Here is a 115343-nt window from a genome sequence, read left to right as displayed (position 1 = left end):
CATACACCTGGTCATTGTCGTCGGCGGTCATCTGTGCGTCCGCCTGTTTAACCTTGACGAGGTCACTCATCAGGACCAGGGTCTTGTATCCCTTGTCGTGGTAATCATTTAACAGGTAATGAGTCAGGCTATCTTTTTCTTGCGGTCCCGCAGCCTTGATCTGCGCTTTCATCTCGTTGAATGCCTGGACGAAATCTTGCCAGCTCTTGTCGAGGTCCGAAAAAATCGCCTTGCCTTTTTCGCTGTACACAAGCGGTTCAGCCTGCGTCAGGTGCTCGCGTGCTGAGGCTAGGCCTTTCTCGGCCTTTTCGATTTCGGCATTCCGTGCCTCGGCCGTTGACGCCAGGATTGCGTTACGCAAATACGTGCCGACTCTGAGCACGTCACCGTTCGCCTGCTGGATCTGGTTAAGCCCGATGAGGTCCTGTCTGTAGGTCCTGTCTGCGTTTTCACTTATCAGCGCCATATTGCGCACGCCCATCCCACTCACGATGGCGCTGATTATGGAAATAAGCACGAAGGCGCCGATAAGTTTGACGCCGAGTTTCATGTTGCTGAAATTCATAGCTCGCTTTGTCGGATGTTAAAAACCAGGAAAGAACGGGTCAGCGATAGCAATACGAAGGTGCCGGCGGATGGCCGATGGGTTGGTACATGACGCATGCTCCGCAACCTCGCGGTCAGTAAGCACGATGTTGTTCCGCCCACCGTGCGGGCATTGCATTCGAATTTATGGCTCTCGCCAAAAGCTCAAGCAAGGTGACTGCAGCGATACTTAGGAAGAAAATTGCCTGTCGCCGTCGCAGCAAGCGACTGCATGTCCGGTCAACTCAAAGCGTGAGCGATTGGACAATGCGGCTGACAGGTTTCCGTCGTATAAGCTCGACCGTCTTGTCGCCGCAGGCGTCTTCTCCGGGCGCCACATTTGCAGTCCGTCAGTCGGTGTGGCGACGACATGGGACTTCACCTTGCGCGTATTGCCGGCAATTGCGACGGTAAATTGCGAGTGACTCGAAGAGTCATCCATGAGCTCGCTAGCGCGCGGCCGTCGATTTCTTGACGCTCGATAATGCGGTCTGCCGCGCCGCCGGTCGGAGTCAGCGCTTACTGCGGTAAGTTGTTCGAAAGTATTCATTTCTGTTCCCGCATATTTTTTGTTCTCTTTTCGGCCGTGGCCCCACGGCGAGTCGCATCTGGTCGATTGAGCGACAGCTCGATACCCGTGTTACACCCCCGGGGCATCTGGAATAAATATACTCTTTTTGTGTGACGAAATGTTGCTGTGCAAAAATCCGATAGATCATGCAGGGCGCATGAGTGACAAGTCGGGTGGAGTCACTGGGCATCACGCACGATCCTCGATGACTTTGCGGCTGCTTTCGATCTCGATGGCCCTTTGCCGGGATTGCAGGTCACGCAAAAATTGGTCGATAGCACCAACAGTCAAGTGTCCAGTTTTGAGAAGTGTAGTGATTGCTTCGAGCCCGCGGCTGGTGACTCTCAATGGGCGCGCAGCGTAGGCGATCGATGCTCGGTGCATGGGGCAGCGGTCGGCCACGACCAGACATTCATCAACCTTTGCCGGATGCCAATGCCAAACGACCTTGAGCACATCGAACCGGATGGAAATTACCAGCAAGCGATTGCGACGTTTAGGTCTTCGGTCCCTTCCACATCGTCGTGCCGGCTTGTGCACTACGCGGGCGTCGACAAGCCGAACGCCAAGGACGTTGACGCCAGAGAGGTTGAGGCCGAGATTGCCGCCTGCGCCGCCGAAGGCTTCTACGTCGACTGCTTGTGTGAAGGCGGTCGACTGTTCATCTTGGCACAAGAGCCCGGCTGCCCGATTCCCTCTTGGGAACAGATCAAGGCTGAAGATGCCATCGTGGACGTTGACGCGCTTCTGGAGGCGGCCCGCCAGCGGGGCGAGCTTTGACCCAGTTCGGCCGAGGCCGTGTGAAAACGCGCTGCTGACGAAGCCTTCTCAAAAGTCGACCCTTCAGATCGACGCGTATCGGCTTGGTAGCGACTCGGGAAGGGCAAAGCGACACCCGAAAACCGAGTGCTTTTGCGTTTTCACACGGCCTTATATGGACACCGTCCGGTTTGCCAGCTTGATCTTCATGTGATGTTCAAACGAGGTATCGGCTGCGGTCTTATATCCGGCCTGTAGTGCAAGCCGAAGCCCGCGGGCCCTGATGGAATTCGCCGGGAACATCCTCATCTCGGCCACGCACTTTTAAGCGCAAGGCTGTGTTCAGGTTTATGTTCCTGCGGTCCGACCTGTTTCGCCATCACATGTTGATCAACCTCAGCAACCTACCGGTACTCCAGTTCGTCTTTCGTTGCTCATCTGCAAAGCAGGTCTCACGCTGACGTGATTCTTCTCGTACGTGCTGCCGTGGGCCAAGATAGCCCATGCGGTTCGTGCCATCTTGTTGGCGAGGGCCACGGCCGCGACATTCGCCGGTCGTCGCTCCTGGATCGCCTTCTGCCATGGAGTTGGCACCTTCGCGTGGCACATCGCCGAGCGCGCGCCATGGATCAACAGCGTGCGCAGATACGGATCACCTCGGCGGGAGATCGATCCCAACCGGATCTTGCCGCCGGTGCCGTTTTGCCGGGGTACCAGCCCGAGGAACGAGGCAAACTCGCGGCCAGACCTGAACGTTTTTGCATCCCCAATCGTAGCGACCAACGCCGTCGCGGTAAGCCTGCCGATGCCTGGTACTGCCGCGATTGCCCGGCATGCAGCTTCCTGCTTGTGCCAGCCACTTATCTGCTTCTCAAGCTGGTCGATATCCTGCTCGATCCCGTCGATGCGTCTCAACTGGTCGTGCAGACTACTGAACATTGTCGCCGGCAGTGCATCCTCGAGCTCTGCCATGCGGTCCCGCATCTCAGCAAGACCGGCAGCGCGTCCTGCCCGGAATGACACACCGAACTCGTAGAGGAGACCTCGTAACTGGTTCACCTGCATGGTGCGAAACTTGATCAGCAACGAGCGCATCCGGTGAAGAGCGAGTATCGCCTGCTGATCTTCTGTCTTTGCCGCTACGGTTCGCATCCCCGGCTGCTGTACCGCCGTCCAGATTGCCCGCGCATCCGCTGCGTCGGTCTTGTTCGTCTGGACAAACGGCCGGATGAACTTTGCATGTAATAGCACCACCTCGTGGCCGAGTGCCTTGATCTTGCGAGCCCACCAGTGCGCGCTGCCGCATGCTTCAAGGGCCACCCGGCCCGCAGGCCGCTGCGCAAGAAACGCGATCAGTTCGTCGCGTCGGAAGCGTCGATTGGCTATCTCGCCCGTTTGCGCGTCGACCCAGTACATCTGGAAAATCTGCTTTGCAACATCCAGTCCGTATGTCGTAGCATTCATTTGGGCCCTCCGTTCCTCAAGTGGACGTGTCGAAACTCCACTCTGGCACATTGATGCCGTTCGGTTCTGGAGGGCCTCCGCGTTCCTGCTGGACCCTGCGTCCCCGAAGGGAGGACGGTGTCCATTCCATCTCGGCCAGGAGCGGCCACTCGACGTGGGCCTCTGAACCGTTGACAATCCCTATCATTGACATTTACGACAGGCACACCTGGAAGAGCACTATCGAGGGTTCCCGGTTTGTCGAGCGCCATAAAAAGGACCAAAATTGAGGCTGCGGACCCTATTTGTCACAACGGTATCGATCGCTTGCTCCGGATGCCTGCATTCACCACCGAGCTATCCGGGCGCAGGTGGCAAGAACATCGAACCTGCGTCATACGCATCAAGTTTATGTCCAGATCTCAGCGGAAAATATGAGGGACGTGGGTTGCTGGTGGACGGCGATCCTGTTGCCAGGCAGGCGCAGCAGAGCTTGCGTATCGACTATGCCTTTCCTTCCAGGGATGCCCTTGAGGCTGGTGAACTCCAGGCAGCGGAAACGGGAAGATACCCTCAGTCCGGAGCAATCACCTGGAACGACCGGAGGGCGACTGTGACGCTTGCCTTTGCTATCGGACAGTCTGTCGAGTACATCTCTTCGATGGAGGACAAAAATCGATTCGTGTGCACGGGTCCAAACGGAAAGATTGTATGGGGTGGCGCCAGTGGAACGGGTCGCTCGGAGTTCGGCCCGAACAGTACAGACTCATCGGCTGCGCTTTACCTCGACGAGCAGGGCGATCTGATGGTTGAGGACCACATGCAAGTTCACATGAATATGCTGTTTGGTGCAATCCCGACGGGAACGGCAAAGCATTACTCGATCTATAGATTTAAACGCATATCGAAATGACCGGCGCAATTTGCGGCTACTACTCCAGCTGATTGTCAGATGGAAACGTCGAGAATTTGTTGTGTTCGTTTGTCTCGTGAAATGTCTGCTTTGGAGCTGATCGAAAGTCCGCTCCGCGTCGGGTCCGGAGGGTCGGGCCGAGGGCGCCGGGGATGCGCGGCACTCGAAGGCGATCTTCGGCAACCGGCCAACGCCGGTCGCTCGACATGGGTGTCTGAATCGCCGAAAATCTGAGAAATTGCGCAAACAGGGTCGGCCCAACCTTAACCAATCATCACGACATGCCCTCAGTCTCGTTCACGGTTCGAGTATCTTCCGGAATCGGCTGACACGACGACCTAACTCTTCGCACACGACATGGAGTGGAGCGCTAGCGCTACAACGCTGACAGCCACGACATCGACGAATAATAAGACACTGAAAACCATGAACTCCGAAATCATCTTCACCCAAGACTACAGCTACAGCGTAACGGCAACTCACGCGACACTTGGGCAATTGGGAGATGGTCGGCTTACTTTCGGACCGGGCAAAGGCACAACCCTGCAATTCAGACTGAGCACCCTCAAGCTCAGCGAACACCAAACACTTGATGAGGTTCATGCAGTCACCGAGGACGGTCAGCACTTCACCCTCTTTGACTGCCAGTTTGAACAGCTATTTCTCTCGTGCCAATACATCGTTAGCACGGAGACAATCGATGCTTTCGTTCTGGCAGAAGTCAAGGTTCTTGACATATCCCCCTGGTTTTTTGAATACCAGCGCATGCAGGGCAAGCCAGGAGAAAAAATCGAATGGGTAAATACACCTCACGATATAAGTGCGAGTCTGACGCTTGATGACAAGAACCTAACAGTCAAAGCTTACCCGCACACCAGCATCGACCAGACAGACGACGGTCATTTAATCAAGGATTCGGTCCTCTTCAGCATTGAGAGCACCACCGCCTTGAGCATAAGTAATGTGCGTCGATACACGACCGACTTGCTGGCTTTGCTGAGCATCCTTTTGGGCACGCCTGCATCAATTTCGAGCGTTGGAGTAAAGTCTGATAACGGCAGTTCAGGCTACGTCTTCTTTCCGTATTATGAGCCTGAAGCGGACACTGGCACACGCAAGAAGGAGAGCCATGACTACTTCCTCAAAAAGCCCATCATTGAAGCCAACTGGCAGACGATAGTCCAGAACTTCTTTCCCTCAGAGTTGCGCGATCCGCTTTGGTTGCGACTATCTGGGATGAAGCGATACAACGACTTCTGGGAATACAAGGTCCTGGGCTATGTCACCCTCTGGGAAGCTTACGTCTCGTCTCAAACACAAAGCCTTGGCAAGAAAACCATCGCGATACCCACGAAGGCAGTCAAGCGCTTTCACGAAAAGCTAGACAAGAACAAACTTACCCTGACCAACGAGCAGGTTCAGGGGGTGAAAGATTTAGCCGACTCAGTGTTCCAGACTCGTGAATACACTCTTCAGGAAAAAACTGAGATTGTCATCTCTCAGACCGACCTCGACATAGTCAAAATCATCAATCTGTCTTCAGATGCCTTTGTAAGACTGAGGAAAATTCGCGATGAGATAGCGCACGGCGACATCATCACCATACCGCCTGATGAGCATCCTCTCCTATCCACCCGCATTGAGAAGTTAACGCTGCTGCTCACTTACTTCGCGTTTATCGAGTTTGGCCTGAAAAAGGACGACTTTCTTGCCTGTCTGCGCTCGACACGGAACAGAATGGTCAGAGGCGCCAACCTCAACGAAGCGCACTTGGATAAGGTAATGGGGACTGCGGAGTTCATCACTCTGACAAGCGAAAACCTTCTTGCGCTAAAGCCAGTAGCGACCGGTCGAGCGTTTTGCTGTTTCTACCGGAACGACCAAGGGGAGGTCTCGTATTCGCTAGACGATACGAAGACTTACTTCGCCAAGCTTCAGTCCAACGCCTTGGGCAACAACCCGGATTACAACGAGGTATTCAACAACCAAGAGAAGAAGATCCGATACGTCCCCAACCTCTACTTTGAGGATGGTCAGCACAACCTTCATTTCACCGCTGTCATTCTTTTTGAGTAATGCGATGCTAGTGCGAGCGTCCGCGTTAGAGAAAAACGACCGTCCCTTGCGGGTCCGACCGTGGACCGACAGGCAATTGATGAGCGTGGGCTATGGCCTAGGATGTCGCGCAAGGGCCTATCTGACCCGGAAGACCGTCCGTACTGCGTTTTTCGTTGATTATCGTCAACCAAGGAGCTCGGGCGGCGCGTTGACGCAACTCCTTATATGCGATAACTGCCATTCGGGGCTCTTCCTATTTCCAAAGTTTCTTAAGCAAAATTCCGTGTGCCGCCGATAGTTTTTGGGTAGCCGAGCGGTCACAGCTGAATCCAACCCCTAGAATGGCACGCTATCGGTCGCAAGGCGTGTTATACATGATCTGTCACACGTCGACTGAGCACACTGCCACCGGCGTTAGGGCCGCCTCTTCCGACTGAAGAGCTTCGGTGGTGACCGCTAGCGCGGACGGGTTTGGACCGGTGGCGCGCTGGGGAAATCCGTACCACGGGGATGGGTCCTGAGATAACGGACGCGCTGGCGAAGCTAGAGGCGCGGGACCTGAAAATAGTCTGGCGGAAATCGATTCGGCATGGATCGGTGGAAGGCACCTTGACACTAGTTGTCCGGGGCCTTCGGCTATGCCTTTGATATCCTCGATCGAGGATATCTACGCTATACCCTAAGGAAGCATATGTTCGCGAAAGCATATGCTCAATCTTGGCAGCGATCTTCCTGCGGGCGTTACATTCGTTGCTGACCAGGAGAGGAGTTGTGCAGGCGATCTCTCTCGATACGGTGTGGAAGCCGGGTGCGTGCCGGCACTGGCAAGCGGTTTTGCAGCACTGGGCATCGACTGCTTCTGTTCGGGCCGCGGCACTTGTCTGCTATGCGTCGGAGCCTCGTTCAATACTGCGGATCGCGTTTTTCCTGTCCGCCTTGCGCGTTAGAAAAGTATCGTGGGATGTCGTCTGGTTTGCGGCAACATGCTAGTCGCGAGGTACGGACAACGGTTCCCGTCGCCCCCATTGATGGAAGCACAAGCCGTCGTTGCCCTCGTTGCTGTCATCTCCTTTGCGGCGAGCGGCATTTTTTGCGGTTAGGCTTCTCAATCATTCGGATTATCGATCAATCGCTGCGGTGTGCTGCCCACGCCGATGAATCAGAGTTAGCGCGCTTGCGTTTCTGACCCTGAGACGTTCTCGTCGTGACATAGTTGAAACCCGGCGTCCGATTTCGTGGTGGGTCTACTGCGATCGTCGTATTCGACCTGGTCAGCGGTTTCATGCAGATGCAGGCAACCACGATAGCCGGGGCATCCGCCCGGAGCATGCTTTCGCTGCCGGGCGCCAGCGGCTCTTGCTCTGCTACTCCCTCAAATCGCTTCGTAAAGGCGAAAAAGGCGTTGATCGTGAAGACGACCAACGGTGGGCGTTTCCCCATCCGATAGGGCACGGGCTGGCTAAGGCAATAAGCCGGTGGAAACTGTACAAGGTCGCTGAGTATGCAGTCGAAGAGGCGCTGAGGGCCGCCCGACTCGAAGACGCAGCGCTGCCGCCGGTCTAATCACGCTTTGCTCATGCTGATCTCCCGTGCCGGATCTTAAGAGCCAGAGTGTCGAGAACGGCCTGTACCACCTGTCTTGAAATTGCGGTCGTGCCCTGATCCGGAACACTGCGTTCGCGAATCTGCCGGTCTGGATGAATCAGGTTGCGTGATTCACGCAACGCATGCGCGTATCGTCCGAGACTTTCATCGATGTGTCCGAGTTCAACAGCAGCACTGATGAGGGCTGCCGGTGACCAGTCTTCGAGAGGGCGCACCTGATTTTTGCGGTCCCGTGGCGCTGCGTGTACCAGCATGGCGCGCTCCATATCGTGAGCAAGCCAGCTTGGCAGTACAACTTCCAGGATTGAACCATATAATGCCGTGGCCGCTAGCCATGCACGTGCGCCTGTGCATCGTTCGGCTTCTTCCCAGCGATATCGCAGATTGTCGGCGAGTACCGTGTCCAGGCCGAGCTCGTCAAACGGCAACTGTTCCGACTGCGTCGGCGCGAGAATGGTCGCCGGAGGCTGAAGGCCGAGTTGTGGCACAACGCCGTGAGCGTACCGGCGTTGTCCATCTGCCGTCAGCACAAGACGGAAGGGCCAACCAAAAATGTCTTCGTCGTCACGCCGAACAAGGCCGCGAGCTATCAGCGAGTCCAGAGTCGTCTTGCAAACATCTTCACCAAGCTTGGCCAGGTATACGCTCAATGCCTCAGCATCCAGCCCGGCTGTCATTTCGGTGTCGTCCTGGTTGCCACCACTTGCAATCAGGGCGATGACCAGTTCCTCTGCAGGGGCCATTTGCGCAGAAAGGGCGGCATGACGCTTTCCCTGTTGCTGCCAGCGCATTTCGCGGACGATTTTCCCGGCCTTTGTAGCCTCCCAGTATTCGCGGATATCCCCGCCGAACCCCGGCCGTCGAACTACCAGTCGATCCGTTTCCATTTGATCAAGCTCTTCCGCTATGTCGGCAGGTGCAAAGGCCCAAGTCGCCTCTACGTAGCGAATCGCTTCGAGCATGTACCCGGACTTAATGTTTCCCGCGTCGAACATTTCATGTTCGAATATTGCGTCGCGGATATCTGAAGAACGGCTCAGTTCGGTCATCAATCATCTTGCTGTCGGCTACCGGCCTTGTCGGGCCGTGCAGAGTGCCGCACGGTAGCGAAATTTTGCCATACTCCGATCTGCTGAGCCGCTGGGAGCTGCGTGCGGCGGATGCTGCCGATGAGACCGACGAGGACTTTTGAAAAAGGGCACCTGTCTTCATACCCAATTCTTGGATAATGGTACTTTCTCAGGCGAAGACTTTTGCGCTAGCTCCGATGTTGTTCGCAGCTCGACGATGCACGTGACGCCAGCCGTGTAACAGCAATTAGCAGGCTTTGGCGCGCGAATGTGTACCTGGCGCGCGACCATTCCTTGGGGCGGCCGATTGGGATGTTTCGCAGCGTGCAGATTATTTGAGATAGGGATAGGGATGGCGACACCCGCAGAAGCGGCGACGAGCGTAAATTGGGTCACGGTAGTTGCATCGAGTGCTCTTGTCAGCGCCATCGTGAATGTCGGATGGAATGCTTTATCGAAGGCAATGGACCGCAGACGGGAGAATGTTAAGGAAAGGCAGCGCGTCGAGCACGTCAAGCTGGAGATTGTTCATCAGCTTGAAGCGTTCGTGAGGCGCTGCCGGAACCACAGCAACGACATCCATGACGGGCTCAATGACTATTACCACCACCATGACGACGCGTTCCAACGGGTAGGCACGATTGCATTTGTGTTTGACCCAGCGCCAAAGTGGGAAGAGCTTCCTGTGTCTTTCGTCGCGCCAATAAAAGTCATGCCCAATCAATTTGCAGACTGCGACATGTGGATTCGCGGAATGGCGGAATACTCTGGTATAGACGATGCCTACCAATTCGAGTTGGAGCGCGTGGCGGTCTACGGCCTTAAGGCATTGCGAACGGCTACCGCGATCAAACGGGAGATCAATGCAACTTACGATGGCGGAGCCGAGCTGGAAATGGCCGAACGAGCTTTCATGGAGCTCATAGAGAAGCGTGGGCAAAGCTTTGCAAACGTAGGCGGCTCGATGACGCTGATACCGGAGTTGGAAGCGATGTTTAAAGCTGAAATCCTCGACATGAATGCATAGAATCGTTTGAACGTGGCACCGGCCGCCCTTTGACACGGCACACCAGAGCAATCTGGTGAACCGGCGATGGACTTGTCAATGCCGATTGCCAATCTGGGTCGTATCCGCCTCGATCTCGCGAGTTTCGTATGACGTGGCCGGGGGGCATGGCGACCACAGCTACACGCTATTTGCCATAGAGGGCATACAGGAACGCAGAAGCGAAGGCCAATAGCGTGACGAAGAGAAGTATTGAAAGGTATGTATGAACACCCGTGTTGCGTCTGAAGTAGCGGAGCGTGACCGGCGATATCTTGCTGCCCTTGTAGAAATGCTTGAACCGATCCTTGACATAGTCGTCTGCAGCTTGTCGAATAGCCAAGTTCGCTTGGAGCAGCGCGCCTATCACAAGCGCCGCACAGGCCGGATACATTACTAAGGTAACGATCCAGAGGATGACATTTGCCCCCGGTGGCAGGAAGACCGATATTGACGGCGGCAACATCTCAAGGCTTCCGCTTACCATGAAATTGAGCCCTTTTCCTACGGTGGCGACTGCGGCAATGGGGACAGCGGCGTTCTTTAGAAAATCAAACGTTGCTTTGTGAAGACCTTGACTTCTACGCATGAGGCGCCAGAACGCACGAAAGGAAGATCTGTCTCGAGTCCATGTGCCGATGACATAAAGGAAGAAGGTCAAAACGACAATAGACGGAGCCGATTCCAGCCCCGCCAATGAAGAAGGCACGTTTGTTGGCGCATGACTGCCGAACCAGCCGAAGAGGCATAGGGTCCCGACCAGCCAAATTACGCAAAAAGCAACGGTGACAGTTCGACGCCTGACCTGCGCTTCCACAGTGGCATCTTGAGTCGCGTTTCGATCTAGTCTGGTGATGGGTGCTTGCATGTGTTAAATGAAGATATACCTGTGCCGCGCTGATCATTCACGCCGTACCTTCTCGCGTGCTGTTAACGGCAGTTGTTCCTCTTTCCTGGTGCCCGGCCGCAAGCGTGGCACCAGCCCAGCAATTACTTGACCGGACGGGTATGCGACATCGATCGCTCGCAGGCAGTGGTGAGGTCGGACTTTACGAACGCCGGTGCATACCACACACACCTACGACCCCGAGTCTTGAACGCGTCCATTTACGCCCGATGACATCACGAGCAAGCGGCGCTTCCGTTCGGCTAGGGGAGGGTGCGTATCGAAGACGCTGACCGCCGTTCCAGGGTCAGTGAGCAAGTTCAGGGCGGACATCATCGCCTCGGGCGATGTCATTTCGGCTCCGCCTGCGTCAGCGGCGAATTCCCGCTCTCGGCTATAGCTGCAGAAAACCCGATGCAGAACGTAATCAAGTGCGATAAAGAACAGGATGCACAGACCGGCCTTCAAGACGATAGGCGCGATACCTCGCGCGAGCGACCATAGGAAGCTGAAAGCCGATGTCGATCCATTTAGCAAAGCGATGGCGATGAAACCGGCAAGCACGAGGAGCCCGATAGGAATTGATGCCTGTTGGACTCCGCGCCGCGACAGCTCGGAAAGTAGCCAAGGATATACCTTTAACGCGTGATTGAACGCGAGGATATGTGCCTTGTTCCTTGTGTCTCCGTGCCTGAGATGCGTGACCTCGTGTGCTGCGATGGCGAGCAGCTCTTCTCGCGATGCCGTCTCTACCAGCTGTGAGGAAAAGCCAATCAGGGCCTTGTTCCCGAATACGGATGAAATCGCAAATGCGTTGAGGTCCCGAGAGGGATATTGGCCAATCCTGACCTCGTAGTTGATATCGATTAGCAGCGGCGCGACCAGTTCACGCAGATCATCGTCGTCCTGAAGCGAATGATTGCCTGCCTCCGCATCGTTGATGTTTAAAATGTACTGCATCGTTGACAACAGTGGAAGCGCCAAAAAAGCGAACGTGACAGCTGCAGAGGACGTCGCGGCGCTGCGAGGAATTGAAAACTTCTGCTGCAGTATCAGAAAAGCCGTGGACGCCGCAAACATAATAAACAGAAGCACCAGCATGCTTCGGGCGAGTTTTGGATAGATGTTTATGCGTTTCATTTTGCTTTTTTATGACTTGTCTAATGGTTAACGGCACCCATAATAAAAACTTCATGCAGGAGCGTATGATCTGGGGACGTTCGTCGCACAGTCGAACGTTGAAGATGATACGGCGCGGAAGATTGATGCCTCGCGGCGAAAACGCCCCGTTGGTATGACCTCGGGTCTCTTCTGTTCTTGTCCCCGACAACAGGGACAACACGATCCGATAGCCCAGGGTACTTTTTATGGTTTTTGGCCGCGGCCTTGTGGTTCGTTGGCTGGACAGCGCACAAGGGTTCACTGGATAAACGGGTTATCGGAGACAACGATGAACTACGGATTGAAAGATAAGGTCGTAGCGGTGACAGGCGGCGCATCTGGAATCGGAAGGGCCGCATGTGAATTGCTTGCCGGCGAAGGAGCGATTGTCGCGGTCATCGACCGGGATCCTGTCCGAAACGCCGAAACGGTGGCACGACTTCGTCAGCAAGGCGCGGTCGCGTCTGGCTATCACGTAGACGTCAGTCAAGAGACTGACGTCTCAGGGTGCGTCACCTCCATCGAGCAAGAATTCGGCCCTGTGTATGGACTGATCGTGGCCGCAGGAATTTCTGTTGCGGCGCTCGCGGAGGACCTCAAGACGGACGACTGGGAGCGCGTCTTTAAGGTGAATGCGCTAGGCGCCTTCCTTTGTTGCAGAGCCTTCGGCGCTGCAATGCTGAGTAGGCGAGCTGGAGCAATAGTAGTTATCGGCTCGATTGACGGGATAGGCGCGCAGCCCGGACGGACAGCATATGCATCGTCCAAGTTCGCTGTTCACGGCCTAGTTAAGAGTCTCGCAGCAGAGTGGGCGAATCGTGGTGTACGTGTTAACTGTGTTGCCCCGGGACTAGTGGATACACCACTGCTCAGAACCGGCATGCCAGCCCGGTTCGTGGACGCAGTTGTTGATCGAACTCCGATGGGTCGAATCGCTCGCCCGGAGGATATTGCTTCAGTCGCGGCGATGTTGCTTTCGAGCGCAACCAACTTCGTGAATGGGGTTATCATTCCCGTCGACGGTGGGTTGCTTGCCAGCCCATTCACGCGAAAAAACGGGGCGGACCTCTCTTCGAATCGTTTACTTGAGGCAGGTATCTACACCGAAGACTAGGGCAATGATGTTCACGTCCCTCTCGAGGGCACCCATTTGAGAACACTTGTTGACCAACGGCAGCACTATAGCTGCATAGTCTTCGTGTTTCTAAAACGCGGGCAACCGGCGTGAGTTTCGTGGCAGTCGTGGCAGGTGTCGCACAACGCTCTAGGGCCAACCTGCCAAGGGCTGCAATGGTTGCCGGGGCATACCCTTCGCCCCGGGCGCAACTGCAATGGGTCGACCGACCGTTAGCTAATTCAGGCGTTCACGACATTGGAAGGCATCGAGTGCAGGTCCAGGCGTCGTCCAGCTTTGAGAATTTGGCTCGGCACGTCGTGGCCGATTAGACCTGGAAGCATGGCGGAGGCCGAGAGCAGCGCGGTCAAGTCCAAGTTTGTGTCGTATCCCTCGAGTTCTAGCATATGGGCGAGGTCTTCGGTACAGATGTTACCCGAGGCCCCCGGTGCGTACGGGCAACCACCAAGCCCACCCAGCGATGCATCGAAGCGATCGATACCCGCAGCCAGCGCAGAAAGCGTATTGGCCAACGCCATACCTCGGGTGTTATGAAAATGTAGTGTGATCTCGAGTTCTGCGAAGCGGCGAAGTGCCGCTTTGCATAGGGTGCCGACCTGCGTGGGGTAAGCCATACCGGTGGTGTCGCAGAGGGTCACGCCGTCTACCCCGAGATCGGCGAACCGCTGCACCCAACCGAGGACTTCGTCTTGTCTGATGTCACCCTCCATGGGACACCCCATAGCTGTAGACAAAGATACGTTGATGGTCACGTCCGTACTCTTTACCACGCGGATTATGTCGCTTAACTGCGCGAACGATTGTTCGCGAGTCATTTTCAAATTCGAGCGGTTGTGGCTCTCGCTGACCGACATGACAAGATTCACTTCGTCAACGCTGCAGGACAGTGCGCGTTCAGCGCCTCTCACGTTAGGTACGAGCACCGTGTACACGACTTCAGGGTCACGCTTGATCCGATGCATGACAGCTTCGGCGTCACGTAATGCGGGGATGGCTTTTGGAGACGTAAATGAAGTCGCCTCAATCTTTGCGAACCCGCACCAGCTAAGGTGGTCGATCAGCGCAACCTTTGCGTCCGTGTCAATGAAATTCGCTTCGTTCTGGAATCCGTCGCGCGGCGCGACTTCATGTATGTAAATACGCTTTCCGCTCATTAGAGTTTCCTTGCTGGCCAGCTACATAATTGAAAATGCTGCAAGATCCAAAGTAAAAATATCTGTAGCAGTCAATCTCGGCGACGCTGTTGTCAGTGAGTCCGCGTACGTCGGATGCGAGCGCGAAAGATTTTCGATGAGTGAAGATGCTTGTTTAAGCGACGGGTCGCAATCCTCTTACGCTGGCGGGCGTCCGAGCGAAGGATCAATAGGGGCGGAGCTACGCGGATAGAGCAATGTGACGTCGCGCTGTGCTAACGCCGACTTGCCGTCAATGTTTCGACGGCCAGCGAGTGCGTCCGCCATGGTCGCATCGATTCGCGCAGTTCGCCACGCGTCGTCACGGATCTTTGAGTTCGGCCATGCAAGAAACAGCGCAACCGCGGGTAGTGTTGATCCCGTGAGTACGTCGAAAACGCCGAGCGTTGAGGCACCTGCCTTATGGAAAAACGGAAGCCAGACGTTTGAGAAGAACTCGTTGACTGTCGATCTCGATCCAACCCAGACTCGTTGGACGACGATCTCGTGGGGGCCGGAAGGAACCGGCGGATGTGACGACGGCCAGATCGGGCTGGGCTTGAGGAACGTCAGGTCGAAGCTCTCGACCAATTCCGAGCCCGCGTTGGTCTCTGCACGAACATGCCACCATTCCTCGTCGCTATAGAACCCGCTCCAACTTGACTCCCGGTGTGCAAAATCCTCGAACGCCATCAGATAAACGAATGATGGCCCGCAGACACCGGATGGTGCGATCCAGCTCCCTACGCTCTTGATACGATGGCGGTTGAACAGGCGAGGCAGCAGTTCGTCGAAGCGCCGAAACTGATCGGCCATCCTTCCCGGCGAAATGTGATAGGAGCGAAGTTCGTAGATCATCTGGAGCACGCGTGTTGGGGTGGCGGATCAGAGTCGATACAAGGCCGTACGTCGAAAACTTAGCCGCCGCGGCTGCAGTGCGCGTCCGGTAATCGAATGTCAAGGCGGAAATTGATTCCGAGCAGGACTTGTCCTGAGGAGACGAGTTGGGTTCCGGCCGGACAATCCTGCTGCTTGACGAACCGGCCGGCCGATTACCGTTGTGTGTAGGCTAGGCTTTTGTCACCCTCAAAGGCAACGAATCCATCGTGCGTAAGGTGTTGACCAATCGATACTTCGCTTCGCCTGCCAGCTCCAGCTTGCTTGCCATGCGAATCAACGGGGCGAGAATGCACTCGGCCTCCAGCCTGGCAATCATCTGCGCAATGCATGTGTGGGCCCCATGACCAAAGGTCACGTGCACGCCTAGGGTTTTGCGACCGATGTCATAGACGTTCGGATCGGTCCACTTGCGAGGATCTCGGTTGGCCGCGCCCGGGTAGTAGGCAATCTTTGTATCACCTTTCAGCTGATAGCCGCTGAACACCATATCGGCCGTCGTGCCGCGAAAAATTACCTGTGCTGGCGATTCGAAACGAAGGGCCTCCTCGTAAGCGCCCTTAAACTTGGACGGGTCCTGGCGGATCATTTCGTATTGTTCTGGATGCCTTGCCAGTTGATTCAATGTGAATTCGATGCTAGCGATCGTCGTATCCACGCCGGCTCTAAAAAAAGAGCGGACGTGCAAGGCGGCGGTACCCTTTGCCAGTTCGCCCGCATCTTCGGCCTGGTAGATCTTTTCTCCGAAGCCGCCTGGGAGCATGTTTTCGCGCTCCAATGCCTTTGAATACCACTCCAGATACGGAGCGGCTCTGCTTGTAGCTGCAGCGAGCCTCTCATTCCGGGGACCCTGCTGGTTAAAATTCAGCTCGCCAGTGATGATGAGATTTTCTTTTGGAACATCGATACCAACCAACCGCGGAACCACAGATAGTACAAACGCTTCAGCGAGATCGTGAACGCCGTCAAATTCTCCCCGTTCAACGAGCTGAGCCGCCAACGCTTCGCCTTCCTTTTCTAGTTCAGCCCGCCACTGGCGAAGCACGACAGGCGACATGATGCGCTGCAAGACGGCTCGTACACCCGTATGTTCTGGTGGGTCGACTTCCGTAATTGGGCTGCGTGCTCGCCACGTGTCCGGTTTTCTGGGATCAGGTAGACCGATGCCTGCGGTGGAAGTGAAACGCTTATAGTCAGACGCAACGGCTACGACCTCGTCGTAACGGCCAACGGCGTAGTAATTGTGGGCCTTGATGTATACGACCGGCGCCGTCTCCCTCAACAACTCGAAGAACGGATACGGATTATTCAAGACTTCATCAGAAAATGGATCAATATCCAGAACTGGGACTTCACGGATCTCTTCTGCAAGGGAGTTGCTCATGACCATGCCTTTGCTGATGCGAAAATTGTCGATTTCTTCCGAACAGTTTGCGCTCGTTGTCAGAATATAGGTGTCCCCCGCCGGGGGACGAGCACCGTGTCGTGCGTTGTAGCGTGAGGACCTTTCCTTGGGAACATATATCCCGTCGTCTGGCAGACTTACTGCATTCGGAGGCCGCCGTTTACATCAAGCGTTGACCCTGTGACGAATGCTGCCTCGATGGACGCGAGGTAGGCTGCGGCCGCGGCGACCTCCTCGGGCGTGCCGATTCGACCGAGTGGGAGCAGGTCGAGCGCGTTGTAGTTTGTGTCGGGGGGAGGCGCCGGACCCCGGGACGCGCGTAGCATCGGTGTGTCGATGGGTCCGGGCGCTATGGCATTGACCGTGATCCCCCACGACGCGAGTTCTCTCGCCGCTGCCTTTGTGAGGCTCAATACCGCACCCTTTGATGCAGCATAAGCCGATTTCGACTGATAGCCGCCCAATTGGGCGCCGCTCGACGATACGGTGATGATCCGTCCGTGCTCAACGGGTTTCGCTTTCCGGTGGGCTGCATATTCCCGGATGCAGAAAAAGGTGCCACGAGCATTGATCGCGAATATCTTGTCCCAAAGATCCGCGGTGGTTTCAGTCAACGTCGTTTGACGTCCATCCGGACCGTTACCAACGGTACCCGCGAATGCCCCTAGGACGTGAATTGGACCAAGCCGGGTTTCAACCGCTTCGAAGCCGGCGACGACCGCGTTTTCGTCCGTCACGTCCATCGCGATGCCCATGTGTCCATGACCTGGTAGGCCATCTGCGGCATGCTGTGCAGCCGTAAGATCCAGATCGGCTATCGCGACTACGAGCCCGTCCTGCGCAAAGCGTCTCGCCGTGGCAAGACCGATACCGCCGGTTCCCCCGGTGATAAGCGCTACTCTCATTGCCTCAACTCCTCGACGTTTCGTCTGCTTTAAACCTGGACGACCGGCGTATCGGACATCGACGTGCGGGTGATCGACATATCGATGAAATTGTGCTCATCCGGAATCACGAGATTCTGGAAATCCGGCTCCGCGAACATGGCTTGTCGGTCTTCCATCGACTCAAACCAGACTTCCGAGAAGCCATCGAATTCCAGTTCTTGTACGCCCGGCACACTTGCGTTCGGTTGCAAATGGTGTTGGACGTAGCGTTTGATGTGTCGCGCGATTTTCGGGTTCTTTGCAATCAACGGGCCGTGAATCTCGCGCCAGTGGCGGGAGAATTCTTCATGCGAGGTACCGGGCTTGCGCTTGTAGAAACTTACAGAGACCCACATTTTTGTGCTCCAGACTTGGTTGATGTTTATCTTGATCGAGATCGCCCGGCACCTCCGGGCGGCGATGGATGCTATTAGTTTTCGACTGCGCCGTCGCCGACGAGAAATCCATCGAATGCTTTTTGAAAAACGAGAGGATTCATGTATTCGCGCAGACCAGCAATTCTCCCGTTGGCCAGGGTGAAAACCATCACATACTGTTGATCGTAAAGTCGCCCTGTTTCGGGGACCGTGCTGACACCGCGTGCCTCCACGATGACGATCGAGCCGCCGTTGCACTCGTGAATCCCGTCTATCGTAAAGACATGATCAATTCGATTGCTCAGGACCGTGCGGTAGTGGAACACGATCCGGTCTCGTCCTTTAAATTGTGCCTCGAGACCGGGCAAAGCCGGCATGAACACGTTTTCCTGTACTGCGTCCTCCGCGAACAGGCTGCCCCACTCGTCGAACTGCTTTTTCATCAAAAGCGTGTAAAACCTCAATACACAAGCTTCGGCGGGAGTTCGAGCGATAACAACGTCAGCGCGCGGCATGGCTTATCCTTCTTCACAAATCCGGCGAGCTTTTGCAGCCAGCCTGGTTTGAACGGGTGACTTGAGCGACGACCCGTGCCATGTTTTTAATGCGTCTCGTAGCGCTTGCGCACATCTTTGCAGAGTTGAACCAGAGCCTGGTTCACGTCCCTCCCTTCCTGCGCTGCCTTCTTCTTGCAATCGACCCATAGCTTAAGATCACGATAGCCACTTTCAGTGTGCTGGTTCCACTCTGAATCGAGCGGCGTGGTGATCTCAAGCCGGACGCCAGCCGGGTCGCGGAAGTAAATGCTGAGAATGATGCCTTTATGATCCGTAGGCCCGATAACGTCGACATCGTTCGCTTTCAACCATTCATACCATCGCAACACCTCCTCACGACTGGCGGCCTGCAGCGCAATGTGATTGAAGATATCGTACGCTGGGTGGGTCGGAGCGGCGGGCCGCGGGATACCTGGCGCTTCGAAAAATGCGAGTGTCGAACCGTCTTGCATCCGAAAGAAAATATGAAAGTACGGGATGGGATCACCGGTCGACGGAATGGAATCGTCCATTACCGTGCTGGCCACCTCCATACCCATGATACGAGTGTAGAAATCGGCTGTCGCCGCGACATCGTGCGTCACCCACGCTGCATGGTTAAGCATGACGGGGGTTAACCCTGGATTCCCCTCGCTGCCGGCGACGAGCGGAGATGTGGGTCGTTCTGCGAGATCAATGGCTTTCATGCTTTTCGTCCTGAATGTTGGATGGGGCGTTGCAAACATCGCCGGACCATCGAAGGCGTGTTTTAAGCACCTGGTGCTTCCTGCACGAACCTCAACTTTCTACAGATCCGTCAAGGGAGTCAGTCCCCTCGGCAGGGGACGGGACCGTGCGCGTCAGCCGATATACCAGACCTCCCGCAGAGGTTGGTGTTATTTCACTAGCGAGCACTGTTTTGACATGGGCCGAAAAGCCTCATCGCCGGGGATCTTTCGAAGGATCTTGTAAACGTCCCACGGACCTTTTGATTCTGATGGCGCTTTTACCTGTAACAGATACAAGTCATGTACCATCCGTCCGTCTGGTCTCACCTTGCCGTCTTCCATCGCTGTGTCTGATACCGGCAACTCTTTCATCTTCGACACCACATTCGGTGCATTCGTCGAGCGCGCCGCTAACACGGCCTTCAGATAGTGATATGTCGCCGAGTAAGCACCAGCTTGCACGTCAGAAGGCATACCGCCACCAGCGGCCTTTGCGAAACGTTGGCTGAAGCTCCGGGTTCGATCGTCGGCATTCCAGTAAAAGGCCTCCGTCGTCACCAGACCTTGCGCCAAGGGTAGGCCTATCGCTTTGATATCCTGGACCGAGGACGAAAGGATAGTGATCTTCTGCTGCGGCTGTATAGCATACTCATTCGACTGTTTGATCGCGTTGACCAGGTCCGTTCCGCCAAGCACAAGGCTCACTACCTCAGCACGAGAGCTTTGGGCCTGAAGCAGGGCACTGGAATAGTCTGCCGAGCCTGACGGCATGCTTACCGAGCCTAATACCTGACCTCCGGTGGCATCGAGCTGTGTGCGAACGATTGCCTCCTGAACCTTTGCTCCCAACGCATCCTGGCGAATGATGAACCACCGCTTACCACCGCCTTTTACAACTGCCGTTGTGGTAGATCGAGTGATAGCGCTGCTGTCATAAGTCCATTGAACGCTATTCGGCGAGCATTCCTTTGTTGTGAGGTCGTCGTGTCTCGGACCTGAAAGAAGGCCAACAACTGATGTTCCTCGTATGGCGCTATTAACCGCTAGGGCTGCTGCCGATAAGGGCACGTCGACAATCGCAGTCACGCCATCATCGATCCACTTCTTGGTAATAGCGACTGCGAGATCGGGTTGAAGTTGGAAGTCGGCAGATACTACGCTGATGTCCAGGTTGCTGCGAGGGTTGGCGGACTTGAAGTCGTCCACGGCAAGCTGCGTTGCCACCACCGAACCCTTACCGGACCACGCGGCGAAGATCGAGGTCATGTCGGTCAACACTCCGATCTTTACCTTCAACGGCGCGGTTTGAGCAGCAGCTTTGATCGGAACGAGAAGAGTCGCGCTTATCAGGCCGGACATCAAGAACGCGGCAGAAACAACGCGAATACCAGTCTTTCGGCAATTATTCATCATCACCGGAACTCTTCAAAGCCGCCGCCAAAGGCGCGCATAAAGGCGAGCGGATTGGTGTACTCCTTCAAGCTGACCAGCTTGCCGTCACTCGCGGTAAAGATGCACACGTACTGATTTTCATACACACGTTTTGTTTCACCAACGAGGCTGTTGGCGTGTGCTTCGACAATGACAATATCCTTATTTTCTGTTCGATGGATGTGGTCTATCCAGAACACGTGATCGCTTCGGTTTTTAAATGCGATTCGATAATGTTCCATTATCTGATCGCGTCCAACGAAAGCGTCCGTGACGAACTTTCCAAAACCTTCCGGGCGGAAGGGGATGTGGTTGATCGCATCCTCATGCCAGAGCTGGGCAAATCCATCCAGGTCTCGTTTCATCAGCAGGGTGAAGTATCCGAGGGCAAGCTCTTCGGGCACGTCACGCGGTTGTATCTCGTCGGCTCGTTTCATGGTTTTCTTTACGTTGAGAAGGTTGGAGGAAGGGAAGAAGTGCTCCGTCTAAGACGCACTGGCATCTATAGATCGGCGCGCCTCAACAGGTTGCTTTCAGGAATGCCCGCTTCCAGTTTTGAGATGAAATCCTCGGGATCGATTGGTAAGCCGATGGGGTTACGTGCGAAATGCTCGCTGCGCATGAAGGCCGATGCAGCCTCAGCGTTGGGAAATGCGTCAACTTGCATTTCAACATCGTTCCGGTCCGGATCGCGATAGTAAAGCGATACCGTCGGCCCATGATTTACACAACGATAAGGCAATACGTCCAGCGCCTTGAGTCTTCGATAGTTCTTAAGTAAGTCAGACAACGTGTCGAAGGCGAAGGCTGCATGATAGAAGCCAACCTGCACCCAGCTTGGTTTTTCCGCATACGTCTCGGTCGCTACGAACGCCACCCGGTGGTGCTCATCGTCGTAGGTGATGAAGCAGATGACGTCGTTTCGAAAGTTGATCCGTGCGTCGAGCAGGATGCAGTACCACGTCACCATCTTCGTTAGCTGGTTGGTTCTGAGAACATAGTGAGCAAGACGGGATGGGGATGCCATAAAGGCTCCTGTTCAGCGACGGGACGCAATAAGCCTGAAGGAATTGCAAATGCTGCTTGTGGGCGATTCGGTACTGACATGTATCGCAGAGAACAATGTAGCGAGAGTAGGCAGGCCGACGTGCAACGTCTGTCCCCGTCGCGCGGGACATCGTTTTTCCTGGTGTGCGCTGTCCCCCTGTAGTGGGGCCGACAGGGTTTCCGGCCCACGCTAAGCTCAGATACGACCTCGAGCGGTCGGCACCGCCAGCAGGCCGTAGAGCGGCTCAACGCGATAGGGAAACGCCGGCTATAGCGTCTCGGGCACGAGCCACAGACACGTCTAGGGAAAGGATCACATGACGAATATCGCAGTTATCTACTACAGCAGCACTGGGTACACATATCAGGTTGCGAAGGCGATCGAGGAAGGTGCGCGTTCAGAAGGCGCGGAAGTACGCGTGCGTAAGGTTTGTGAACTCGCACCGGCGGAAGCGATTGCCGCGAAGCCCGCGTGGCAGGCACATGTAACGGAAACTGCGGACGTGCCGGAAGCCACGCTAGACGATCTGGAGTGGGCCGATGGGTTCCTCCTCGGAACTCCGACGCGCTTCGGGTTGCCGGCCGCGCAACTTAAGCAGTTTATCGACACGACGGGCCCTCTGTGGGCGCAGGGCAAGCTTCAGGATAAGGCAGCTGCGGTCTTCGGCGGTGCGGGCAACATTCATGGCGGTCAGGAATCTACTCTGCTTGCACTGCAAAACATCTTTTACCATTGGGGCTCGATCATCGTTCCGATCGGCTATACGGACAAGTTGCTCTACGCAGCGGGTGGCAACCCATATGGTGTGAGTTTCAGCGATGGAAAAGGCAACCCTTTACCCAGTGAGAAGCTGGTCGCAGCCAGGATTCAGGGGCAGCGCGTCGCTCGCGTGGCTGGCCTGCTCAGGTCGAACCGTTGACAAGCACTGGGCTATTTTTAACCACCAAATCGCTGGGACTTGGAATGGACACGTCGCAAACGCCTAAGCGGCGTTACGTACTCGGCTACCACACGTTTGCAGACCTCGAGCCGCCCGAATTCGTGAGCCTTGCCGCGGAGGCCGGTTATGACGGGGTGACACTTCGGCTCTGGCCTGCATACAAGCCGCCGCTTGAATATCCTTTTCCGTTGTTGGAGCCTCAAAGTCCAATGCGGAACGAGGTGAAACGAAGGCTGAGAGACACTGGCATGTCGGTGTTGGACATTGAGGTTCTTCGTGTTGATGCACAGCTTGATGTGAGTAGCATGCGTCCTCTACTGGAAGCGAGTGCGGATCTGGGCGGCGCATATCTGACTGTGCTCGGGAATGACGAGGATCAAAGCCGCCTCGACGATAACTTGGCGGCTCTCGCGGAACTGTCAGCTGAGTATGGGATGCCAATCTCTCTCGAATTCCACGCACTCAACAGCATCAATAGCATTCACGCGGCAAACGCGGCGCTTGATCGGCTCGGGCGCGAGGACGCATTGCTAACAGTCGATACTTTACATTTGTTCCGATCCGGCGGTTGTGCTGCTGACATAGCTAGAACGGATCCGAAGCGTCTCATATCGATACAACTTTGCGACGGACCGAGGAAAGGGCCGGAGACCGTCGAGGCATTTCGGGCAGAGTCCAGAGACCGGCAGCACCCTTCGTTGGGCGAGTTGCCCCTCGAAGAGTACGTGCGGGCGGCGCCACGCGATAGCGCAATCATCGTTGAAGCGCCGATGATCGGGCTGCGTCAGCGGCTTGGGCTCGAACCCGTCGTAATTGCGCAAGACGCACTGCGCCTGACTACCCAACTGGTGTCTCGCGCGGATAAAGCGACGGACGATCGCGGTAGAACGCGCTTCACGGCACAGGGTTAGCGGGGCGCACCGTCAGCCGACATAGTCGCGCGATACACGCAGGTGGTCAAATCGACCCGTCGAGCATTTGTCAGGTGGCACACAAGAGTTCGACGGTCGGTCCTGGTACTCCTGAGGTTGAATACGAAGCTAAAATCACGTTTGGAGACAGCATGAGAAAGATACTTGGGGTAATCAGCGTCGGTCTGCTGATCCCCGCGGCAGCCATAGCTCAGATCGCGAACAATACCGTAAGGATCGGTGTATTGACCGATATGTCATCCAGCTATGCGCCTTGGACGGGACGAGGCTCGGTGATAGCAACTGAGATGGCTGTCGAGGACTTTAAGCAAGGTCGCTCCGTTCCTTTCAAGATTGAGGTTCGGTCCGCCGACTTCCAACTCAAACCCGACCTCGCAGTATCGCTTTCCAAGAAGTGGCTTGATGACGGGGTCAACGCTATTGTTGATGTGCCCCAGGGCTCCGCAGCGTTGGCCGTCAACTCGCTGCTCAAGGGCTCAAACGCAGCCGCGCTGCTAAGTGGCACCGCGCACGATGACCTCACGACCAAAGAATGTTCTCCCAATACCGCGCAATGGACGTACGACCTGACTTCATTGAACCGGGCCACAATTGGTCAAATGGTAAAGACAGGATCGAAAACATGGTTCTTTATCACTGTAGATTACACTAGCGGAAAGAAATCGGAGGAAGTTTCTCGCGATATTGTCTCGCGTTCCGGTGGAAAGACGGTCGGCTCCGTAAAAGAACCGATCGGGACAACTGACTTCTCGAGCTTCCTGTTACAGGCTCAGTCTTCTGGTGCCGATGCCATAGCGTTTATAACCGGCGGAGCCGATATCATTGCGGCGTTAAAGCAAGCCCAAGAATTCGGAATGGCAAGCTCCAAGCAGAAGCTTGTACTAACTTTTCCGATGCTGCAAGACATCAAAGCGATTGGACTGGATATTGCGCAGAGGCTAACGTTTACAGAAGCCTTTTATTGGGACGCCGATGAAGGAAAGCGTGATTTCGCGAAACGATTCGCCGCTAGAAACGGTGGAAATTATCCTTCGTCCGCTCAAGCGGGGGCGTACTCCACAGTGCTACATTACCTGAAGGCGGTCGAAGCCACGCGGTCGAGCGATGGAAAGACCGTGATCTCCAAGATGAAGCAACTGCCAGTCAATGACCCACTATTCGGCCCGGGCATACTTCGCGAGGATGGCCGTATGGTGCACGATATGTACTTTGTGGAAGTGAAGAAACCTGCTGAGTCCAAGTCGACGTGGGATCTGTACAAGGTAATCAGCAAAATACCGGGAGACATTGCATTTCGCCCGCCTTCGAAAGAATGTAATCTGGTTAAATAGAGTCTTCCCGGCCCCGCCTTCTGGTACGAGATCTTTGTCCGCCGGAGGGCTCGCCGAGCCGCCGGCTTTTTTACACTGCCTGATCATCGCTCGCTACCTTTCGACGACCGGTACGAGGAGCGATTGACCCTCGGAGATGTGGAGTACGACCGTCAAGTCCCGCCGGTCAGCGGCTTTTACGGTCGCCGTTAAAGCGAGCGCTATCCCAAAAGGCTCACGCCTCGGTATTTGAACTTCCACCCTGAGGCAGTCTTGACGTACTTGTCTTCAAAATTCCCTACGACCACGATCGAGGGCTGGCCATTTTCGACGCGAATGATCAAAATGGACACGCTGCCTTCGGCGGTCGTCCCGTCTCCGGTAACGATCGCATTCGCCGAAAAATACTGCGAATTCCCTTGCTCGGCGTAATTCTCGTTTGCGAATTTCTTAAGTGCGTCCGTACCTTGCACGCGTACTTTCTCGTTATATTTGGTGCCCTTCGCGGGCTCCTTCCGCTCCCACACCGCGTCGTCGGTGAATAAGGTGCTCCAACGAACCGCGTCTTTCTGCGAGGTGTATTGCGCGTACTGGGAGTGCAATCTCAAGATTTCGAGTTCGTCCTGACTGGAAAGGCTCATCTCAACTCCTTTTTAGGTGACAGCCCTCCGCCATTCGACGGCAGACGCTGTCTGTCGAGCATAACGCGCTCCGTGTCCGCCAGCAGTCCCCGCGTCGGGGGGCAGGATCGGCGCACCTCGGACGGCAGGCGGTACAACTGAAGCCTTACGGGCCTCTTTCTATATCTATTGTTGCGTTGAATGCAATAGCACTTGATGTAACTCGCGCACAATCGATGTCCGGCATTCAGGTATCTTTCTGCTGTCAGATACCGACCCGGGTAAACCATGTCCTTGCTTCGGAAATTCACCATTTTGTTTGGCGCTTGCATAGTTTGCACCTCAACAACATCGGCAGTGGCCGATTCCGCAACGGGGAGGTCGAGAGCACAGGTTGTTGCCGAGCTGCGCCGTCTTGAGGCGGCGGGATACAACCCCAACGCTAACGAAGAGTATCCAGGAAACTTGCAGACGGCCGAGCACCGCGCAGCCGAACTGGATCCCAGCAACTCGGAACAAGCTGGAGCGTCTGCGAAGGCCTTAAAGGCCGGCGGTGCGACGCCGTGAGGACGCCACATACAGGTCTCCTTTCGGCATAGATATCAGCCCCTTACCGCCGCCCGGCGATTCGTGGAACTCGAGTTCACGAAGAATCAGGCAGCGTTCTCACGGACCTTTGCGGTGAGAATGAAGTCTTGTAGCGGGCTCGGTGTTATCAACTGCTTGGTCGCTTGAGTCTCGATCTGAAGTGGTTGGACTTGGTTTTGCGACGCTAGAAATCGCCGTCCGATGTAGCTCTTGCCCAGCAGTGATATGACCGGGTCGCTCAAGGCCTGGTCCTTCTCATAGGCTTGAAGAGAGGCGCGATCGGCGAGTCAGATTCTGACTTCGTATTCCGGTCAGCCGCGTGTGTGTCCATCCAAAAAAATTACAGCTCGGAAAATTTCCTCTCGATGTCGTTGATCGGTATGCCTTAATGCACGCCCTACGGCTATAGGGGAAAGGCGGTAACACGGTCAGGGGACAGACGCAAATCCGATTCGATAAATATCATTAGCAAAACGAATCGAATAAGTAATGTCTTATCAGAGGTTTTCTAGGGCGTTTCATTAGAAAACCCGCTTCATCTCCGCTCCACGATTCAACCTTCACCAGGTGCCAGCTATCGTCAGTCAAGATGGCTAAATGGTGTCATGGTTCACGGCTTTCGACGTACAACGACCGCCATCGAGTGGCAACCAAGAGGAGACACATGAGAGCTATCCTGAAAGCAACGACGCTTGCTGGTCTGAGCGCTATTCCCTGCCTGTCCATGGCGCAATCCAGTGTCACGCTATATGGTCTCATTGACGCTGGCGTCGTGTATGTCAGTAATCTCAATGGCCACTCGCAGTGGAAGATGCAAAGCGGCACCGTTGCGTCGAGCCGGTGGGGAATGCGAGGGGTTGAGGACCTGGGAGGCGGATACGCTGCAATCTTTCAGCTGGAGAATGGGTTCAACGTAATGAATGGCGTGACGGGTAACGCGGGCCGGGAATTTGGGCGATACGCATATGTCGGTTTGCGCAGCGACAAGCTCGGATTGGTCACCATCGGCCGCAATATCGACAACATACAAGACTTCGTCGGGGGGATGACGGCCGAAGTGCAATGGTCCGGGGTGAGTGCAGTCCATTTCGGCGATGCGGATCAATTGGACACGTCATTTCGAATAAACAACGCGATCAAGTACACAAGTCCCATAATCGGTGGCTTCAAATTCGGTGGCATGTTCGGCCTCAGTAATCAAGCAGCAGGCAGCGGTGGTGGTTTTGGAAATAACAAAATGTTCAGTCTGGGTGCGGGCTACGCATTCGGTCCGGTGACGCTCGGAGTCGCTTACGCGGCCTATAACCGTCCAGGCAGTGCGACCAACCCAAACGGGGCTGTAACCGGGGAGTATGTGCAACCTCTCTACGTCAGTCCTGCTGGCACGGGAGCTGGTGTGGAGAAACAACAGGTGGTGACAGGCGGAGGTAGCTACGTATTTGGCTCAGCCACCGCGGCGGTCATCTACAGCAACGTCAAACTGCATTATCTCGATGGAACATCGTTGAATCAGGATAACGTCGAGGTGAACGGCAAGTATCAGTTCACGCCTTCGTTTTTCGCTGGTCTGGCGTACGTATATTCCGGTTACAGGTACGCTGGCTTGAACAATGTCGTTCAGCACCCGCTATATCACCAGGTCGCGGTTGGGACTTGGTACCTCCTGTCTAAGACAACCGACGTTTCGCTTGTAGTAGTCGGCCAGAAGGCTGCCGGTGATGCAAAGGTTGCGGCTCTGACTAACGTTGGAGCGTCGTCGAGCGATCACCAAATGGTGGTCGTCGCCTCGATGCGCAAGCGGTTTTGAAGATCGCGGACATCTTTCCCAAGTGTTCTATTTTTCCTTTATGTGCGGGATATTGCTCAATGATTAGGATCTGTGGCTCCATCGCGGCAGTGGTTATACTGGCGACGCTGTTTGGGACGACCGCATATGCGACAACAATTCCATCGACGCACAATGTGCACAGGGCCGGCTACACTTCATCGGATAAAGCTGCGGATAAGCAGTTGAGGAAGACGGTCCGTCGCGCGTTGTCGAAAGGCCTCGGCCCTGACGCCGAGAACATCATCGTAGTCGCGAGAGGAGGCGCAATCACACTAAGCGGATCAACACCAGATCCTGGCATCGCCAAGCGCGCCGAGGACTTGGCGCGTGGAGTATCCGGTGTCTCTTCGGTGAGCAACAGGATTACGATTCGCTCTGCGCCATAAGATCTAACCGGAAATCGGAAGAGCCGCAACGACCTCGCGTGCGGCTCTCGTTACTTAACGGATCCCTCGCACTGATGCGAGGGCATCGGGCTCGCCGCGCGGTGCGCGCCAGCACTGGACACTCAAATGCGCTATCTAACGGTTTCCAGGATCGAAACGTAGTTGGCGACGCCAGCTCCCCCCATGTTGAACACGCCACCGATTTTCGGATTGGCGAGCTGTACTCCTGGCGCGGCTCCCGTCAGCTGCATCGCGCTCGTAACGTGCATGGAGACGCCAGTGGCACCGATTGGATGTCCTTTTGCTTTAAGACCGCCCGAAAGGTTAACGGGAAGGTATCCGTTAGCCTCCGTGAGACCTTCTTCAATCGCCGTGTAACCTTTCCCCACGGGGGTAATTCCCATCGCTTCATATTCCATCAGTTCCGCAATAGTGAAGCAGTCGTGAGTTTCTACGAAAGATAGGTCACCGAGATTGAGTTTTGCACTGGAGAGCGCGCGTTTCCACGCCTCTTCGCAGCCCGCGAGGCGGGTCATATCGCGGCGTCCCGTCGGGAGAAAGTCGTTGACCTGAACTGCTGAACGGAAACTCACCGCCTTCTTGGCATTCCGCGCAATATCTTTGCTGGCCAGGACAATCGCAGCCGCTCCGTCAGACACCATCGAGCAATCGGTTCTGCGTAGCGGACCCGCGACCAGGGGATTCCGGTCAGAGATGGTTGAACAAAAGGTGTACCCGAGGTCCTTTTGCATGTGAGCCAACGGGTTGACACTGCCGTTTCTGTGGTTCTTCGCCGCGATACGGGCCAGAGCCGCTGATTGATCGCCGTATCGCTCGAAATAATCGGTGGCGATCTTACCGAAGAGCCCGGCGAAGGAACCGGCTTGAGCTTCTTCACGGACAAAGCTCGCGCTGACCAGCCCCGTGTTGATTACCTCAGGTGTTGCAGCGGTCATTTTTTCAACGCCGACGACCAGAACGATTTCTGCTTTGTCTGCGCGGATACTGTTTAGACCTTGATGAATCGCTGCGCTCCCGCTGGCGCACGCATTCTCGACCCGGGTCGAAGGCTTGAACCGTAATGCGTCATCCGCCTCGAAGACGAGAGAAGAAGGGAAGCCCTGAGGGTCCATGCCGGCGTTGAAATTGCTGACGTAGATCTCGTCGACGTCAGCAAAGGAGATGCCGGCATCCGCTATAGCGTCTCGTGCTGCCCGAACGATGAGCGTCTCCATCGTCTCGTTCTCAAGCTTTCCGAACTTCGTATGTGACCATCCGATCATTGCCGCAGACATTGACTCATCTCCCATAGATCAAGTTTGTGGGATTGCGAAACATGTTTCTGATATGACTTTATGCGGAAGCGGTTGGCTCTTTCGTGAGCCGTTCTCTCAATTCTCGCTTGACGATTTTCCCGGATCCGTTTTTCGGGAGCGATTCGACAAAGATGTATTCTTTCGGTCGCTTAAAGCGTGCAATCCGTTCGAGGCAATGCGCGTCGAGGTCTGCTGCCGATATCGAAGCATGGTCCTTCGAAACGACGAATGCGACGACCACTTCGCCCCATTCTTCATCTTTTCGACCGAGAACGCAGCACTCCAGCACGTTTGGATTCGTTAAAAGGACCTCTTCGACTTCGCGTGGATAGATGTTTGTGCCGCCGCTGATAACGACATCCTTGGACCGATCAAGAAGCGTGAGGAAGCCGCGGGCATCTAGACGTCCCATGTCGCCGGTATGCAACCATCCGTCCCGTAGAGTGTCTGCGGTCGCACCAGGGTTCTTCCAGTAGCCTGACATCACGACATCCCCTCTGCAGATGATCTCGCCGAGTTCCCCAACGCCTGCGTCTTGACCGTCCGGTCCGATTACGCGCACGTCGACGCCAGATCGTGGCGTGCCAACCGAGCCTAAGGTGTTTGTGTCGGTAGTGCAGTGGTCGGATCGTCGCATACCGGTAATCGTCATTGGAGCTTCTCCCTGACCGTAGATCTGGGAGAAGATTGGACCAAACCAGTCGATTGCCTTTTGCAATTCGGCGACGTACATAGGACCCCCTCCATAAATGATGTTGCGGAGGTTTCGGGGTCTTCGATTGCTACGCTCAGCCTCGGTCCGCAGTCGCTGTACCATGGTGGGCGCGAGAAAGGCGCCACATCGTGGATGTAAATCAGTCAGGTCCAGAAACTCGTTCACGTCATATGCCGATGACGCTGGCACAACGTGTCGCGCCCCGCGTGCAATATAGGGCAGAATGTATAGACCGGAACCGTGCGACATAGGCGCGGCGTGAATGATGCTGCTATTTTCGTCGACGTCGTCAATATCAGCGAGGTGTGCGATCGACATGGAGATAAGGTTGTGATGGGTCAACATCGCGCCTTTGGGTCGACCAGTGGTGCCGCTGGTGTAGAACAGCCATGCCAAGCTGCTAACTGATGCTTCGACCGGTGAACCTGGCTGAGTGCCGGCTAGTGAGGTGTAGAGGTTGCCTCCGATAGCAATTGGTGACGAGAGCACCGATGTGTGGTTGCTTACGGCGGACGCGACAGCTTCGGCCAACTTCGAAGAGACAAAGATGATTGATGCATCCGCGTTTTCGATTATGTGCGCGATCTCAAGTGGATGCAATTTCGCGTTGACCGGTACAACGACCATACCCGCGGCCCATATAGCGAAGTAGATCTCAATCAATTCGGGACGGTTCTCGCTTGCGACAACGACCCGACTACCGACGTTCGCGTAGGAGAGAAGGCCGGCGGCAAGCGAGAGGGATCGTTGATATAGCTCGTTATAAGTTGCGTATAGCTGATCGCCATCGTAGATGGCCGGGCTGTTGGGGAAACGTCTTGCGGCTTGTTCTAGCAGAGTAAAACTGTTCATTCGATACTCCATCTATGTCTGAACGGCTCGGTCGGATCGGTGATGGTGACGTGTCGCTATCGAAGAGCACTATTGTCCCAAAAGATTTCGCTCGTCTAGCCAACCCCGAATCAAACTGGTCGCTGTTTTAAGAAGCTCGGGTTGACCAGCGTAGTAGTGCGTGGCTCCTTGAATCACGTGCATGGTTTTATCTTTTGTCGTTGCCGCGTCAAAAAGCATTGAAGTATGGGGTTGGGGGACAGCGTCGTCCGCATCGTTTTCGATGACGAGAAGCGGTGCTGCGATCTGCCGGGCACACGCTAGGCCATCACTACGAGAGTCGTCGATTGACCATTGAGAGAGCCATGACCGCAAGGTCGAAAAGCGCGCGAGACCAACCGGACCAGTGTTCACGGTTTCGGGGTTTCCCATGTAACACCAGCGCGGCTTGCGCGCGTTCGGATCGAGAGACGGATCGAGAAATCGTGGGTCGGCCAAAGTCCTGTGCGTTACGAAGCAGCGCTCCATCTCGAGGGTTCCTCGACTTTTTAGCTCTTCGAGGGTTTCTTTGACCCACCCAGTAATTCGCCTTACGCGTGCTAGCTGTGCAGCCCTGTACTCTTCGATGAACTGGCGGGAATAGGGTGGTTGGTTCGTATTCGTAGGGTGGTAAATGTCGAGGTGTTTGTCGCGGTTGTCTGGATTGAGTTCATCCATGACCGACGGATCAATAACGTCGAGAAGTAGCTGAGCACGGGAAAGGTGAGCCGCTTGAAAAATCAGGGCATCAGCTGGGATAAGCCCGGCTCCGGCAATGTTCACGGGATCCCCGGCGGGGGTGTGTGTGATCGTCGGATTTTCGGCCTGTGATTGATAAAACAGGCCCAGTGAACCACCACCACTCCAGCCGACTATGACGACCTTCTCATATCCCCATACTTCTCTCGCGTGTCGCACGTACGCGCCCAAATCGAGGAGAACCTTCTCCATGATTAATGCGGTATCGTTTTTAGCGTAGCGACTTGCGGCACATAGCACATGCGCTCCAGATCGTACGGCTTCGCGGGGGACCGGCAGAAGTTGAAGCGTGGACGTCGGATGCATAAACAGCAGCAACGTCGACGAATCGCGTCCTTTGGGGCGCATCCAGATTCCCTCCAGGTTGACCGCGCCCTGATTTCCAGCAAATCCATACGTTTCGGTGAAAGCCGCGTTTTCGTCGTATTGCAGGTGAACCCATTGGGTTTCGACTTCGAAGCTCGCGTTGTTCGACATGATTTCCTAGATGTTTGTTGAGTGTTGGCTCGCCAGGCGTGGGTGGTTAGACTCTCGCGTCGTTGGGATGCGACATTCGCAGGTCTGCCGTGAGATCGAACACGTAGGTGCGTTCTCGTCGGGGCGCTGCGGAACACCACTCAAGCCTGGTCCGAGGGCAACGGAGCCCCCGGACGCAAGCTGTCCCCACGGTGGCTTATCGCTGCAACGCGGTAAGCAGGTTTCGAGCGGAATAGGCAATAGAATCAGGCAATCTGCTTTAGCTTGCTCCGTGCACAAGACGACTCGGGGAACGAACCCTACTTACCCCGATTGACGCACTACCTGCAGTCACTATAATTTGGGGGGATACTTTCCTCTGTCCCCCGTGTGGGGACGGCAGCCGGCGGAGCCCGGTATTGAGAAAAGGTGGAGACATGCAAATAGGCGCCGTTCCCACAGGGTCGCCAGCGCGCTGCTTGCCAGACGCGAACATACTTGCCGTCATCGATGCGATTGGCGGAGATTCTTTCGGTCCAAAGCTCTTGTCTTACCTGCATGAAGTATGCGGAGCGGACCACTGCGCGGTGTTTGAGCTCGGCGGTGACAGCCTTCTCGAACTCGACTCCGCGAGCCTGGATGGAACGCAAACGGCCCATCAACAGGCGTCACTCTATACGGCACAGCAATACTGGCGGCGCGACCCCACAATCGTTGAGGCGAAGCGTCGACTTGGGCAGCCCACCCCAGCCATATTGCGCGTCGATATCAACTCACTGACGGACACCGTATTCAGGGACGCGATCTACCCGAAGATCAGTCAACGGGTCATGATTTGCAGTCAGAGTTCGAAGGGGGCTTTCGGCCTAAGTATTCTCCGTTCGTCGGGACATGGTACGTTCTCGGACTCGGAAGTAGATCACCTTTCTAGCGTCTCGGAGTTGCTGTTTACGGTTTTGTCGAAGCATGCAGATGTCGTAGCGACACGCGGAGCCTTGACGCGAGCCCTCACTTCATTGGACGACATAGAAACCTGTCTCCTTGGCGCCACGGAGTTGTCCAAGCGGGAAGCGGAAGTCTGCGCTCGAATTCTGTACGGTCTGTCGTCGATCGGGATCGCATTGGATCTGGGCATAGGCGAGGAAAGCGTCAAGACCTATAGAAAGCGTGCCTATCAACGGCTTTCCATCGGTAGTCCCCGTGAACTGCTGATGTGGTATTTGGGTCTTTGGGGTAAGGCGGTTGCCCAAGGGGCCGTGCAGCGTGTCCCAATTCTCCCCCGTTAGTTCCCCCTTTGAAGCCGGATCAATCTCCGGCGTCATTTAGCCAGACGATTGGTTGGTTGACCGTGTCCACCCGGTAGACTGCTGGCCGAAGGCCACGCGTCTGTTAATCCTGAATGCCTTTCGCTGCGTCCCCAGTAAGGGGACAGACATTATTTGCTGCGCTCTTAAAAATTGATGCCCATGTACCTAATGGAATCAAATGATGGCGCAACTTCCTGGAACGATGAAAGCCGGCGTGGCAACACCCGATGGCCTTGAGGTCCGATCAGTTCCCACTCCCAGCCCGGGCCCGACTCAAGTCCTCGTGCGAGTACGCGCCGCAGGCATGAATCGCGCGGATCTCAATGCAGCGAAGGGCGCGGGCGTCGCGACGGCGGACGCCTTTGGAAAGCCGATCGGGATGGAATGGGCCGGAGACGTCGTGCAAACTGGCAAAGACGTCCACACGTTTCAGATTGGCGATTCGGTAATGTGTTCCGGCGCCGGCGGCTATGCCGAATTTGCAGTCGCAGAGGCGCGCCGCACAATCCGGCTCGCAGATGGGGCTCCCACATTCGAAGAGGCCGCGGCGCTTCCGCTTGCACTTTTAACTGCGCACGATGCTGTGGTAACGCATGGCCAGGTGGCGACTGGAGATGCAGTGCTGATCCAGGGAGGCAGTTCCGCAGTCGGGCTGATGGCATCGCAGATCGCGAAGTATTTCGGCGCTGGCCTCGTTATTGGCACGTCCAGTCACGCCATTCGGCGCGCCAAACTGAAGGATTTCGGCACCGACAGGGTCGTCGACTGCAACGACGAACACTGGATCCAGCAGGTCATGGACGCAACCGACGGTAAGGGCGTCAATGTGATAGTCGATATGGTGTCGGGAAAGACAGTTTCCGGCAGCATGCGTGCTGCGGCCGTGCGCGCGCGTATGGTCAATGTCGGCCGGCTCGGGGGCACCGTAGGCGAATTCGATTTCGATTTGCACGCCGCCAAGCGCATTGATTATCGCGGCGTCACCTTTCGAACGCGTACCCCAGATGAGGTCTTTGAAATCGTTAAGCGGGCAACCGACGATCTCCTGCCTGCCGTGTATAGCAGAAAGATATCTTTGCCGATCGCGAAAATCTTCGATCTAAGCGATGCAAAGGAGGCGCACGAATACATGCGTACCAATCTCCACTTCGGGAAGATCGTCCTGATTCCGTAGCCTTGCTGGTGTTCGATGCGTTACAGCGGTCCGCCGACTGTGGCGGATCTTTTCGACGCGGCTGAAAAGACGCGGTCAGAGGCAAGGTCGAATTTATTCCCTACTCCGATGAATTCGAGCGCGCCGAATGGTTCTCGCCACGCGCTTCCGTCGACCGTCTAGATCACCCCGCACTGCAGTTTCCGGCGTTCGTCGCGCTACGAACAGAGCTGTGGCTGCCCTAAAGGATGAAGCAGGAAATGGCTAAAGCAGAAAAATCCTTGCCGCTCGCCGGCGTTCGGGTTCTTGAACTCGGTTCATTGATTGCAGGTCCATATGCTAGTGCTCTACTCGCACAGTTTGGCGCAGAGGTCGTAAAGATTGAGCCGCCAAAAGACGGTGATCCTCTCAGAAAGTGGCGAAAGTTGCATGACGGGACATCTCTGTGGTGGTACACGCAGAGTCGAAATAAGAAGTCTGTTACCGTTGACCTGAAGTGCGAAGAGGGACAAGACATCGTTCGTAGACTCGCGTCCCAGGCGGATATCGTTATCGAGAACTTCAAACCCGGGACTCTTGAGAAGTGGGGCATAGGGTGGGACGAACTGTCTGCTTTAAATCCGAAGCTCGTCATGGTCCGCATATCCGGCTATGGGCAAGACGGACCGTATCGAGAAAGGCCAGGCTTTGCCGCGATTGCCGAATGTATGGGGGGGCTGCGGCACGTAACGGGGTTTCCTGATCGGCCACCCGTTAGGGTAGGTGTTAGCCTCGGTGATACGTTGGCATCGCTTTACGGGACCATCGGTGCGCTTGTGGCCATGCATCATCTCAAGAACGGCGATGGAACGGGCCAATATATCGACGTTGCGCTTTATGAGGCCGTTTACGCTGTTATGGAGAGCCTTGTTCCCGAGTATGGCGAATTCGGGCATGTACGTGAACGGTCCGGCTCCAGCTTGCCGGGTATTTCGCCGTCGAATACATATCTTTGCGGTGACGGTCAGTACGTTGTTATCGCGGGAAATGGCGACGGAATTTTCAAACGGCTGATGGTTGCCATCGGACGCGACGACCTGGCGAGCGATCCGGAACTTGCGCGGAACGATGGTCGGGTTAAGCACAACGACATAATCGACACGGCAATTTCGAACTGGGTGAGCACCCGAAAACTGTCGGATGTCTTGCCGATTCTGGAAGCTGCAAGCGTACCTTGCGGACGGGTGTACACGGTCGCGGACATAGCAGAAGATCCGCATTACCGAGCAAGGGGCATGATCCAACGTCACGAACTACCCGATGGTGCACCGATTGATCTGCCGGGTATCGTACCTAAGCTCAGCGCAACTCCTGGTCAGACCAGGTGGGTCGGACCGCAGTTGGGAGAGCACACGAACGAGGTGCTGGCTGAGATAGGAATCGATGAAAATGCCCGAGCCGCGTTGCGTTCAAGAGGCGTGATTTGAGACTCAAGGCCATACCGAAGCAATGAAACATCGTGTGGAGGTTCTGTGAGCGGAACGACCTTATTCGAGAAGATCTGGGCGAGTCACGTTGTCAGCGAGGCCGACGACGGTACCGCACTTTTATACGTTGATCGCCATCTAGTGTATGAGGTAACCAGCCCTCAGGCTTTCGAAGGATTATGTATCTCTGGACGCAAGCCATGGCGAAGTTCGACAGTGCTTGCAACGGCTGACCACAACGTTCCGACGACGGGGAGAGCACATGGAATCGCTGATCCCCTGTCGCGAATGCAAGTTGAGCAGCTCGACAAGAACTGTGCACAGTTCAACGTGGTGCAGTTTGGTCTGCGTGACCGCCGTCAAGGAATCATTCATGTTGTCGGACCGGAGCAAGGCGCAACGCTTCCGGGGATGACGATCGTGGCGGGGGATTCGCATACTAGTACGCACGGTGCATTCGCGGCGCTAGCTTTCGGGGTGGGGACTTCCGAAGTCGAGCACGTCCTCGCTACTCAATGCTTGTCCATGAAGCGAATGAGGCCGATGCTCGTACGCGTTGACGGCAATCTACCACGTGGGGTTACAGCAAAAGATCTGGCGTTGCGAATTATCGGAACGCTAGGAACGGCAGGTGGTACCGGCTACGCAATCGAATTTGCGGGCACGACCATCGATGCCATGTCAATGGAAGGGCGGATGACGCTTTGCAACCTTGCCATCGAGGCAGGCGCACGTGTCGGCATCATCGCCGTCGATGAGACCACCATCAACTACGTCAAAGGGCGCCCGTATGCACCCACCGGCGACCAGTGGGAAAAAGCGGTCGACTATTGGCGTACATTACACAGCGATAAGGATGCGCATTTTGAACGCATTGTAAGCATCGACGCGTCATCGGTTAGGCCCATGGTCACATGGGGGACATCTCCAGAAATGGTCGTATCTATTGACGATTCAGTTCCCGATCCGGCTCTCGAATCGAACGATGTCAAGCGCCAGGGAATGACACGAGCATTGGAATATATGGCCGTAAGTGCTGGTACCGAAATCTCATCGATCGCATTAGACAAGGTTTTCATTGGTTCTTGTACCAACGCGCGGATCGAAGATTTGCGCGCTGCAGCCGCGATCGTTCGAGGACGTCGAGTTTCTTCAAGCATCAAGCAGGCCCTGGTGGTGCCGGGGTCCGGTCTGGTCAAAGCACAAGCGGAAGCAGAGGGTCTCGACAAGATTTTTGTGGAAGCGGGTTTTGAATGGAGAGAGCCCGGTTGCTCGATGTGCCTCGGGATGAACGATGATCGGCTTGGCCCTGGCGAACGTTGCGCGTCGACATCGAATCGGAACTTCGAGGGGCGTCAGGGTGCAGGCGGGCGGACGCATCTGGTCAGTCCCGTCATGGCAGCGGCAGCGGCCGTCGCAGGCCATTTTGTCGATGTTTCTCAGGAGCTGCAATAATGGAAGCTTTCAATGTATTGACCGGTCTTGTTGTGCCTATCGACCGATCCAATGTCGATACCGATGCGATAATTCCGAAGCAGTTCATGAAGTCGATTGCCAGGACAGGATTCGGTGCGAATCTTTTCGACGAGTGGCGCTACCTGGATCGTGGAGAGCCGGGGCAAAACTGCGATGTGCGTCCTAAGAACCTTGAGTTTTCACTGAATGACAGTCGCTACGACGGCGCGCAGATCATGCTGACGCGTGACAACTTTGGATGTGGGTCTAGCCGTGAGCATGCTGCGTGGGCACTTCATGACTTTGGTATTAGAGCGCTCATAGCGCCAAGTTTCGCCGATATTTTCTATGGAAATTGCCTGAAGAACGGAATGCTCCCTGTCGTACTGCCGAAGGAAGCGGTGGACTATCTGTTTCACGCGGTGTACGCAACCAGTGGTTTTCGTTTGCGAATCGACTTGCGCAGTCAATCTGTCGCAACCGATAGCGGATTCGAAGTGAAGTTTGAGATCGAACCCTTCAAGAAGAAATGTCTTCTCGGCGGGCTAGACGACATTGGGCTGACACTTCAACGAATGCAGGAAATCCGTGATTATGAATCGCGACGGCGTGCGAGCGAGCCATGGCTGTTTTCAGATCTGTTGACCGAGTGAGTGGCGGCATTACCTACGAAGTTCGGTTCAGCAGCGGTCGTGCGTTTGCGCAACGACGTTAGAATCTGACCGGTGGCCCTCGCGGCAGCCCACTTCGAGTTCATTGGAAGTGGGGCCGCGTGTCGGATCAGGCGATCGTTGCGTGCCAGGCGCGCAATTCGAAATTCGGACCTAGAGCTTCCTCTAGAGAGGGAAACTTCGAGCCGATAACCTTGCGAGCAATCATGTGATCTGCGGGACGATTCACAGATTCAACGGAAATCAGATCGTTTTGCTTGTAACAAAGCACTGAGAATTGGCGGCTCGTTAAGTCGCCGCAGACCACTTCGGTATCGTGTCCAGCGTTGAGTCCAACTATCTGGAGCTTCAGATCTCGCTGATCGCTCCAGAACCACGGGATTTGCCGGTATGGGTTTGGCTTGCCACAGAGTCTGTTCGCCACACATCGCGCGTGGTCAACCGCGTTTTGGACGGATTCGAGACGCAGCAGACCAGTGGCGCTCTGATTGGGGAATGCAGCCACATCACCGATTGCCGATATCGCCGGGTCGGACGTCACCAGAAATTCATCCACTTTAATCCCGCCATCTATTTCCAATCCGGCGTCCGCAGCCAAGGTAACGTTGGGCTGTACCCCGATACCGAAGACTACCAAGTCGGTCTCCAGTCGCTTGCCAGTGGTCGTAGCAACGGCGGTCACCCGTCCATCCTCACCTTCGATGCTCGCTAGACCGGTCTGAAAGTGAAACTCTGTCCCCCAAGCCTCATGCGCAGAGCGAAAAAACCGTGACGTAGTCGGCGATGTAGCACGGGCCATGGGTCGGTCGGCAAGCTCAAGCACTTCAACGGAGGCGCCGAGCGTGCTTGCGACAGCAGCGAACTCCAATCCAATAAAGCCCGCACCGACGACGATCGCTTTCCTGACACTGGCTAGCCTAGGAATAATCAAGTCGGCGTCTTCACGAGATCGAAGGCCGAAGACACCATTTAGTTTTGAGCCGGGCACCGTGAGGGGGCGATTACGAGCTCCCATGGCTAGCACCAAATGATCGTAATTGAATATCTCACCGGATCGGGTGTGAACAAGTCGCTCAGTCCTGTCAATTTTAACTACCTCCGCACAGACGAGGCGGATCCGGTTTTCGTCGAAAAAGCGCTCGGGACGGAAGTGCAAGGCCTCCCGGTTAATTTTTCCCGTGACATAGGCCTTCGAAAGAGGAGGGCGTTGATAAGGTAGCCCGGGTTCATCACTGATAAGGGTGATTACGCCTTTATAGCCCGACTGCCTCAGCGAGGCTGCGGTCTGAAAACCACCGTGACCACCGCCCACAACCACTACAGAATGTTCCGCCACTGTTTGCTCCACTGCCAGTTTGACTGCTCTGGAATCGCGCCTTGATCTTGCGCTGCTTCCCGCCCACATTAACTGAGCGTACTGAATATCGATGCCCCGTCGTGCTGGTTCAGGTAAACCCTGGTCTCACTGATGGACGGGTGTTTTGTCGGTCCCCGGCAAGGGGACAGACAAGGTTCGTCGCAAGTCGGAGAATCGACCCGACCATGCAGGGACTTGCTGTTTCGTAGGGCGTGGATGTTGTGGTTAGTGAACGATTTGTAGGGAGATACTCATATGACTTCTGAGACTGAGGTGATGGTTAAAGCAACGTACATTTCTCCCGACGGGACATCGACGGAAATCGATGTCCCCCTCGGGACCACCCTCATGCAGGCTGCAACCGCGAATTGCATTGAGGGCATCATTGGCGACTGTGGAGGAAACGTCAGTTGCGCGACTTGTCACGTGCTCGTTTCTTCCGAATTTGTTGATAGACTGCCGCCGATGTCAGACGCCGAAAATCAGATGCTTGACTATACGGTCGCGCCCCGGCAACCGAACAGCCGGCTAAGCTGTCAGGTCCTCGTGACTGAGGAACTTGACGGTATCGTCGTCGAGATTGCGGATCCGCAGACCTAAGACGGCGTATCTGCCTGCTCCTGGCGGCCACCAAGTGGGCTTGGCTTTGCCTATGGGCACAGGGGGTCGCCCCGTCCACCGGCGTGGGTGGCCGCACGCACATTCTGCGTTCTAAAGGGTGTGAGTGCACGTGCATCACGCCGCATGCGACCGTGCCATGAAGCGGTTGTCTCTGCTACGGCGGCCCCAAGAAGCGCGGTGCTGCTGTCAGAGAACGTGATGGGTTCAACGGCGATCATGCTTCGGACTCACTTGCGCAGGAGAAAACGACCACACCATTTAGCGCCGCATGTTAAACAGACTTTTCTCTGTGTCACTATGGCGGTGCAACTCGTTAAGGTAAGTTATGGACATGTTGCGAGCCATGAAGACGTTCGTGCATGTCGCACGATCCGGACACTTTGGCACGGCAGCGCGTCAGCTAAACTGCACGGCGTCACAGGTATCAAGGGCAATAGCAGACCTAGAGGCACACCTGGCGACGAGGCTTTTACACCGCACGACACGGAAAACTACACTTACAGCCGCAGGACATCGATATCTGGCGCGCTGTGTGCAAATTTTCGATGCGCTTGAGGAGGCGGAGGAAGAGGCGTCGGAAGCGTTGACCAACCCCCGTGGCACTCTGCGGGTACATGCCTTGCCGCATCTCGGCCAATATTACATTGTTGACCTCGCTACCGAGTATCAGCGGTTGCATCAGCACGTACAGGTCGATCTGACGTTTTCCTCCATCCAGCTTGATCCGGTCAGTAACGGTTACGACGTGTCGATCGTCGTCGCAGAACGGCTTCCGGACTCGACCCACATCGCCAAACGCCTGGGAACGAGTTTCAGCGTACTCTGTGCGTCCAAGGAATATGTGAAATCCTACGGGACGCCGTTGAACGTTGATGACCTGTCGTCGCACAGGATTGTCCAGCTCAACACATCGCTCTTCTTGCGCGGAAACTGGGTGCTGGATGGCCCGGATGGGCCGCAGGAGGTCGACATTTTTTCGACGCCAATATCCGTAAATATGGGCGAAGGTGTCAACGGTGCAGTACTCGCTGGGGCGGGTATTGGTTTGCTACCGATGGCGACCGCGATCCGCGGCCTTAAATCAGGACGTCTCGTACGCGTCATGCCCCAGTATGTGTCCTATCGAGCCGACGTGTTCGCACTGTATCCGTCGAGAAAGTATCTCGACGCGAAAACGGCGACCTGGATGAAGTTCGTCGAAACGGAACTCCCGCCGATACTTGCGTCCGAAGCTGACTATCTGAGATTTGACTATCACGAAGGGCTCGAGAGGTCTGCTTGACGCCGATGCAAAAAGACTTTTGGATCCTCCGACACCGACCGACTTAAGAAAAAACCGGCACTTTGCCAGATGGTGGTGCGCGCGGATAGTGGGCACCCATTGTTGCATTCTCCGGGCCATATCCAAGTCGTGCTATGCACCCTGATGTGGTGAGGCTCGTCTCCGGTCAGGATGACCATACTCGATTTTCCGTACCTTCGACAGGGGACTTACGCGGTCGCGCAACGCAGGCATAGTCCTCTCAGAAAACATATTCAGTGAAACGAGTGATGGTGCGGATCGCCAGCAGTCTTGGCTAGTTATCGCAGCGGCGCGGTCAGACATATGTCTGCAGTTGACGCGCCGAATCGATACTAGATGTGTCGGTCCGCTTAGCTTCGGCTCTGATTTAAAGCCCGAGCACCGTCCATACCCAATCACGCCACGGAGACAGCAACATGGCGGAATACGTAATCCAGACGATGGGACTTGGGAAGGAGTTCCGCGGATTCAAGGCAGTTTCCGATCTAGATCTGAAAGTACGAAAGGGGTCTATCCATGCTCTCATTGGGCCCAATGGAGCGGGAAAGAGCACGGTCTTCAACCTGATCACGAAATTTCTCCAACCGAGCAAGGGGCAGATTCTATATAAGGGCGAGGACATCACTCAAGCAAGGCCCGAGGAAGTTGCCTTGAAAGGGCTCGTGCGATCGTTTCAGATATCGGCTGTGTTCCCGCATTTGACGGTGCGTGACAACGTTTGCATTGCATTGCAACAGTCGATGCGAAATTGGTTTCATTTTTGGCGTTCTGAAAGAGTGCTTGATTCCCTGAATGAAAGAGCTATGGAACTCGTTCATGCAGTCGGTCTGGAAGAATACGAGGATATCCCTGCGGTGCAGTTACCGTACGGCCGAAAGAGAGCCCTTGAATTAGCGACAACGTTAGCTGTTGAACCGGAAGTTTTACTGCTCGACGAGCCGTTGGCCGGTATGGGACACGAGGACATCGACCGGACGGCCGAGCTTATCCGACGTGTCGCGAAGCATCGGACAATTTTGATGGTCGAGCATAACCTCTCTGTCGTAGCAAGTCTGTGCGACACCATTACTGTCTTGACGCGCGGGCGTACGCTCGCCGAGGGAACGTACTACGAAGTTTCGCGTAACCCCGAAGTACGAGCCGCCTACATGGGAACCGCAAATGAGTGACGCCGCTGTGCTAGATGGGTGGCAAGCGCCGCCAACTAACGACTCATGTCTACTTTGCATCGATGGGCTCAACGCATTTTACGGCGAGAGCCACGTGTTGCACGGCGTTTCGCTCGAAGTGCGTCGTGGTGAAGTCGTAACTCTCCTTGGACGCAATGGCGCAGGAAAGACCACGACGCTCCGTTCTATCATGGGACTTGTCAAGCGCCACGGATCCGTCCGGGTCGCAGGCGACGAAACCGTGCGGCTATCGCCGGAGAAGATTGCTCGGCTGGGGGTGGGCTATGTGCCAGAAGAGCGGGGCATCTTCTCAAGTCTGAACGTCGAGGAGAATCTGCTGCTTCCACCCGTCGTCAAGCCGGGTGGCATGTCCGTCGACGAAATCTATGCGTTGTTTCCAAACCTGTTCGAGCGGCGCGCCAGTCAGGGTACGAAGCTGTCTGGCGGCGAGCAGCAAATGCTCGCGATAGGCCGAATCTTGCGTACCGGTGCCGATTTGATCTTGCTTGATGAGCCGACTGAGGGCCTTGCGCCTGTAATCATCGAGCAGATCGGGAGGGCTTTGCACATCTTGAAGAAAAAGGGGCTCACGATCCTGCTGGTCGAGCAAAATTTCGCTTTTGCTCGCACTGTGGCAGATCGGTACTACATCTTTGAGGAAGGACATGTTGTCGATTCAATGACGAGAGACGAGCTGGATGATCCTTTCAACAAAGAGAAGCTTAACTCTCGCCTCGGCGTTTGATGGAGCACTGTTATGTTCGAACACTTCGGCGTATTACTGCAGGCTTTGTCTGGCCAAATTCTCGTTGGCATGATCAATGGCTCTTTCTATGCCATGTTGAGCCTGGGTTTGGCGATTATCTTCGGCCTCTTGAACATCGTGAACTTCGCCCACGGTGCGATGTACATGATGGGGTCATTTGTTGCATGGTATCTACTGAACGTTTTTGGCGTTGGCTACTGGTATGCACTCATTTTGGCGCCGATCACCGTCGGTGCAGTGGGTATCGTAATCGAGCGTCTGATGATTCGACGCGTGTATAGGTTGGATCATATTTATGGCTTGCTGTTGACGCTCGGGCTGTCCCTCATTATCGAAGGGCTGTTCCGGCAAGAATATGGCAATGCCGGACAACCTTACTCGATCCCTCCTGCGCTGCTTGGGGCAAAGAAGCTCGGATTCATGGTCCTACCGTACTATCGCGTCTGGGTCATTGTTGCATCACTTGCGCTATGTCTTTCGACCTGGTTCGTTATCGAAAAAACACGACTTGGTGCGTACTTGCGTGCGGCCACGGAGAACCCCATGCTGGTTCGCGCCTTTGGAATCAACGTACCGCGTCTGATCATGCTGACTTACGGGTTCGGCGTAGCGCTCGCCGCTCTCGGTGGGGTTATGGCCGCGCCGGTGTATCAAGTCAGCCCGCTAATGGGATCAAACATTGTTATCGTTGTTTTCGCAGTCGTCGTGATCGGCGGAATGGGGTCGATTATCGGAGCGGTCATTTCGGGTTTTTGCCTGGGAATCGTGGAAGGTCTCACAAAGTTTTTCTACCCGGAAGGCTCCACTGTCGTTATCTTCGTTGTTATGGCGATCGTTCTTTTGCTCAAACCGGCGGGACTTTTTGGCAAGACTGATCTTGCGCAAGTCATTCCCAGTGAAGCGAGCGCACTTGTGCTTCGGGCGAACAGCAGACTAGTGTCGAGGTGGCTGGGCCGGGGCCTGCTGATTCTGGCGATCGTTGCTCCATTCATCGGAATTTATCCCGGATTCGCGATGAAAGCGATGTGCTTCGCGTTGTTTGCCGCAGCATTCAACCTGCTGATTGGCTTTGCTGGATTAATGTCTTTCGGCCACGCCGCGTTCTTCGGCGTCGGCGCATACGCTTCCGGGATCGCACTTCGTGAATGGGGGGTTTCTCCTGAGATTGCGCTCGTCATAAGCGTTGCCGGCAGTGCGTTGATCGGGCTGATTTTTGGGTTGGTAGCGATACGTCGTCAGGGTATCTATTTCGCGATGGTCACGCTGGCGCTGTCGCAACTCATCTACTTTCTCTGCGTTCAAATGCCCTTCACGGGCGGCGAGGACGGCTTGCGCGACGTCCCTCGTGGCAAGCTGTTTGGACTGATTGACCTCACTCCAACGCTTCACGCCTACTACTTCGTTCTCTTCGTTTCGCTTGTTGGACTGTTCATCATCTATCGTTGCGTTCACTCGCCATTCGGTCGTGTCTTGAAAGCGATTGGCGAGAATGAGCCACGTGCTATATCTCTTGGATACAAAACCCGCCGCATAAAGTTGATTGCGTTCGTGCTCTCTGCCGCGCTAGCCGGGCTTGCAGGTGGCGCTAAAACGCTCGTGTTTCAGATCGCGGCACTGACGGACGTGCATTGGGCGATGTCCGGTGAGGTAGTCTTGATGACATTGATTGGTGGACTCGGTACTCTGCTCGGGCCAATGGTCGGGGCGATCGTCATGATTTCGATTGAAGGTTATCTGGCCAGTTTGGGCTCGTGGGTTACCGTCATACAGGGAATTATTTTTGTCGCATGCGTGTTGCTTTTTAGACAGGGTATGGTCGGTGGTTTGGAGGCGCTGGTCGCGCGCAGGGGACGACAAAGTCGTCGGGGGACCTCCGATGGAGGGCCGGAATGCGATGAGGCGCTTGCGTCGGAGGGCACGCGACCTATTGGGTCCAAGGCGCGTGTCGCGTAAGAATTCAAATGCGATATATGGACGTGATGGTATCGCCGGCAATACCGTCACGTTCCGATAAGATCACCGTCTTAATGCTCGCGCCTCGACCAGCCAGGTCAAGTCCCCAAAAAGGGGGCCCTCCGGTGGGATGAGATGAAGCATTCCTCCCACATCCGATACTGGTCGTTCAGCCGGTCACTCGTGATAGGTCCGTAGCGCGTCTATCACAATGCGAAGCACAGGACGGAGTTGTCTCCTGCTTGGGTAGTAGAGGTAACAGGCATCACGTGGCAGGGACCATGATGGCAACAGCTCAACAAGGTCTCCAGATGCTATAGCCATTTGGACCTGATCGTGAAGTGTATATAGCACACCGAGATTTCGGATAGCTGCGTCGATTAGCAATCCCATATCGTTACTGATAAAAGATGGGTCTACGATCGCATTCACCTTGCGACTATCCTTTCGAAATTCCCAGCGCAGCATCGCGCCTGAAGTGGGCGCACGCCATACCAGGCAACGGTGAGCGGCAAGGTCAGATGGTGCCGCGATTTTCGGTGTCGCCGCAAGGTACTGCGGGGATGCGACGACGACCGTGCGCGTCTTTTGACTAATACGTACCGCCGTCATGTCGCGAGCCACATGCTCTCCGTAGCGAATGCCGGCATCAAATCCGCCGGCGACGATATCGATATCGTTGTCGTTGCTTGTCAATTCAACTGTCAGACTAGGGTGCAGTTTTGCCAGTTCCTCGAGCTTGGGAAGTACGATCAAGGACGCGGCGCTGCGGTGCGTGTTAATGCGAACCAGTCCGGTCGCTCGCGCCGAGTCTTCCGCGAGTACGTCGATCGCGTCCTCGATTTCCGCAAGTGCAGGGTGGAGGCGTTCTAGTAGACGCTCGCCTGCGGGGGTGGCCGCAACACTTCTTGTTGTCCGATGTAAGAGCTTGACGTTCAAGCGCTCTTCCAGTAGCCGCATAGCATGGCTAAGAGCTGATCCCGATAACCCAAGCTTATGAGCGGCTCGCGTAAAGCTACGCTCGTCCGCTATGCGTGCGAAAGCAAGTAAATCGGACAGGTCTTCCCGTCTCATTGTTGAGCCTCACTCAGGACGTTATCCATTTTATCGGGGCTTATTGATCGAGGCACTTTTCCGTATTATTTCTGTGCCGAAGTAAGAAGGATTCCGTCACGATGCAGGGGTTGCGCGCGAGATAGGTGATCGTGTTCAGTGGTTCGACATCGAGACTCATCGATCTGCTGATTCGGTACTCATTGAACAAGCGGACCTGGCCTATCGCCATAGTCGGCGATTGGCTTTTCCGTCGAGGGGAAGGACGCTCAAGTCTCAAAGCACAGCGGGATCTATCCTCGATTTCTGGTGCGGCTGGGAGAAGGCAATCTCCCGCTTGGCTTGCAGGGATTCAAACGAATTCACGATGGAGAAACATAAATCGGCAAGATCTAGATATTCTGTCTGACTGCATCGCGCTGGGCAAGGTTGAAGGTAATTCGATGCCTGCAACGCGTGCGTTGCTAGCAAGGCAAGTCGCACCCAAGGCATAAGGGGCGGTCGTAGTGTGGACGCCAGCACTTCATCTCGAACAAGCTTGCTCTACGACGAAGCGGTCAGTGGTCTCCCGCGCAGTCACAGATCAGCGCGTCGCGCCGTACCGCCTCACTAATTTTTACGCTCTCGGGAAGAGTTGACATGATCCTATACGATGGCAATGCACCTGGTCCGAATCCTGTCAGCGTTCGACTGTTCATATTCGAACGTTGTGGCATCAAGCTCGACGTCGAATCCGTCGATTTGCGAAATCTTGCCAACCGTAGCAGACGCTACCGTACAACGGTGAACTCGCGTGGCGAAGTGCCGGCTCTTAAGCTGGACGACGGCCGCATCATTACCGAAATCACAGCCATCTGCGGCTATCTCGACGAAGTGGCCAAAGGTGGCAAGCGACTGTTTGGTGAAACACCCGAGGAGCGGGCGGAGATCGCGATGTGGGTCCGGCGAGTCGACCTTGAAGTCTGCCAGCCCTTTGTGACATGGTGGCGTGGCACGGACGCTGGGGAGAACCTCTATCGGGGTAACCGCGTTTTGTTTCCTGAGGCCAAGACCAACAACCGCCTGCTGGCCGAGAAGGGGCTCAACCAGCTTGACGACGACATGGAGAGACGCGCCTTTGTCGCTGGAGATCGCATCACCATGGCGGACATCCTTCTCTATGGCTTTATGGGGGCAATGAATCAGATGATTCCCTCGCTCAACCCGCCGGGGCGGACCAAGGTGGCAGCGTGGTTCCTCCGAATGGCCGGGCGTGAGGCGGCCAAAAAGATCATGACCGATTTACCATCCAAGATCGAAAACTAGGAGTGTCCTGAGGGATGTCCGGATGTCCGCGCAGGCAGAAATAGCGCTAGGCGACCTGACTGATCCGTCGTTTGACACCAACGGATCAGGATCTCGAGATCTGACGTTTGAGATGACGTCCGCGACTCGCGATGGCATCTCATCCCGTCAACAGAAGCTTTTGACGGGGGTGCCGACATGGATGCATGGACCATCTTCTGACGACTTCGACGGACTTCGCGAACGTTGCAGTCGAAGTCTGCATTCACAACAATGTGTCAATAGATGGCCCACCCGCCTCGTATGACTTTCAGGGACCGGGGCTCGGAGACACTGAAAAGCGAGGCATTCGCTCACTTAGCCATCCGTCCAACATATCGATCTGCAGGAACTCGGTGGGAACATCATACGGCGGATATCGCATCCACCAGTACAAATCTTTACCGACATAGAGTTCGATGATCTTAGGGGCTACTCGCTCGGATGGTTGCGGCCATGAAAGCAGGCTTCGAATCTGTTCGATGCGCGGGGTGAGGAAATTGCGCCGCCCCTCAATCTTTGCGAGTTGATGCTTTCCCGGCGGTAACTCAAAGATCCGCTCACGCAGCCGCCGCAGGTCCTTGATGCAGTACGCGGGTTGGTTGTATTTGCACTCGACGGTCACCCACGTATTGGTTTCAGGCCAATATGCCAATACATCAAAATCTCCTACGTCATCGAATCGTTCCTTCGAGAACGCTCTTCTAAAGTCAATTCCTTTTTTCACAAATCGTGCGGAACGTTCAAAAATTTCTGCCGCTTTTCGCTCCAGGCCTTTCTCGATCCCCTCCTTAATGGAGCGAACCGCTATCTTGACCGTCGACCACTCGAAGTCCGCGGGCAAGAAACCATTGCGGATACTTTGCATCCAAACTTGGCTGGTGCGTTCCGCGAGCGACGCACCCCAGCATAGATTTCCGTCGGAGAGCTTAATCAAGGGGCGAATGTTCAATCGTGCGCCCCGTTTGTTGTGCTCCCAAACCGGCACGTCGGACTCGGGAGCGTCACGGCCAATGAGGCGACGTACCTGTTCGCGCTCTAACGTAAGAAATGAAATGATCTTCTTCGCGGATTCGGCCGAAAAGTTGTCGATGCTAGGTATCAGGATGTCGACAAGTTGATCGGGCGATGCTTTATAGCCAAACCTAAAATCTTTCGATCCACCAAGCGAAACCCACCTGGTCAGCACATAAAGAACCTGCGTCAATTGACTGAACGTGAATCCCACATCCTTATCAAAAGCTGCATCGATCTTTGTCAGCCAATCTGGAACAACGTCGTCGGCTTGGACTTCGTCCACAGAGGACACGTTATGTCCGAGTTGAATGCTTGCACGCTCGCGGGCAAACGTCTCCTTTCGTCTCGCCCCGTCATCGGAATAGAAGACGTCGGGAACGAAGTCATCAGTAATCTCGATCCCTCCGACCTCCACTTCGTTGTAAAGCACGTCACTCGCCTCGTAAAGCACCAGAAGCCAGTCGATCTCGGCGAGCAAGCTGCCTGTGCTGTCAGTCTGTGCAGTCCGAGCGCCGGGCGCGTCAGCGCTGAGGCAGGCTTCAATGAGGTATCGATAATTGCGCGCCGTCCTGAGAAACTCCTCCGATGCCTCGGAGAGCGACCCTTCCCTGTCATAGTCAACCTCGTGGGACAAACTCTGATGGTGTCGCGCAACCTCGTTGCGATGGAGCGTAGTCAGCTCATCATATCGACTGATAGCGAACTCGAGCAGCGAATCTGAATTGAACTCAGCGATGCGTGCGTGGACAAGCGAGCGATATTCATCGCGTGCCGAGCTGACAATGCGCTGCCCGGCGGCAAGCTCATAACGACCAGGCTTCACACCGACTCTCAGGATGAGCTTGGCAAGCTCTCGTCTTGCCAGCTTGTACTGTTCGGACGTCGGACGAAGCGCAAAGCCGGTCTCCGGAACGTCAACTTCCCGCGCCACCGTAGTGAGTCTAAAGCGGATTCCATGGGACGCTGTCCCATCCAGACCCTCTTGCGTCTCATGGCGGACAGATAGACCGAGCAGCGGCGAAACACCGCCTATCCACTCTCGCACACACTCGACTTCAAAACGAGCGTCAATTGGACTATCCAATTCGCTTTGAACCCGAGCGAGGTTTACGCGTGCCTGTATTGCAACCGAACCCTTCTCGTCGATGGTCGTTAGCGCCCATTCTGACATGAGTGGGTGCGATGCCGCGTCCTCCGATGCGCCGCTACCAGATCCTAGCGTCTGGGGATCCGGTAGTAGTCGGATCGTTATCCGTGGACGCTGGAATAGGGCTTCTGTTTCAAGGACGTCTTTGCGTTGGGCGGTTGCGTCTGCCGCACAGTGCGCAAGCATCAACAGCAACTTTCGGTTGAGGACGTCCGAGTCGGCAAGAGAATCCTCACAAACAAAATACACCATGCAATGCCCCACGGCAGCGCCCTTGGTATGGACCCTGCGGATGCGCGATCTCAGCGTATAGATTTCGCCAGCAGGAGGGCCAAATTCCCATGATGCGCAGCAATCATCCGGAAACGCCGGCGGAGCATTATTCCAGTATTCCAAAAGCTGGGAATGCCTCCAGTTTGATGCCCAGTGAGGGTCAAGTATCATCAGCGTCGGCGTGAGCGCACCTTCAACAAGAACGCCATCCGTGTCGCGAAAGGACGCGTAGAGATCAGGTATAGATCTGGACATCGGGCCAATCATTTCTTCATTGGCGTCAACGTACGCCCAGAACGCATTCAACTCTTCAGGATCGCGCAGCGAATCGAATAAGGTCACGAAATCGGGAAGCCAAACAAGGCGGGCCCCTGTAGAGGGACGCGTTACGCTCGACAGAGCCGTCGAATAGCCGTCGATAACAACGGTAATCCGAACGTCGCCGACGCCTGGCGACGACGCGTTCCGCTTGGGGATGCCTACGATTGACCCATTGCGCCGTGCCATTCCCCATTCGGTGCCTTCACGGAAAGTCTGCAAGATGAATTGCTCAACTTCTTCGATATCTGCGACGTTCTCTGGACGCAATACGAGAATGAAGTCGAGCACACTATCGACCAGCATGACCGCAGCGAAATCTTGGCCCAACCGGCTAGACGGCGTCGTGAATTTCGCTGGGCCAGGCAGGAGCGTTCTCTCGGGCATGCGCTCCGCGAGGAATTTGCTGACCGCTTCAGTGACCGCGCCTGTGCCTGGCGTCTGGGTGAGGCGTCTTGCGCTCCAGTACTCAAGGATTGTCGACGGTGCGTCGCGCAAACAGACGGGAAACATCGTTCCATCGATGTCAAGCAGAATGTATGGAGTCGCCTCGCCGGACATGACTGCGTTTCCGAACTCATCTTGGGTGTCGGGACGCTGTGCCGAGCCGAGCTTGACAATAAGCTCATGGCTCAGTGAATCGGCAGCGCGAGTTGTCTGGGCTGCCGACCGGATAGCTGGACCACATACTTCCCAGAAGCTTTGCGACGGAACTTCGACGTGTCCGGACGATATCTCGTTCGCGTCCCGTACGAGGCTTTTATCGATCTGCGATATCACATGGTCTTGCAGGCGCAAGACCGTGTCCATGTCAGACAGGGCGGCCGGAATATCCGACGTCCCTAGTCTGAAAGCCTCAATAAAGTCAGGGATCCGCTCTACACACGCTCCATAGAATATCCGGCGAGCGACACCAGCTGACATCAAACGAATATCACCCCAGTCGGGCTCCGGCACATAATCTTCGAGCATGGGGAATGAAGGAAACGCCTGATAAAGCGCGCTGCAAAAATCCGCGAATGCACCGAAGGAAGTTAGTTCATTTTCACCGCTGAATCGCTCAGGCGGCATCGAAGCGAGTACCGACCACGCGAGACTGTGCTTGACCTGAGAGGAGATGTTAGGCAACCAGAGCTGAGATACGGCGATCGCGAGGCACACGTCATCGGCGCGGTATTTGCTGAAGATCAGCTCCAGCGGATCTGACAGCTGCGAAAACGGAACCTGCTCCCGCGGTGCGTTTCGTCTGTTTTGCAACGATCTGAGTAACGCACTCAACTCAGGTTTTTCTCGACGTGCCCGCTTAAGTCTTGACTTTTTCCCCATTTTTCTCTCGGTTTTTTTCATTTGTCCATTGCTGCAGCTCGCACCTTGGCAGGCGGCGTTCTGGCAGTCTCGTGCCGACCACACAGCAGAATTATGAACGCGTCGCCCCGTTCCAGATTGCAGAAACGCAGAAGCATCAGCGTCAATCTGGACACTGTGAAAACTAGTTGCTATCGCTCGGAAAATGTGCCGGTTGAAGATGGCTCGTCGGCGAAATCAACCCATTCTGTCACTGCCGGTGGCGTCGTCTGACTCCGACACATCAGTTCCATCGCTAGCCGAAGCAGGTCCAAACGTTGTCCGTCGTCAAATTCAGCAGCATTTCGTCCCTGTGGGAGATTGCTGCTCATAGAGCTTGTATTCAATCCTCAAGCCTTGCCGACGTTTTTTGCCCGGGCATATGCGATGGACCGATGATTTTACTGCCTCGCCGGCCAGTATGTGTCGAATGACGTCACGGGTCTCGAACGTTAGGGGGTCTTGTCGAGACGGTTCTTGTTCACTCTGCTCGATCGACCAGGTATCGCTCGTCAATCATGCTGCGGGTCGACGGCCACCTCAACGACCCGAAGGGGCTAACGAAACCCGGCGCTATCTTGGTTGAATGGCGAGCGCCCCTTGTTCTTGAGCAGTCGCTCGAATCAGGGGCGGTTGCCTGGGATCGTGTAACCGCCGTCGATGAGAATCGTTTGACCGGTTACGAAGCGCGATGCGTCCGAGCAGAGCCACACGACCGCCTCGGCAACTTCGTCAGACGTACCGACGCGCTTCATCGGCGTATGCGCGAGAAATGGCTTGCGAGTCTCGTCGGTGGTGCTGTTGCGCAACATCTCGGTATCAATGATCCCGGGATTCACATTGTTCACCCGGATGCCCGAGGAGCCTGTTTCCAGCGCCAACGCACGGGCCATCCCGTCCATGCCGGCTTTGCTCATTGTGTACAGGGTCGATCCGGGAAACGCACCCCGAGCGAGCCACGAAGATGTGTTGACAATCGCGCCTCCGTGGTCCTGTTGCTTCATCCTGGCAATCTCAGCCTTGCAGCAGAGCCAGGTGCCTCTGAGGTTGGTGTCGATTACATCGTCGAAATTGGCGACCGTATGGTCCCCGATCTCGCCCCAAGCGCCCATGATGCCGGCATTGTTGAATGCTGCGTCCAGGCGTCCGAATCGTGCGACGACGTTTTCAATCAGTGCCTCGACTTCCGCGGGTTGCGAAACGTCCGTTGGAAAGGCTGCTGCGGACCCACCGAATCGCTCAATTTCCTCAACCACGCTGTCGAGTGCCTCAACTCGACGGGCCGCGATAGCCACGTGTGCGTCCCTCTGCGCAAAAAGCAGAGCAGTTGCTCTGCCGATGCCCGAGCTGGCACCCGTGACGAGCGCAACCTTCCCGGAAAGGTAACGTTCCATTTTGCTCTTCTCCAGTCAAAGGTTGACGACAGTGCATGTGAGCGGCTGCCCGGGGATTTCCCGAGCGCGCTTACGGCTGGTCGGTCGGACGCACCACGATCTCATTGATAGCGACCCGGCGCGGATTTGTGACAATGAAAGCGACAGAGTCAGCGATGTCTTCCGCATGCAACCGTTCGACTTCACCGAACGCTGCCGTGAAGCCTTCCCATTGACCTTCCTGGTTCCACAGTTCGGTCGTAGTCGCACCCGGTTCGACAACTGAGAAACGAACCGACTTGCGGGTGAACTCTTGACGCCACGCCTCGGTGGCTGCTGTGACGGCGAACTTTGTAGCGTTATAAATTGCGACTTGCGGCGCGGCGAACCTTCCGGCGACCGAAGAGATATTGACAACGTCTACGACCTTGCGGGAGCTCGTGGACACCGCCTCGACGAGATGGGGGAGCGCGGCTTTTGTGACATACATAAGGCCGCGAAGGTTGACGTCGACCATCTGATCCCAGTGTTCGAGAGGGGATTCGATTGAGGGGCCATTGAGCATGACGCCCGCGGCGTTCACAAGCGTGTCCAGACGGCCGAACTCTTGAACCGTGCGTTTAACCACCCGGTCGGCTTCTGCTGCCGTAGTCAAGTCTGCATCGATCGCCAACGCGACGCCGCCCGCAGCAACGATTCTCTCGGCCAGTTCCTTAAGGCGCTCAGCGCGACGGGCTACGATTGCGACCTTGGCGCCTTCCTTTGCCAACCGAAGCGCGGTAGCCTGTCCAATCCCACTAGAGGCTCCAGTCACAAGCGCGACGGTACCAACGAGTGCGTTTGCTTCAATCACGATTTACTCCCTATAAGTCGGTCAGTTTGCATTGCGTGCGCGGGTCGACAAGTCAGATCCCATACCACGTCACGTCACAACAGTGACTGTAGGCCGTCTCGGTAGGCAAACGTTAGTCCGATCGTTCCGAATGATTGCCTGATTCTCTGGCTCAACGCACCTTTCGATAATCGGATGGGCGGATTGGTGCATACTCGTTTAAACGCGAAACTGTGAGGGAGTTACCGTGATACTGGAGCCAGACGAGTCCGATCTCGCCCGGAAAATCGAAACGCAGCCCATCAGGGAACGACTTGCGCTGCGCATCGCTGCCTACGTCGGCGACGTCGAAGAACGGAGTACAACGCTGCCTGGTTTGAGTTTTGCGAAGGTAATGCAACCGACAGCGCCCACGTCCTATCTCTACGACCCTAGTCTTTCTATGATCATTCGAGGTAGGAAGCGGGTTCGATTGGGGGAGCACGTTTATATATACGACGAGTCGCGCTTTTTGCTAACGGCTGTCAACCTTCCGACGGTGACCGAAGTGCTTGAGGCAAGCCCCGAAAGGCCCTATATCTCACTATTGATGAGACTCGATCTCCAGGCTGCGCGTCAGACAATCGCCGACGTCGACACCAGGAAGGGGCCGCCGCCTGCAAGCGGTTTCGCAATGGCGACCGGCCCCGCGACGCCGCAACTCTACAACGCGATCGAGCGCCTTATCGACTTGCTGGATAGTCCAGATGATCTAGCTCACCTGGGGGCTCTGATCCAGCGCGAGCTCATCTATCGCATTCTCACAAGTCCTGCCGGCGCTCGACTGCGTGAGACAGTCTTGTTGGGTACGCAGAGTCAGAAAACGGCAAAGGCGATAGCGTGGCTTAGGGAGAACTTCAAGGAACCGCTGAGGGTCGAGGAGTTAGCTGAAATGGCCGGGATGGGGGTGTCGACTCTTCATCATCATTTCCGGGCTATGACTGCAATGAGCCCGGTTCAATATCAGAAGCAGTTGCGGCTGCATGAAGCACGACGCCTCTTGCTGGGAGAAGATATAGACGCCGCGACGGCTGCTATGCGAGTGGGCTACGAGAGCGCGACTCAGTTCAGCCGCGAGTACCGACGGATGTTTGGCGCACCCCCGATCCGCGATGTAACGCCGCTGCGCAGTGTAAAAGGCATACGGACGACTTCTTGAACATTCCCTGCCGGCTGGAAGACTCGGGTTCACCGGGAAACAGAAGCAGTCGTCGATCGGTGCGCGGCCGTTCGCATTGCCATCGCAACCGTTCGCACGACTGCGGCGTGCGTTGCGCCACGTCTTCGTGGACGCCAGCGCCATTGGTGGGACGGCCCGGCCACGCAGGTAGCTACCACGAAGCTACGCCGCGATGGCCGGATTCAACGGCGCAACGATCCAGCTAGAGATGTCGGGGAATGCTCCGCGCTCCAACTAAGGAATGCTCCAACCGCCGTCAATGACGAGTTCCGAGCCAGTAACGTATCGCGCTTCGTCTGATGCGAGGTATAAGGCACCGTATGCCATATCGAGCGGTTCGCCAGAAAACCCCATCGGCACTAGCGCCAAGACCGCTGCGTTCTCTTCGTCGGTCAGATTGTCCATTGCTGGCGTACGCGTATTTCCAGGAAACACCGCGTTGACTCGCACGCCGCGCTTTGCATACTCGAGCGCGACTGCCTTATTAAGCATGCGCAAGCCGCCCTTGGACGAGTGGTAGGCGGTGAAGCCCGTGGTCCCGATCATGCCATAAAGCGAGCAAATATTGACGACCGCACCATTTCCAGATCTGGTCAGCTCGGGCATGGCGGTACGCATGCCAAGATACGGGCCGGTGAGGTTGACGGTGATAACTTTATTCCAGTCGCTGAGGGCTGTTCCCTCAAGGCCAGAGGCGTTGAATACTGCCGCGTTGTTTACCAGTGTCGTCAGTTTTCCATATTCACTGACGGCTTTCGAAACGCAGGCACTCCAGTCGGCCTCGTTAGTAACGTCCAGCTTCTGAAACACCGCGCGAGCACCTTCCGATCGCAGACGGCTAACCACCGCTTCGCCCTCTGCTTGCAGTACGTCGGCCACGACGATCGCGGCACCTTCTGCAGCAAAAAGTTTGACGATTCCCTCGCCGAGGCCACGCGCCCCACCTGTCACGATTGAGACCTTTCCTTCAAGCCTTCCAGCCATAGCATTGCTCCTTTCTGTCGCTAGAAGTGCAAGCATGGCAGTGTTGCGTCTTGTCGAGGTAGCCCAAACCTTCCCATTCGTTGCCAGATTCTCCTGGCTCTTGGAAGCGCATTGCGCGCATTACTGAGTCTTGCTCATCACTTCATGCCTTCACAACCGGCTAATCAAATAGTCATGCTCAGTCTACGCTTTGCTTTCCGCGTTAAGTTCGCTACAAGTGGAGAGGATGAGCATGAAACGTTGGATTCTTCAGGCAGGTGCAACAACTGTCGACGGTCTGATCGAGGAGGCAGTAGAGACGCCCCATCCCGGACCGGGGCAGGTGCGTGTGCGTGTTAGTGCGGTGTCACTCAATTTCCGGGATCATCTGATTCTGTCGGATGCGCACGAACCGTGGCGGCTGAACTCCGACCTTGTGCCGGCCGCCGACGGTGCCGGTGTGGTCGACGCGGTAGGGGAGGGTGTAACGAAGTGGAACGTGGGCGATCGCGTGCTGACTGTCTACCTTCGCAACTTTCCGACGTGGCCGCCCAACGACGACATTGGGTTGGGACTTGGTTCGCGCGACGAACATGGCGTTCTTGCGGAGTACGTTGTGCTTCCAGAGGCGCGACTGACCCGGGCGCCGGACAATCTGTCACTTGCGGAAGCGTCCACATTACCATGCGCTGCGGTGACTGCCTGGACGGGCCTTCAACATGCCCACCCCGTCAGTACCGGTCATAAGGTACTCATGCTCGGTACAGGAGGCGTTTCGCTCTTTGCTGTCAGCTTGGCGAAGGCGCTGGGAGCGGAAGTGTTTGTCACGAGCAGTCGGGACGACAATGCAGCACGATTGAAAGCTCTCGGAGTGGAGCGCGCCTTCAATTACAAGACCGATGCTGAATGGGGAAAATCGGTTTTCGCTGCGACGGGTGGAGTGAACAAAGTCATTAATACGGCAGGCTTGGGCTCGGTCAATCAGTCGGTGCAAGCTTTAGCGTATGGCGGCGATATCGCTGTAATTGGTCTTATGACGTTTGGTGACGCGATAGATCCTGGGCTGTTTCTCGCCAAGGGCGTGAGCCTGCGCGGTATCCCGGTTGGCAGCCGTGAACAGCAGGAGCAGGTGGTTGACTTCATCGAACGTCACGATATCAAACCAATCATTCACGAAACATACCATTTCTTCGATGTCAGGGCGGCGTACGAGGCCCAGTTGTCCCCCTCCTTGTTCGGCAAAGTCGTCATTAAGGTTTCAGCGGAATGACCTGACGTTTTCGTGACCTGTCGGTCTCGAGGGCCGCACCGGTGAGGAGATGTTGGGGACAGGGAAACCTGCTGTCCAGTGAGGGTCTTTTGCGCAGACGCGGCAGTCCCAGCCGGAGAGAGTTCAAGTCGTTTGCTCTAATAGACGTTCGAACCCAAACGATTCCGCACTTCGAAATCGATAAAATGGATTTATAAAGAAGCATTGAGAGATTCGGCGCGCTTTTTAGCATACGCAAGGTTCGGATCGTCGAACGTGAACTCACGTGCGCTTGGAGTTGCATCAGCGGCGCATGTGCTAGCCCATGCCTCCTTTGTCTTCGCGGTTTGTCCCCCGCACGGGGGGCTGACGATGCGAACCTTAGATCGTTAAATCAGAAGGGCGCACACTCGAATCCGCGTCCCCTCGGAGTGGCGCCATATCTACCGGTGGAAAAATGTCAGAAAAGACGCGAACGCTCGCTCCACTTATGCCGCCCCAATCAACTGCGGGCGAAATAGATTGCGCATGGTCCGTGGTGGTTGGAAGCGGATTGCTCATGTTCATCAATCTCGGTCCGGTCCTTTACTACACGGCGGGCGTTTTCACGAAAGCTATCACGGATGATGTTGGCTGGCCGCGCGGAACCATAGCGTCTGCCGCCTTGCCTGCGAATATCGCGATAACTTTACTTTATCCGCTGGTTGGTTGGGCAGTTGGAGCGTTCGGAGGACGGTTGGTGTCGTTGGTGTCTACGATTGCGTTTGGCCTTGCCCTCGCGGCGCTTGGACATTTCTCAAGAACGCCAGTGTCGTTTGCGGCGTTAATGTTTATAGCCAGCATTGCGGCCTTCGGACTGACTCCTCTTCCGACTGTACAGCTTGTTTCGGGCTGGTTCGACCGGAGACGGGGGATGGCGCTGAGCATTAGCCTGGCGCTTGGCGGCATCGGTATCGCCGTTTTTCCTCCCTTGGCCGCGAAACTCATCATGCTATTCGGTTGGCGCATCGCATACGCTGGTTTGGGGGGCGTCGTGATCTTGGTGGGAGTCTTTGCCACACTGCTGCTGATCAAGGACCCTCCGTCAAGGGGAGCGGTTGACGTCGGGCGTGCCTCGAAGAACGCTGGTGACACCCTGAAGATGGCCGTTCAAACGAAACATTTCTGGAAGTTGGCAGTTGCATTTTTAGCGATATCTGTCGCGGTGAGCGGTGGTGCTAATAGCCTGCCGCTGATTTTGACGGACTCGGGAATGACCCCGCAGCGTTCGGCGTTCGTCATGTCAGTAATGGGCGTGTCTATGATCGCTGGGCGACTCATGCTCGCCAGGTTGCTCGACCGTATGTTTGCCCCAAGGCTGACTGCCGTCATATTCCTTGCGCCTGTTCTCGCGTTTGTTGCACTTTTGTCCCCACTTCCCGTCACAGTTGCGTCGTTTCTAGCAGGCGCATTCCTTGGTATTGGACTAGGAGCAGAGGTCGACGCTCTCGGCTACGTGACGTCGCGCATCTTCGGGGTCGACCATCTGGGCAAAATCTTTGGGTCGTTGATGATCGCGTTCTCGCTGGGGCTCGGACTGGGACCTTCCATTTTTGGGTGTTTTTTCGACGCGACGCGAAGCTACCATGCAGCGTTATGGAGTGGACTGATTTGCGCGACCGTCGCCTCGCTCATCATGGCGTCATTCGGTACGGCCGATTTGCAGTTTCAGCCAGCAGAGCGTTGACACTGACCACGCTGCCTTGCAGCCTTCTGGGCCGGTGAGCACATTCCTCCGCGTTGGACGATCGCGTCGGGAACACTTCATGTTCAGGCGACGTAGACTGCCTTGAAATACACGAATCGGAGATAGCGAAGGGGCCTTTCTCTACCGCCAAGCCGTAGTCTCCGGCTCTGCGATCACGGGGTTTTCAAGTATTCCTACTCCAGTGATCTCAACGCGAACGATGTCCCCCGCCTGCATCCACCGCGGCGGGTTGCGATGGATTCCTACACCCTGGCCAGTTCCTGTTGCAATGATGTCGCCTGGCTCTAATGTAAAACATGTCGTGAGCACTTCGATAAGCTTCTCGACACCGAACAGCATGTCCGCCGTTGAAAAGTCTTGCATCAATACACCATTTAAGCTAGTGCGTATCTGAAGTTCTCGAACGTTGCCGATCTCGTCAGGGGTGACAAGCCAAGGCCCGACAGGGCAGTGGGTGTCGAACGATTTCCCCAAAGTGATTGTTGGCGATTTACGTTGCCAGTCGCGGACACTCACGTCGTTCACGATTACATACCCGGCGATTACTTCAGATGCGCGTTTTTCCGGTACATGACGACACTCCCGGCCAATTACCACACCGAGTTCGCCCTCGTAGTCAAGCTGATCTGAAACAAGCGGGAGGTGAATCGCGTCTCCAGGGCCGACGATTGAACTGACCTGTTTATTAAAGAAGACCGGAAAATCTGGTGGTTTCCGAGCGGTAAGTCCTTCGTTAATGTGGTCGAGATAATTCAATCCAACGCCAAGTATCTTCCGCGGGGCAGGTATCGGTGTCAGGAGCTGGACGTCAGTCAGGGGGTGGGTACCCGCAAAACGTCTGCCGCTGTCGGACGCGGCGAGGACGACGTTATCCGCGCCCTCGATCTCGCGCACGTGGTCGTCCTCCAAGCTCCCAACCCGAGTAATTCCGTCTTTCGTCATGAATCTGCAGATCTTCAAGAAGAATCTCCGGTGGCCATTGGGAGAGGCGTTGCTTGGAAGGCGCGCAATCTCCAGTCCTTGCCCTCCAACACCCATAGTTGAGTGACCCAAGCTTCCAGTCGCCGAATTCGGCCATCATCGGGTTTGAGTCGTAGCACGGCGGATTGGCCGCCGGTCATTACAGCAAAGCCTGGCTCGACGTCGAGCTGCAAATTACTGCGCTGCATCTGCAGAAATTCGGCCCGCTCGCTGACGTAGCGCAGATACTGATCGAGGTTCTCGACACGACCGGTTGCATGTACATGCGAAAGTTTGGGCGACAGTAGACGAGCTAGTTTGTCAGTGTGCCCGTCGGTCAAGGCTCGACAACGCTGACGTTCTAGTTCGAACAGGCGACTCTCAATGGTTGTGAACATTGCTTAAGGAACCAGAAGGACTGAGCCCGTGGTCTGTCCAGCTTCAATCGCGCGATGCGCATGCGCGGCGTCGCTCAATGCAAAGACGTTCGAGATGTGGATCTTAAGTGCACCTTCTCGCACCAGATCGAACAATTCTTTTGCTGCTGCACCAAGCGTTTCAGGCGTATCGGCATGGAATCCGAAGCCGGGTCTGTGAAGCGAAGCAGCCTTTTTGCGCGAGCATCATGATGTTGAACGCGGGCACGGGCCCTGATGCATTTCCATAATTCACCAAGGCCGCAAAAGGCCGGGCACAATCGAAGGAGCGCAAGAATGTGTCCGCTCCGACCCCATCGAATACCGCAGCGACACCGTCCGGAACCAACTGGCGGCAGCGATGTACGAAGTCTTCGCTTCGATAGAGTATTGTTTCGTCGCAACCGTGAGCCCGAGCGAATTCTGCTTTTTCGGGCGAACCCACAGTACCAACAACGCGCGCACCAAGATGGCGACTCCATTGCGCGAGAATGCTGCCGACCCCGCTGGCTGCGGCGTGTATAAGGAACGGATCGTACGGTTTCGGTTTGTAGTTCCGATTTATCACGACGGAAGCTGTGAGCCCCTTCAGCAACATTGCAGCAGCGACCTGATCGGGAATATCATCTGGCAACTTTACGAGGCATGTGCTTGGGATGTTGCGCATCTCCACATACGCTCCCGTGTTTTCAAAAAAAAGTCCTCCGCTACCCGCATAGGCAACGCGATCTCCCTCGTTAAATGCTGTGGGACCTGGTCCTACCTTCACGACCACCCCGGCCGCCTCATTTCCTAGGCAAAGAGGAAAATTCGATTGATTGTTCAGGTAGAAACCACCTCTCCGCACATTAATGTCGGAAAAGTTCACGCCGATGGCGGTTTGACGAACCGTAACCTCACCCGGAGCAGGATCCTGAAGTTCCACGTCGACATACTCAAGTACCTCAGATCCGCCGTGGCGTTCTATGAGCACTGCTTTCATCGGTGTCCTTTCGGGAGATCAGACCATAGCAACATGCTAAGAGCGAGCGCTCTGCCGGTCAGTCCCCACCCGGAGGGACGCCTTCGATACCTTTGCAGGAGGGGATACCTATTTCTTCTTTGCTGTGATTGCAATGTCGGCGGCGCGCGGGCAGGAGTGCTGAGGAGGATGACGACCACCAACGCGTGCGATCGCGCTGTGCAGAGCGGCGAATACGACGCACGTGCAGAGCTATTTGCCATTTCGTCCAGTGCGTATGGCATCAGACCCGCCTTGCGCGCTTCTTGCATCGCTAGCTGGCGGGACACAGCACCGCTACGCGCTAATCAGGCGACTGCTTGCTTGATGGCGGCGACTCCGCCTGGCGGGTGAGTTCAACGACAAGGCGCCGGATCGGTGGGCCGATGATTAATGTCGCGCAGAGCGCTATCGGAAAGGCGGTGACGGCGTTACACACCGCGACAGGGAACCACCCGTCTACAGGTCCCGTACGGACAATGGTGAGCGCTAGCGACATGACGAGCGCCATGGAGGCCGTGAGTAAAATCGTCTGCAGCGGATATGCAGTCCAGGCGGGGAGTTTCAGCGGCACCTCCTATTCGAAATCACGACCGCCGGCGACGAGTCAAAGTTATCGATCCCATCCTGACCCCAATCCCAGGAACTCGGCGAAGACAGGCACGGTCGCCTGCAGGACCGTGAGGCCGTCGACAATTTGATGACCACGCAATGAGGCGTGTTGTAAAAACCTGGTTGGCGATGGGTCGGCGATCATGTCCAACACGATTGCGGATTTGGCAAACCGTTCGACGTCGGTCGGCAGCGGATCCAGCTCCGACATGCCCGTAGGGGTCGCGTTGATGACAAGATCGCATTGGGATGGATCGTTCTCGCCATAAGAGGCGCGACAACTCGTAGAAGAAGAAATGCGGCGCGCCAGGTCCTCGGCTCGCCCCCGATTCACGTCATGGATCACGACAGACGCTGCGCCTGCAAGTGCAAGCGCCCAAGCGATGACTTGGCCCGCACCTCCCGCACCGATTAGGAATGCGTCGACACCCTTTGGCTCAAATGTCGTCTTGCCAAGCGCCGTCAGAACGGCCTGCGCCTCGCAAGAGTCTCCGATCCAACTCCCATCACTGCTCCGCCGCATCATGCTGATGGCGCCGATGTGCTTCGATTGCGACGAGAGCTTATCGGCGTGGCGTACCGCAGCGAACTTGTGAGGCATTGTGATCATCAGACCGCGGATGTTGCTGAGCGCTTTTAGCCCAGACATTACGCGGTCGAAGGCTTCCGTCGGCACATCGAACGGCAGAAAAGCGGCGTCGACGCTGTAGCGCTCAAAGAGCGGATTCCACACGCCCGGCGATTTAAGCTGGTCAACCGGTGTGCCGACGATGCCGACAAGCTTTGTGCTCCCCGTAATCTGGGCGTTTAACGCCTTGAGGCGGCGCTGCTCAAATTCTTCCACCATAGCTTTCACCTAACCTTACGTGTATTCCCTCAAGTCGAATCGGGGTAGTCGCTAGTCGATCTGGAAGATGTCGTAGACGATAACGCCGTCGTCCATCCGACCCAGGGACACGCAGATTATCCGGTTCATCCAGCCGTATTTGTCGGATGCCGTTTCGAAGAGCGGCAAACAGCGCCAATAATCCTGGTCGCCCTCAACGAAGCGGATGCCCTGATAACGTACGAGGATGATCGCGCCGTCGTCCGTCTCAAGGATCAAACGACAGTCAGGGCGGCCTGAGCCGTCGCTACCACGAACGAGCGAGTCACTTCCCCCTGGCAAGATTTTGGCATTGATTGCCGGTCCTTTAAGGGTCCCTCCGGCTATGACCGCAAAGTTCCTCGCGCCCGCTGGCGTGGGTCCGATCTCGATGCGCCGATCAAGTTCTATGGACAAGGCACCGAGGAAATGAGAATTCAGCGTTACTGCTGACTTTATCGTGTCACTCATATTGAACGTCCCTCGAATTATTCCGCTGTGCGGATCAGCTTCCAGTTGACGAATTCGGTGATCCCGAAGTCGGCGAGTTCTCGGCCATAACCAGAGTTCTTCACTCCGCCCCAAGGCAGGTTTGGTGCGCTGTCCGCCACCTGATTGATGAATATCATGCCAGTGTCGATCTGTGCTGCGACCTGTTCCGCACGTTCGACATCCGGCGAGATCACCGACCCGCCGAGGCCATAAGGGGAGTCGTTGGCCAAGGCGATGGCCTCTGCGTCACTTTCAACCCGGAAGACCACGGCGACAGGCGCGAAGATTTCCTGATGGAAGACTGGGTTGTCGGCGTTTACATCGGTCAGGATTGTCGGTGCAAGAAAATAACCTTCCCGGTCCAGGCGCTTACCGCCCGTTACGATTTTTGCACCGTGAGCAACGGCCTCGTCGATCTGCTGCAGTGCCCGATCAAGCGCCGCTTTGCTACTAAGCGGACCGACGCCGGTCGCTGGATCCAGTGGGTCGCCAGGCGTGAGTGCCTCAAGTTCTTGCGCAAACCGGGCAACGAACTGTTCGTACAGGTTGGCAGGAAGAATGAAGCGCTTGGAGCAGCCGCAACCTTGGCCGGTGTTCATCATTCGACCGAACACGGCGAGCGGAATTGCCACGTCGAGATTCGCGTCGTCGAGGACGACGAAGGCGTCGCTGCCACCGAGTTCCATCGTCACCTTCTTGAGCGCCTTGCCCGCCTGTGCGGCGACTGCTATTCCTGCTCGCTCGCTACCGGTTAGCGAAATCGCGCGGATACGTTTGTCGGCGATCACGCCTGCGGCGCGAACATTGCTGACGAACAGGTTGGTGTAAATGCCCGCCGGTGCACCGGCGTCAATGAACAGCTTCTCGAATGCAAGCGCGCATTGTGGGACGCTGGCGGCATGCTTCATAACCACCGTGTTACCGGCCATAAGGATCGGGGCGGCGACCCGCGTCAGCTGGAAGAAAGGGAAGTTCCACGGCTCGATGCAAAGCACCGGTCCCAGAGGTCGCGCCTCGACTCGCGCCTTTCCCTGTTGAACCTGCAACGGGCGAGAGGCGAGAATACTCTCAGCGTGATCCGCATAATAACGCAGGACGTCGACGCAGAAGCGAACCTCCCACTGCGCCTCAGGAAGACGCTTGCCCATTTCGGTTGTGGCGAGGTGCGCATAGTCGTCGAGACGGTTCTCGAGAAGGTCGGCGACCTTACGTATCACCTCGGCGCGCTCACCATAGGAACGCTCGCGCCAGTCTGTCGCATAGGTCTTCTCGGCTTGCGCGAGGATCGACTCAACTCGTGCGTCATTGTGTTCATCGTATTCAGCGATCAGCGTTTCAGTGTAGGGATTTATTGATTTAAAAGTCATCTGGATAGCCTTGCCAATTGCTTGCCGAACTGCAGCACTCGAACATTCGCCGCGGGGAAGCCGGGCGCCTGATGGGCTGATTTTCAGGCCTTGCCAATGCGGAGCACAGGCTTGATGGTCCGCCCGCTCTCACTGTCCTCGATGGCCTGATTGATGTCCACGAAGTCGTAGTACCTTATCAATCGGTCGAATGGAAAACGACCCTGACGGAAGAGCTCGATCAGGGCGGGGATGAATATCTTGGGGATAGCGTCGCCCTGCACGATACCCATGATGCGCTTTGAGGGCGCCATTACGTCGTTGATGTCGAACGATGCTTCGGTGCCAGGGCGCGTCGCACCGATGATGCCGCAAGTGCCGAAGCTGCCAAGCGCATCGATTGCCTGACGCAGGACTTCCTTGCGACCACTGCATTCCAGTGAGTAGTCGAGCCCTCCGCCTGTGATGGCGCGAATTTGCCCTACGGGATCTCCTTCACGCGAGTTAACGCTGTGGGTGGCTCCCAGCTCGAGTGCCAGCTTCAATCGGTCAGCGTTAACGTCCACGGCGATGATTGTCGTCGCGCCGGCGACTCTCGCTGCCATCACGGCCGACAGGCCGACCGCTCCGGCGCCAAATGCCGCAAAACTCGATCCAGGGCGGACCTTCAGGGCGTTGAGAACGCCACCTGCGCCCGTTTCAATGCCGCAGCCGAGCGGAGCAAGCAGTTCGAGCGGCAAATCGTCGGGGACCTTCACCACATTTCGTTCGTTAGCAACTGAATATTCGGCGAAGGACGATTGCCCGAAGAAGTGATCGTGCATCACATGGCCGTGGGCGTCGTGCGTTCCGGTGGATCCGTCGAGGCGACTACCGCCGAAGTTGATGGGCCAGACGTGAGCGCAATGTGCAGGGTGCCCCGAAATGCAGGGCTTGCAATGGCCGCAGGACATGTAGCTGAGTACAACATGATCACCCGGCTTTACCTCCGTAACCGCTGCTCCCACTGCCTCGACGACGCCTGCCCCTTCGTGCCCGGCGATTGCGGGCAGGGGCACCGGCGCGTCCTGGTTGCGGACCATGATATCGGTGTGGCACACGCCGCTGGCGACAATGCGCACGAGCACTTCATCGTCGCGGATCGTGCCGACATAGATGTCTTCGAACTGAAATGGTGCTTTGGGCTCCCTCATCACAGCAGCCTTCATCTGGCGCCGGTGCTCTTGTGTCATCTTGTTCTCCTTTGCGACCTCGGTCGCTTTTGATCTTGGTTTTTTCAATGGGACGCGAACCGCCGGGCGATGCCGCGGCAGATGCCCGGCTCCATCAAATCGGGTAGGGCTGATTTGCGTGTTCGATCGTCAGCCATTTGAGTTCGGTGAACTCGTCGATCACAGCCCGGCCGTCGAATCGGCCGTATCCGCTCGCCTTCATCCCGCCATACGGTGCTTGCGGTTCGTTCTGAACCGTAGCGCCGTTGACATGGACAGCACCAGCGTCGATCCGCCGGGCTACCTGAAGGGCGCGATAGGCGTCACGCCCAAACACTGAGGCCGCGAGACCGTACTGTGTATCGTTGGCAACCCGCACCGCTTCCTCAATGCCGCTTACACGGACCACGATCGTCACGGGCCCGAAGGTCTCCTCGTCATAGACGGTCATCTCGGGAGTGCAACGGTCGAGGATCGTCGGCCGCATCATCGCGCCCTCGGCAAGGCCGCCTGCTGCCAGCACCGCGCCCTTGTCGAGCGCGTCACGGATAAGATGATTGAGACGGTCACCCGAGCGGGTGTCGATCACGGGACCGATGACGATTGAGGGGTCACGGGTCGGATCCCCGATGGCAAGTGCTTTGGCTCGCTTCGCGAACCGTTCTACAAAGGCGTCCGCGATTGACTCGTCGACGACAACGCGCTCCGTCGTCATGCAGATCTGCCCTTGGTACATGAATGACCCGAAAGTGGCTGCGTTCACCGCCGCATCAAGATCAGCGTCATCAAGTACCACGAAAGGCGCCTTGCCGCCCAACTCCAGCAGGCAGCGCTTGAGCGCGTGGCCCGCTTTTTCGGCGATGATCCGTCCCACGCGAGTCGAGCCCGTAAAGTTGATGCGCCGGACGGCGGGATGGTTGATCAAGGCGTCGACAATGTCCGGTCCGGCTGCAGGTGCATTCAGCACGAAATTGAGTACGCCTGGCGGGAGGCCTCCCTCATGAAATGCTTCGACCAGCAAGGCGTGAGTCTTTGGACTGATTTCCGAGCCTCGGAACACGACCGTGTTACCACAGGCAATGGGATAGGCTATGGATCGGGCACCCAGCAGAACGGGCCCGTTCCACGGCGCCATGCTGAGCACTACGCCGACGGGTTGGCGCACCGTCATCGACAGCGCACCGGCCCGATCTGTCGGGATCGTCTCGCCGCTCATCTGCGTGGTCAGTCCGGCGGCTTCTCGGAGTAGCGATGCCGCGAGATTGACATTCAGACCGGCCCACATCGCCGACCCGCCGATTTCTGCTGCCATCGCGGCGGTGATAGGTTCTATCTTGGCTTCGAGACGGTCGGCGACAGCAAGGAGAATACGTCGACGCTCACTGGGACCCGTTTGCGACCAACCCTCGAACGCACGCGCCGCTGAATCTGCGGCGTGCGTCGCGTCGGCGACCGTCCCCGCTGCGGCCGTCGTTACTACCTTGTCTCCGAAGGGGTTACGACGTTCGAACGTGCCTCCGTCGCTTGATTTGACCGGAACGTTATCGATGATGAGGTCGGCGTTCATACTGTAGCTCCCTTCTGGAGCGTGGTATTCGAGGGAGTGTCGATGCCGAACCTCTGTTGTTGCGCCCGGAAATCAGCGTAGGCCAGATCCAGTTCCACGGCGCTGTTCATGACGAAGGGGCCACGGGCGGCGACAGGCTCTCGCAACGGCTTGCCAGCTGCGAGGATAAGGCGCGCACCGGTTTCATGGGCGGTGATACGAACGCTACTTCGCTCGGTCATGTGCTCGAGCCACGCGATCTGGCCCGCCGCGATGTGGCTGGTTATAGCGCCGGCATCAACAGCCCCTGTCAATGGCACGAGGAAGCAATTGACGTCTGCCGCCAAGGGATGCTCGAACGTCGCGCCCGGTTCGAGACGGATGTCCACGAAGGTAAAGGGCGTGAAATTGAGAGTTGGAGATACGACTTCTCCGACCGCGCCGGAGTAAAGACGGACTTCGTAGCCGTTTCCTCGGATGAGTGGCAATTCGCTCCACCGAAGCGGCTGAAGTCTGGCAGTCGACATCTTGTTAGCGCGCGGGAGGTTGATCCACAGTTGTAGGATATGCGCCTCATGGCCATTGACTGGGCGCTCGTCATGGACGATGCCGCGGCCCGCGGTCAAAAGTGCGGCGTCACCGGGCGTAAGCACGGCTTGGGCGCCATGATTGTCGTAGTGCTCGAGTTCTCCCGAGATCAGATAGGTGAGGGTTTCGATTCCGCGATGAGGGTGTGGTGAAAAGACATTCGGGCCGTAGCGGTCCTCCATCAGTAACAGGAACGGATCGGTTGCCGCCCAATCGCCTGCGGAGATAAGAGGGCGGACACGATGGGTATCCGCGAGTCCGCGGCCAAACTGGGGGGATTCCACGTGCGCGACAGCGCGCTGCATAAGAGGGAGCGACATTGGGGACGGGCCTGTTTCCTTACGCCGAGGCGGCTTCGCGGTACGACCGCAGGAGCTCTGCGATCTTGGCGGTGCGGCGGCCGAGATGGCGGGCCGCGTCGAGGACACCATCTGGAAGCGCGTCGCCACGTGGATCGGTGAAGCTCACGCCGTAGGGGTTTCCGCCGGCCGCGTAGACGGCGGGATCGGTGTAGCCGATCGGCACGATGACGGAGCCCCAGTGATAGAAGACGTTCTGAAGCGCAAGCAGTGTTGCTTCCTGACCGCCATGGACATTGCCCGCTCCGCCGAAGACGCCAGTTGCCTTGTCCTGCAACTTGCCTTGCGACCAGGGACCGCTGCAGCCGTCGATGAACTGCTTCAACTGCGCCGCGGGAAGGCCGAAACGCGTTGGCGTTCCGAAAAGGAAACCATCCGCCCATACGAGATCGTCTGGAGTCGCGACGGGGACGTCTTTCGTCGCATCGATGTGCGCTCGCCAGTTGGGAACCTTGTCGATCACGGAGTCGGGAACAAGCTCCGCCGCGCGCAGTAATCTAACTTCAGCACCGGTGGATTGGGCGCCCTCCGCAGCGGCCTTGGCGACGTGATAGGTGTTGCCAGTGCTGCTGTAATAGATGATGGCGATCTTTGACATGGATCCTCTGACTGTTCGATTGATGATCCATTGTCGATTTAAACTCGAGTGCGGATAAGTCCCTCTGTAGGCTACACATTGTCTACTTCACAATAACAATCGGTTGCCTCATTATGTGGGCATGACCGATTTAAACGATTTTGCCAACTTTCATGCGGTAGTTACGTGTGGCAGCCTCACGGCGGCCGCGCGGCACCTAGGCGTTCCGAAAGCGACAGTCAGCAAGCGTTTGGCGCGGTTGGAATCAGACCTCGACGTTAGGCTGCTGGAGCGGACAACGCGCCGGCTGCGGCTCACCGAGGTGGGCCAGGCGGTTTTCGAACAGAGCGAAGCCATAGTGTCAGGTCTGGAATTCGCACAAGCGGTTGCTCAGAACGCCCGCGCTGAGCCAAACGGCATTGTCCGGGTAAGCTGTCCGCAGGGATTGATGCCGCATCTTGTCGAGGAGATGTTACGGCGCTTTTTGCACACATACCCTCGAGTGCAATTAGAGGTCGTGGAAGTAAACAGACCGGTGGACCTGATCACCGAGGGCGTGGATTTGGCCCTACGCGTTCGAACCAATATAACGGACGACATGTCGTTGATCATGCGGCGGCTCGGCACGTCGCGACGTTTGCTCGTTGCAAGCCCCGCCATGTTGAAGAATTGTCCTCCGGACATGACAATTGACGACCTCGTCGCTCAACCTGTTCTTGCCCTGAACGAAGAAGGGCAACATTGGGATTTAGTTGACGCGACGGGAAAGCTACACTCCGTTTCCATTAGGCCTCGTCTGCGGTGCGGGGACTTTTTCGTTCTGAGCCAAGCGGCGCTAGACGGATTGGGTATCGCCATGCTTCCAGAACACCTCTGCAGGCACAAGCTGGAGACAGGGACTCTCGTTCGTGTATTGCCAGGATGGCAATCTGGCGAGGGTGTCATTCACGCCGTATATGCAAGTCGTCGCGGACAAAGATCCGCGGTCCGCGCGCTGATTGATTTTCTGGCCGAGGAGTTTTCGAGAAGAAAGGAATAGTGTGCCGTCAGCATTGCTGGCGCAGGTCTGGAACCTTATGCTCGGTGCGCAACTTGATGCCAACGGCATACGTGTACCAAAGCAATGCAGCGTTGGTGACTAGCTACGCTCCGCTTGCTGTGCGGGGAATCCACCTTGCAACCTAGAACAGGCTTCCGACGCGGGCCCGACTGCTTACGGAGAACGGTCTGAATAGAGCGCAGACTCGATGGTCTGTTTCCGCAGCATCCATAGAAGTGCGAACGCTATCCGTCGATTGCAAAACCGTAAAATTGCCCGAGCACACCGGGTCGGTAACCATCGTTTCTTGTATGATATGCCGAAATCAGTTAGGGGTCTCTATTTAGGGGGAACTGAATGGCAACTTCAAGGGCGCGAAGACCATCCCGAAGCAAGCGGAAAACTGAGGTTCCGGGGCAAGCGTTGGGTTATAGCCTTCAGTTTACGCGGCTCACCCATTTGTTGCTTCAAGCACCAGAAGGGAGCTTTTGCAGCCTGGAGCTTCTCGACGATGTAGCTCAGGAGGATTGCGGTGGTTCGGTTAAGCTGATTCAGAGCAAAAGCGCGCTTACGGCCAACCCTGCGGCAGACCGTGCAAAGTCGTTGTGGAAGACGCTTTCCAATTGGATCGAACTGGCGGCCACCCCCGGGTTCGAGGTAGATAAAGCGATTTTCGAGCTTTACGTTTCTCGTCCGGTCGAGGGAGCCATCGTTGAAAGCTTCGCCAATGCGACTACCCACGAAAGCGCCCAAGCCGCCATCGCGAAGGCGCGAAATGCGTTGTGGGGAAGCCCGCCAAAGTTTGAGCTAAAGGCAGGAGTTTCTGCGGAGATTTCCTCTTACGTCGAGAAGGTATTTACCGCAGATCAGAGCCTTTTAGAGCGACTCATCTGCAATTTTCAGTTGACGCTGGGCAGCGGTAGTCCGCAGGCTGATCTTGAAGCGCTCGTTCGAAGCCACCCCGTTTCACCATCTAAGGTCAATGACATCACCAGTCACCTTTGCGGAATGGTAAAGCGCCACGTCGATCTACTACTTGAGGTTGGCAAACCGGCCGTCATCGCCCGCGATGACTTCTATGGCTGGTACACCTCTTACGTCCAAAAAATCGATCGACAGACTGTACTTTTGAGTCGAGCTCCCGCGCCGTCAGAGGAAATGTCGCGAGGCTATCTTCCCGACAATTTCATCCAGCAACTGGACATCATCGGGCTGTCATTTGAGGAGATGCTCGGGGCTGCGAGTGATTACTTCATGGCCACGTTTGACCGGACTGATTGGGCTGCTCGGGGCGAAGTTGACGAGACTTCCTTTGATGACCTAGATGATACGCTGAAGCGAACATGGAAGAACAAACAGCGAAGCTGTGGATTGAATTACGGTAGCAGGCCCGAACAGCAGCAAGGGCAGGCCCTGTATTTTGACTGCATGCAGTTCACCGCACCTGTTCAAGCGATGTCACCGCCAAGTCATTTCATCCCTGGTTGCTTCCACATGTTAGCTGACGATCTGGTCGTGGGTTGGCACCCGAACTATGAAGCGCAATTGAAGCTCAAGAAGGTAGCGTGAAGATGCTCGCACGAGAGGCTCAAAACGTACAAAACCCTGCGTTGGGTGCTGCGCTCGTCTGGAGATTTTGTTGTGGATATGTTGAGACGAACCGCGTAAATGCTCCGCCGCCTCTGCCACTTCTTTTTCTGGTGCTACCTATCGTTTTGCACCAGGCGAGTTCGGAATTTGTGAGACGCACATACAAGAGTTCAGGCTTGCGGGCGTTCGCCGCAAAGTTCGGAGATTCGTCAGCGCCTAAACAGGACCTGCTGATCCAGATCCACGACCGCTCAATTCGATGGCGCAAGCTAAGCCTGCAATCCGTAGAGCTGGCCGTCGCGGGGAGCTTGCTCAAACTCGCCGACAACGGTGAGGCGATCCCCCTGTCGCGAACTAAGGCGAGAGGGTTGTCAGACGAAGTAAAGAACCTTATGGATCTGGCAGAAAAGCTCGGCGCCTGGTTTGGTGAACTCACGGTACATGAGGTCGTGTCTACGCTGAAAGTGAGGCTCTAATGTATTTTCAGATTCGAGGGATCGTACTCTGGCCGCGCAATGGAGACTTTCAACCTCGCACATTGAAGTTTGAGCTCGGGAAGGTCAATGTTATCAGTGGCGCATCGCGAACTGGCAAGTCGGCGGTTATTCCTATCATCGATTATTGCCTCGGTTCCAGTACCTGCTCAATTCCTGTGAACACCATCCGCAAATATTGCGAATGGTTCGGCGTCGTTATCGCGACGGCCCAAGGTGAAAAGCTCCTGGCACGAAAGGAGCCGGGAACTCAGCGCAGCACGGACGAAATGTTTCTTCTGGAAGCCGACAAAATATCCAAGATCCCAAACCGCATCGCCAGAAACACTAACGCTACAGCAGTCAAGAGACTGCTCGATGACCTTGCCAACCTTTCCAATCTGGACTTTGCGGGTGGAGAGGAAAGTTCCGGGTTTGATGGGCGGCCGGCGTTCCGGGACTTGGCTGCTTTCACGTTTCAGCCTCAGAACGTGGTGGCTAACCCCGACGTCTTATTCTTTAAGACCAACACCTACGAGCACCGGGAAAAGTTGAGGAAGATCTTTCCCTACGTACTTGGCGCGATCACGCCGGCATTGATGGCCAAGCAGTTCGAGTTGAACCGTACCAGGCAGCTATTGCGCCGCAAAGAGCGAGAGCTCAAGGATGCACAGGATGTTTCGGCACAGTGGCTTGCCGACTTGAAATCCAAATTCAGTGAAGCTCAAGAACTTGGCCTGCTTCCCAGGTTGGAGGAAGAGGTCTCTCGGGATCAAATGATTGAGTTGCTTGACGAAGTCATCACTAGAACCGACGTGACCTTGGCAGTCAGCACTGAAACAATTTCGGATGCGCTACGAGAGCTGAGCAGCCTTGAGAGCGAAGAGCGGGAGGTTTCACGCGAGCTCACTACCCTGCGTCATCGGCTGGAGGAAATGAATCGGATGCGCGTTGGCGTCCAACAGTACGAGGCTGCTCTGTCGGTGCAACGAGGACGGCTTCAGCTGTCGAGTTGGCTGATGTCGCATGCAAGCGATGAGTCGGATTGCCCCATGTGTGGTAGCAGCACCGATTCAGCCAAGCAAAAACTCCAGGTTCTTAGCCAGCGTCTGGAAGAAGTGGAGACGGCAGCAGGCGCAGACAAAGACAAAGAGGTACCCGCGGCATTCGATCGGGAGTTACAGCGCGTCACAACAGATGTCGGAAATGCGACCGAGCGTCTTCGGGCGGTTCAGATTCGCAAGCGAGCGTTGACGGGCAGATCAAAGGAGGCTAGTGAACAGCAATTCTCCGCGAAGCGTACCGAGCGCTTCATAGGCAATCTCGAGTCGTCACTGGACCTTCATCGGAAATTGGGCGGCGATAGCGAACTGGTCGAAGAGGTTAGAACCCTCAAAGAAGCAGTATCAGCGCTGGAAGGGGAGTTGCGCGAACAAGACGTCGAAGCTCGGAAACGCAGAGCTTTGCGGACTATCAACGCCAATGCCGGCAAGCTCTTGCCGCACCTTGATATCGAGAATCCGAACGATCCCATCTCCCTTGAGACTAACGATCTGACCATTAAGGTGCTCGGTTCCGAGCGGGATGACTATCTGTCTGAGATCGGAAGTGGCTCGAATTGGCTCTCCTATCACTTGGCTGTGCTGCTCTCTCTTCACCAATTTTATCTGGGCCAAAAGCACAGTCCTGTGCCTGCATTTCTTGTGCTAGATCAACCGAGCCAGGTCTATTTCCCCAAGCACGTGGCGTCCAGAGACGTTGAAGTTGAAGACGACCCCAAGATACGCGACGAAGACGTTGATGCGGTTCGCAAAGCGTTCGAGGTGATGGGCAGCGTGGTGGAGGGCGAAAAGGGGAAGCTCCAACTCATCGTACTGGATCACGCATCAAGCGAAGTGTGGGGAGGCATCGATGGAGTCGTCGGCTTGCCAGAGTGGCGTGACGGAACTAAATTGGTGCCCATGGAATGGCTTTCTGAGGCTTAATCCACACGACTTGACTAACCTGCCCAACCTGCGTTGGTGGGCTCATTGGTCGGATACTGAAGACTCAGGGCAGAGTTACGATAGAAGCATAATCTTCATTTCCATCCATTAACAGGCGATAGCTCAGCCTGACCGTCTTTGTATCGACGCCGCTCGATGACTGTTGATGGACCATTTTTTGCGCGATTCGATCGAGGCGTGTGGACGCGGGCTGCTTGCCGCCTGAAGAGGTCGGTCGCCGATAATCTGCGAGCGGAAAACGGGTAGGAGATCGTGCCGAAAAAGGGGCACTTATTATCGGGCAACTGTGTGTGACGTCATAGCTCTGTTCCTCTGTGAGTGGGCCAACTGGCCTTAAGGTCAAACGGCAGGCACGTCAGATTTTTTGCGGCAACCTAGACGATTGGGCAATAAGCCGGAAGGATTGGGCTACGCGGTGCAGATGGGCGGACCAGATAATCGGGCGTTGTACGAATATCTAACCGTATTGTCGCATCGCGGAGCGCCCAGTTGAAACTGACAATCAACGATACATCCCACGTCGTTGAAGGTAACGACGACATGCCTTTGCTGTGGTATCTCCGTGATGAGCTTGACATGACGGGGACCAAGTACGGTTGTGGCATGGCCATGTGCGGCGCTTGCACGGTGCACTTGGACGGTCGCCCCGTTCGCTCTTGCATGACGTCGCTCGGTCGGGTCGACAAGCAGCACGTCACTACGATCGAAGGCGTGCACACGACGAGCGAAGGTGCGGCGGTACTCGCCGCATGGACGGAACTTGAAGTCGCGCAATGCGGGTACTGCCAGCCCGGGCAGGTCATGACTGCTGCAGCTTTGCTGGCGCATAACCCCCGCCCCAGCGATCGAGACATTGATGTAGCGATGGGTGGCAACATCTGCCGGTGTGCGACCTATGTGCGGATACGCGCAGCAATTCACCTGGCGGCACGCAAACTCGCGGGGGAAGCGTGATGAGCACCACCCCCGTACCCGATCCGTCGCGTCGGCGGTTCATCCAGGGCTCGACAGCTTTGCTGATTGGCGTCTATCTAGCACCGAAGACTGGTCGCGCAGCGCAACGGGTTGCGCAGCCAGCTGCAGCAGCCCAGACAGAGCTCGCCCCGAACGCCTTCGTACGGATATCAGAAAGCGGCGATGTAACTGTGATCGCCAAACACCTGGAGATGGGGCAAGGCGTCTACACAGGCTTAGCGACGCTGGCCGCGGAGGAGTTAGACGCAGACTGGTCGAGGGTGCGGGTCGTCGCAGCGCCGGCCGACCGCGAGCTCTACAGCAATTTGTCACTGGGCGCGCTGAAGCTTCAGACGACTGGTGGCAGTTCGTCGATGTTCAATTCCTGGGAGCAGATGCGCCAGGCGGGAGCGGCGGCACGGGCCATGCTCCTGGCTGAAGCCGCGCAGCGATGGAAGGTGCCTGCCAGCGAGATCACCATTGAACGCGGGGTGCTCATTCACCGTTCAAGCGGACACCGTGGCGGCTTCGGGGAATTCGTCGCCGGCGCATCTCGCCGCCCGGTCCCTACCAGCATCGCGCTGAAGAAGCGCGCCGATTATCGCCTGATCGGCAAGGAAGGGTTTGCGCGAACGGACATCGTGGAGAAAACCCACGGTAAAGCGATCTACATCCAGGACCTACGCTTACCAGGCATGTTGGTCGCTGTTGTCGCACACGCTCCACGTTTCGGCGGGACGGTCAAGCACGTAGACGATCGGGAAGCCATGAAGATTCCCGGCGTAGTCGCTGTGGTTTCCTACCCAGGAACAAAGCGCAGCCTCGGCGGAGTCGCCGTGCTCGCACGCAACACCTGGGTCGCCCGCAAAGGCCGAGATGCGCTGAAGATCGACTGGGATCTCGACCGTGCTGAGCGGGTAGATACGGTTAATCTCACCGAGCAGTACAAAAAAATCGCGCTCACTCCCGGAGACATCGTTGCTCAGGTCGGCGATGTTACACGTGCCAGCAGCGGTGACGGCACTGTGATCGAGGCGTTCTACGAACTGCCGTACCTGGCCCATGCCGCCATGGAACCGATGAATTGCATCGTGCAGGTTGGAGACGGCGAATGCACGGTGTGGAACGGCGAACAGTGGCAGACACCAGACCAACTAAACCTGGGCGAGCAGTTGGGAATTCCGCCCGAAAAAGTGACCTTGAATCAGCTATACGCGGGCGGAAGCTTTGGCCGCCGCGCGAGCCCGGTTTCGGATTATCTTTGCGAGGCTGCTTCTATTGCGACTGCGGCCAAGCAGCGCGGCATCACCGGTCCGGTGAAAATGGTCTGGATGCGTGAGGACGATATGCGTGCAGGGGGCTACCGGCCGCTCGTCGTGCACTGGGCGCGAGCCTACCTTGATCGCGAGCGGCGCCTCCAATCAATGCACCACCGAATCGTTGCGCAAGACTTCCTGGGGTCGGCGGGATTTAGCTTCTTCAATCCGAAGAAGATTCAAACGATGATCCAGGGCCTTTCGGACATGCCCTATACGATTCCCAATTTGCAGGTCGAGCAACATCCGATCTTCAATGGAGGTGTGAGTGTGCAATGGTACCGTTCCGTCGAACACACGCACACGGCGTTCGCGGGCGAATGTTTTCTTGATGAGCTGGCGATCGTGTCGGGCACCGATCCGCTGAAATTCCGGCTAGATCGGCTGACGACGCCAGAGGCCGCGCCGTATCGCACCGTCTTGACAACCGCCGCGAAAGCCGCAGGTTGGGATAAACCCCTTGCCCCGGGCGCACCAGGTGAAAAACGTGGACGTGGCATTGCCGTCCAGTCCGCATTCCGCACATTCGTAGCACACATCGCCGAGGTCACGGTAGCGACGGACGGTACGTTCCGGGTCGACCGGCTGGTCGTAGCCATTGACTGCGGAGTTGCCATCAATCCGAGCATCATTCGCGCGCAGATGGAAGGCGGTGCGGGATTCGGCTTGTCCTACACGCTACACGGTGCCATCACGCTTAAGGATGGTCAGGTCCAGCAATCAAATTTCCACGACTATCCGGTACTTCGGATTTCCGAGATGCCCACCGTAGAGGTTCACATCGTCGAATCGGACCGGCCGCCGACAGGCGTTGGTGAGCCTGGTGTCTGCACGGTCGCGCCGGCCGTGGCAAATGCGATCGCCGCGGCAACGGGCATCCGCTTGCGTAGCCTGCCGCTGCCGGCCCGGCTGACAACTTAACTCTGGACCTGTTCATGCGTCTTCGGTATCTCGCAATCGCAGCTGGCGTTGTCGTAATCGCTCTTGCGGGCGTGGCCCAGATCGGTCGTGACAACGGCGAACCGGTGACTGCAACGCCGGCAACGGGTGCGCCGGCAATGTTCACGACCTTGGCCGCGCGTGGCGAATATCTCGCTCGGGCTGCGGACTGTCTTGGGTGTCACGTTACTGGGGGTGGCAAGCCGTACGCGGGCGGTCGCTCGTTCGATCTTCCGTTCGGGCGTATCTATTCAACCAATATCACCCCTGATCCAGAGACCGGAATCGGACGTTTCACCGAGCAACAGTTTGTCGATGCGGTCCAGCATGGCAAGGCTCCTCGTGGGAATCTTTACCCGGCGATGCCGTACGCAGCCTACGCCTCGATGTCGCGGGAGGACGTGCTGGCGATTCGCGCATATCTGGAGACGGTCGAGCCGGTGAAGACCACCGTGCCCGCCAATGAACTGCCATTCCCTTTCAACCAGCGATGGGGCCTTGCCGTATGGAAGAGAATTTTCGCATCGACCGCTCCTGCTCGTTACGATGGCCAGAAAACGCTCCTCTGGAATCGCGGTGCCTACCTGGCGGGCGCGCTCGGTCATTGTGCCGAATGCCATACGCCCCGTAACGTGGGGTTCGGACTCAAGTCGAGTGAGTCGCTATCCGGCGAGACGCTCTTAGGCCAACGGGCTTACAACATCACCCCCGATGCAGCACATGGCATCGACAGTTGGACCAACACGCAACTCGAAAAGTATCTGTCTACTGGTCATGCCGACGGACACGGCTCGGCCACGGGTCCGATGGCTGAGGTGATCAACTACAGCTTGCGGCATCTGACGCCGGGCGACATTTCCGCCCTTGTCGCGTATCTGCGAGAAGGGCAGGCAAAAACCGGCGCAAATCCAATCACGGTCAGCATCGAACCTTCGCTTGCGCGGTCGTCTGGCGCCGTCTATGCCGCCGACGCGGGGTTGGCGCATGCTCGCGGACTACAGGTTTTCGCCAATCAGTGTGCGGGATGTCACCAGTTCGATGGGACCGGCCGAGGAAGTCCGTTCGCCACTCTGCTGGGTGCGAAGACGGTCAACGATACCGCAGGGACAAACCTCGTCAAGGTGATCCTCGAAGGGTCTTCGCTGCAGACAGCCCATGGGGCAGAACGGATGCCCGGATTTGGTATGTCGCTCGACGACGGCGACATCGCAGCAGTCTCGAACTACGTGCTAGCCCAAATGGGAGACAAAAGCGGGGTTGTGTCCGCACAAGACGTGGCACGAGCACGAACAGGGCAATGATTGGAGTCATGGTGCGTGTTTGGTGCTCTCTACCGATCGCGAGAGCACTAGGGCGCCGCATATCCAATGGTTGGCGTCGAACGAGTTCTTTCTTGAGATTGCCCAACCATGCCGCGCCAATCGACAGATATAACTGCTGCGCGCAGCAGGGTCCATCACACGAAAAGCAGGCTGTAGTGCCCGCTGGCTGTGATACATGGATTCCTACGGCTGCTTCACGCCGATCCGGCGGATAGGGTTATCCGCTTTTGTTATTAGCATCGCTCGACCCGACGACTGCAGAATTAAGGGGGGAGCGGTTGACCCTCGCAAATCCAGTCAGCCAGCTTGGCGAACGAGACGGCGGCTAGTGGCGAAACCACCTTTCCGAGAAAGCCGAGAGTTGCCTCCACCGCGACGCGAAGGGTCTTGCGCATTGAGCCAACAGAGGTCGCGGGACGCTTTGATGGCACGGACGCGCCGAGGTTCTTGGTCTGCATACTCATACGATCGACCGGGTGGCAAATGTTACCGAGATCGAGGGGCGGCGCGCAGCCAGAACGATCCAACACAATTCAATAGGAGATGATATGAGCCAACCCCAAACTGAGGCATACGCAACTGTGGCGGACCAGCGGCCATCCACAAGTGACGAACTGGCCTTAGGTCCGTTGCAGATTAGCGAAATTATTCTTCACACTCGCTCATTCGACTCGATGAAGGCATGGTATGTCGACTTTTTCGGCGGCTTGAAACCGGCAGTCGACGTCGCGCCCAACCGTGGATTGAAGAGCATCCCCGACGTGACCCGTTTGTGTTTCCTTCGGATCCACACGAACTACCCAATTACGCAGGTGCTCGGCCTTTTTGAGATTCCTGAGCTCGGCGATCGTCACCCGGCAGGCAGCGGGTTGAATCACATGCAATTTCGTGAACAGTCGCTCCAACACCTCTTTCGTCGATATGAAGTGCTGAAGTCCGCTGGAATTACGCCGTTCAAGGCGTACAACCACGGCCCCAGTACGAGCTTCTACTATTCAGACCCGGACGGTAACGAAGTGGAACTGAATGCGACCAATTTTAGCAAGGAAGAGGATTATCTCGCATTCTTTCAGTCCGACGAGTACCGCAAAAACGTGGAAGGATACCAGGTCGACGCTGAAAGTTACATGCACGAAAAACGTACCTCTGGAGCGGCATGATGGGTTTCTCTTCCGAGACTACACACGATATTTCCCTTGAAAATCTCTGTAGTCGTCAACTCCTCCGCCTGTTCCATTGTCTTGACCATGGGAGTTATGGTGAGCTTTTGAACCTGTTTGCGGTTGACGCAGAATGGCAGAGACAGGGGAAGCGGCACATCGGCCATGACTCAATTCGATCCATGCTAGATGCGCGCGCAAAATCGCGTATTGTTCGGCATGCGGCCTCCAACGTGCTGTGTCAGGTTGCTGGCGCGGACTCGATGATTGTGACGGCCTATGTTACGGGCTTTCTTTATGACAATGCTCAAGGAGAAAAGCCTCCTTTCAAGATCACTGGACCTTTTAGATTCCTTGAATCTACGACCGAGTTTCAGATCTCGGCGACGTCTGCGTTAATTTTGAAGCATACGATGGAGCCGGTGTTCGAGTTCAGTGAAACGGAGAAAACGTAATGAAGTGGTGCCGCATCGAAATCGACGGATCGCCGGCCTTTGGTATCTTGCGAAATGACGTAATAGCAGTTGTTGACCGCGTACCGTTTGACAAGTTTGAGTACACGGGGCAGATCGTTCCAGTCACCGAAGCGACGTTCATGGCTCCGGTCCAGCCACAGAACTTTTATGCAGCTGGTTTAAACTTTCGAAACCACATCACCTGGGCAAATGAACACTTCGGAAAGAAGTTTCAGGTGCCCACGGAGGCCGATATCGGATACCGGTCTCCGAATGCATTGACTGGCCACGGGAGTGACGTCATCGTTCCCGCGGATTCGCGTGGTTCGCTCGAGTTCGAAGGAGAGCTTGTCCTCGTTGTTGGGAAGCGTGCGAAGAATTTGAGCGAGGCGGACGCGATGTCCTGCATTGCTGGATGCACGCTTGGAAACGACTTGAGTGAACGTGAATGGCAGTTCAACGACCGTACCTTCTGGCGAGCAAAGAATACCGACACGTTCAAACCGATGGGTCCATTCGTTGCAACAGGACTGGATCCAATGCGACAGGAAGTCACGGTGTCTGTCAACGGTAAGGAAGTTTCCTCGTATTCGACGGAGCACATGATCTTTAGTGTGTCTCAGTACATCTCGCGTATGAGCCGATATCTCACTCTTCATCCCGGCGATGTGATCTGGCTTGGGTCCGACGGGCCGACCATGCCAGGCTTGAAGGACGGCGATGTCGTCGAAGTGAGTAACCCTTCAATTGGAACGCTTCGAAATCGGATCGTTCGGGCAGTCTGAACACGATATCGCAATATATGTAACCAATGCGGTTCTAGTGAGTTGTGAAGCAATTGCCCGTTCGTTCGTGAAGACACGGATGTCGAACGCGAAATTGCATGGAGACAGAAAAGTTGGAACAAGTTGAAGCTCAAATCAAGTGGGAATCGTCGACGCGTGTTCCCTATCAGATCTATACATCGTCCGAGATCTTCAAAGCGGAACTAAACACAATTTTTCACGGGCGCTCATGGAACTTTGTCGGCCTCGAGGCAGAAATTCCAAATAAGGGCGACTTCCGCCGAGGTTGGGTAGGAAACCGGGCCGTAATCATTGTTCGCACCAAGGACGGAATCGTAGTCCTGGAGAATAGGTGTGCGCACCGGGGCGTTGAATTTTGCAAGCAGCCGGGCGGTAACGCCAAAGTATTCACCTGCCCCTATCACCAATGGAATTACAACCTCGATGGTTCACTTCGAGGTGTTGCGTATCGCAGAGGGATCGATGGTAAGGGTGGTATGCCGGAAGATTTCGATCTCAAAGATTTTGGACTGACCCGTCTGAACGTTGCGACTCGAAACGGTGTGATCTTTGCCAGCTTCGCGCCCGATATGGAACCGCTCGAAGAATTCCTAGGCCCATCGGTTCTACGATATTTCGACCGAGCCTTTGACGGGCGGGAGCTGAAGATTCTAGGGCGACACCGGCAGCGCATACCGGGTAACTGGAAGCTGATGTTCGAAAACATCAAAGATCCTTACCACGCCGCGTTGTTGCACGTCTTCTTTATCTCGTCAGGCCTTATTCGTGCGGATCAACCTGGACGAGCGATTATGGACGACACGGGTCGACATTCGGTGCACTGCTCGGATAAGCCGTCGGTCGACACAGCGGGGGAAGAGACCAGGAAGATGGCGACGTATCGCGCGGACCTGAAGCTCAATGACCAGAAGTTGTTTGAGAAAGTCCCTGAGTTTCCTGGCACCGAGGCGGCCGTAATCATGACAATATGGCCTAACCTGATTCTCCAGCAGAACATGAGTTGCCTTGCTACGCGCCAGATCGTTCCAGCTGCACCGGGTGAGTTCGAACTTGTTTGGACGCATTTCGGCTACGCGAGCGACGACGATGAGACGACTGAACGTCGGCTGCGGCAGGCTGCTTTGTTCGGACCGGCCGGGCTTGTTTCGGTGGACGACGGCGAGATCATCGAGTTTGCGCAGAACGGCATGAAATCGCATCCAAAGCATTCGACGCTGATCGAAATGGGGGGGCGTGACGTTGAAGATGCGGACCATATGATTACAGAAGTCGCCATTCGAAAATTCTATCAGTACTACCGCGACGTAATGGGAATGGCACGATGAGCAGCGTCCTCGAAAACCTGAGTGAAAAAATCTTACGGGAGCTGACGGCAACGAGGATTCTCGCGAGATATTCGGACCATCTGGACGGGGACCGGTTGGGTGAATGGATCGACATGTTCACCGACGATGCCAACTATGTCCTGGTCACCCGCGAAAATTATCTAGCTGGATTACCGTTGCCCATCATGCGATGCGAAGGCCGTCCTGCGATGCAGGACCGAATAAAAGCTGCATCGGAGCTTATGATGTTTGCACCACGAGTGATGAGGCATTTTGTCACTAATGTGCAAGTGCAACCGGACGCCGAAGAGTTAAAGTTTTCGGCCAATGTTCTTGTCGCCAGATCCATGTTGGATGTCCGGTCCGAATTGTTCCTGGTCGGTACGTATTATGGTCGTCTGGTGCCGCGAGCGGGCAGTGAGACCGGATATCTAATCGGGGACCTCACATGTGTGATTGACACGAGTCTCATCGACAACTCGATCGTCGTGCCACTCTAGTAGTCCTCCTGATGCATGGGGCCGATGAGCTGCTTGGCTGCCCGAACCGACATATCGTGTACGGGCATCAGTCAGTAGCGTATCTGGCGTGGCCGCGGCGTGGAAAACCGAGGCCGCGGCCGGTCTTCGACCGATTTGAAACCCCGCACGTAACACGAATCTCGCGTTATCACCTGATTTACTTTTTCGATTACCTCATTTGGCATGAGCCGAACTATCCTGATGCAACGACAGGACACTTTTCGGTGTTGTCACTTGGTTCGCCCGGTGCGAAGTCTGCCGTTTAACCTTAGGTGAAAAGCCACGATGCCTGGGCATTTCACGAGGTCAATATTCGTATGCCTTAGCAGGGCAATCACGAAAGGGCATCGCACCAGCAGACGAAACGCAGTCTAAGGAGAGTCAGATGAACCCTGCCGAGATGTCCTTGCGATGGATAGTTGAAAAATGGTTTTCCACAACTTTGTCCACAACGCCCAGGATAGAGCGGCTTATTCGTGCACGCTGTGCGCACGGGCGATATGTGCGGGTGGAGGCACTGCGGCAGGAGGGGGATACGGTTTCGCTCTGTTTTTTTCGACATGAAAATGGTGCGTGGCACGTTTTTCCGCCTGATCGGGGCCGCGCGAACCATATGTCATTGTTAACGTCGTTGAACCCGGACGTCATTGGATGGTGAAGAAGACATCGGCTAGTTTTCCACTCGAGACACTAGTCGTCATCGTATCCAGAAGCTTGCGCGCGCCGTCCGATGTGGCTACGCGTCCCCACGACCGTCGATGCTTCCGACCCGCGCGAACGGGACGGCGATCGAGTAGCTGGCGGGGCCGAGATCGTAGGCGACGAGCGACCAAGGTCGAGACTGCTTCAATCCGCTATGGCGACGGCCATGCGACGAAGCAGAGGACCCCGACCTCCAGATACTTTGCAAAGGAGAAAGTCTAAAAATGCCAGTGCTTTTTGTAGTCGACCGAAACGGATCCGAGCACGCCATCGAAGGTGAGCAAGGTCAATCGGTTATGGAACTAATTCGCGATAGTGGGAAGGGCGAATTGTCTGCCGTTTGCGGGGGCTGCTGTTCGTGTGCCACGTGTCACATCTATGTCGATGAAGATTTTGCTTCGCATATTTCGTCGATATCCGAGGACGAAAATGATCTGCTCGACAGTTCTGAGTATCGTACCCCAGCCTCGCGCTTAGCTTGCCAGATCTCTTTTGTCGAGGCGCTGAACGGGCTCAGAGTAACGATTGCACCAGAGAGTTAAGAGCGGTGACTACTACTAGAAAAGGAGGCAGCCAGTGCATTTCGATACGTTGATCGTTGGAGGCGGTCACGCAGGCTCACAGACGGCGATTGCACTTCGCCAGAACGGCTTCAAAGGAAGTATTGCAATTGCCGGCGAAGAACCGACGCTACCTTACGAGCGCCCGCCTCTGTCGAAGGATTATCTCGGGGGCGAGAAAGAGTTTGAGCGAATTTTGATTCGACCGCATGCTTTTTGGGAGGATCGAAAGGTAGAGATGCTCACAGGAAAGCGCGTCACCGGCGTCGACCCGAAAGCGCAGACGGTCACGGTTGACGATGGTGCTGCCATCAGCTACGGCGCATTGGTATGGGCCACGGGTGGTGCCGCACGTCGCCTTTCGTGTGACGGGCATGACCTGTCTGGCATTCATACAATCCGAACACGGCGGGACGTTGATCAGCTTCGGGAAGAGCTCGGGACCGCCAAAGCAATTGTGGTGATTGGCGGCGGGTATATCGGCTTGGAAGCTGCCGCTGTGCTGAGCAATTTCGGAAAAAAGGTGACGGTGGTGGAGGTCCTCGACAGGGTGCTGGCGCGGGTCGCCGGCGAGGCCCTCTCACGCTTTTTCGAGACAGAGCATCGTGCGCGCGGTGTGGACGTCAGGCTCGCGACAAAAATCGACCACGTCGAAGGAGTGGACGGTCGAGTGACGGGCGTGCGCCTTTCCGATGGCGAATTGATTGCGGCCGATCTGATTATCGTCGGCGTTGGGATTGTTCCTGCCGTTGAACCTCTGGTCGCTGCAGGCGCCGACGCTGGGAACGGTGTCAAGGTGGATTCGCAGTGCCGCACTAGTCTCAACGACATCTTCGCCGTTGGTGACTGTGCACTACATGTGAACGCTTTCGCGTCCGGAATGCACATCCGACTGGAGTCCGTTCAGAACGCTAATGACATGGCAAATGTGGTCGCCAAGACCGTGACCGGAATTCCCGCCGAATACGACGCAGTGCCATGGTTTTGGTCCAATCAATACGATTTGAGGCTGCAGACTATCGGTCTCTCGATGGGACACGATGCGGTCGTGACACGGGGTGACCCGATTTCCCGAAGCTTTAGCGTCGTTTACATGAGAGAAGGGCGAGTGATTGCGCTTGATTGCGTGAACGCCCCGCGCGACTTCGTGCAAGGCAAACGGCTGGTCGTCGAGAGAGCGGTGATCGATCCAAATCTGCTAGGCGACCCCGCTATGGCTCTTAAGGACCTTAGCCATTAAGTTATCGTCCGTTGGAGCAGTGCGATGGGAACCAGAAAACAACATACGGAGACTTCAATGAGCGCTGAAGCGCACAACGTCAAAAACGCGAACCGAAGATAAACTCGGACGCCGTCGAGTCGGGCTCCAATGCAGTGAGCATTGGAAGCCTTCTCTGATTTTCTCTCCCTATGTGAAGTCACCAAAGGCAACCAGTCGATTACAACTTCGGGTCGCTTGATGTCGCCGGAGGGGATGGTGACCGGTCAAATCGCATACTCGGGTGAAAGACGGGTGTTTGCGATCTGAATACATTGCTTTACAGGACGACGGTGAAAAATGCAACAAAGATCAGAAAAGCTTAACCCGTTTCAAGCGGCAACGTCATCGGTTGCCGACGTTGATCACGCGTGGAAGGTCGTCGTGGGCTCGGGGTTGCTCATGTTCATCAATTTAGGCCCGGTTCTATACTATACGGCGGGCGTATTTACGAAAGCGATCTCGGTCGATACCGGTTGGCCACGCGGTACGATTGCTTCGGCTGGATTGCCGGCAAATATCGCTATAACCATCTTGTACCCCCTTGTTGGATTGGCTGTCGAGGCGTTCGGTGGGAGACGAATATCGCTGCTTTCCTCGGTGGCATTCGGGGCGGCACTTGCTGCGCTAGGTCACTTCGCTGTCTCGCCCGCAAGCTTCGCCGTCCTGATGTTCATTGCAAGCTTGGCGGCTTTTGGGCTCACGCCACTACCAACCGTACAAATGATATCCGGTTGGTTTGACAAGAAGAGAGGAATGGCCCTGAGTATAAGCCTGGCGCTCGGTGGAGTGGGTACGGCCTTGCTACCGCCAATAGCGGCAGCACTCATTCTGAAACTAGGTTGGAGAAATGCGTACATGGCGCTTGGCGTCATCGTTGTAGTTCTCGGATTAATAGCGACTGTGTTTTTGGTGCGGGACCCTCCTCGTAAGACGCTAAGCCCGGTAGTGCGGCGAGGAGAAGGAGGCGACGTAACGCTTGGGTCCGCCATCTTGACTCTGAATTTCTGGAAGCTTTCTCTCGCTTTCTTGGCGATTTCAATTGCCATTAGTGGCGGCGCTAACAGTCTTCCAATGATGTTGACGGATTCCGGGGTCAGCTCGCAAAAATCCGCCTTCGCGATGTCGGTAATGGGCGGCGCCATGATCTTGGGAAGGATTGCATTGGCACGATTTTTGGATCACGTTTTTGCAACTCTGCTAACGGCGGCGATTTTCCTTGCACCGGCTCTTGCCTTCGTGTCGCTGCTGTCTCCATTACCTGTCGCGGTTTCATCGTTCCTAGCCGCGGCGTTGTTGGGCATTGGCCTTGGGGCGGAGGTAGATGCGTTGGGATACATCTCCTCTCGAATATTCGGCGTCGCGCATCTGGGGAGAATATTCGGGTTTTTGATGATCGCGTTTACGGTGGGGCTTGGATTGGGACCATTAGTCTTCGGGCGAATCTTTGATTCGACAGGGTCGTATGTGGGAGCGCTATGGGTTGCGCTCGCGGCTGCCCTGATTGCCGCTCTAACTATGGTCAGCTTCAAAAAACGAGACCTACGCTTTGGGGTGCACAATCACGACCTAGGCTGATTTCAAGATCATCGGTGGCGAAACTGATGTCGGTGATCTACCGATTTTCGCCGAGTCGTCCTCCCGCATCAACACCATCTGAATTGATAGATCGGGATAGCTGCGAAATGGACAAGTCATTGTGTATTTCGTTGTCGTATAAAACGCCGGTTTTCATATGACTTAAAAGAAGGAGTCTAAGGTTACTTAGAGACGTGTGAAAAATTTGTTCGACTATCAATACAATCTAAAATAAGGAGTACAAAGGATGGAGACGAAATTCAAATGGAAGGTTATCTGTGGAGTTGCTTTCGCCGGTTTTGCTTCAGTTGCGAGCGCTCAGAGTCAGGTGACACTCTATGGCGTCATCGACGAAGGCATCATGTTTCTGAGCAACACCGGTGGTAGTAGTGGCGGGAAGAAAATCTATCTCGACTCCGTGAGCGGCATACTTGGCAGTCGATGGGGTATGAAAGGGACGGAGGATCTCGGCGGCGGCCTGAGTGCGATCTTTACGATCGAATCGGGTATAAACCTGAACAATGGGACATTCGCGCAAGGCGGTACCGCATTCGGACGACAATCGTTCGTTGGTTTGAACAGCAGTCGATTCGGCAGTTTAACGCTCGGTCGACAATACGACATGCTTGTATATTTTGGGCAACCGGTTACGATTGCCGGGCAAATTAGCGCTGCGACGTTTGGACATCCGGGTGATCTCGACAACGCGTCAAACGACTGGCGAACGAACAACGCAGTCCGCTACATGAGTCCAAATCTGAACGGATTTACGTTTGGTGGCGAGTACAGTGTTGGCGGTGTTGCAGGTAACATAACGGCGAATAGCGGGTATTCTCTGGGAGCGGGCTATTCTAACGGCCTGGTTTCTCTCGGTGCGGCGTTTCTGTATTTCAAAAATCCCAGTTCCTCGACTCCTGGATCAGGGTACTTCACTGGCAACGCAAACGGAGCCTCTGCGCTTGCCTACTCGCTCAATAGCGGCTACCAGAGCGCCCAAGCATTTCAAAGTGCGATTATAGGTGCGACCATCAATCTAGACGCGGTCACGTTGATCTCTTCCTACTCTAACACCCAGTATGCAAATTTGGGGGGGCGACTCCGGGGACAGGCGGCGCACTTCAGCAACATTGACGTCGGTGCAAAATATTTTTTACGCCCCGAGATTTTGTTCGCGGCCGCATACGATTATCTGACTAGCTCAGGGGTGACCGCGACCGACGGTACAACGCTCGGGAATCAACACTATCATCAAGTGAGTTTCATGACTGACTACCTGCTATCGAAGCGGACCGACGTCTACCTCACTGTGGCGTGGCAGCATGCCTCGGGGACATCGTCGACTGGAGCCCCGGCGGTAGCGAACATTACTCTTCAGGGCGACTCGACAAATAATCATCAGTTTCTTGTTCGGGTCGCCCTTAAACATAAGTTTTAGAGCGGAAATGAGGGAAAACTCTAAAGGAGACAGCAGGGTGCCCGAAATGCTTTGAGTTTTGTCTCGCTAACAGGCGATTCGTTCCATATGTGACCGCGCGACTCCGGAGGAGCGTGTTTGAAGCGCTGCGCGGGCTGCTGCATGCTCCTCATATTTTCATTGACTTAGGGTATAGATTTAAATGGAAAATCAATCTTTTGATCCTACATTCGCGTCCAGTGCAAAGGCGCTTGTGCTGATCGGGACGCTGGACGTTGTAGCGCGTATCCTGGTCGCTGTGCTTTTCTTTTACAGCGGCGTTGGCAAGCTACTGGATCCCGGAGCAGTTGTGAGCCGGCTAAGCGCTGTCGGCTTTCCGTTGCCTGCTGTGGCTACCGGACTCTGTATCGCGGTCGAACTGGGTGCATCGATCGCCTTGGTATTCGGATTTCGCGTTGTAGCTGTTTGCGCCTTGCTCGCGGGTCTGACGCTGTTGACGGCGATCCTCTTTCATCAGTTTTGGGCAGTTGAGGGAGCGCAGAAAATCGGGCAAACCGTACACTTTCTAAAGAATTGCGCGATTCTGGGCGGGCTCTGGTTTGTCGCGCGTAGCGCTCTGGTAAGGCCTGCCCCGGGATTTGCCGCAGGCACCGGACAGTGAGCAGGCTAGGTGTCCGTTGTTCATCGATCAAATTCGCTCTCTCCGCGAGGAGGGGATTCTTTGGATGGGCCGCGCGGTTAAGTGCTGGGTAGACGAACGTCACCCAAGGATGACGTTCGCCGTATCCCGAGTCAAGAGGGAGCGGGCAACGCATGGGTTGTTCTGCGGCCCTTCGATAGCTTGATTCCAGCTCAATGCATTGCCGACGTGAACGTCTCTAGGATGCGTGTTGATCTGCAAGAGGACTCGCGACGTCTCGCCGCCGTTGGTCCATGGCAGACGAGTGCCAGTATTGCTGCGCTGCAAGGCGATGCGCTCGTTGGTCGCTTCCGTCGGTTCAGAGTTGTCGCGCCGTCCGCGCATAGCGATGCATATAGCGTTCGTCTCTTCCGGCGACTGTTCCTTGCTTGCCGGCCAGGCTGGGACAAGATGCGGAGGATGTTGGTCGGTGATGATCGAAGCCGTGCGGTCGACGAGCGAGATAAGCCCAAGTTCACATGACAGCCGCTTCGAATGGCCTTGTTTGAGGGGCAGCCGTTTTGCGATTGAGCGTTGGCCGACTTGCATTGCGACCTAGGCAGTGGGCGCCGTTTTGGTCTTGCATGTGGCGATGTAGATTCCGGAAACGAGTCGACCGCGAGAGACGACCAGAGCGGCGCTGGTCTCAGCATCGATCCATTGCAACGACGCTGATCCACGTAATCCGTGAGATCTCGGTGCACGTTGATCTCAACGCTGCATCCCGGTCAATCATTCTGAGACTCAGCCAGTTGTGATGTGCGACGAGGGCGGCGATCTCCTTCCGTCTGGCGGCAAGAATGGCGAGCCTTGATCCGAAGCAACGCATAATCGCATCGCGCGAGTCGTTCTTGGCGACGGACGGGTGCATCGAAGATATCGTTTATCGACAGACTCTGCCATGAAACGCCTGGCAGCCGGTTAGGCTAGGGTAGCTGGTCGGTGGCGAGACGCTTCTCTTGCGACTGCCCGCAAAGTCCGCGCGCGTGGCGTCGGCGGATCATTCAGGCCGCCGACTGGTGAACGCAGATCGAGCTGCTTTTTCTATCGCCTACGCCCGTCTCCCGTCCTTGATGAGTGCCTTGTACTCGGAGATGACGGTCGACGCAAACAGCCCCGCTTTTTGGTAAGGATCGGCGGCCGCGAAATCCTCGGCTTCTTTCAAATCGGCTGCCTCGATGACAAGCAGGCTGCCGATCACGTTGCCTTCTCTGTCCAGCAATGGGCCCCCAGTAACCACTTGCGAAAGACGTTGGTCAACCCATTCGATGTGGGCGGATCTGGTTGCGTTGCGCAGCTCGCTGCTGTCTGGTTTGTCTGTAAGTACTAGTGCAAATTTCATATCGTTTCCTGTTCCGATTGACCTGGACGAGCGAATCACACGCGCACATCAAGCTGATGCTTTCCTCGTACGGGGGAAAGTATAGACGGAGTGGGACGACGCGCTGACGGGCGAGCGATGAAAGCATAGGGATATCCGGATTTTCTATTAGCTTACGAGCGCTTGAAATATCACAATTCATAGACCCATTGCGTCAAGGGCATACGCGGGGGCTGGTTCGAGCAAGCGCACTGCTCGCGCGCGCGGGGATGTCATGCAGGAGGGATGCGTAAGCGTTTTAAGAGTGGCATGTTTCAGGGCGTTTGATTTGAAGTGTCATATAAGGGTTTACCCGATAGACTAGGAGACAAGTTGTGAAAGTTTCGCCTGCGACTCTCGATACGGATCCGTTCAGCGACGAAGTACTCGAGAACCCGTATTCGTTCTATGAAGTGTTGCGAGAGGCTGGACCGGTTGTGTACCTGAGTTCGCACGACTGCTATGCGGTCGGGCGTTTCAAAGACGTGTGCGCCGTCGCCTCGGAGCACCAGCGATTTACGTCGTCCGCCGGAATAGGGCTCGCCGATCTCAGGCAGCCCGGAGCATGGCGTGCGCCGGGATCAGTCAGCGAGATCGATCCACCGGAGCACACAGATGTCCGCGGAGCGTTTCAAAAGGTCCTCTCACCAATTGTCATACGCCGCTGGAAGGACGCATTCGAGGAGCATGCGGAACGGGTGGTCGACCGTTTGCTGGATATTCGCGAAGTCGATGGCGTCAAAGATATCGCGGAGGAGTTTGTACTTGACGTCTTTCCGCGGATGGTCGGGTTGAGCGTTCCCAGGGAGCGTCTCGTGCTGATCGGTGAAATGACCTTCAATCAGCTGGGGCCGGACAATGAGCGGCTCAAACGCTCCACCGAGAAAGCCGCTCCGTTCATGGATTGGTACGCAGAGGCGATGACAAGGGAGAGAATGCTCCCGGGGGGCTTTGGCGAGCAGCTATATCAAGCTGAAGATGCTGGTCACTTCCCCAAAGGCACGGCGCTGTATCACGTGCGTTCCTTCTTTCGGGCGGGTACGGACACTACGGTGGCTAGCATCGGACTTACGTTGAATCAACTGGCGCGGCACCCTGAGCAGTTTGCTCGACTTCGAGATAATCCGGCCGCCGTGCGTAGCGCCTTCGACGAAGGTCTTCGTTTCGAGTCACCCGCGCAAGTGCTTTTTCGAACAGCCGTTTCTGAAACAGAGATCGATGGCGTGACTGTGGATGCCGACAAGAAGATAGCGTTCTTCATGGCATCAGCCAACCGGGACCCGAGAAAGTGGGAAAACCCAGATGTGTATGACTCGACCAGGGACAGTGCGGCTGCGCATCGGGCTTTCGGACATGGTGCGCATCTCTGTCTCGGGCAAATGATTGCACGTCAAGAGGCTGAAGCCATTCTAGGCGCACTATCGCGACGTGTTCGCGCGATCGAGTTGAGCGGTTTGCCGCGCTATCGCTTGATTAACACACTCCGCACACTCGACACATTGCCCCTTCGGGTGCACCCTCTGTAAGCCAGAAAGAGATCAGATTATGACAATCGCCCCCAAAACAGCATTGATTACCGGTGCCGCTTCCGGTATCGGTCAGGCTATGGCCAGCCGGTTAGCCCGCGAAGGCATGAACATCGTGATTGCAGACATTAACGACGCGGAGGAAACGCTATCGTTAGTGAAGGGCGCCGGACAAAAAGCATTGTATGTTAGATGTGATGTATCTAGCGAGGATGACGTGTCGTCGCTCGAGAGGCAGGTGCGGGAAGCTTTTGGGGGCGTCGACGTCCTCGTGAACAATGCCGGAATTTATGCGGTTCAGTCTTTTGAAGATATGCAACTGTCGGACTGGAAACGGATGCTGGCTATCAATCTCGATTCAGTGTTCCTGTTTTCGAAAGCATTTTGCCCATGGATGAAAGAGAGGCGTTGGGGGCGGGTAGTGAACGTTGCATCTACGACCTTTCAGCTTTCTACACCGACCGCGCCGCACTACGTGGCGAGCAAGGGAGGCGTGATTGGCTTCACTCGTGCATTGGCGACGCACTTGGGACCGTTTGGGATTACGGTGAACGCGATTTCTCCAGGATTGACGCGTACTCCAGCGACCGAAGCGTTTCACGATCGTCGGCTTGCGGATGTGAATGCTGTAAGGGCGATTCCACGTGCGGCGTTACCCGATGATCTTGCCGGGGCATTGGCTTTCTTGGTCACTGACGACGCGTCTTTCATCACCGCCCAAACGATCGCGGTCGACGGTGGCCAGGTCCGCATGTAACGCCGTCGCATCCGAGAAGCCTGGACTGATAAATCGTGTTTAACCCGCCGCCGACAGGCACTTACCATCACTACTGGATCAACAATGGACGTGCAAACCGAAACTCAAATTGAGGCCACGCCGATTCTAACCAAGTCCGACTCTGGAGCCTACTACATCACCCTCAATCGACCCACCGAGGGGAACGTATTGACGGACGCTATGGTGAAGGAGCTTGCGCATCATATCCGGAGCGCTCCTTCCGACGCGAAAGTTATCGTCCTCCGGGGAGCGGGACCGGATTTTTGCTTGGGTCGCGACATTCCAGCTCTGAAACGGGAAGGGCAGCCCAAGGAGGCGCTGGCGCTACGACAGCGAAACGAGACGATCTTTGACGCCTACAGTAGCTTCCGGTCTTCCCCTATCCCGGTTGTTACCGTCGTGCAAGGGCGCGCTTATGGATTCGGATGCGCCCTCGCGGCATTGGGTGACATCACACTTGCCACGGAAGAGTCGTCGTTCTCCTTGCCGGAAATGCATCACGGAATCATGCCGAGTATGGCGATGTCAGCGTTGTTCGATCGAATTTCAAAGAAAAATCTCCTCTATCTGACTTATTCAGCAGAGAAGTTGAACGGCCACCAGGCAGCGGCACTCGGTATTGTCAATGTGCTGGTCGCTGAGGCCGGATTGGACCTGCGTCTATCGGAACTGATCGCCAGCATTCAGCGTGCTTCGTTGGCGGCAATACGCGGCGTGAAGGAGTTTTCGAGAGCTACCGCGGGGATGGACGTCAACGCAGCGAGCGAGTTCGCTCGAAACCTTCATGCGACAATCAATTCTTCGCCGGAGCTAACGCTGTGACGACGCCAACAGACAACGCCGCGCCGACTGTTGCATACAGTACGCTCGGTTCCGGTCCCGAGAAGGTAGTTGCCTTGCATGGTTGGATGGGCGATGAGTATACGTACTCGAAGCTCACCTCTGTCCTGGACGTTGATGCTTTCACATACGCTTTCCCTGTATATCGAGGTTACGGTGCCTCCCGCCATCTCGTGGGAGAATACACGGTTGAGGAAATAGCTCGTGACGTGCTGGCTGTCGCCGACAAATTAAACTGGCCACGATTCAATATAGTCGGACACTCGATGGGGGGGCTCGTAGCGCAAAGAATCCTTCTTGATGCTTCGGAGAGGGTGAAGAGGATCGTCGCTGTTACACCTGTGCCGGCTTGCGGTGCGCGATTCGATTCTGACACGCTTGAGCTTTTTCTTAATGGTGTCGAGAGCGATGAGGTTTGCATGTCAATAGTCAATTTCTCAACAGGTGGAAGACTTCCCAGACGCTGGGTCGAAGAAACGGCCCGCCATGCGCGCTCAGTGGTACGCGAGGATGCGATGCGCGGTTATCTGCGCGCCTTTAACGAGACCGACATTTCTGCGGGAGTCGATGGCAATGGCGTTCCGATCAAAGTGTTGGTCGGCGAGCACGATCCTGCGCATACCGTCGCCGCAATGCGGGATACCTTCGGTACGTGGTATCCGAACGCCAGAATCGAGACTATAAATAACGCAGGGCACTACCCAATGGATGAGGCGCCACTCGCACTTGTTAGCGCGATTGAGTCTTACCTAAAGGAACGTAATCCTTAGCAACAAAAACGTTGGATATGTCATGTTGACCCCAATAACAAAACGGGAGACAAACGTCATGGAAGTTTTAGACCAAGCGAAAGCCGAAATCGCTGTTTTCTCACGCGCTGTACAGATCTCTGCCGATGCAGTTTGGGGAAACGTGAAATCAATTTTCCTCATGCGCCGCATTGAGGTTCGACGTTTTAAGTCTGCCTGAGCCGCGTCGCGAGGTTAACCATGCGCATTGATCCAGCGAGCTTGTTAGTTTTTCTAGGCGTCACGGAAGCTGGCGGGTTCAACCGTGCATCGTCTGTCATCCACAAATCGCAACCGGCGCTGACACGAACAGTTCATCAACTGGAAACTGCGGTCGGTGTGCCGTTGTTTAGTCGACATGCCAATGGTATCGAGTTGACGCCCGAAGGTGAACTTCTTCTTGGGCATGCCAGGGCGATACGGCATGAGCTGAAGCGCGCTGAAGAAAGTCTGGAGAGAATGAAGGTCAAGGACAAGGTGTCTATCCGGATAGGTACCGTGGCCGTTCATCCTCTTGATATGTTTGCGCGGGCGTTGGCTGATGTTACGCGCGAAAACCCGAACGCTAGCATCGCCGTCCTTATAGGTTCAGAGGCTGACATGATCAAGCAGTTGAATAACGGTGATCTGTCATTCGTCGTCTTACCTATGCCGCGATCAATGTCCATGCAGGGAATGACATGTGTGCCGATCTTCCTGGACGAGGCTGCGATTTACTGCCAGGCGGACCATCCCCTTGCACACGTGGAGAGTCCGACGGTCTTTGATTTGCAAAGCGCGACATGGATGCTCGGCCCCCCGGGAACGTTATTGCGCCATCGCTTTGAGATGATTTTCCTCGCGGCTGGCATTGATCCGCCAAAGATCGCATTAGAGATAGAGGATGTGAGACTGAGGCGAGCGCTGATGACAGAATGTAACCACCTTTCTGTTTTCGCGAAACATCATGTTGCGAATCTAGTCAAATCTGGCCAATTAATTTCGGTTCCATTTGAATTGCCTCAGGACCGGAGACCGATCGTCGCCTTGCAACTCGGTAGTAGCACCGAAGGCAAGCTGATGCAGCAGTTTGTCGAACGACTTCGTGACCACTACCAGTCGGCCGACCTTACTATCCTCCCCAATCGCCAGGCACGCTAGGTGATTTGAAAACGGTTCTTGCTATGAATAAGATCACGCTTTTTGTCAACGGAATCGAGCATACCCTAAACGTGGAGTCGAGGCGCTTACTTGTCCAGGTTCTGCGGGAAGATTTGGGGCTCACTGGTACACACGTGGGGTGCGACACCACCCAGTGTGGCGCGTGTACGGTGCATCTCGACGGAGCAGCGGTCAAATCCTGTACTGTGCTGGCGGTTCAAGCCGATCGGCGTAATGTGCTAACGATAGAAGGCTTGGGGAGTCCCGAGTCTCCGCATCCGCTGCAAGTGGCATTTAAGACCTGCCACGGGCTTCAATGTGGGTTCTGTACGCCGGGAATGATCATGTGCACGGCGGATTTGCTAAAGACCATGGCAGATCCGTCGGAGGATCAGATCCGGGAGTGGATTGATGGAAACATCTGCCGGTGTACTGGATACCAGAACATCGTAGCTTCCGTGCGGTTGGCGGCGAATATGGTCAACGGAGACGCCTGATGTACGACTTCGAATACCATCGCCCGTCAACCGTCTCCGAGGCAGTAGAGTTGCTGCGCGGACTGGATGAACCGAAGTTATTGGCCGGTGGAATGTCTCTCCTTCCGGCGCTAAAACACCGTCTCGCCAGACCTGAAGCGCTGATAGATCTCTCGCACGTTGAGGGGTTGCGAGGCATTACGCTCGTGGACGACGCGCTAACATTGGGCGCGATGACGCCACACGTCGAGGTCGCGAGATCGGAAATCGTGCGCTCAGCGTTGCCGGCGTTGGCGAGCCTCGCTGGCGGTATCGCGGACACACAGGTTCGCTATCGGGGAACTGTTGGGGGCTCCATTGCCAATAACGACCCGTCTGCCGACTACCCTGCGGCTTGCTTGGCTTTGGACGCAGTTATTCATACTGATCGCAGAGCGATTGCAGCAGGTGAGTTTTTCTCGGGTCTGTTCTCCACTTCACTCGAGAGTGACGAAATAGTCACGTCGGTTACCTTCAGGCCTGCGGAGGCGGCGGCCTACGTGAAGTTCAGGAGTGTGGCTTCCGGGTATGCGACGGTTGGCGTGTTCGTCTCGAAGGGAGCAAGAGGGACGCGCGTGGCCGTGACGGGCGCGGGCATTGAGGGAGTGTTTCGTGTGCGTGAAATGGAAAAGCGCCTGGACGGGCAATGGCACCCAGACGCGATCGAGATGGTGCAGGTGCCGTCACGGGAGCTAAGTGGCGATATGCATGCATCGGCAGAGTACCGCGCTCATTTGATTACGGTTTTGGCGCGCCGCGCAGTTTCCCTTTGCAGTTCCTAGAAATCTTACGAGCCGAGTTAGCCAAAATGGCAAATCCACAAAGTTTCATTGGGCGCCCCGTTGCGCGTCTGGAGGACACTCGCCTGACGACGGGGCATGGGTGCTACACGGATGACATTGTTCTCCCCGGACAACTGTTCGCTGTGATGGTCAGGTCCCCATACCCACACGCCGAGATCAAAGAAATCAAATCCGACGTCGCTGCTGAGGCTCCCGGAGTGGTTGCCATTTTCGTCGGTTCGGATCTTGTGGAAGATGGCGTATCGCCGATCCCTCACGATAACTTCTTCTTGGGTTCCCGTGAGGCAATGAAGGCAAGTGCGGACGTATATCTCGTGAATCGAGATGGATCGGAGACTCGCGTGCCTCCCCACCGTTTGCTGCCGCTTGACAGGACTCGCTACGTTGGAGAAGCAGTGGCAATGGTGGTTGCAGACTCCGTCGAGCATGCGAAGGACGCGGCAGAACTGGTGGAAGTGACTTACGCTGAGTTGCCTTTTATCGTTTCAGCGAAGGAAGCCATCGATGCGAGTGCGCCGCGCCTGTGGGAAGACGTTGAGAACAACATTTGCCTCGACGCGGTGGTCGGTGACGAAGCAGGAACGAACGACGTCTTCGAAACAGCACCCAAGACGGTACGTCTGGACACACACATTCAACGAGTTACAGGCGTGACAATGGAGCCACGGGCAGCCATTGGATGCTTTGACGCGACCTCACAGCGCTTCACGCTTTATGCTGGTAGCAGCGGCGTAGTACGTCACAAGATTGAACTCGCGAAGGTTCTAGGGGTTCCGGAAGACAATGTTCGAGTCATTGCGCGCGACGTTGGCGGCAACTTTGGTACGAAGAACAACTTCTATCCAGAGCTTGGCCTCGTAGCATGGGCCGCGCGCCGTTTGGGGCGCCCTGTACGCTGGACAGCGGAGCGGCAGGAAGCGTTTCTTAGCGATTATCAAGGTCGCGACCTCACGGTCTCCGCAGAACTCGCGATGGACGATTCCGGGCGGTTTCTGGCGATTCGAGGTGTCAACATCAGCAATCTGGGCGCTTACTATGCGTCTTCCCAGCCTTTGAGAAAAGGTGTGGGACTCATGTCTAATGTTTACGATATTCCTTTGGGATGCTTTCGCGCGTTGGCCGTTGTAACGAACACGGTTCCAACGACTCCGTTCCGAAGTGCTGGCCGACCGGAAGCGATTTTTGTGATTGAGCGGCTTATTGATATGGCCGCTTTGAAGTTTGGGTTCGATCGAGTCGAACTTCGACATAAGAACATGATTCAACCCGACGCTTTCCCGTATCACAATCCGCTCGGTCTCGTGTATGACAATGGCAACTATCCTGCCGTAATGGACGAGGCAATGCGATTGGGCGACTGGGCCGGATTCGATAAAAGAGCCGCCGCGGCCTCGGACAAGAATCGCCGTCGTGGGATCGGCGTCGCAAACTACGTTGAAATAACTACGGGATTTCCAAAAGAAAAAGCAGAGATTTTGGTGACGCCGCTAGGAAAGGTCAATCTGGTCATCGGAACAATTTCGAGCGGCCAGGGGCATGAAACGAGTTTTTCGCAGCTCGTCGCAGAATGGCTGGCAGTACCGATAGAGAGCGTTACGCTCCTAACTGGCGATACAGACACTGTGAAAGTTGGCGGCGGGTCGATATCGGGGCGATCCATGCGGTTCGCGAGCGTCGTAATTGCGAAAGCGGTTGATCAAATCCTGGTCAAGGCCAAGCGGGTCGCAGCTCATCTGTGGAGGGTTGAAGAGGGTGCCATTGTACTGGGTGAGAAGGGACTGGAAGCGGCCGACGGAAGCAGTGTCCTTTCGGTTTTCGAAATTGCACGGATGATGGAAGATGGAACGGAGCTTCCCAGTCATCTGCGGGGACCATTGTTCGGCGAATGCGAGGAGTTCTTTCGTGAAGCCGGATTTCCCTTTGGCGCCCAGGTATGTGAAGTGGAAGTCGACCTGGAGACAGGTGTTGTCAGCATCGAAAATTACGCCGCTGTCGATGATGTTGGACGCGCCATTAATCCTTTGATTCTACATGGGCAAACCCACGGAGGCGCGGTTCAGGGAATTGGGCAGGCGTTAATGGAGCAGGTCGTATACGATCCGGCCTCGGGCCAACTTCTGAGCGGATCGTTGATGGACTACGCGCTGCCACGAGCATGCGGAATGCCTAAATTCAAGGTGGGGTTGAGCGAGATTCCGTCGCCATCCAATCCGTTGGGTATCCGTGCCGGCGGTGAGGGGGGGACGACGCCAGCTTTGGCTGTGGTCGTCAACGCCGTCGTCGACGCCCTCAAAGAATTTGGGGTGACACATCTTGAGATGCCCGTTACATCCGAAACCGTATGGCGAGCCATTCACGGCAATCCTTCAACCGAAACAAATTAGTCGAGAGAAACATGGAACTCACTGGAACACAGAAACTTCCCGCCGTACAGGACGCAGTTTGGTCCGCATTGAACGATCCTGAGATGTTGAAACGCTGTATCCCAGGCTGTCAGCGGATTGAACTGATAGCCGAAAATGAATATCAGATGGACATGATCGCATCTGTCGGGCCGATCAAGGCAAAATTTCAGGGAAAGCTAACCGTCAGTGACGTGGTTCCTCCACAGTCTTACTCGATCGATTTCGAGGGGAGTGGCGGTGTCGCGGGTTTTGGTAAAGGGCACACAGAAGTTACCTTAGGCGCGGAAGGAAATGAAACGCTCCTTACGTACACGGCATCGGCTCAGGTCGGTGGGAAAATCGCTCAACTGGGTGCGCGTCTCATTAATGGCGTAGCAGCGAAGCTGGCTGACGCCTTCTTTAAGAAGTTCAAAGAAGAAATCTCTGAAACTTCTGCGCATGAAATCACTCCGGAAGGTAGTTAGCACTTTCGTTTAGGTAATCAGAAACGACAGTCGCGTGACCGAAGTAGCGCACTAATGCGCGGATGACTGTCTGTTATAAAAATCAAGGAGACATCATGTCTAATTTTAAGGATTCCTTATCTATAATCGATTCTGGTCAAAACGATAAGGTCGATGAATCGTCTGCAGAGTTACTAGGGAAACGCACGATCCGAAAGGCGTCGATGCGGCTAATTCCCATCATTGTTCTTTGTTATTGCATTGCTATCCTTGATCGGACGAATGTCGGAGTGGCTGCGCTCCAGATGAACCACGACCTTGGTTTGACAGCGTCGATGTTCGGCTTCGGCGCGGGCATCTTCTTTATCATGTACTTTACGTTGGAGGTACCGTCCAATCTCCTGATGATGCGCTACGGGGTGAGACGCTGGATCACTCGCATCATGCTGACGTGGGGTTTGGTCGCGGCAGGTATGGCTTTTGTGAAAGGGCCGGTTGGGTTTTATTCCATGCGGGCACTACTGGGAGCGGCGGAGGCCGGCTTTTATCCGGCCATGGTGTTCTACTTGGCGCAATGGTTTCCCTCAAACTATCGTAGTCGAGTCCTTGGTTATTTGAACGTTGCGGGGCCTCTGACGTTCTTGATCGGAGCTCCAATCTCGGGTGCGCTACTTGGTATTGACGGCGCGCTTAGCATGCGTGGTTGGCAATGGATGTTCCTCATCGAAGCGGTCCCGGCGCTCATTCTCGCGGGTGTGGTCTGGCTGAAATTGACGGATCGACCCGGCACCGCAGGGTGGCTTACCGATGATGAGCGTGCCTGGCTTACTCAACGGCTTGAGGCGGAAGAGGCGAAGGTGAAAACCTCGGTTCGTCAGTACACGGTGCTACAGGCTATGGTGTCACCGCGCATACTCGCACTCGGATTTGTCATGTTCAATGTCTTCTTGACCGTCTACAGTGTTGGATTTTTCCTGCCGCAGATCGTCAAAGGCTTTGGTTTAACTAATTTCCAATCCGGTGCAGTGTCTTCCATTCCCTTCATCGCAGGTAGCCTAAGCATAGTTTTTTTCGGCTGGCGCTCAGACGTGACGCAGGAGCGTTACTTGCACACCGCGATTCCGATACTTCTTGCGGCGCTTGGACTCGCAGGTGCTGCATTGACGTCCGACCTGAACGTCAAAGTCATCGCTTTGAGCATCGTGGCGTTCGGAGCCTATGGCTGTACGCCGGCGTTCTGGACACTACCTTCGACGTTTATGTCGGGCGCAGCGATGGCAGGAGCCATTGCGGTCATCAATTCGATAGGTGCGCTCGGTGGTTTTGTCGGGTTGTGGGTCATGGGGCTGCTCAAGGATGCGACAGGAGGCTTCGAAAGTGGACTCGCTCTGGTCGCTGCCATGGATGGGATTGCAGTGGTCACAATCATAGCGCTCTGGCTCCTCAAGCCGCCCCCCGCAGGAATCAGCGATCTTGGTGGAAGTCGTCAACCCGCCGAGACCCGCAGCTGAGGGGCTTATACCAGACTCGTCACGTGTAGACCGGCAGTAGGTGTTTCTCGAGCTGTTTAGCGCGGCGTTGCTGCCGGATTGAGTGTCTGTCACACGTCACATCACGCGCTACATGACGATTTTTCCGGGGCGTCGGATAACCGGTACTGATAACCCGGCTATCAGGGGCGGTCAATGGACGCGAAATACGTGATCAGTGGGTTGCGGGAACCCCGCGAACGATGAGAAAGCGGGACCTCCAAAGCGCGAGCTGGGTGATGTTAAGCCGATCTGCGTGGATCCAGTCGAACCGATGCGTGCGTCGCACCGCGCCTACCGGGGGAGGTTTCGTGTCTGACACTAACTCGGTTTCAATCTAAATATGAAGTCGATCTCAACTGAAGCTCCCTTGGGCAACTGAGCGACGCCGACGGAGGTTCGAGTGTGTACGCCGACATCACCGAGTACGGCATAGAGCACGTCTGATGCGCCATCGGCGACTTCGCTCTGTTTTATGAAGTCGGGTGAGCTTCGCACGAAGACGGTGATGCGCGGTACGGCCGAGATCAGTTCGAGCGATCCACATTGCTTGAGAACTAGCGCCAATGCGCGTAGCGCTGCAATCGCTGCCGCGCGGCGGGCGTCTTCGATAGAAATGTCGTCGCCGACCACGCCAGCGAAGCGGACAACATCTCCAACTCGTGGTATTTGCCCCGAGATGTAAGCGACATTTTCGTCGACCACTACGGGTCGGTAGTTTCCGCCGACCTTGATTTCTTCGGTCAGGTCGAACTCAAATTCGTTCGCGATCTGCTGCAACAAGCCGTCTCTGGTCATAACATAGTCAACGGATGAAATTTGAGGGATTCGGCTCTCAGTCGTCAAAGTGTATCGCGATGGGGGTGCAGGCTACGGGCAATATTGCTAAATGGGGCACCTCCCAAAGAACCGCCCCTTGCGCGGACGGGGCGACCGGTGGCGTGCTGGGGATATTGGACTACCACGGGGCAGGGTTGAGAGAGTCCAACACGGTGGCGAAGAGAGAGCCGTGATCCGCACGTCTATCGGAGCTGATTGCTTCTAATCAGCGGAAGGGGCCAAGGCGAATTGCCGCCTTGGGGCCTCTGGCTATTCCTTTCTATGCTTGATCAAGCATATGTTCTACCCCAAAAGAAACATATCCTCCGTTAAGGATATGTTCAGGCAAGGGGGCATGCTGGCGCGTGAATTTTCTTTGCGCTCCTTGTGCATGGTCTTGCTCGCGCTGCGCGGCCGCTGACCAGGAAGGGTGGTGTAGCGTGCGATCGAGGGACTCATTGGCCTCGTAATCGGTCCAGCGTTTTGCGTATGGCTCGCAGTCGAGCCGCGATATTCACCTTCGCGGCTTGGCGGTGAGGCAGTGCGCTTCGAATCGAGGCCTGAGCTTGTGCGACAGCTTTGGCGACTGAGCAACAACTATGTGCAAGTTCTCCCGCAGAGCGCTGTCGGTTACCCTTGCCCGTGTCGAAACTGAGGGCTCGTGGAGAGGTTCAAAGTCCGAGTCGCGCGGATGGGTCGTTCGGATTCCGGCCGTCGCGGATCAGTTGCATCCCGTGCTCGAATACGTCTAACGCCTCGCTCTCGTCAGTGGTTAAGGTACGGCGACTACCGATCTGACGAATCCGCGCGCAGAACTCTTCGAGAGTTAAGGGGGGCGGGAGGTAGTCCGCGAAAATGATAGGGTTCATCGACGCAACGCGTCGGGTTGTCCGATCGCCATGCGTGTGTTCGGTGCCGACCTGGACAGCATCGACGAGCAGTCTCAATATGGCGTTATCGTCATTCAGTATGCGCGCGAACCACTCTTGCACCTCTGCTTCGCTCCCCCATGTTCGCCAGAGGCGCAGCAAGAAGTGAATATCCGGTAGCCATTCAAGCGCGTGGGTCCGTGCTGCCTGTCGCAAGCGACCAACGACGGTCAATTTCAGGATCTCGACAGTTTGCGGGGCGAACGCCTGGAAAACAGAATCGCGCTCCTGGGCGTCGGGTTCGTGCATGCGCGCAATGCTCCATGCGATCTGCGCGCCGAGAACAATTGCGTCGCAGGTACGTACTTGCTCTTCGATAAACAATTCCCCCTCACCTTCAGGGAGCAGCTTTGTGAGATGCTGCACAAGCCAGTAAGCCTGAATCTCGGGGCGGATGCTGAAGAAATGGAGGTTAACATTTCGCGCATCGCCCAAGAACTCGTCGCCGATGCGAAAGAATGCCTTGAGGCAGGCCTTGGCGAACGCCACTGGTAGGTCGTCTCGGGCAATCAGCGCCGCGATGAGTTCGTTCGCCTTGCCAGTACCAGTTGGCCGTCGCTCATAATTCGCGGCGATCCACGCTTCGGCCAGTGCATCTACGTCCGCCCCAAGCGCGATGAATTCTCGGATGTCCCGCTCGCTAAGTTCGTGCGGCGGAACGGAAAACGTGAAATACCGGTCGAATTTATCCGGATGGCAAATTCGCGCCTCGACGCCCCATCTGCACATGGAGTCGGTGTTGTAATACATGTTGCCCCATACCGCCTGCATCCTTGGAAAGAGACGGCGAAGTAGCGCCTTGATGGTCGCACGGTAACGCTCGTCGAGCGTGTTCAACCAGCGTTCATAAAAGTCGTGTGTCGAGGCGCGGTCGCCGCCGCGTTCTGGCACAAGCCCCGTGAACTTGTCCTTGTTGTCCCGGACAAATTGATACGCGTCTGGGACGAATACGCGCAGGCATTCGAGGGCAATGAAGTCCACGGGATTGACTTCGCCCCTGAGACCGGGGAACGTAACCATGAGTGCGTTGACGGCTCGAACCACGTCTCGTGGAGTTTCGATCAGTGGCGAAATGCCGTCGTGAAGAACGTTCGCCCAGTGTTTGGGGTCGACGCCGATCTCGTTTTCTCCAAACTCACCAAAGAGGCGTTCGAGGTCGGCGACAAACTTGTCCAAAACCAGTCCGCGTGAAACCGCAGGTAAGGCGAATTGAGCCTGGACTATCTTCTCCAGATAGGCGTGGCCATCATTGATACCAAGCGCGACCTGCAATGATTCAGATACCAGTCGTCGGTCGAACGCCAGGATGTAGATGACGTTTGGAAAGTCGGCAATCGCCTTGATTACTTTGAAGACTTCGCGCATGTCCTCGGGCGTTAGCCTGTCGATATCGTCGACGAACACCACGAAACGCTGGTCGCTCTTCTCAATGGCATCGGAGATCTCTGCCTTCAATGCCTGTACATCTTTCCGCTGCCGCCTGAACAATCTGAGGACGGACGCGCTGGCCTCCTTCAACAGCGGAATCGGGAAGCCTGCACCAGCTGATATGCTTGATGAGACGGCCGTTCCAATGGCGTCCGCGTAGTCCGCGAGGGCATTGGCAGCAACCATTAGAAGCCGGTTCTCGGAGGGAAACCGGGTGCGAAATTGCGATAGGAACTGTGCTGCGAGATGCTCCCTGTCGGAAAACCACCACGGGTTGAAATCGACGAGTACAGGCGGTCGCGCGTTTGTCTTATCCGCCGGGTCCGAGTCAGTCGATGAAAGGTAGTGCCGGATGAAATTCAGCAGGCTGGTCTTTCCAGCGCCCCATGGACCATCAATGGCCATCACCAAACCCTTGGGGCTTGGCGTCTTGCGTGCCGCGACTGCGATGGCGTTGGCAAATGGGGCGTAGCCGAACGCGTCAAACGCGGGGTGCGTCTGGGGTAGGTCGCTACCGAGCTGCGCGTCGGGAGACGGCTCAAGCTGTTCCACGTTTCGGCTCTTTGTAGGTTATGGTTTCAGGCGTGTTCCGGTAGCAAATGGATTCAATCTCGTGCAAGCAAACTGAGTCAGGTAGGTAAGTTACGCGTCGGGCGGCAACGTCATGATGTATCTGTGCCGGACGACACGCTAATCGTTGCGTCTGCACTTATGAACGCGGCAATTCCGTGTATCGCTGACCAAGATAGGACTGTTGGCGGCGTAGCGGTCCCGGGCTTGGCGACGTCCATCACCGGAAGAGCGATCGCCGCATTGGAATCGCTTCTCGAGCGTACCAGCATGCAGACCCGTAGCTGAATCCATCGAGGCGGGTATCCTCGCCGTTTGCGTTCGTAACGCCGGCACCGCCGCCTTTAGCGAGCCGTTGACCGAAGAGACCCGCGGTCTCTTGTCGGTCTAGACCCTACGCGCAGTCAGGAACCTCGTTCCAGAAAGCATGGCGCTTGGATGTACATCCCTCGCTGATATCCGCGCTGACCGCACGTAATTGCCGATATTACGAACTTCGTAGAGAAGCGGCAAGTCAAATCTGCGATTTTCGTAGGATGATCAAAAAAGAACCAGCGACCGTCTTCGGGCGCCGCCTTCGAGCAGCGCGGCTGCGGGCAGACATTCCCCAAGACAAGCTTGGAGTCAAGATCGGTCTGGATGAAGGGACCGCGAGTGTTCGGGTGAGCCGGTATGAGACCGGGGTACACGAGCCGCCGTTTGGCATAGCTCTGAAACTAGCTGCAGCCCTTCGAATACCTGCTGCGTACTTCTATTGCGAGGATGACGACCTCGCCGATGTTGTGCTCGCGTGGGGGCGTCTTACGAAATCTGAGCGAAAACGGGTCAAGCCCCTCATTACTACAGAACTCGAGAAGGCGAAGGGGGCCGGGTAGGCGTCATCGGAGAACGTCGCCTCGAACTTCTTTGCTCCGCCGACGCCAACCAACAAGGTAGACGATCGAGCGGCAGTCCAAGGTTCTCGCGTTGCAAAAATACCGCGGTTCAGTTCACGAACAATCGCATGATGACGGCGCCCCTGCGAACTTGCCACCATAAATCGCAAGTGAACGCGTGGGCCGCGCCGACCCAAACTATTACGGCAGGCCGCGCCGGACACCCTGCGCTGGACCTCGCCGAGGTGATGGCGCAGTCGGCCGCGCATCGCTCACTAAAGTTTTTGCTTCGGCGGTCGTTGATGGGTGTGAGCATGACTTGGGATCTGGAGAAGGGAGAGCGGGCATTGGAAGCGATAGGTGGCCTCTTGGCTGGCGTCATGGGCGGGATGGGAGTCGTGATGTTGAACAGCTTTGTTTGGCGAGGACTATCGGCGGTTTCGCGACGGTGCAGCGTTGGCTAGCGCTCTCGCCGGTAAGCTTGACGCGCACGCGAAGTCCATACTTAAAAGGCGCGCGTTGAACTTGTGCGCGACAGCGAAACGTCATTGGACGTTCGCGCGCGTGCGAGTGGCTTTCGTCATTTGGGGGGCGCCTACTCGGGGATGATGTGACGGACTGCCCCATCGCGAGATCGACACGAATGAAGGTAAGGCGGGGCCTGTCGGCGATTCCGCCGGGTGTATGCTTTGCGAGAACGAGAGATTGACTCCCGTTGTACGGATTGTCCATTGTCTTTCGTAAAGATCGAACGAGATGGTTTAGATTGAAACCGAATAAGGATGCGTGTCACTTAGTCAACCAGCCTTTCGACATGGCTCAAGACGTGCCGCAGCCAAAAGAATCAAGGAAAGGGGGGTGAATGACAATCAAGGCGATTGAGACCAAATACAGGGGTTATCGGTTCCGCAGCCGCATAGAGGCTCGATGGGCGGTCTTTTTCGATGCGGCCGGCATCAAATGGGACTATGAGCCGGAAGGCTACGTTGTTAACGATTCACCTTATTTACCAGATTTCTTTCTGCCCGAACTCGGGTGTTACTTCGAGGTGAAAGGACATTTGGATTACGACATAGAGTTCTTCCGATCGTTTGCAGTGGAAATCGGGCGGTCTGTAGTCGTCGCTGAAGGACCAATCCCAGATCCTGAGGATTGGAGTTGTGGTGACCATATCGGTCTCCAGGTCCTGCACCCGCATTTTGATGGACAGGAAGGTGATGATGATGACGATTTTGCGTGGGGATACAAGGACATGTTCCTTCGCTGTGATGCGTGTGGTCGAATCGAAATCATGAACGAAGTTTACAGCACCATGAAAGACAATTGCAGCTGCGGAGAAAAACACGGTCGATTGATGCCGCTGTCCGATGCGCTCGCCGCCGCCCGGTCCGCAAGATTCGAGCATGGAGAATCGCCGCGTGGCGGATTGTGGAGCGATATCGCCAATCAGAAACTTGAGGCGTCGGCGCGAGGGATCTTGATTGCAGCTCAGCGAGCGGTGTGCGCCGAATCCGGTTTTCCGTTTTTCTTACCTGCTGATGGGGTCTGCTATGCATGCAAAGCAGACTTGGTTGAAAAACTCGGATTGATTTTGACTAAAGAGCCGATTACGGGATGTCCATCATGCGCTAGAAGCTATTGTGATTAGTACGGAAGCGATACTGTAACCGCGCAGGTGCCGCGTATGACCGGCGGAGTGAGGTGAAAGCATCGAGCCGTAGGCGGGCGGAAGATCACCGCGTGCTGCGTGTAGGTGATGTTGTCCAATGGATGCAAAGTGTAGAAAAATCAGCACGGGGAATAACGATGATTTATCAGTGCGGTTCGTGCAGTAAGACGTCGTTTGAAATCAACTGTCCGTGGTGTACATCTGCTCCTACACAGGAAAATAGTCAGCGAGCGCCAATGCAAGGACAGGTACCTCTTGACCCTTCGTTTTACCCAGAGTTTCAGTATCAAACCAAAGGGTTTTTTAAGGATTTACTTGGCAAGAAGAAAGAGCAAGCCCAGCTCAATGACCTGCTTCGCAGTGTGTTGCAAAAGTATTCGGAACTGAGAAAACCGTACTTTGCCAACTTCTTTCATACCTTGCGGCATGAGAGCTCTGGATCGAACGACGCCTCCTCACCGGGGCCGCGGCTGAACGGTTCCTACTCGAATCGGGAATTGTTCCGAGAAGTATTGATCCGCAAAGGTTTCACTGAACTGGAAGAACTCCCCCATTTGCTCGACAAGCTTCTGTTCACGACTGGTTTCAACGCAGCGTACTTGGGGTTCTCCAACGAAATTTCCCGGCATGTTGAAGGTTCTCTACGTGACGTTTTGCGGTCATGGATTGGAGAGGCAGGTACCAGCTTCCGAGACGATCTCTGTCTGTTCTTCTATTTTTTATGGAGCAACGGAATACGGCACCCAGAGCTACAGTATGCTGAGCAGGCCGCGTCGACATATGGTACTCCGCTGATACCGTGGGACACCATTCAGGCCTGGCTGCGGACCTGTGAACAGATTCACTTCGATATTCTGGTGGAGCGCCTCGCAACCAAGCTGGAACACTTTGATCCGAACCGGTTCGTCACTATGTACCACGTCGATGCAATGAATGGATACGACTTCGAGAAATTCTTGGCAGAGATCTTCCAGACAGCCGGCTACGACGTCGAGGGAACGAAACTAAGTGGAGATCAAGGCGCCGACCTTTTCGTTAGCAGGTTTGGGAAAAAAATAGTCATTCAAGCGAAAAATTATTCCGGGAGCGTTGGCAACGCCGCTGTCCAGGAAGCTATATCTGCCAAGAGCTTCTATGGCTGCGATGAGGCGATGGTCGTCACGAACTCGTATTTCACGCGGTCGGCGATAGAGCTCGCCGCCGCAGCCGCGGTTCGCCTGATCGGTCGTCGTGACCTGCAGATCTATCTTGATGACTATAACCAACGAATAATCGAACAATTCCGCGCGGAGGACAGCAATATTCCGGAGGCGAGCGCCGTTGCTTTTACAACCGTATGAAAATACAACTGACAACGTGGGGCACGAGGAAATACCTTTTGTGCCAAGTGCCTCGGTGTTAGGAGCACTGTACTTACTCGTGCTATGGGAGTTCGGTTTTAGATTTCTCCCGGATTCCCAAGCTTAGCTCGGGCGGAACGCAGTAGACAGCCCGTTGGAGGCGTGCAATGCCCAGGGGGATATCCCTCGAGGCTAGAGACTACTTTTCTACTCAAGATGTGCCGTTGGAACTTGGCTGGTTGGACGTGACGAATTGCTACTACTCTCTCCGCGGCCCAATGCTCGCGCCAAAGTCAGGCAGTTGGGGCGTTACTTGCTCCATCTGCGGGTGAGTTGACAGGTTGGGGGCAAAGCGCTGCAACGCGCTTGAGGCAATCCTTGAAACGGGTAGGGTTGTTCTCACGTAGGCGCTTCAGGTCTGCGATCACGACTTCAAATCGCGTGTTTTCCGTGTTGTGCTTTATGAAGTCGACGTTTGCCTTGAGTTCGAGGAACGCGTCAAACGCGTCGTCGTGTTCGGTACCTGAGTTTTTAATCAGAACCGCGAGCGCGTCTGATATTCGCCCCAGTTGCTTGCCATAACTTTCGTGTTTCACGATCGCTCGCTCAGCCGCAGGATTGTTGGAGTTTTGCTCGTTAACGACAAGCGCGGCGAAGGTCCAGGGCAGGATTGATTGCTGCAAATGCTTGGGAGCGTTGTAGAACGCCTCCGCGCAATGGTTTTGCCATGCGATATACGAAGACCACGGCCAGTCGATACCGCGATTGGACGAATTGGATGACATGTTACCCTCCCACCTTCGGCGATTCGAGCCAATGAGCTACGGCGTCATTGGCTTCGGTCGCCGCTTGGATGACAAATCCGGAAACACGAAGAGTTGAACAGAAAGGCACACATCGTCAGTGCGTTTGCGCACCTTTCAATGCAAGCAAAATAGACGACCGTTGGATTCTGCTTGCGACTCAAGAAGTACGAACGAAGGTATGGAATGTTGCAGGCAAAGAAACATTCGAACGCTTATCCCCGAACGCCTCCGAAGACATTCTCCCCGGAGAAGTCCCCAGCCCTAAGGCCGATGAGCGAGCAACGGAAGAATGGAAGCAGCAGCTTGAGACGGTCATTGGCCGGCACGACACGCTCGATTTCATGTTGAATCATGTTGACGCATTGTGGGCTGAGACGCGCAAACGAAAACAACTTCACCGTGAAAGGTCTATGTTGGCTTGCGCTCATGAAGCAGGAACTTATTGTTGCTCCAGTCCTGTTTCTTTTACGTACCAGTTGGGATCCTGATGCTGGCTCCTGCAGTATTCTCCATGCAGAGCGCACCACCGCCGCCATAGTTGCAACCCAGGGCTTTTTTGAGGTGCTGGCAACAATCCCGCGCGGGGCGAATGAGTCGCCGAACAATAGGTAAGCTTCGCAGAGCCGCGTGGGGCCGCCGTCACACTGCGGCGGTCCTGCGGCGACACCAGATTGGGTAAGCCGCGTTTCCTCGCTAGCGGTGCGACGGCTGGACGGCCGCGAGCCGGCTGCCTGCAAAAGGATCTTGACTCCAATCTATCGTCGCAGGCGCCTCTATGATCGAGGGAGCCATTCGCTTGACAGCGAAGTGCTCCGTCGATTGCCCCGCGCTGATGGCCTGCTTGAGCCACTGAGGCATCTCTCCCTCACCCGACCAGATTTCTCCCGTCGCGCTACGGTATCGAGCATCTTTCTCTTTAATCTTATCTTCCGCGATCGCGGCTGCGAGATCGTCAAGCTCTATGCCGACCTCGGACATTCTGCGCCGCAGGTAGGCGATCATGCTGTCGCGTTTTCTCTCATCCATGAGTTTTCCGAGTTTTACAGTTTGCGTGGGTCTGGCAAGTTCGTGAGCCACCGCAAATGCCGTGCCTTGAGAATATCATTTTGAGTTCGATCTGGCTGGAAAGGTTTGTAGTCGTATAGCTCAGTCGAACCGTTATGTGTCATAGTGCGGCCATTGCTAACTACGGGGAGAACATAGATGGCAACACTCGAGAAGATTCAGGCTCAGATTGTGAAGCTTCGGGCGCAAGCTGAAGTGTTGGCTGTTAAGCAATCGTCGGGCGTTCTGGCGAAGATTCGAGACATTATGGAAAAGCACGGTTTGACGACGGCTGACATCGAAGCGCACATCGGCGGTTCGAAGAAGCGTGGTCGCAAGCCAGGCGTTAAGGTCGCCGTCAAAAAATCTGTGTCGGCTGCAAAGTACCGCGACCCGAAAAGCGGCGCTACCTGGACCGGCCACGGGCGTGCGCCCGCTTGGATCGCCAACGCAAAGGACCGTAGTAAATTTCTGACAGACGGCGCATCTGAAGCCCCGGCGACAGCCGCGAACAAAGCCGCCAAGGCCGGGAATTATGTTCGTGGCCCGCAGGCACCGAAGTATCGCGATCCGGCGAGCGGGGCAACGTGGAGCGGACGTGGCCCAGCCCCGGCGTGGCTTGCCGCAGCCAAAGACCGCACGGCATTTCTGATTGAGGGCGGCGCGGGCGAGGGCGGTGCGAAGCCGAAGGCGGCCACAAAAGCACCTGCCAAGAAAGCTGCAGCTAAGAAAATAGGTGCGAAGAAGGCGGCTGCCAAAAAGGGCGCGGCCAAGAATGTTGCCGCGAAGAAGGTCGCCGCGAAAAAGACCGTCGCATCGGCCAAGAAGGCGCCTGCGAAGAAAGTCGCGAGAAAGAAAGTGACGGCGAAGAAGGCTGCCGTGAAAAAATCGGTCGCGACGCCTGAGGCACCGGCGCAAGCGTCCGCGTCGACAAACGCTGCCGCGGCTGAATCGACTGCCGCATGATTGCTCTTGCAATGGCGAGCGATCGCCAGCCTGGCGAGCAGGGTGCCTTCATCCTGCGCGCAGCAAGCGAACCGTGTTCACCCCTCAGCCGGCACACAGCGCGGTCGCTACAGTCGTATTTGCACGCATCACGGGATGGACCTTTCCGTCCGCTCTTTCACCACCGACTCGCGATACCAGCGAGCTACGGTCGTTCCCATTCGCTCATAAGGCTTCCCGGCGCGGGCGTCTTCTACGCATCTGAGGGCCTCAAGCGCGGCCTCACCGCATCGTTTGCCGGCCATTTGGGCGAGCAGCAATCTGGTGGTCTGTCCTTTGCGACGATATTCATCACAAATCCAATCAGTTGCGGCGATCCGGTCTGGAGGGCGCTTATGCCTCGGCAGGGATCCGAGCATCTCCGCGTTAGCTTCATCGAAAGCGTTGATTTCCAGCACCTCTTCTATATCTCGCATGAGACTGTTAACACCGTGCACGGTTTGGCGTCCACTCGGCTTCCAGTCAGGGAACACGCGCGCTATTGCGTCGGCGACACACGTTAGACTGAGATCTCGCCAGAACCGTGGATGCGGTTCGTAGACCGCTTCTACTGCCATCACCAGGTTTCCCACATTCAACTGCGACTCGCTGAACTGACAATCCGTCAGGTAGGCGACGAGCGCATCGACCGTTTTGGAATGATCGCTGGCGACTGTCACCGTTTCTTTGCTGGTATCCATCATGAGAAGTTCCGCCATGTGTCACTGACCGGCATATTCGAGCCATTCCGGGATCGGCGTAATCGAGCCACCGGATGATCGCCGCAATCGAGCCAGTGCATGATCGGCGCAATCGGGCCACTCGATGATCGGCGTATTGGAGCCACCGCAGGATCGGCGTAATCGAGCCACGTAGCGGGCTCAGTGTTCTGTCGGGCGGCAGCCCGAAACGCATTTCGAATTTCCACAACCCGGTACCTTCAGGCTTTTTGCCCGGAGGGCCGATGAGTCGAAGGAGGTTCGAAGTGTTTGAGTATCGACAGGTTCTGGCGCGCATGCGTCAGGGCGATTCCGACCGTGACATTGCCAGCGCACGCCTGATGGGGCGTGGGAAGCTGAAGACCGTCAGGCAGGTCGCGCTCGCTCGGGGCTGGCTCGATCCCGGTCGGCCCTTGCCGGACGACGCCGAACTGGCAGCGATCTTCGGACGCAATCCGAAGCTGCCGCGTAGCTGCGTCTCCACGATTGAACCGTTTCGCGATCTGGTGCGCGGCTGGTATGACGCCGACGTGCAGGGCACGACGATCTTCAACGCGCTTCAGCGCAACCACGGCTATACGGGCAGCTATTCGGCAGTGCGGCGCTTCCTGCTGCACCTGAAGGCCGAGCGCGGCGCGAGAGCGACGACGATCCTGGAGTTCGCACCGGCCGAGGCCGCACAGGTCGACTTCGGCGCCGGTCCGGTGCTCACGCATGAGTCCGGGGTTCTGCTCAAGACATGGTTCTTCGTGATGACGCTGTGCTGGTCGCGTCATCAATACGCCGAGGTCGTGCTGGATCAGACGGTCGAGACGTGGCTGGCCTGTCACCGGCGCGCCTTCGAATGGTTCGGTGGCCGCGTCGAACGCGTGATCATCGACAACGCCAAGTGCGCGATCACAAAGGCGTGCATGTACGACCCCGAGGTACAGCGCTCGTACGCCGCGCTGGCCGAGGGGTACGGCTTCCGGATCGATGCATGCCCTCCACACGATCCTGCGAAGAAGGGCGTCGTTGAGGCCGGAGTCAAATACATCAAACGATCCTTCGTGCCGCTGCGCGAATTCCGCGATCTCGCCGACGCCAACCGTCAATTGCGCGACTGGGTGATGCAGCAGGCCGGCACGCGCGAGCACGGCACGACGCGCGAGCAGCCGCTTGCACGTTTCGCCATCGAGAAGCCACTGCTCGCCAGACTGCCCGATGTGCCGCCAGTGCTGGCCGTATGGTGCGAGGTCAAGGTCCATACCGACGGGCACGTCGTCTACAAGAAGGCACTGTATTCGGTGCCGTTCACGCTCGTTGGCAAGCAGCTGTGGCTGAAGGCGACCGACACGGTCGTGCAGGTGTTCCACCGCCATGAGCTCGTCGCGACCCATCCGCGCCTGCGCAAGCCCGGCGATCGCCACACGGTGCGTGACCACCAGCCGCCTGAAGCGCAAGCGTGGCTCGAGCACGATCCACAGTGGTGCCTGGCGCGGGCAAAGGATATCGGGCCAGCCTGCCACGCGCTCGTTCTCGCGATGTTCAACGACAAGGTGCTCGTCAACCTGCGCGGCGCGCAGGGCGTCTTGAGGCTTCGCGAGAAGGTCGGCGATCAACGGCTGGAGGCTGCGTGCGAGCGTGCGCTCGTGTTCGCCAGCCCCAAGTACCGCACTGTCAAGGCGATCCTCGACAAGGGGCTGGACAGCCAGCCCACCGCAGCACCAGCGCCGACGCCGGCGCCTGCCGACACCTATCTGAACGGCGGCCGCTTCGGCCGTGACCTCCATTCCCTTCTGATCCATTGAACGCCTATGCATCCCAGTCCAGAACTGAACACGATCCTCAAGCAGTTGCGCCTCTCGGGCATCCTCGACTCGCTCGAGCAACGCAACCGTCAAGCCATCGACGGGCAACTTGCCTACACGGAGTTCCTCGCCACGCTTCTGCACGACGAGGTCGCGCGGCGAGAGCAGAAGAAGCTCGGCGTGCGGCTCGCCCGCGCTGGCTTCTCCCTAGGCAAGACGCTCGAGAACTTCGACTTCGACCGCGTGCCCAAACTCAACCGCGCTCACATCTATGATCTCGCCGCCGGCCGCTATATCGACGAGAAGGTCTGCGTGCTGATGGTCGGCCAAACCGGCGTCGGCAAGTCGCAGGCCCTGGGCCACTGCGCCGCACGCCAGGGCCGCGATGTCCTGTTCATCACGCAAACCGAATTGCTCAAGAAGCTGCATGCAGCACGGGCGACTGAGCTCTATGAACGCAAGTTGCAGCAGTTCGTGCGCGTTCCGGTGCTGATCGTCGATGACTTTGCACTCAAACCCCTGCGTGCGCCCCACGACGAAGACTTCCACGACCTGATCGCCGCCAGGTATGAGCGCGCGGCAACTATCCTGACGTCGAATCTCGACTTCAGCGAATGGGGCGAC

103 protein-coding genes and 2 pseudogenes (2 of these 105 cut by a window edge) are annotated in these 115343 nt (G+C 56.0%); 61 read left to right on the top strand and 44 right to left on the bottom strand.

Annotated features, from left to right (window positions below; genetic code table 11):
• On the bottom strand, positions 1 to 565 hold the 5' end (the start) of the coding sequence (locus J8I87_RS12285) for a methyl-accepting chemotaxis protein (protein WP_209931725.1). Its footprint begins 1160 nt before the window's first position; 565 of the gene's 1725 nt are visible here — the first part of the coding sequence; the start codon lies at positions 563 to 565; the stop codon falls past the left edge of the window.
• Between the two features lie 1026 nt (positions 566 to 1591).
• Between J8I87_RS12285 and J8I87_RS12280 the strand changes: the two genes are divergently transcribed.
• Positions 1592 to 1936, top strand: coding sequence for a hypothetical protein (locus tag J8I87_RS12280; protein WP_209931724.1), 345 nt, complete (start codon positions 1592 to 1594; stop codon positions 1934 to 1936).
• Between the two features lie 375 nt (positions 1937 to 2311).
• Here J8I87_RS12280 and J8I87_RS12275 read toward each other — a convergent pair whose 3' ends face one another.
• On the bottom strand, positions 2312 to 3379 hold the full coding sequence (locus J8I87_RS12275) for an IS110 family transposase (protein ID WP_209931723.1): 1068 nt from the start codon (positions 3377 to 3379) through the stop codon (positions 2312 to 2314).
• 427 nt (positions 3380 to 3806) lie between these two features.
• On the opposite strand from J8I87_RS12275, the gene J8I87_RS12270 reads away from it, so the two are divergent.
• Entirely contained in the window at positions 3807 to 4271 is a 465-nt protein-coding gene (locus tag J8I87_RS12270) for a hypothetical protein (protein ID WP_245253871.1), read from the top strand.
• A 426-nt stretch (positions 4272 to 4697) separates the two neighbouring features.
• The gene (locus tag J8I87_RS12265; RefSeq protein WP_209931721.1) at positions 4698 to 6347 is read left to right on the top strand and encodes a hypothetical protein; all 1650 of its coding nucleotides are present in this window, start codon (positions 4698 to 4700) and stop codon (positions 6345 to 6347) included.
• Positions 6348 to 7903: 1556 nt separating this feature from the next.
• On the opposite strand, the gene J8I87_RS12260 is transcribed toward J8I87_RS12265, so the two are convergent.
• Positions 7904 to 8983, bottom strand: coding sequence for a hypothetical protein (locus J8I87_RS12260; protein WP_209931720.1), 1080 nt, complete (start codon positions 8981 to 8983; stop codon positions 7904 to 7906).
• Positions 8984 to 9356: 373 nt separating this feature from the next.
• Between J8I87_RS12260 and J8I87_RS12255 the strand changes: the two genes are divergently transcribed.
• Positions 9357 to 10031 (top strand): hypothetical protein, encoded by a 675-nt coding sequence (locus J8I87_RS12255; RefSeq protein WP_209931719.1) that lies wholly within the window; start codon positions 9357 to 9359, stop codon positions 10029 to 10031.
• 166 nt (positions 10032 to 10197) lie between these two features.
• On the opposite strand, the gene J8I87_RS12250 is transcribed toward J8I87_RS12255, so the two are convergent.
• Both J8I87_RS12250 and J8I87_RS12245 read right to left on the bottom strand, forming a co-directional pair.
• On the bottom strand, positions 10198 to 10866 hold the full coding sequence (locus tag J8I87_RS12250; RefSeq protein WP_209931718.1) for a hypothetical protein: 669 nt from the start codon (positions 10864 to 10866) through the stop codon (positions 10198 to 10200).
• Positions 10867 to 11127: 261 nt separating this feature from the next.
• Complete coding sequence (locus J8I87_RS12245) at positions 11128 to 12075, bottom strand: M48 family metalloprotease (RefSeq protein ID WP_209931717.1); 948 nt, start codon at positions 12073 to 12075, stop codon at positions 11128 to 11130.
• A 310-nt stretch (positions 12076 to 12385) separates the two neighbouring features.
• On the opposite strand from J8I87_RS12245, the gene J8I87_RS12240 reads away from it, so the two are divergent.
• On the top strand, positions 12386 to 13210 hold the full coding sequence (locus J8I87_RS12240) for an SDR family NAD(P)-dependent oxidoreductase (protein ID WP_209931716.1): 825 nt from the start codon (positions 12386 to 12388) through the stop codon (positions 13208 to 13210).
• A 242-nt stretch (positions 13211 to 13452) separates the two neighbouring features.
• Here the strand turns inward: J8I87_RS12240 and J8I87_RS12235 are convergent, their stop codons facing one another.
• The 10 genes from J8I87_RS12235 to J8I87_RS12190 form a co-directional block, all read right to left on the bottom strand.
• Positions 13453 to 14385 carry a hydroxymethylglutaryl-CoA lyase gene (locus tag J8I87_RS12235; RefSeq protein WP_209931715.1) on the bottom strand — a complete coding sequence of 311 codons (933 nt, stop codon included), beginning with the start codon at positions 14383 to 14385 and terminating at the stop codon, positions 13453 to 13455.
• Positions 14386 to 14562: 177 nt separating this feature from the next.
• Positions 14563 to 15261: an NIPSNAP family protein gene (locus J8I87_RS12230; RefSeq protein ID WP_209931714.1), complete on the bottom strand. Its 699-nt coding sequence runs from the start codon at positions 15259 to 15261 to the stop codon at positions 14563 to 14565.
• A gap of 211 nt (positions 15262 to 15472) precedes the next feature.
• Positions 15473 to 16684, bottom strand: coding sequence for a cytochrome P450 (locus J8I87_RS12225; RefSeq protein ID WP_209931713.1), 1212 nt, complete (start codon positions 16682 to 16684; stop codon positions 15473 to 15475).
• Between the two features lie 158 nt (positions 16685 to 16842).
• Complete coding sequence (locus J8I87_RS12220; RefSeq protein WP_209931712.1) at positions 16843 to 17610, bottom strand: SDR family NAD(P)-dependent oxidoreductase; 768 nt, start codon at positions 17608 to 17610, stop codon at positions 16843 to 16845.
• 29 nt (positions 17611 to 17639) lie between these two features.
• A complete protein-coding gene (locus tag J8I87_RS12215) occupies positions 17640 to 17987 on the bottom strand; it encodes an EthD domain-containing protein (RefSeq protein ID WP_209931711.1) in 348 nt (115 codons plus the stop codon).
• 74 nt (positions 17988 to 18061) lie between these two features.
• Positions 18062 to 18523 (bottom strand): nuclear transport factor 2 family protein, encoded by a 462-nt coding sequence (locus tag J8I87_RS12210; RefSeq protein WP_209931710.1) that lies wholly within the window; start codon positions 18521 to 18523, stop codon positions 18062 to 18064.
• 86 nt (positions 18524 to 18609) lie between these two features.
• A complete protein-coding gene (locus J8I87_RS12205; RefSeq protein ID WP_245253870.1) occupies positions 18610 to 19251 on the bottom strand; it encodes a VOC family protein in 642 nt (213 codons plus the stop codon).
• A gap of 189 nt (positions 19252 to 19440) precedes the next feature.
• On the bottom strand, positions 19441 to 20685 hold the full coding sequence (locus tag J8I87_RS12200; RefSeq protein WP_209931709.1) for an ABC transporter substrate-binding protein: 1245 nt from the start codon (positions 20683 to 20685) through the stop codon (positions 19441 to 19443).
• A complete protein-coding gene (locus tag J8I87_RS12195; protein ID WP_209931708.1) occupies positions 20685 to 21140 on the bottom strand; it encodes a nuclear transport factor 2 family protein in 456 nt (151 codons plus the stop codon). The genes J8I87_RS12200 and J8I87_RS12195 overlap by 1 nt, the downstream gene beginning before the upstream one ends.
• A gap of 65 nt (positions 21141 to 21205) precedes the next feature.
• Positions 21206 to 21730, bottom strand: coding sequence for a VOC family protein (locus J8I87_RS12190; protein ID WP_209931707.1), 525 nt, complete (start codon positions 21728 to 21730; stop codon positions 21206 to 21208).
• A gap of 337 nt (positions 21731 to 22067) precedes the next feature.
• Here J8I87_RS12190 and wrbA (J8I87_RS12185) point away from each other — a divergent pair, with 337 nt between their 5' ends.
• The 3 genes from wrbA (J8I87_RS12185) to J8I87_RS12175 all read left to right on the top strand — a co-directional run bounded on the left by wrbA (J8I87_RS12185) (position 22068) and on the right by J8I87_RS12175 (position 24954).
• Positions 22068 to 22670, top strand: coding sequence for an NAD(P)H:quinone oxidoreductase (gene wrbA, locus J8I87_RS12185; protein WP_209931706.1), 603 nt, complete (start codon positions 22068 to 22070; stop codon positions 22668 to 22670).
• Between the two features lie 44 nt (positions 22671 to 22714).
• Positions 22715 to 23602 (top strand): sugar phosphate isomerase/epimerase, encoded by an 888-nt coding sequence (locus J8I87_RS12180; protein ID WP_209931705.1) that lies wholly within the window; start codon positions 22715 to 22717, stop codon positions 23600 to 23602.
• Positions 23603 to 23754: 152 nt separating this feature from the next.
• Positions 23755 to 24954 carry an ABC transporter substrate-binding protein gene (locus J8I87_RS12175; protein ID WP_209931704.1) on the top strand — a complete coding sequence of 400 codons (1200 nt, stop codon included), beginning with the start codon at positions 23755 to 23757 and terminating at the stop codon, positions 24952 to 24954.
• Between the two features lie 200 nt (positions 24955 to 25154).
• Here the strand turns inward: J8I87_RS12175 and J8I87_RS12170 are convergent, their stop codons facing one another.
• On the bottom strand, positions 25155 to 25574 hold the full coding sequence (locus J8I87_RS12170) for a nuclear transport factor 2 family protein (protein ID WP_209931703.1): 420 nt from the start codon (positions 25572 to 25574) through the stop codon (positions 25155 to 25157).
• Between the two features lie 267 nt (positions 25575 to 25841).
• Between J8I87_RS12170 and J8I87_RS12165 the strand changes: the two genes are divergently transcribed.
• The 3 genes from J8I87_RS12165 (at position 25842) to J8I87_RS46305 (ending at position 28355) form a co-directional block, all read left to right on the top strand.
• Complete coding sequence (locus J8I87_RS12165; protein WP_209931702.1) at positions 25842 to 26120, top strand: DUF4148 domain-containing protein; 279 nt, start codon at positions 25842 to 25844, stop codon at positions 26118 to 26120.
• A gap of 685 nt (positions 26121 to 26805) precedes the next feature.
• Entirely contained in the window at positions 26806 to 27948 is a 1143-nt protein-coding gene (locus tag J8I87_RS12160; RefSeq protein ID WP_209931701.1) for a porin, read from the top strand.
• A 59-nt stretch (positions 27949 to 28007) separates the two neighbouring features.
• Positions 28008 to 28355, top strand: a complete 348-nt coding sequence (locus tag J8I87_RS46305) for a BON domain-containing protein (protein WP_209931700.1) — start codon at positions 28008 to 28010, stop codon at positions 28353 to 28355.
• Between the two features lie 131 nt (positions 28356 to 28486).
• On the opposite strand, the gene J8I87_RS12150 is transcribed toward J8I87_RS46305, so the two are convergent.
• From J8I87_RS12150 to J8I87_RS12140, 3 genes are all read right to left on the bottom strand, one after another.
• Positions 28487 to 29650, bottom strand: coding sequence for an acetyl-CoA acetyltransferase (locus J8I87_RS12150; RefSeq protein ID WP_209931699.1), 1164 nt, complete (start codon positions 29648 to 29650; stop codon positions 28487 to 28489).
• Positions 29651 to 29708: 58 nt separating this feature from the next.
• The gene (locus J8I87_RS12145; protein ID WP_209931698.1) at positions 29709 to 31238 is read right to left on the bottom strand and encodes an AMP-binding protein; all 1530 of its coding nucleotides are present in this window, start codon (positions 31236 to 31238) and stop codon (positions 29709 to 29711) included.
• A 69-nt stretch (positions 31239 to 31307) separates the two neighbouring features.
• Positions 31308 to 32492, bottom strand: coding sequence for a S9 family peptidase (locus J8I87_RS12140; RefSeq protein ID WP_209931697.1), 1185 nt, complete (start codon positions 32490 to 32492; stop codon positions 31308 to 31310).
• 416 nt (positions 32493 to 32908) lie between these two features.
• On the opposite strand from J8I87_RS12140, the gene J8I87_RS12135 reads away from it, so the two are divergent.
• The 5 genes from J8I87_RS12135 (at position 32909) to leuD (ending at position 38505) form a co-directional block, all read left to right on the top strand.
• Positions 32909 to 33757: a LuxR C-terminal-related transcriptional regulator gene (locus tag J8I87_RS12135; RefSeq protein ID WP_209931696.1), complete on the top strand. Its 849-nt coding sequence runs from the start codon at positions 32909 to 32911 to the stop codon at positions 33755 to 33757.
• Positions 33758 to 33956: 199 nt separating this feature from the next.
• Positions 33957 to 34952 (top strand): zinc-binding dehydrogenase, encoded by a 996-nt coding sequence (locus J8I87_RS12130; protein WP_209931695.1) that lies wholly within the window; start codon positions 33957 to 33959, stop codon positions 34950 to 34952.
• 239 nt (positions 34953 to 35191) lie between these two features.
• On the top strand, positions 35192 to 36397 hold the full coding sequence (locus J8I87_RS12125; protein WP_209931694.1) for a CaiB/BaiF CoA-transferase family protein: 1206 nt from the start codon (positions 35192 to 35194) through the stop codon (positions 36395 to 36397).
• Between the two features lie 45 nt (positions 36398 to 36442).
• Complete coding sequence (gene leuC, locus J8I87_RS12120) at positions 36443 to 37852, top strand: 3-isopropylmalate dehydratase large subunit (protein WP_209931693.1); 1410 nt, start codon at positions 36443 to 36445, stop codon at positions 37850 to 37852.
• A complete protein-coding gene (leuD, locus tag J8I87_RS12115; protein WP_209931692.1) occupies positions 37852 to 38505 on the top strand; it encodes a 3-isopropylmalate dehydratase small subunit in 654 nt (217 codons plus the stop codon). The genes leuC and leuD overlap by 1 nt, the downstream gene beginning before the upstream one ends.
• A 127-nt stretch (positions 38506 to 38632) precedes the next feature.
• On the opposite strand, the gene J8I87_RS12110 is transcribed toward leuD, so the two are convergent.
• The gene (locus J8I87_RS12110) at positions 38633 to 39859 is read right to left on the bottom strand and encodes an FAD-dependent oxidoreductase (protein WP_209931691.1); all 1227 of its coding nucleotides are present in this window, start codon (positions 39857 to 39859) and stop codon (positions 38633 to 38635) included.
• A gap of 276 nt (positions 39860 to 40135) precedes the next feature.
• Here J8I87_RS12110 and J8I87_RS12105 point away from each other — a divergent pair, with 276 nt between their 5' ends.
• The 6 genes and pseudogenes from J8I87_RS12105 (at position 40136) to J8I87_RS12085 (ending at position 45692) form a co-directional block, all read left to right on the top strand.
• The gene (locus tag J8I87_RS12105) at positions 40136 to 40480 is read left to right on the top strand and encodes a 2Fe-2S iron-sulfur cluster-binding protein (RefSeq protein WP_245253868.1); all 345 of its coding nucleotides are present in this window, start codon (positions 40136 to 40138) and stop codon (positions 40478 to 40480) included.
• A 346-nt stretch (positions 40481 to 40826) separates the two neighbouring features.
• A pseudogene (locus J8I87_RS46300) lies at positions 40827 to 41003 on the top strand (LysR family transcriptional regulator); the annotation flags it as partial.
• Positions 41004 to 41033: 30 nt separating this feature from the next.
• A complete protein-coding gene (locus J8I87_RS12100) occupies positions 41034 to 41783 on the top strand; it encodes a substrate binding domain-containing protein (RefSeq protein ID WP_313064399.1) in 750 nt (249 codons plus the stop codon).
• 437 nt (positions 41784 to 42220) lie between these two features.
• On the top strand, positions 42221 to 42973 hold the full coding sequence (locus J8I87_RS12095) for an ABC transporter ATP-binding protein (RefSeq protein ID WP_209931689.1): 753 nt from the start codon (positions 42221 to 42223) through the stop codon (positions 42971 to 42973).
• Positions 42966 to 43718, top strand: a complete 753-nt coding sequence (locus J8I87_RS12090) for an ABC transporter ATP-binding protein (protein ID WP_209931688.1) — start codon at positions 42966 to 42968, stop codon at positions 43716 to 43718. The genes J8I87_RS12095 and J8I87_RS12090 overlap by 8 nt, the downstream gene beginning before the upstream one ends.
• Positions 43719 to 43730: 12 nt before the next feature.
• Positions 43731 to 45692, top strand: coding sequence for an ABC transporter permease (locus tag J8I87_RS12085; RefSeq protein WP_209931687.1), 1962 nt, complete (start codon positions 43731 to 43733; stop codon positions 45690 to 45692).
• Between the two features lie 177 nt (positions 45693 to 45869).
• On the opposite strand, the gene J8I87_RS12080 is transcribed toward J8I87_RS12085, so the two are convergent.
• Positions 45870 to 46766 (bottom strand): LysR family transcriptional regulator, encoded by an 897-nt coding sequence (locus tag J8I87_RS12080; protein WP_209931686.1) that lies wholly within the window; start codon positions 46764 to 46766, stop codon positions 45870 to 45872.
• Between the two features lie 618 nt (positions 46767 to 47384).
• Here J8I87_RS12080 and J8I87_RS12075 point away from each other — a divergent pair.
• Entirely contained in the window at positions 47385 to 48050 is a 666-nt protein-coding gene (locus J8I87_RS12075; RefSeq protein ID WP_209931685.1) for a glutathione S-transferase family protein, read from the top strand.
• 289 nt (positions 48051 to 48339) lie between these two features.
• Here J8I87_RS12075 and J8I87_RS12070 read toward each other — a convergent pair whose 3' ends face one another.
• From J8I87_RS12070 to J8I87_RS12060, 3 genes are all read right to left on the bottom strand, one after another.
• Positions 48340 to 52170 (bottom strand): hypothetical protein, encoded by a 3831-nt coding sequence (locus J8I87_RS12070; protein ID WP_209931684.1) that lies wholly within the window; start codon positions 52168 to 52170, stop codon positions 48340 to 48342.
• A gap of 620 nt (positions 52171 to 52790) precedes the next feature.
• The gene (locus J8I87_RS12065) at positions 52791 to 53561 is read right to left on the bottom strand and encodes an SDR family NAD(P)-dependent oxidoreductase (protein WP_209931683.1); all 771 of its coding nucleotides are present in this window, start codon (positions 53559 to 53561) and stop codon (positions 52791 to 52793) included.
• A 70-nt stretch (positions 53562 to 53631) separates the two neighbouring features.
• Positions 53632 to 54393 carry an SDR family NAD(P)-dependent oxidoreductase gene (locus tag J8I87_RS12060; RefSeq protein WP_209931682.1) on the bottom strand — a complete coding sequence of 254 codons (762 nt, stop codon included), beginning with the start codon at positions 54391 to 54393 and terminating at the stop codon, positions 53632 to 53634.
• Positions 54394 to 54619: 226 nt separating this feature from the next.
• Between J8I87_RS12060 and J8I87_RS12055 the strand changes: the two genes are divergently transcribed.
• Positions 54620 to 55570 (top strand): AraC family transcriptional regulator, encoded by a 951-nt coding sequence (locus J8I87_RS12055; RefSeq protein WP_209931681.1) that lies wholly within the window; start codon positions 54620 to 54622, stop codon positions 55568 to 55570.
• A gap of 255 nt (positions 55571 to 55825) precedes the next feature.
• Here the strand turns inward: J8I87_RS12055 and J8I87_RS12050 are convergent, their stop codons facing one another.
• Positions 55826 to 56575 carry an SDR family NAD(P)-dependent oxidoreductase gene (locus J8I87_RS12050; protein ID WP_209931680.1) on the bottom strand — a complete coding sequence of 250 codons (750 nt, stop codon included), beginning with the start codon at positions 56573 to 56575 and terminating at the stop codon, positions 55826 to 55828.
• Positions 56576 to 56807: 232 nt separating this feature from the next.
• On the opposite strand from J8I87_RS12050, the gene J8I87_RS12045 reads away from it, so the two are divergent.
• Entirely contained in the window at positions 56808 to 57824 is a 1017-nt protein-coding gene (locus J8I87_RS12045; protein WP_209931679.1) for an NAD(P)-dependent alcohol dehydrogenase, read from the top strand.
• Between the two features lie 538 nt (positions 57825 to 58362).
• A complete protein-coding gene (locus J8I87_RS12040; RefSeq protein ID WP_209931678.1) occupies positions 58363 to 59529 on the top strand; it encodes an MFS transporter in 1167 nt (388 codons plus the stop codon).
• Positions 59530 to 59670: 141 nt separating this feature from the next.
• Here the strand turns inward: J8I87_RS12040 and J8I87_RS12035 are convergent, their stop codons facing one another.
• From J8I87_RS12035 to wrbA (J8I87_RS11980), 12 genes and pseudogenes are all read right to left on the bottom strand, one after another.
• Complete coding sequence (locus J8I87_RS12035) at positions 59671 to 60510, bottom strand: fumarylacetoacetate hydrolase family protein (protein WP_209931677.1); 840 nt, start codon at positions 60508 to 60510, stop codon at positions 59671 to 59673.
• Positions 60507 to 60908 carry a nuclear transport factor 2 family protein gene (locus tag J8I87_RS12030; protein WP_209931676.1) on the bottom strand — a complete coding sequence of 134 codons (402 nt, stop codon included), beginning with the start codon at positions 60906 to 60908 and terminating at the stop codon, positions 60507 to 60509. The genes J8I87_RS12035 and J8I87_RS12030 overlap by 4 nt, the downstream gene beginning before the upstream one ends.
• A 3-nt stretch (positions 60909 to 60911) precedes the next feature.
• Positions 60912 to 61052 (bottom strand): annotated as a pseudogene (locus J8I87_RS46295) (zinc-binding dehydrogenase); the annotation flags it as partial.
• Between the two features lie 16 nt (positions 61053 to 61068).
• Positions 61069 to 61908: a quinone oxidoreductase family protein gene (locus J8I87_RS12020; RefSeq protein ID WP_209931674.1), complete on the bottom strand. Its 840-nt coding sequence runs from the start codon at positions 61906 to 61908 to the stop codon at positions 61069 to 61071.
• Positions 61909 to 62230: 322 nt separating this feature from the next.
• Positions 62231 to 62437 carry a DUF2798 domain-containing protein gene (locus tag J8I87_RS46290; protein WP_409518749.1) on the bottom strand — a complete coding sequence of 69 codons (207 nt, stop codon included), beginning with the start codon at positions 62435 to 62437 and terminating at the stop codon, positions 62231 to 62233.
• A gap of 102 nt (positions 62438 to 62539) precedes the next feature.
• A complete protein-coding gene (locus tag J8I87_RS12010; RefSeq protein WP_209931672.1) occupies positions 62540 to 63385 on the bottom strand; it encodes a shikimate dehydrogenase family protein in 846 nt (281 codons plus the stop codon).
• A 51-nt stretch (positions 63386 to 63436) separates the two neighbouring features.
• Entirely contained in the window at positions 63437 to 63874 is a 438-nt protein-coding gene (locus J8I87_RS12005; protein WP_209931671.1) for a DUF3237 domain-containing protein, read from the bottom strand.
• 17 nt (positions 63875 to 63891) lie between these two features.
• On the bottom strand, positions 63892 to 65262 hold the full coding sequence (locus J8I87_RS12000; protein WP_209931670.1) for an NAD-dependent succinate-semialdehyde dehydrogenase: 1371 nt from the start codon (positions 65260 to 65262) through the stop codon (positions 63892 to 63894).
• Between the two features lie 83 nt (positions 65263 to 65345).
• Positions 65346 to 66473, bottom strand: a complete 1128-nt coding sequence (locus tag J8I87_RS11995) for an NAD(P)-dependent alcohol dehydrogenase (RefSeq protein ID WP_209931669.1) — start codon at positions 66471 to 66473, stop codon at positions 65346 to 65348.
• Between the two features lie 94 nt (positions 66474 to 66567).
• Positions 66568 to 68019 carry an aldehyde dehydrogenase gene (locus J8I87_RS11990; RefSeq protein ID WP_209931668.1) on the bottom strand — a complete coding sequence of 484 codons (1452 nt, stop codon included), beginning with the start codon at positions 68017 to 68019 and terminating at the stop codon, positions 66568 to 66570.
• Positions 68016 to 68906 carry a pirin family protein gene (locus J8I87_RS11985; RefSeq protein ID WP_209931667.1) on the bottom strand — a complete coding sequence of 297 codons (891 nt, stop codon included), beginning with the start codon at positions 68904 to 68906 and terminating at the stop codon, positions 68016 to 68018. The genes J8I87_RS11990 and J8I87_RS11985 overlap by 4 nt, the downstream gene beginning before the upstream one ends.
• A 19-nt stretch (positions 68907 to 68925) precedes the next feature.
• Positions 68926 to 69543, bottom strand: coding sequence for an NAD(P)H:quinone oxidoreductase (wrbA, locus tag J8I87_RS11980; protein ID WP_209931666.1), 618 nt, complete (start codon positions 69541 to 69543; stop codon positions 68926 to 68928).
• Between the two features lie 121 nt (positions 69544 to 69664).
• Here wrbA (J8I87_RS11980) and J8I87_RS11975 point away from each other — a divergent pair, with 121 nt between their 5' ends.
• The 17 genes from J8I87_RS11975 to J8I87_RS11895 all read left to right on the top strand — a co-directional run bounded on the left by J8I87_RS11975 (position 69665) and on the right by J8I87_RS11895 (position 89601).
• Positions 69665 to 70561 carry a LysR family transcriptional regulator gene (locus tag J8I87_RS11975; RefSeq protein ID WP_209931665.1) on the top strand — a complete coding sequence of 299 codons (897 nt, stop codon included), beginning with the start codon at positions 69665 to 69667 and terminating at the stop codon, positions 70559 to 70561.
• A gap of 423 nt (positions 70562 to 70984) precedes the next feature.
• Positions 70985 to 72130, top strand: a complete 1146-nt coding sequence (locus J8I87_RS11970) for an ABC-three component system protein (RefSeq protein ID WP_245253866.1) — start codon at positions 70985 to 70987, stop codon at positions 72128 to 72130.
• A 2-nt stretch (positions 72131 to 72132) separates the two neighbouring features.
• The gene (locus J8I87_RS11965) at positions 72133 to 72627 is read left to right on the top strand and encodes a three component ABC system middle component (RefSeq protein WP_245253884.1); all 495 of its coding nucleotides are present in this window, start codon (positions 72133 to 72135) and stop codon (positions 72625 to 72627) included.
• Complete coding sequence (locus J8I87_RS11960) at positions 72627 to 74609, top strand: DUF3732 domain-containing protein (protein WP_209931663.1); 1983 nt, start codon at positions 72627 to 72629, stop codon at positions 74607 to 74609. The genes J8I87_RS11965 and J8I87_RS11960 overlap by 1 nt, the downstream gene beginning before the upstream one ends.
• A 510-nt stretch (positions 74610 to 75119) precedes the next feature.
• On the top strand, positions 75120 to 75584 hold the full coding sequence (locus J8I87_RS11955; protein ID WP_280923067.1) for a (2Fe-2S)-binding protein: 465 nt from the start codon (positions 75120 to 75122) through the stop codon (positions 75582 to 75584).
• Entirely contained in the window at positions 75584 to 77821 is a 2238-nt protein-coding gene (locus tag J8I87_RS11950; RefSeq protein WP_209931662.1) for a xanthine dehydrogenase family protein molybdopterin-binding subunit, read from the top strand. The genes J8I87_RS11955 and J8I87_RS11950 overlap by 1 nt, the downstream gene beginning before the upstream one ends.
• A gap of 14 nt (positions 77822 to 77835) precedes the next feature.
• Positions 77836 to 79140 (top strand): c-type cytochrome, encoded by a 1305-nt coding sequence (locus J8I87_RS11945; RefSeq protein WP_209931661.1) that lies wholly within the window; start codon positions 77836 to 77838, stop codon positions 79138 to 79140.
• Between the two features lie 569 nt (positions 79141 to 79709).
• Positions 79710 to 80321, top strand: a complete 612-nt coding sequence (locus J8I87_RS11940; protein WP_209931660.1) for a VOC family protein — start codon at positions 79710 to 79712, stop codon at positions 80319 to 80321.
• Positions 80318 to 80776 (top strand): nuclear transport factor 2 family protein, encoded by a 459-nt coding sequence (locus J8I87_RS11935; RefSeq protein ID WP_209931659.1) that lies wholly within the window; start codon positions 80318 to 80320, stop codon positions 80774 to 80776. The genes J8I87_RS11940 and J8I87_RS11935 overlap by 4 nt, the downstream gene beginning before the upstream one ends.
• Positions 80776 to 81561, top strand: a complete 786-nt coding sequence (locus tag J8I87_RS11930) for a fumarylacetoacetate hydrolase family protein (RefSeq protein WP_209931658.1) — start codon at positions 80776 to 80778, stop codon at positions 81559 to 81561. The genes J8I87_RS11935 and J8I87_RS11930 overlap by 1 nt, the downstream gene beginning before the upstream one ends.
• A gap of 98 nt (positions 81562 to 81659) precedes the next feature.
• Positions 81660 to 82907, top strand: coding sequence for an aromatic ring-hydroxylating oxygenase subunit alpha (locus tag J8I87_RS11925; protein ID WP_209931657.1), 1248 nt, complete (start codon positions 81660 to 81662; stop codon positions 82905 to 82907).
• On the top strand, positions 82904 to 83407 hold the full coding sequence (locus J8I87_RS11920) for a nuclear transport factor 2 family protein (protein ID WP_209931656.1): 504 nt from the start codon (positions 82904 to 82906) through the stop codon (positions 83405 to 83407). The genes J8I87_RS11925 and J8I87_RS11920 overlap by 4 nt, the downstream gene beginning before the upstream one ends.
• A gap of 947 nt (positions 83408 to 84354) precedes the next feature.
• The gene (locus J8I87_RS11915; protein ID WP_209931655.1) at positions 84355 to 84672 is read left to right on the top strand and encodes a 2Fe-2S iron-sulfur cluster-binding protein; all 318 of its coding nucleotides are present in this window, start codon (positions 84355 to 84357) and stop codon (positions 84670 to 84672) included.
• A 34-nt stretch (positions 84673 to 84706) separates the two neighbouring features.
• Positions 84707 to 85930 carry an FAD-dependent oxidoreductase gene (locus J8I87_RS11910; RefSeq protein WP_209931654.1) on the top strand — a complete coding sequence of 408 codons (1224 nt, stop codon included), beginning with the start codon at positions 84707 to 84709 and terminating at the stop codon, positions 85928 to 85930.
• Between the two features lie 318 nt (positions 85931 to 86248).
• Positions 86249 to 87526, top strand: a complete 1278-nt coding sequence (locus tag J8I87_RS11905) for an MFS transporter (RefSeq protein ID WP_209931653.1) — start codon at positions 86249 to 86251, stop codon at positions 87524 to 87526.
• Between the two features lie 247 nt (positions 87527 to 87773).
• Positions 87774 to 88961, top strand: coding sequence for a porin (locus J8I87_RS11900; RefSeq protein WP_209931652.1), 1188 nt, complete (start codon positions 87774 to 87776; stop codon positions 88959 to 88961).
• A gap of 181 nt (positions 88962 to 89142) precedes the next feature.
• Complete coding sequence (locus J8I87_RS11895) at positions 89143 to 89601, top strand: DoxX family protein (RefSeq protein ID WP_209931651.1); 459 nt, start codon at positions 89143 to 89145, stop codon at positions 89599 to 89601.
• A gap of 99 nt (positions 89602 to 89700) precedes the next feature.
• Here the strand turns inward: J8I87_RS11895 and J8I87_RS11890 are convergent, their stop codons facing one another.
• Both J8I87_RS11890 and J8I87_RS11885 read right to left on the bottom strand, forming a co-directional pair.
• A complete protein-coding gene (locus J8I87_RS11890; RefSeq protein WP_209931650.1) occupies positions 89701 to 90168 on the bottom strand; it encodes a hypothetical protein in 468 nt (155 codons plus the stop codon).
• A 502-nt stretch (positions 90169 to 90670) separates the two neighbouring features.
• Positions 90671 to 90961 (bottom strand): YciI family protein, encoded by a 291-nt coding sequence (locus J8I87_RS11885; RefSeq protein WP_209931649.1) that lies wholly within the window; start codon positions 90959 to 90961, stop codon positions 90671 to 90673.
• A 353-nt stretch (positions 90962 to 91314) separates the two neighbouring features.
• On the opposite strand from J8I87_RS11885, the gene J8I87_RS45970 reads away from it, so the two are divergent.
• From J8I87_RS45970 to J8I87_RS11830, 11 genes are all read left to right on the top strand, one after another.
• Positions 91315 to 92505 carry a cytochrome P450 gene (locus J8I87_RS45970; protein ID WP_209931648.1) on the top strand — a complete coding sequence of 397 codons (1191 nt, stop codon included), beginning with the start codon at positions 91315 to 91317 and terminating at the stop codon, positions 92503 to 92505.
• Between the two features lie 19 nt (positions 92506 to 92524).
• Entirely contained in the window at positions 92525 to 93262 is a 738-nt protein-coding gene (locus J8I87_RS11875; protein WP_209931647.1) for an SDR family NAD(P)-dependent oxidoreductase, read from the top strand.
• Between the two features lie 84 nt (positions 93263 to 93346).
• Positions 93347 to 94105: an enoyl-CoA hydratase/isomerase family protein gene (locus tag J8I87_RS11870; RefSeq protein ID WP_209931646.1), complete on the top strand. Its 759-nt coding sequence runs from the start codon at positions 93347 to 93349 to the stop codon at positions 94103 to 94105.
• Positions 94102 to 94893, top strand: coding sequence for an alpha/beta fold hydrolase (locus tag J8I87_RS11865; protein WP_209931645.1), 792 nt, complete (start codon positions 94102 to 94104; stop codon positions 94891 to 94893). Before J8I87_RS11870 ends, J8I87_RS11865 begins: the two co-directional genes overlap by 4 nt.
• 58 nt (positions 94894 to 94951) lie before the next feature.
• On the top strand, positions 94952 to 95092 hold the full coding sequence (locus tag J8I87_RS11860; protein WP_209931644.1) for a hypothetical protein: 141 nt from the start codon (positions 94952 to 94954) through the stop codon (positions 95090 to 95092).
• A gap of 20 nt (positions 95093 to 95112) precedes the next feature.
• Positions 95113 to 96051 carry a LysR substrate-binding domain-containing protein gene (locus J8I87_RS11855; protein ID WP_209931643.1) on the top strand — a complete coding sequence of 313 codons (939 nt, stop codon included), beginning with the start codon at positions 95113 to 95115 and terminating at the stop codon, positions 96049 to 96051.
• Between the two features lie 23 nt (positions 96052 to 96074).
• Positions 96075 to 96548, top strand: coding sequence for a (2Fe-2S)-binding protein (locus J8I87_RS11850; protein WP_209931642.1), 474 nt, complete (start codon positions 96075 to 96077; stop codon positions 96546 to 96548).
• Positions 96548 to 97348 (top strand): FAD binding domain-containing protein, encoded by an 801-nt coding sequence (locus J8I87_RS11845; RefSeq protein WP_209931641.1) that lies wholly within the window; start codon positions 96548 to 96550, stop codon positions 97346 to 97348. Before J8I87_RS11850 ends, J8I87_RS11845 begins: the two co-directional genes overlap by 1 nt.
• 26 nt (positions 97349 to 97374) lie before the next feature.
• The gene (locus J8I87_RS11840) at positions 97375 to 99753 is read left to right on the top strand and encodes a xanthine dehydrogenase family protein molybdopterin-binding subunit (RefSeq protein ID WP_209931640.1); all 2379 of its coding nucleotides are present in this window, start codon (positions 97375 to 97377) and stop codon (positions 99751 to 99753) included.
• Between the two features lie 11 nt (positions 99754 to 99764).
• On the top strand, positions 99765 to 100238 hold the full coding sequence (locus J8I87_RS11835) for a carbon monoxide dehydrogenase subunit G (RefSeq protein ID WP_209931639.1): 474 nt from the start codon (positions 99765 to 99767) through the stop codon (positions 100236 to 100238).
• Positions 100239 to 100333: 95 nt separating this feature from the next.
• Complete coding sequence (locus J8I87_RS11830) at positions 100334 to 101728, top strand: MFS transporter (protein ID WP_209931638.1); 1395 nt, start codon at positions 100334 to 100336, stop codon at positions 101726 to 101728.
• A 339-nt stretch (positions 101729 to 102067) separates the two neighbouring features.
• Here J8I87_RS11830 and J8I87_RS11825 read toward each other — a convergent pair whose 3' ends face one another.
• Both J8I87_RS11825 and J8I87_RS11820 read right to left on the bottom strand, forming a co-directional pair.
• Positions 102068 to 102544: a RidA family protein gene (locus J8I87_RS11825; RefSeq protein WP_209931637.1), complete on the bottom strand. Its 477-nt coding sequence runs from the start codon at positions 102542 to 102544 to the stop codon at positions 102068 to 102070.
• Positions 102545 to 103236: 692 nt separating this feature from the next.
• Positions 103237 to 105474 (bottom strand): P-loop NTPase fold protein, encoded by a 2238-nt coding sequence (locus J8I87_RS11820; protein WP_209931636.1) that lies wholly within the window; start codon positions 105472 to 105474, stop codon positions 103237 to 103239.
• A gap of 554 nt (positions 105475 to 106028) precedes the next feature.
• Here J8I87_RS11820 and J8I87_RS11815 point away from each other — a divergent pair.
• The 3 genes from J8I87_RS11815 (at position 106029) to J8I87_RS45965 (ending at position 109376) form a co-directional block, all read left to right on the top strand.
• Entirely contained in the window at positions 106029 to 106367 is a 339-nt protein-coding gene (locus J8I87_RS11815) for a helix-turn-helix domain-containing protein (RefSeq protein WP_209931635.1), read from the top strand.
• Positions 106368 to 107229: 862 nt separating this feature from the next.
• Positions 107230 to 108015 carry a hypothetical protein gene (locus tag J8I87_RS11810; protein ID WP_209931634.1) on the top strand — a complete coding sequence of 262 codons (786 nt, stop codon included), beginning with the start codon at positions 107230 to 107232 and terminating at the stop codon, positions 108013 to 108015.
• Positions 108016 to 108068: 53 nt separating this feature from the next.
• Positions 108069 to 109376 (top strand): restriction endonuclease, encoded by a 1308-nt coding sequence (locus J8I87_RS45965; protein WP_313064398.1) that lies wholly within the window; start codon positions 108069 to 108071, stop codon positions 109374 to 109376.
• A gap of 293 nt (positions 109377 to 109669) precedes the next feature.
• Here the strand turns inward: J8I87_RS45965 and J8I87_RS11800 are convergent, their stop codons facing one another.
• A complete protein-coding gene (locus J8I87_RS11800; RefSeq protein WP_209931633.1) occupies positions 109670 to 110161 on the bottom strand; it encodes a hypothetical protein in 492 nt (163 codons plus the stop codon).
• Positions 110162 to 110608: 447 nt separating this feature from the next.
• On the opposite strand from J8I87_RS11800, the gene J8I87_RS11795 reads away from it, so the two are divergent.
• Positions 110609 to 110794 carry a hypothetical protein gene (locus J8I87_RS11795; RefSeq protein WP_209931632.1) on the top strand — a complete coding sequence of 62 codons (186 nt, stop codon included), beginning with the start codon at positions 110609 to 110611 and terminating at the stop codon, positions 110792 to 110794.
• A gap of 81 nt (positions 110795 to 110875) precedes the next feature.
• On the opposite strand, the gene J8I87_RS11790 is transcribed toward J8I87_RS11795, so the two are convergent.
• Positions 110876 to 111208 (bottom strand): H-NS family nucleoid-associated regulatory protein, encoded by a 333-nt coding sequence (locus tag J8I87_RS11790; RefSeq protein ID WP_209931631.1) that lies wholly within the window; start codon positions 111206 to 111208, stop codon positions 110876 to 110878.
• 177 nt (positions 111209 to 111385) lie between these two features.
• Between J8I87_RS11790 and J8I87_RS11785 the strand changes: the two genes are divergently transcribed.
• On the top strand, positions 111386 to 112192 hold the full coding sequence (locus tag J8I87_RS11785; protein ID WP_209931630.1) for an H-NS family nucleoid-associated regulatory protein: 807 nt from the start codon (positions 111386 to 111388) through the stop codon (positions 112190 to 112192).
• Between the two features lie 128 nt (positions 112193 to 112320).
• Here the strand turns inward: J8I87_RS11785 and J8I87_RS11780 are convergent, their stop codons facing one another.
• On the bottom strand, positions 112321 to 112914 hold the full coding sequence (locus tag J8I87_RS11780) for a hypothetical protein (protein ID WP_209931629.1): 594 nt from the start codon (positions 112912 to 112914) through the stop codon (positions 112321 to 112323).
• A 281-nt stretch (positions 112915 to 113195) separates the two neighbouring features.
• Between J8I87_RS11780 and istA the strand changes: the two genes are divergently transcribed.
• On the top strand, positions 113196 to 114719 hold the full coding sequence (gene istA / locus J8I87_RS11775; protein WP_201662938.1) for an IS21 family transposase: 1524 nt from the start codon (positions 113196 to 113198) through the stop codon (positions 114717 to 114719).
• 6 nt (positions 114720 to 114725) lie between these two features.
• A protein-coding gene (istB, locus tag J8I87_RS11770) for an IS21-like element helper ATPase IstB (RefSeq protein ID WP_209931628.1) crosses the window boundary here: on the top strand, positions 114726 to 115343 show its 5' portion. It continues 162 nt past the right edge of the window; the window shows 618 of its 780 coding nt (coding positions 1–618); its start codon is at positions 114726 to 114728; the stop codon falls past the right edge of the window.

It is taken from the genome of Paraburkholderia sp. LEh10 (assembly GCF_017814945.1).
GTDB lineage: Bacteria > Pseudomonadota > Gammaproteobacteria > Burkholderiales > Burkholderiaceae > Paraburkholderia.
This window is presented reverse-complemented; position numbering and strand designations above follow the sequence as displayed.

Excerpts from the sequence above, each read along its gene's own strand:
- J8I87_RS46290 (WP_409518749.1), bottom strand. The coding sequence starts at position 62,437 with ATGGCGCTCGTCATGTCGCTAGCGCTCACCATTGTCCGTACGGGACCT.
- J8I87_RS12050 (WP_209931680.1), bottom strand. The coding sequence starts at position 56,575 with ATGGCTGGAAGGCTTGAAGGAAAGGTCTCAATCGTGACAGGTGGGGCG.
- J8I87_RS12280 (WP_209931724.1), top strand. The coding sequence starts at position 1,592 with ATGCCAAACGACCTTGAGCACATCGAACCGGATGGAAATTACCAGCAA.
- J8I87_RS12150 (WP_209931699.1), bottom strand. The coding sequence starts at position 29,650 with ATGTCTGCGGCAATGATCGGATGGTCACATACGAAGTTCGGAAAGCTT.
- J8I87_RS11895 (WP_209931651.1), top strand. The coding sequence starts at position 89,143 with ATGGAAAATCAATCTTTTGATCCTACATTCGCGTCCAGTGCAAAGGCG.
- J8I87_RS12045 (WP_209931679.1), top strand. The coding sequence starts at position 56,808 with ATGAAACGTTGGATTCTTCAGGCAGGTGCAACAACTGTCGACGGTCTG.
- J8I87_RS12095 (WP_209931689.1), top strand. The coding sequence starts at position 42,221 with ATGGCGGAATACGTAATCCAGACGATGGGACTTGGGAAGGAGTTCCGC.
- wrbA (WP_209931666.1), bottom strand. The coding sequence starts at position 69,543 with ATGTCAAAGATCGCCATCATCTATTACAGCAGCACTGGCAACACCTAT.
- J8I87_RS12180 (WP_209931705.1), top strand. The coding sequence starts at position 22,715 with ATGGACACGTCGCAAACGCCTAAGCGGCGTTACGTACTCGGCTACCAC.
- J8I87_RS11860 (WP_209931644.1), top strand. The coding sequence starts at position 94,952 with ATGGAAGTTTTAGACCAAGCGAAAGCCGAAATCGCTGTTTTCTCACGC.
- J8I87_RS12260 (WP_209931720.1), bottom strand. The coding sequence starts at position 8,983 with ATGACCGAACTGAGCCGTTCTTCAGATATCCGCGACGCAATATTCGAA.
- J8I87_RS12165 (WP_209931702.1), top strand. The coding sequence starts at position 25,842 with ATGTCCTTGCTTCGGAAATTCACCATTTTGTTTGGCGCTTGCATAGTT.
- J8I87_RS11975 (WP_209931665.1), top strand. The coding sequence starts at position 69,665 with ATGACCGATTTAAACGATTTTGCCAACTTTCATGCGGTAGTTACGTGT.
- J8I87_RS12210 (WP_209931710.1), bottom strand. The coding sequence starts at position 18,523 with ATGCCGCGCGCTGACGTTGTTATCGCTCGAACTCCCGCCGAAGCTTGT.
- J8I87_RS11855 (WP_209931643.1), top strand. The coding sequence starts at position 95,113 with ATGCGCATTGATCCAGCGAGCTTGTTAGTTTTTCTAGGCGTCACGGAA.
- J8I87_RS11985 (WP_209931667.1), bottom strand. The coding sequence starts at position 68,906 with ATGTCGCTCCCTCTTATGCAGCGCGCTGTCGCGCACGTGGAATCCCCC.
- J8I87_RS12225 (WP_209931713.1), bottom strand. The coding sequence starts at position 16,684 with ATGAGCAACTCCCTTGCAGAAGAGATCCGTGAAGTCCCAGTTCTGGAT.
- J8I87_RS12010 (WP_209931672.1), bottom strand. The coding sequence starts at position 63,385 with ATGGTGGAAGAATTTGAGCAGCGCCGCCTCAAGGCGTTAAACGCCCAG.
- J8I87_RS11780 (WP_209931629.1), bottom strand. The coding sequence starts at position 112,914 with ATGATGGATACCAGCAAAGAAACGGTGACAGTCGCCAGCGATCATTCC.
- J8I87_RS12140 (WP_209931697.1), bottom strand. The coding sequence starts at position 32,492 with ATGTCGAACAACGCGAGCTTCGAAGTCGAAACCCAATGGGTTCACCTG.
- J8I87_RS11875 (WP_209931647.1), top strand. The coding sequence starts at position 92,525 with ATGACAATCGCCCCCAAAACAGCATTGATTACCGGTGCCGCTTCCGGT.
- J8I87_RS12160 (WP_209931701.1), top strand. The coding sequence starts at position 26,806 with ATGAGAGCTATCCTGAAAGCAACGACGCTTGCTGGTCTGAGCGCTATT.
- J8I87_RS11815 (WP_209931635.1), top strand. The coding sequence starts at position 106,029 with ATGATCAAAAAAGAACCAGCGACCGTCTTCGGGCGCCGCCTTCGAGCA.
- leuD (WP_209931692.1), top strand. The coding sequence starts at position 37,852 with ATGGAAGCTTTCAATGTATTGACCGGTCTTGTTGTGCCTATCGACCGA.
- J8I87_RS12000 (WP_209931670.1), bottom strand. The coding sequence starts at position 65,262 with ATGACTTTTAAATCAATAAATCCCTACACTGAAACGCTGATCGCTGAA.
- J8I87_RS11850 (WP_209931642.1), top strand. The coding sequence starts at position 96,075 with ATGAATAAGATCACGCTTTTTGTCAACGGAATCGAGCATACCCTAAAC.
- J8I87_RS11795 (WP_209931632.1), top strand. The coding sequence starts at position 110,609 with ATGAAGCAGGAACTTATTGTTGCTCCAGTCCTGTTTCTTTTACGTACC.
- J8I87_RS12240 (WP_209931716.1), top strand. The coding sequence starts at position 12,386 with ATGAACTACGGATTGAAAGATAAGGTCGTAGCGGTGACAGGCGGCGCA.
- J8I87_RS11800 (WP_209931633.1), bottom strand. The coding sequence starts at position 110,161 with ATGTCATCCAATTCGTCCAATCGCGGTATCGACTGGCCGTGGTCTTCG.
- J8I87_RS12130 (WP_209931695.1), top strand. The coding sequence starts at position 33,957 with ATGATGGCGCAACTTCCTGGAACGATGAAAGCCGGCGTGGCAACACCC.
- J8I87_RS12030 (WP_209931676.1), bottom strand. The coding sequence starts at position 60,908 with ATGTTCACAACCATTGAGAGTCGCCTGTTCGAACTAGAACGTCAGCGT.
- J8I87_RS12040 (WP_209931678.1), top strand. The coding sequence starts at position 58,363 with ATGTTCATCAATCTCGGTCCGGTCCTTTACTACACGGCGGGCGTTTTC.
- J8I87_RS12125 (WP_209931694.1), top strand. The coding sequence starts at position 35,192 with ATGGCTAAAGCAGAAAAATCCTTGCCGCTCGCCGGCGTTCGGGTTCTT.
- J8I87_RS11945 (WP_209931661.1), top strand. The coding sequence starts at position 77,836 with ATGCGTCTTCGGTATCTCGCAATCGCAGCTGGCGTTGTCGTAATCGCT.
- J8I87_RS12070 (WP_209931684.1), bottom strand. The coding sequence starts at position 52,170 with ATGAAAAAAACCGAGAGAAAAATGGGGAAAAAGTCAAGACTTAAGCGG.
- J8I87_RS11830 (WP_209931638.1), top strand. The coding sequence starts at position 100,334 with ATGTCTAATTTTAAGGATTCCTTATCTATAATCGATTCTGGTCAAAAC.
- J8I87_RS12220 (WP_209931712.1), bottom strand. The coding sequence starts at position 17,610 with ATGAGAGTAGCGCTTATCACCGGGGGAACCGGCGGTATCGGTCTTGCC.
- J8I87_RS12190 (WP_209931707.1), bottom strand. The coding sequence starts at position 21,730 with ATGGCATCCCCATCCCGTCTTGCTCACTATGTTCTCAGAACCAACCAG.
- J8I87_RS12145 (WP_209931698.1), bottom strand. The coding sequence starts at position 31,238 with ATGAACAGTTTTACTCTGCTAGAACAAGCCGCAAGACGTTTCCCCAAC.
- J8I87_RS11890 (WP_209931650.1), bottom strand. The coding sequence starts at position 90,168 with ATGCAAGTCGGCCAACGCTCAATCGCAAAACGGCTGCCCCTCAAACAA.
- J8I87_RS11960 (WP_209931663.1), top strand. The coding sequence starts at position 72,627 with ATGTATTTTCAGATTCGAGGGATCGTACTCTGGCCGCGCAATGGAGAC.
- J8I87_RS11920 (WP_209931656.1), top strand. The coding sequence starts at position 82,904 with ATGAGCAGCGTCCTCGAAAACCTGAGTGAAAAAATCTTACGGGAGCTG.
- J8I87_RS12215 (WP_209931711.1), bottom strand. The coding sequence starts at position 17,987 with ATGTGGGTCTCTGTAAGTTTCTACAAGCGCAAGCCCGGTACCTCGCAT.
- J8I87_RS12135 (WP_209931696.1), top strand. The coding sequence starts at position 32,909 with ATGCAAATAGGCGCCGTTCCCACAGGGTCGCCAGCGCGCTGCTTGCCA.
- J8I87_RS12205 (WP_245253870.1), bottom strand. The coding sequence starts at position 19,251 with ATGAAAGCCATTGATCTCGCAGAACGACCCACATCTCCGCTCGTCGCC.
- wrbA (WP_209931706.1), top strand. The coding sequence starts at position 22,068 with ATGACGAATATCGCAGTTATCTACTACAGCAGCACTGGGTACACATAT.
- J8I87_RS12065 (WP_209931683.1), bottom strand. The coding sequence starts at position 53,561 with ATGGAACGTTACCTTTCCGGGAAGGTTGCGCTCGTCACGGGTGCCAGC.
- J8I87_RS11810 (WP_209931634.1), top strand. The coding sequence starts at position 107,230 with ATGACAATCAAGGCGATTGAGACCAAATACAGGGGTTATCGGTTCCGC.
- J8I87_RS11790 (WP_209931631.1), bottom strand. The coding sequence starts at position 111,208 with ATGGATGAGAGAAAACGCGACAGCATGATCGCCTACCTGCGGCGCAGA.
- J8I87_RS12200 (WP_209931709.1), bottom strand. The coding sequence starts at position 20,685 with ATGATGAATAATTGCCGAAAGACTGGTATTCGCGTTGTTTCTGCCGCG.
- J8I87_RS11935 (WP_209931659.1), top strand. The coding sequence starts at position 80,318 with ATGATGGGTTTCTCTTCCGAGACTACACACGATATTTCCCTTGAAAAT.
- J8I87_RS11825 (WP_209931637.1), bottom strand. The coding sequence starts at position 102,544 with ATGACCAGAGACGGCTTGTTGCAGCAGATCGCGAACGAATTTGAGTTC.
- J8I87_RS12105 (WP_245253868.1), top strand. The coding sequence starts at position 40,136 with ATGACTTCTGAGACTGAGGTGATGGTTAAAGCAACGTACATTTCTCCC.
- J8I87_RS12245 (WP_209931717.1), bottom strand. The coding sequence starts at position 12,075 with ATGAAACGCATAAACATCTATCCAAAACTCGCCCGAAGCATGCTGGTG.
- J8I87_RS12005 (WP_209931671.1), bottom strand. The coding sequence starts at position 63,874 with ATGAGTGACACGATAAAGTCAGCAGTAACGCTGAATTCTCATTTCCTC.
- J8I87_RS11870 (WP_209931646.1), top strand. The coding sequence starts at position 93,347 with ATGGACGTGCAAACCGAAACTCAAATTGAGGCCACGCCGATTCTAACC.
- J8I87_RS11930 (WP_209931658.1), top strand. The coding sequence starts at position 80,776 with ATGAAGTGGTGCCGCATCGAAATCGACGGATCGCCGGCCTTTGGTATC.
- J8I87_RS12020 (WP_209931674.1), bottom strand. The coding sequence starts at position 61,908 with ATGAAAGCAGTGCTCATAGAACGCCACGGCGGATCTGAGGTACTTGAG.
- J8I87_RS12235 (WP_209931715.1), bottom strand. The coding sequence starts at position 14,385 with ATGAGCGGAAAGCGTATTTACATACATGAAGTCGCGCCGCGCGACGGA.
- J8I87_RS11995 (WP_209931669.1), bottom strand. The coding sequence starts at position 66,473 with ATGACACAAGAGCACCGGCGCCAGATGAAGGCTGCTGTGATGAGGGAG.
- J8I87_RS12175 (WP_209931704.1), top strand. The coding sequence starts at position 23,755 with ATGAGAAAGATACTTGGGGTAATCAGCGTCGGTCTGCTGATCCCCGCG.
- J8I87_RS11785 (WP_209931630.1), top strand. The coding sequence starts at position 111,386 with ATGGCAACACTCGAGAAGATTCAGGCTCAGATTGTGAAGCTTCGGGCG.
- J8I87_RS12170 (WP_209931703.1), bottom strand. The coding sequence starts at position 25,574 with ATGAGCCTTTCCAGTCAGGACGAACTCGAAATCTTGAGATTGCACTCC.
- J8I87_RS11925 (WP_209931657.1), top strand. The coding sequence starts at position 81,660 with ATGGAGACAGAAAAGTTGGAACAAGTTGAAGCTCAAATCAAGTGGGAA.
- J8I87_RS12275 (WP_209931723.1), bottom strand. The coding sequence starts at position 3,379 with ATGAATGCTACGACATACGGACTGGATGTTGCAAAGCAGATTTTCCAG.
- J8I87_RS11990 (WP_209931668.1), bottom strand. The coding sequence starts at position 68,019 with ATGAACGCCGACCTCATCATCGATAACGTTCCGGTCAAATCAAGCGAC.
- J8I87_RS12080 (WP_209931686.1), bottom strand. The coding sequence starts at position 46,766 with ATGAGACGGGAAGACCTGTCCGATTTACTTGCTTTCGCACGCATAGCG.
- J8I87_RS11940 (WP_209931660.1), top strand. The coding sequence starts at position 79,710 with ATGAGCCAACCCCAAACTGAGGCATACGCAACTGTGGCGGACCAGCGG.
- J8I87_RS12075 (WP_209931685.1), top strand. The coding sequence starts at position 47,385 with ATGATCCTATACGATGGCAATGCACCTGGTCCGAATCCTGTCAGCGTT.
- J8I87_RS11835 (WP_209931639.1), top strand. The coding sequence starts at position 99,765 with ATGGAACTCACTGGAACACAGAAACTTCCCGCCGTACAGGACGCAGTT.
- J8I87_RS12085 (WP_209931687.1), top strand. The coding sequence starts at position 43,731 with ATGTTCGAACACTTCGGCGTATTACTGCAGGCTTTGTCTGGCCAAATT.
- J8I87_RS11905 (WP_209931653.1), top strand. The coding sequence starts at position 86,249 with ATGCAACAAAGATCAGAAAAGCTTAACCCGTTTCAAGCGGCAACGTCA.
- J8I87_RS12230 (WP_209931714.1), bottom strand. The coding sequence starts at position 15,261 with ATGATCTACGAACTTCGCTCCTATCACATTTCGCCGGGAAGGATGGCC.
- J8I87_RS11915 (WP_209931655.1), top strand. The coding sequence starts at position 84,355 with ATGCCAGTGCTTTTTGTAGTCGACCGAAACGGATCCGAGCACGCCATC.
- J8I87_RS12090 (WP_209931688.1), top strand. The coding sequence starts at position 42,966 with ATGAGTGACGCCGCTGTGCTAGATGGGTGGCAAGCGCCGCCAACTAAC.
- J8I87_RS12255 (WP_209931719.1), top strand. The coding sequence starts at position 9,357 with ATGGCGACACCCGCAGAAGCGGCGACGAGCGTAAATTGGGTCACGGTA.
- J8I87_RS11845 (WP_209931641.1), top strand. The coding sequence starts at position 96,548 with ATGTACGACTTCGAATACCATCGCCCGTCAACCGTCTCCGAGGCAGTA.
- J8I87_RS11900 (WP_209931652.1), top strand. The coding sequence starts at position 87,774 with ATGGAGACGAAATTCAAATGGAAGGTTATCTGTGGAGTTGCTTTCGCC.
- J8I87_RS11885 (WP_209931649.1), bottom strand. The coding sequence starts at position 90,961 with ATGAAATTTGCACTAGTACTTACAGACAAACCAGACAGCAGCGAGCTG.
- J8I87_RS12195 (WP_209931708.1), bottom strand. The coding sequence starts at position 21,140 with ATGAAACGAGCCGACGAGATACAACCGCGTGACGTGCCCGAAGAGCTT.
- J8I87_RS12265 (WP_209931721.1), top strand. The coding sequence starts at position 4,698 with ATGAACTCCGAAATCATCTTCACCCAAGACTACAGCTACAGCGTAACG.
- J8I87_RS46305 (WP_209931700.1), top strand. The coding sequence starts at position 28,008 with ATGATTAGGATCTGTGGCTCCATCGCGGCAGTGGTTATACTGGCGACG.
- J8I87_RS11965 (WP_245253884.1), top strand. The coding sequence starts at position 72,133 with ATGCTCGCACGAGAGGCTCAAAACGTACAAAACCCTGCGTTGGGTGCT.
- J8I87_RS11840 (WP_209931640.1), top strand. The coding sequence starts at position 97,375 with ATGGCAAATCCACAAAGTTTCATTGGGCGCCCCGTTGCGCGTCTGGAG.
- J8I87_RS11950 (WP_209931662.1), top strand. The coding sequence starts at position 75,584 with ATGAGCACCACCCCCGTACCCGATCCGTCGCGTCGGCGGTTCATCCAG.